Below are 114077 nucleotides of genomic sequence, written 5' to 3'. Positions count from 1 at the left end.
ATCACCAACGCCAAGGAGGCACTCCGCAATGACGGCATCTTCGCCCGCCCCCAGCCGCCGCGAGGCACCCGACCGGAACCTCGCCCTCGAGCTGGTACGTGTCACCGAGGCAGGAGCGATGGCCGCGGGCCGCTGGGTCGGCCGCGGAGACAAGGAAGGCGGCGACGGTGCGGCCGTCGACGCCATGCGTCAGCTGGTCAGCTCGGTGTCCATGAAGGGCATCGTCGTGATCGGTGAGGGCGAGAAGGACGAAGCGCCGATGCTCTACAACGGCGAAGCGGTCGGCGACGGCACCGGCCCCGAGGTGGACTTCGCGGTCGACCCGATCGACGGAACCACCCTGATGTCGAAGGGCTCGCCCGGCGCCATCTCGGTGCTCGCGGTCGCCGAGCGCGGCGCCATGTTCGACCCGTCGGCCGTGTTCTACATGCACAAGATCGCCGTCGGCCCCGATGCCGCCGGTTCGATCGACATCACCGCCCCGATCGGCGAGAACATCCGCCGCGTCGCCAAGGCCAAGCAGTCCTCGGTCTCCGACCTGACCGTGTGCATCCTGGACCGCCCCCGCCACGCCGACATCATCCAGCAGACCCGCGAGGCGGGCGCGCGCATCCGCCTGATCTCCGACGGTGACGTCGCCGGTGCCATCGCCGCCGCGCGTCCCGAGTCCGGCGTCGACATCCTGGTCGGCATCGGCGGCACCCCCGAGGGCATCATCGCCGCCGCCGCGCTGCGCTGTCTCGGCGGCGAGCTGCAGGGCATGCTCGCCCCCAAGGACGACGAGGAACGCCAGAAGGCGATCGACGCGGGCCACGACCTGGACCGTGTGCTTTCGACCACCGACCTGGTCTCCGGCGAGAACGTCTTCTTCTGCGCCACCGGCGTCACCGACGGTGACCTGCTGCGCGGCGTGCGCTACTTCGGTGGCGGCGCGTCGACCCAGTCGATCGTGATGCGCTCGAAGTCCGGCACGGTCCGCATGATCGACGCCTACCACCGCCTCACCAAGCTGCGCGAATACTCCTCGGTCGACTTCGACGGCGACGACAGCGCAAACCCGCCACTGCCGTAATTTTGGAGCGCTGGCGCGCTCGAGTTGGCGGCCACTGAGGTCCCGACGATCAGGCACCGTTGCTTGCTCCTTCGTCGCCTACGCAACGGTGCCTGATCGTCGGGACGGCCGCCAACCGCCGACTTCGTCGGCGATCCCTCCTCGAGGTCGGGATGTGGTGGCTGGGAGTGCGGTGATGGTGGACTGCGGGTCAGTCTCGATATTCCGCTGGACGGTGTGGGATATCGCGCGGGCGTGGCCGCCCCATTCAGCGGGTTCTCGTCCTAGGGTCGAGGTATGGCTGACGACGACGCGCAGTACCGCATCGAGCACGACACCATGGGGGAGGTCCGTGTCCCCGTCGACGCCCTGTGGCGGGCGCAGACGCAGCGGGCGGTGGAGAACTTCCCGATCAGTGGGCGTGGGCTCGAGCGGGCGCAGATTCGGGCGCTCGGGCTGCTGAAAGCCGCGTGCGCCCAGGTGAACAAGGACCTCGGGTTGCTCGATCCGGTCAAGGCCGAGGCGATCGTGGCGGCCGCGAACGAGATCGCCGACGGTCGCCACGATGACCAGTTCCCGATCGACGTGTTCCAGACCGGTTCGGGCACGAGCTCCAACATGAACGCCAACGAGGTGATCGCCTCGATCGCCGCGCGTAACGGCGTCACCGTGCATCCCAACGACGACGTGAACATGTCGCAGTCGTCCAACGACACCTTCCCCACCGCCACCCATCTGGCGGCGACCGAGGCCGTGATCGCGGAACTCGTTCCCGCACTGGAACATCTGCGCCTGGCCCTGCTGGACAAGTCGCAGCAGTGGCACTCGGTGGTGAAGTCGGGACGCACCCATCTGATGGACGCGGTGCCGGTGACCCTCGGCCAGGAATTCGGTGGGTACACCCGCCAGATCCAGGCGGGCATCGAACGCGTCATGGCCACCCTGCCGCGCCTGGGTGAGCTGCCGATCGGCGGCACCGCGGTCGGAACGGGCCTGAACGCGCCCGCCGGTTTCGGCGCGAAGGTCGTCGCGGAACTGGTGCGCGCCACCGAGATCGACGCCCTGCGCGAGGCGCGCGATCATTTCGAGGCTCAGGCCGCCCGCGACGGACTCGTCGAGGCCTCCGGCGCCTTGCGCACCATCGCCGTGAGCCTCACCAAGATCGCCAACGACATCCGCTGGATGGGTTCGGGCCCACTCACGGGCCTCGGTGAACTCCAGCTGCCCGACCTGCAGCCCGGCAGTTCGATCATGCCGGGCAAGGTGAATCCGGTTCTGCCCGAAGCGGTGACGCAGGTGGCGGTGCAGGTGGTCGGCAACGACGCGGCCATCGCCTTCGGTGGCGCCAGCGGGGCGTTCGAGCTCAATGTCTACATTCCGGTGATGGCGCGCAACCTGCTCGAGTCGATTCGCCTGCTCGCCAACGTGTCCCGCCTGTTCGCCGACAAGTGCGTCACCGGACTGGTCGCCAACGAAGAGCATCTGCGCACCCTCGCCGAGTCGTCGCCGTCGATCGTCACCCCGCTGAACTCGGCCATCGGCTACGAGGAGGCGGCCGCGGTCGCCAAACAGGCGCTGCGCGAGAAGAAGACGATCCGCCAGACCGTCATCGACCGCGGCCTCACCCCGGACAAGCTCAGCGTCGAGGAACTCGACCAGAAGCTCGACGTACTCGCCATGACCAACGTCGACCGTCGCGGAAACTAACAAACCCGGCCACGCACCCCCGACCTCGAGGAGGGGCGTTCGCGGCCGGGTCGCCGGTCAGGTGCCGCGGCGTAGGCGACGAAGGAGCAAGCCGCGGTGCCTGACCGGCGGCCCTTCGGGGCCGCGAACACGCGGCGCCAGCCGCTATTGATACAGCGCGAGTTCCGCGCGGGCTTTTTCGCCTTCTTCGCCGAGGTCGGTGCGGGTGAAGATGTTCCAGCGCCGCAGCAGCGGCCCGAACACCAGCTCACCTTCCTTGGCGGGGTCGTAGATGCCCGCTGCGGCCAGCGCCTCGTCGCTGGAACCGCCGCCGGGCAGGTCCACCTGCGGCACGCGGAACGCGGCGACCTGGTCGGCGATCGCGCGCACGGCCTGGTCGGGGACCAGATCGAGGGCGGCGGCGACGAGGACGGCGAAGAACTCGGCCTGCAGTTCGTCGTCCACGGCCAGCTTCTCGGCCATCGCGGTGACGATAGGGTTCTCACCCAGTGCGGCGGTGTTGCGGTGCCGGATCGCGGCGGCGGCCTCTTCGAAGGCGCAGGTGGCGAGGACATCGATGAGGTGCAGCGGCGGCCGGTTGAAACCGGCGGTCATGTGCGCCATCCGCGCCCGCTCCAGCGCGACGGGGTCGACCGCGCGGGTGAGCATCAGGTAGTTGCGGAGCATGATCTCGTGGCGGTTCTCCTCGGCCGTCCACCGGCCGACCCACCGCCACCACGGACCGGTGCGCAGGTGCTTGCCCAGTTCCCGGTGATAGGAGGGCAGGTTGTCGGCGACGAGCACGCTCACCGTGAGCGCCAGTTTGGCGGTCTCGCTGAGATCGGACTGGTCCGGCGCCCAGTCGGTACCGCCGAGGAAGGCGAAGTTGCGTCCGTCCGACCACGGCACGAGGTCGTGCGGTTGCCAGCCCTCGGCCGCCTCGATGTGCCGGGTCAGGTTGGTTTCCACCACATCGGCGAGCGCGTCCAGCAGTTCGCGGTCGGTCAAAGTTTTCTGCACGCAGCCAACCTAGTACTTCGCCGTCGGGCGCGGGAACCTACGCGGTGATCCGGTCCCCACGCCGCGGCGCGATTACTTCGGGGTGACGGTGGTCTGGCCACCGACCCAGGTGATGGTTCCGCCGGTGAAGTCGCTCTGCTTGCCGCCGGGGATGTCCTTCTCGTCGCTGGTCGGGTAGCCGAGGGTGCCGTTGGCGCCGCCGTTCTCCTCCCAGGCCTCGCGGATGTCGCCCCACACGATGTGGGCGCCGCTGTCGGAGCTCCAGTAGATGGTTCCGCCCTCGAAGTCCTGGTACTGGCCACCGTTGGGGCCCGACTCCTGGGCTTCCTCCGGCGCGCCGAGCGGGCTCGAGGCACCACCGGTGGCGACGTACTTCTTGTACACCTCGCCGGAGACCGTGATGTCACCGTTGGGGGTGGAGATGGTGGTCGACTCACCGGCGGCGGTCGCGGTGGCGCTTCCGGTGCCCTCCCCTGCCCCGGTGGTCGCCGTCGCCGACCCGTCGGTGTGGTCGGCGTGGTCGGTGGTCGTCTCCGAGCCCGCCCCGCCGGGCAGGGTGGTGATCACGCTGGAGATGGCCGAGTCGACCTTGTCGTTGCTGTCGTCGTCACCGCAACCCGCGGCGAGCAGAAGTCCGGTCGCGGCGACCAAGGCGGCGCCTCCGGCGGCGGTACGTCGAGCGAAGTGGTTCATATCCATCCTCTCGCGAGTGGCCCCCCGGGGGCGCGCCCCGGATATGGAGCCTGGCCGACATCCGCAACGGCCCGGCAGAACAGTGTTCGCCGAGCCGTTGCTGGAAAGGTGTCGCCGCGGATAATACCCACAGTTCGCCGATATCAAACGGATTCGGGCCGGTGACGCGGCCCGATTGCCCGATTACGCGTTCGGGCCGTACTCCTCGAGCATTTCGGTGACGAGCGCCGCGATCGGCGAGCGCTCACTGCGGGTCAGCGTGATGTGCGCGAAAAGCGGGTGCCCCTTGAGCTTTTCGATCACCGCAGCCACCCCGTCGTGCCTGCCGACACGCAGATTGTCGCGCTGGGCCACGTCGTGGGTGAGCACCACCCGCGATCCGGTGCCGAGCCTGCTCAACACGGTGAGCAGCACATTGCGTTCCAGCGATTGCGCCTCGTCGACGATCACGAACGAATCGTGCAGCGACCGGCCACGGATGTGGGTCAACGGCAGCACCTCGAGCATGTCGCGGCTGAGCACCTCGTCCATCACCTCGCGGCTGGCCAGCCCGTCGAGCGTGTCGAAGACGGCCTGGGCCCAGGGGCCCATCTTCTCGCTCTCCGAGCCCGGCAGGTAGCCGAGTTCCTGCCCACCCACCGCGTACAGCGGACGGAACACCACCACCTTGCGCTGGGTGCGCCGCTCGAGCACCGCCTCGAGCCCGGCGGTCAGCGCGAGCGCCGACTTACCCGTGCCCGCCCGGCCGCCCATCGACACGATGCCGATGCTCTCGTCGAGCAGCAGGTCGAGCGCGATGCGCTGTTCGGCCGAACGCCCGTGCAACCCGAACGCCTCGCGTTCGCGTACCAGCTGCACCCGCTTGTCGGCGGTGACCCTTCCGAGCGCGCTGGAGCTGCTGCCGAGCAGCCGGATGCCGGTGTGGCAGGGCAGTTCCCGCGCCTCGTCGAGGTCGATCACCGACTCGCTGTAGAGCTGGTCGATCTGGGAGCCCGCGACATCGAGTTCGACCATGCCGCTCCACCCGGAGGTCACCACGTCCTGGGCGTGGTATTCGTCGGCCGACAACCCGACCGCGCTGGCCTTCACCCGCAGCGGGATGTCCTTGGACACCAGCACCACGTCCTCACCCTCGGCGGCGAAGTTCAGCGCGCAGGCGAGGATGCGGGAATCGTTGGTGTCGGAACGGAATCCGGCGGGGAGCACCGAGGCATCGGTGTGGTTGAGCTCCACCTGCAGGGTGCCCCCGTCGGTGCCGATGGGCAGCGGCTGGTCGAGCCTGCCGTGCTGCATGCGCAGGTCGTCGAGCATGCGCAGCGCCTCCCTGGCGAACCAACCGAGCTCGTGGTGGTGCCGTTTGGCCTCCAGTTCGCTGATGACGACCAGCGGGAGGACCACGCGGTGTTCACCGAAACGGGTGACCGCCCAGGGGTCCGACAGCAGGACAGAGGTGTCTACGACGAAAGTCTTCAGACCGGAACGCGTGGGGCGAACACCCTTCTTCGAGGCCGAGGCCGTGTGCATCGCGTGAGCGGAAACGGAGCGTGCAGCAGTCACGGTGGGCTCCTTATGTGTTCGCACGGCACCCGCGCGAACGATCTCGCTGGACCGGTCCGTCCTGGTAGGTGGTGACGCTGTCAACCACCACTAGGGCCGGGTGCCGGCCCTCTCGCACTGAGTAGCTCAGTCACGGTCAGGACCTCCCGTACGAATCACACCGACGCGATCCGCATCTTCGACGCTACCGCCGAACCCGCGACGGCGCTGCCGGTCCGGCCCACGTGTCCGTGAATTCGAGGTTAACCAGCATGGTCGCCGCCGTTCGGCGCGTCGAGCGCTACAGTCGTGGCATGGCCGATGACCAGGATCTGGAGAAGCTGTCGTCGAAGGAACTGCACGATCGCGCGGTGAAGACGGCCGTGCGGCGCGGCGATGTGAAGTTCCTGTGGGACCTGTTGAAGGCGATTCCCGCGGCTCAGGCCGAAGCGGGCGATGTGGGCGAGAGCGAGGCCGACATCAAGTACGTGCTGCCGATGCTCGACGACTACATCCACGCCGGTGACGGAAAAATCGCCGAAGTCCTGCGTCCGACCTACCTGGATTATCTCCGCGAGCACCGGTAGGTCAGCGGCGGGCGATCGCCTTCGCGACCCCGACGACCGTGCCGCGCAACACATTGCCCTTGCTGAAGTGGTCGTCCCACAACACGATCCGGCCCGCCCGGATCGCGAAGGTGCCGGTGACCCAGAACCCGATGCGCACCGGACCGAACCGCAGGTAGTCGGTGCGGTCGGTGAGCACGATGTCGCCGTCGGCGGCGATGTGGTGCATCTCGGCCCAGAACCCGAGCGCCGGGCGGTCCAGTCCGCGCAACACCGTGGCGACCCGCTTCTTGCCCCGGATCGTCGGCAGCGAGGTGTTCTTCCAGACGATCTCCGGATCGAGGAGTTCCAGCGCCTCGTCGACCGCGTCGAGCTCGAGCGCGGCGAAGAATTCGCGCACCACGGTGACGGCGGGTTCGGGAAGTTCCTCGGTCATGGTGTGAGCCTAGGACTTCGGCGGCTCGTGGGCCAGAGCGGCGCGACGATCGATCAGGGCGGCGATGCCGTCGATACCGGCCGCATCGTTACGGCTGCACCGTCACCGCACTGCGCGGGACGCCGTCCGGCGTGCACGTCGAGTTCGAGCACGCCGCGGCCCGAGCCTTCGTGCTCGTATTCGGCGCGGACGGAATCTACTGTCGGGTGCGAAGTTCGGCCTTGGGCCCCGAGCGCGAGCACGACCACGCACAGGGCTTGACCTGGAGTGCACTCCAGGTCATAGGCTCGGTCGCATGAGCATTCGTCTCGGTTACCAGATGCCCAATTTCAGCAACACCTCCTCGATCCGCGAGTTGTTCCCGACGGTCGTCGCGCAGGCAAGGGAGGCGGAAGCGGCCGGATTCGACGCCGCCTTCGTGATGGACCACTTCTACCAGCTGCCGTTGATCGGCCCGCCCGACGCGCCGATGCTCGAGGCGTACTCCGCGCTCTCGGCGCTGGCCTTGGCGACGGACCGAATCCAGCTGTCCGCCTTGGTGACCGGCAACACCTACCGCAACCCGGCGCTGCTCGCCAAGACGGTGACCACCCTCGATGTGGTCAGCGGTGGACGCGCCGCACTCGGGATCGGCGCGGGCTGGTTCGAGCTCGAGCATCAGCAGTACGGCTTCGAATTCGGCACCTTCACCGAACGATTCGAACGTCTCGAGGAAGCCCTGCAGATCATCACACCGATGCTGCGCGGACAGCGACCGACCTTCGACGGCACCTGGTATCGCACCGAGAGCGCGATCAACGAGCCGCGCGTGCGCGACGACCTGCCGATCCTGCTCGGCGGTGCCGGAGAGAAGAAGACCTTCGCCCTGGCCGCGCGTTTCGCCGACCACCTCAACATCATCTGCAACGCTTCCGAGCTGCCGCGCAAAGTGGCCGTCCTGCACCAGCGTTGCGAAGAAGCCGACCGCGATCCCGCCACCCTCGAGACCAGCTTCCTCGCCTTCGTCATCGCCGACGAGGACGGCGACCGGGCCCGCAAGATCCAGTCCGACATGATGGCGCAGGTCGGCATCGACGTGGCGGCGCTCAGCGAGGCGGAACGCCGCGAGAGCGTCGTCGACCGTCAGTTCGTCGGCACCCCCGACGACGTCGCCGCCCAGATCAAGGACCGGGTGCTCGATCAGGGCATCGACGGTGTGATCGTGAACATGGTCGCCAACGGCCACGAACCGGGCGTGGTCGAGGCCGTCGGGCGCGCCCTGCTTCCCCTGGTGAAGTGATGCCTCACCAGGCGGCGAATTCGCCTTCGCCGCGCTGACGGATCTGCTGACGACGACGGAAGAAGACTTCCTCGGGGCTCGACGCGGTCAACGCGTCTGTGATCACGCCGAGGCGGGTGTCGTAGCGGTTCGTGCGGATGTGGCGGTCGATGCCCGCCTGCCATTCCGGTGGCAGGCGGGACCACGCGTCGGCCACCCTGGCCTGGGCGGCGGGTTCCGACTCGGCCAGCAGTTGCAGCAGCGCGGGCCAGTAGGTGGCGTCGGTGGCGTGGGCGGGCAGTGCCGCGATCGAGGCGGGGCTGAGTTCGGCGAGGGTGGCGGCGATCCGGCGGCGGGCGGGTTCGCTGAGCCGGGCCGACAGCGCGAACAGGCCGCGCCACGGCTCGGGTTCGGTGCGGCCGTCGAGGGCGCGAACCAGCCGGGTCAGCACGCCGGGGTCGGCCAGTTGCGGGTTGGTCGACAAGGCCCACAGGGCAACGGGATTGAGCCGCCCGATCACCGTGAGCAACGCGATCGAAGCGCGGCGGTCGACCGCGGTGAGCAGGAAGCGGCCGATCTCGTGGGCGGCGCCGCGTCCGAAGAAGATGTCGCCGATCGTGGCCGTCACCTCGGGATCGACCTTGCAGAACAAGGCGAGCATCGCGTGGTGCAGGTCGGGCGGACCGGCCAGCACCGTCTGCAACATGCCGGGAACCCGTCGGCGCGGGCCGTCGAGCAGTTGGCGCACGATCCGGCTCAGTGTGTGCGCGGGGTAGGCGTAGGCGGCGGTGTAGATCAGGCCCGCGTCGTCGAGGACGGTCTGCTCCAGTGCCGCGATCAGTGGTTCGTTCACCACGGAGAGGAACCGTGCGGCCGTCACATAGTCGCGGCGACGCAGCAATTCGTTGATGATGAGGGTGATCGGCTCCGGCCTGCCGTACCGCATCAACTGCTCGAAGACGTTCGGGTCGAGAAACGGGGCGCCGTCGGCCGCGTACACCGCGTCGACCATGCACAGCGCCTGCGCGCACTTCTCGGGATAGTGGATGCCGACCGCCCCGAGGAACCTGGCCGCGAGTACCGGCGGCACCACCCGTTCGAACAGGCCAACCCCGAGCGCGACCGGGAAGATCGGCACCACCGGCGTGACCCGTCGGAAGGTCTCCGCGTGCTCGGCGTGCAACGCGCGCAACATCTGCTGCTGAATCGCCGCGAGATGCGCCGCCCCGAGCCTGGTCAGCGGCGCCAGATGCTGCGGCGAAACCTGCAGGGTGCGGGCCAGCACCACCAACTGGGTCTGCGCCTCGAGCTCGGTTTCGATCATCGCTCACCGAAGATGATCCGGCGCGAGGCTCCCCGCAGCGGCGCGGGCATCGCGGACAACGCGGCATCGATAGCCCGATGCAACGCCCGATGCTCGTTCTCCCGCGCCCCACGGAACAACCGCAGCAACTCCGCCGCCTCCGCATCGGTGAGCAGATCGAAGGCGGGGACCATCCCACCTACCTCGCGTGCCAGCTCGCCTCGATGGTCCATACGAATCGACCATGCCCCATCCGCCCCCGATTGAGTACCGTTCGGAACTTTTTTGGTGCTCATGACAACGAAACCCATCACCGCTTCGTCCGATCACACTGCCCGAGCCCGCCGCGCCCCTACTACAAGTCGTCGGGGAGTATCCGGAATGCCGGGTGGCCGGTCAGCGGTTGGATCGCCCGGAAGTCACGCCGATCGAGGGTCAGGATGTCGGCGGTCTCGTACCGTTCGCCGAGGGCAACGTTGGTCGCGTCGGTCAAGTCCAGGCGCAGGGCGAGGTACCGGCCTTGGACGCGGTAACTTTCCGAAGGCAAACTCTGTGAAATGCGAACAGCCCCGTCAGGACGACGGGGCTGTTGCGGGAGAAGCGGGTCAGCCGAGGAGGCGCCAGTCTTCGAGGCCCTGGTAGAGGGGGACGCTCTGGGCCAGTTTGGCGACGCGGGCGCGCAGGGTCTCGGTGTCCGAGGTGCCCGCGAGGGCGGCGGCGATGATGTCGGCGACCTCGGTGAACTCGGTGTCGCCGAAGCCACGGGTGGCCAGGGCGGCGGTGCCGATACGCAGGCCGGAGGTGACCATCGGGGGGCGCGGGTCGAAGGGGACCGCGTTGCGGTTGACGGTGATGCCGACCTCGTGCAGGAGGTCCTCGGCCTGCTGACCGTCGAGCTCGGAGTTACGCAGGTCCACCAGCACCAGGTGCACGTCGGTGCCGCCGGTGAGGACGGACACGCCCTTGCCCGCCACGTCGGCACCGGTCAGGCGCTCGGCGAGGATGCGCGAACCCGACAGGGTGCGCACCTGACGGTCCTTGAACTCCTCGGTCGCGGCGATCTTGAAGGCGGCGGCCTTGGCGGCGATCACGTGCATGAGCGGGCCGCCCTGCTGACCGGGGAACACCGCCGAGTTCAGCTTCTTGGCGAACTCCTGCTTGGCCAGGATCAGGCCGGAGCGGGGGCCGCCGAGAGTCTTGTGCACGGTGGAGGACACCACGTCGGCGTACGGCACCGGCGAGGGGTGCAGACCGGCGGCGACCAGACCGGCGAAGTGCGCCATGTCGACCCACAGGTAGGCGCCGACCTCGTCGGCGATCTCGCGGAATTTCGCGAAGTCCTGGTGCCGCGGGTAAGCCGACCAACCGGCCACGATCACCTTCGGCTTGGCGGCCTTGGCGATATCGCGGACCTCGTCCATGTCGATGCGGTGGTCTTCCTTGGACACACCGTAGGAGTGGACGTCGTAGAGCTTGCCCGAGAAGTTCAGGCGCATGCCGTGGGTGAGGTGACCGCCGTGGGCCAGGTCGAGGCCGAGCAGGGTCTCGCCCGGGTTCATCAACGCCATCAGCACCGCGGCGTTGGCCTGCGCGCCCGAGTGGGGCTGCACGTTGGCGAACTCGGCGCCGAACAGTTCCTTGGCGCGATCGCGGGCCAGGGTCTCCACCACGTCGACGGCCTCGCAGCCACCGTAGTAGCGGCGGCCTGGGTAGCCCTCGGCGTACTTGTTGGTGAGCACGGAGCCCTGCGCCTGCAGGACCGCGCGCGGCACGAAGTTCTCCGAAGCGATCATCTCGAGGGTGTCGCGTTCGCGGGCGAGCTCGCCCGCCATCGCGGCGGCCAACTCGGGATCGAGCTCACCGAGAGACTGGGTATTCACCGAAGCGGTCGTCTGCGTCACGACCCTCAGTCTATGGCCCGGGCGCGGGCGTCCCGGCACGGGGATAGCGCGACTGCGCCGCGCCCGCCACCCGGGAGACCCGGCTCACACCGCGCTGACCAGGTTCGATAGCCGTCGAACAGGCTTTTCCGCCGTAACGCACCCGGTTCGGGTGACCGATGACACAGGTATGAACTTCGCACCCGTAGGCCCGATCGAGGCGCTGCTGCTCGCGGTTCGTCAGTTGGTCTGCACGCTGACCGGCGGCACGACCTGCGTGATCTACACCTGAGAGGATCAGTTATGCATCCCCTGCCCGTCACCCCGGCCGTCGCCCCGTCGAATCCGATCGAGGCGCTGGTGCTGTACCTGGGTTACCTCATCTGCTCACTGACCAACCCGGGCGGTTGCGCCGTCATCCAGTAGCCGTCGGATCGCCCCCGGCGTGAGCGGTTCGTCCAGCAGGCGCCCGAACCGTTGGACGCGGTCCTGCGCGTCGACGGCACCGTCGAGCCAGCCGCCGAGCAGGCGGTAACCCTCCACATAGGTGCTGATGTAGGCGCGCCACAGCGGCGAGGACAGGAACCGCAAGGACTGCCTGGCCCGTTCCGGTGTCGCCAGACTCCAGCGCTGCAGGAACTGCGCCACCTCGTCGTGACCTCGGTGCTTGTCGTGCAGCAGCAGCGCCGCGTCCTGGCGCACACTCAGCAGTTTCGCCGACGCGGCCGAGAGCCGTTCGGCCCGTTCACCATCGAAGCGCAGCCCGAGGTCGGCGTAGATCTCCTGCGCCCACGCGCCCCAGCCCGGCCCGACGATCGACTGCAACGCCAGATCGGCCAGACCCTCGGCCATCAGGCACTGCGGGGTGTTGACGAGAAACAGTGTCTGCTCGTCCTCACCCGCCGCGACCAGCCCGGCCTCCTTGCGGCAGTGCTCGGTGTGATGACCCGGGTAGGATTCGTGCGCGATGAGCGCGGGCAGATGCGCCATGTGCTGTTTGAGGTCGGAGTTGATCGCCACCGTTGAGCGGTAGTTGCCCAGGTAGTAGTTGAAACCCGACCACGGTTTGTCGCCGACCACCTCATAGCTGACGTGCTCGTGGTCGGGCAGCGGGTAGCGGGCGCGCACCCGCTCGCGCAGGGCGCTGGAGAACGCCTCCACGCATTCGGGCAGCCGCTCGGGCGGGATCTCGTCCCCGCGCCGGTGGGCGGCGACACGCTCGGCCAGCGGTCCGTCACCCCCGAGGACCTCGTCCATCAGCCGGTGCGCTTCGCGATAGTCGTCGGGGTCGCCCGGGGCGATGTCGACGTCGAAGTAGGCGCGGACCTCGTCTACGAAGCCGATCTCCTCACCCGCGAACTTGCGCGCGGAGCATTCCATCGCGATCAGGTGGGCGTCGAGGAACTCGGTTCGCTGGGGTCCGAGCCCGGCGTCGGGCAACGCCGCACGCAGATCGATCGCGCGGCGGACCAGATCGGCAGGTTCGGGCGCGGCGGCATTCTCGACCTCGCGGCGCAGCGCCGGATCGCCGGTGTAGGCGTCGACGAAGCCGGATTCGAGCCGATCGAAAGCCAGCCCGAGCCGCAGGTATTCGGTGACGAACGGATGAGACCCCATGCGCCGACCTTACGTGGTGAATTCGAAAAGCGGGCCCTACCTCGCGGTTGTTACTAGTTACCGACGGGTAGCCAAACCCCCCGTTGCGCACGGACGACCGGCACGGAGCACAATCGCCGCATGCGGTCAGAGTTATCCCGGATCTCACCGAACGGGCAGCCCAGCTGTGCGTGTTTGCCCGAACGGAGCGTCGGGTAAGTGGCACGGATGAGCGAGCCGAGCCCGTATGTGGAGTTCGACCGGAAGCAGTGGCGCACCCTGCGCAAGTCGACTCCCCTGGTCTTGACCGAGGAGGAACTGACCGGACTACGTGGCCTCGGCGAGCAGATCGACCTCGAGGAAGTCGCCGAGGTGTACCTGCCGCTCGCCCGACTGATCCACCTGCAGGTCGCCGCACGTCAGCGCCTGTTCGCCGCCACCGCGACCTTCCTCGGCGAGAAACACCCGGACAAGCAGGTGCCGTTCGTGATCGGCGTCGCGGGCAGCGTGGCGGTCGGTAAGTCGACCACCGCGCGCGTGCTGCAGGCGCTGCTGTCGCGCTGGGATCACCACCCGCGCGTCGACCTGGTGACCACCGACGGATTCCTCTATCCCACAGCCGAACTCACCCGCCGCGGCATCATGCACCGCAAGGGTTTCCCGGAGAGCTACGACCGGCGCAAACTGCTGCGCTTCGTCACCGAGGTGAAGTCGGGCGCCGAAGAGGTGTGCGCACCGGTCTATTCGCACATCTCCTACGACATCGTGCCCGATGAGAAGCACTGCGTGCACCAGCCCGACATCCTCATCGTCGAGGGTCTCAACGTGCTGCAGACCGGTCCGCGCCTGATGGTCTCGGACCTGTTCGACTTCTCCATCTACGTCGACGCGCGCATCGAGGACATCGAGAACTGGTACGTCCAGCGCTTTCTCGCGTTGCGCAAGACCGGCTTCGCCGACCCGAACGCGCACTTCCACCACTACGCGGGTTTCACCGACGAACAGGCCACCGCGGCCGCCCGCGACATCTGGAACTCCACCAACCGCCCGAACCTGGTCGACAACATTCTGCCGACCCGCCCACGCGCGACCCTGGTGTTGCGCAAGGACTCCGACCACACCATCAACCGGCTGCGCCTGCGCAAGCTCTAGATCGGCGACCCCAGCGACACGACATCGGTCGCCAATTCCGAACTGGCACCGCCCTTTTCGACGACGAGCACACCCTGCGGGGTGTCGCGAGCCGCGAGCGGCTCACCGCCGACCACGCGCAGGACGGTGTGTTCGGGGCGCGCGAGCAGGTCGATCACCGGTTGCTCGGCGACCGACGCCCAGCCCTGGGCACCCGAACGCAACCGGTCGACCGTGCCGGTCGCCCCGGCCACATCGGCCCATTTGCGCACCGCCACGCTGATGGTGTTGTCGCTGCCCCAGCGCGGGTTGTACACCGCGGAGCACTCACCGGGGACCGAGGGCAGATCCGAGACGGCATTGCTCCGTACGTCGATGGTCGCGACGAAACCGATGCCGCACGAGGCGCTGCGCGCGGTGGCGCCCGCGAGCACGAAGGTGTGCCCGTCGGGGCCCGCCGCGGCCGAGAGCTGGGAATCGATACCGGGCACCCGGCCCAGCGGCAGAATCGCCTCCGAGCCGATGGCGTAGAGGTGGTTCTTCTCCCACCACAGCCCCCGCGACTCCGACCGGGCCAGCAGCACGTACTCGTCGGTGGCCGCGACCAGGCGGGCACCGTCCCAGCTGCCGCCCGAGAGCGGGCTCGGCGAATCCGGGAGCACGAGGTCGCGTTCGGGTTCGGCGGGTGTGGTGCCCGCGAGGTCCTGGCTCATGATCTGGCCCGGCTCGCGCCACCAGCCGACCACCGCGTCGCGCAGGGCGACCGCGTCGGTGCAGTCGCATTCGGTGCGCGTCACCGAGCCGTTGTCGACGCTCAGCGCGACCAGGGTCTTGGACGCCGTCTCCACCGCGAACGCGAAGGCGCCGTCGCGGGTGAAGTTCACCGACGCGGCCGAATAGCCGAAATTGCCCGGTGCGCGCAGGGTTTCGTCACCACGAACGACCACCAGCTCGCCCGCGGTCCGGTACGCGAACACCCCGGAACGATCGGGCTGGTCGGCCGGGGTGATGACCGGTGCGGGTGTGCCCTCCACCCCACACCCGGCGACCAGACCGACCGCGCCGAGCACCGCGATCCACGCACCTGCCGTCCGCGCAACTCCCACCGCTGTCCCCTACCTGTGTCGACGGGTCAGTTCCGGGCAGCAGCCTAGCCCGCACACCCGCGAAACCGGGGCGACTCGTCACAACTTCCAGGCAGCGTCCAACCTGGTCGCCACATCGATGTTGCGCACGGCGGCGATCTCGGGTTTGCGGATCTCCTCGGACATGTACCTGGCGACGAACCGACGGATCTCGTGATCCACACTGGCCAGCACACGCAACAACTGACCGCGCTTGGTGGAACTGGCCACGTTCACCCGCACATCACCCGGCCTCGGCTCGGCGATATCGATGACCACCCGCAGCGGGTCGGCGGTGCGCGCCGTCAGATGTAGGTGCACGGTGCCGTCCACCCGGAAACGCGACCTGTCGACAGCGAGATCGACCACCAGATCCACATGCAACGGGATCGTCAGTTCGAAGGAGATGAACGCGTCGACGAAACGCAGAATGCGCGGCCGACCCAACTCCACCTGCGCGGTGACCTTCGCCAACCGGCCTGGCCCGACCCCGATCGGGCCGAAATCGAAAGCGGCACCGGTGAGCTCGCCGAACGCCTCGGCGATGCGCTGCTCGGAGACGGCGTACTCGAGAAAACGCCTACCGAACTCCTCATAGCTGATGTAAGACGCCTCATCAGGTTCCACGAACGCGACAGTACGCGAGGACTACGACATCACACCCCGAAGCGACGATGCCGCGCCGCGTAATCACGCAGCGCGCGAAGGAAGTCGACCCGGCGGAACTCCGGCCAGTACGCCTCGGTGAACCAGATCTCCGAATACGCGCTCTGCCACAACAGGAAACCCGAAAGCCGCTGCTCCCCAGAGGTTCTGATCACCAGATCCGGGTCAGGCTGGCCGGAGGTGTACAGATGCTGACCGATGGCGTCGACCGTGATCGACTGCACCAGATCCTCCCCCGACTCCCCCGCCGCGATCTCCTGGCGCACCAGCGACCGCACGGCGTCGGTGATCTCCTGCCTACCCCCGTACCCCACCGCCACATTCACATGGACACCGTCGCGCCCGCTGGTGCGCTCGGCCGCCACCCGCAGCCGCTTGGCGATCAACTCGGGAAAACCGGCGAGCGAACCGACGATCCGCACACTCCAGTTCTGCTCCGGCGCCGACAACTCCTCGACGACATCGGTGATCACCTCGAACAGCGTCTCGAGTTCCTCGGGATCGCGGCGGAGGTTCTCGGTCGACAACAGGTAGACGGTCACCATCTCGATACCCTCGTCGGCACACCAGCCGACCAGCTCGGCGATCTTCAACGCCCCGACCCGATGACCGTGGCTGACGTCGGCGAACCCGTTCTCCCGCGCCCAACGCCGGTTCCCGTCACACATCACCGCCACGTGGCGGGGGTGCTGCTTGTCGGCCAGGTGCTTGGACAGCCTGGCTTCGTAGACGCGGTACGGCAACCCACGCACCCGACCAAGAAACTCCACGCCCGCACCCTACGCTCCCCCGCCTCCCCGCGACTTTTGCCGGTCGTAAGCACGGGGCGAGGGGCGCGGCGGGCTGGCGGTGAGGAAGTACTGCGGTTTCGGGGTGGGTGGGGAGTTACCCATGTTCTTGCGAGATCAGGGGTCGGGAGCACGGGGGGTCGGTGTGGTGGGGTTTCGGGAAACTTCTTGTGTGGCTGTCGGCACCTTCTGGCGTGGTGGGGTGGGGTTTCACGTACCGTTGGGGCGTAACCTACGGTTCCGTAGGTTTTGACTGGGAGGTTGGTCGTGGAGGCGGTTGGGGCCGATTCGGGGGTTCCCGTTGCGCTGGTGAAGCCGCGGTTTCGGGGGTGGATCCATACGTGGGCCTTCGGGGTGGCAGTGGTCGCGGTGACGGTGCTCGCCGTGGCCGGGTTCGCGCGGTCGGCGACGGCGGGGTGGGCGACCGTGGTGTACGGAGTCGCGGTGTGCGGGCTGTTCGGCGTGAGCGCGGTGTATCACCGGGTGACGTGGGCCAGCGTGCGGACGCGGGTCCGGATGAAGCGGATGGATCATTCGATGATCTTTCTGTTCATCGCGGGCAGCTACACCCCGTTCGCGGTGCTCGGGCTGCCGGAAAGCACCGGACGGACCCTGCTGATCGTGGTGTGGGCGGGGGCCCTCGCGGGCGTGGCCCTCAAAGTGCAGTGGCCGACCGCGCCCCGATGGGTGGGGGTACCGCTGTATCTGCTGCTCGGCTGGGCCGTGGTGCCGGTCGCGCCGACCCTGCTGCACAACGTGGGCGTGCTCCCGCTGGTGCTGCTCGCCATCGGTGGCGTGATCTACAGCGTGGGGGCGGTGCTGTACGCGACGAAATGGCCGAATCCGTGGCCCGACTTCGGACACCACGAGTTCTTCCACGCGGCGACCGTCGTCGCGGCACTGTGCCACTACATCGCGATCTGGCTCGTCGTGCTCGGCTGAGCGGCGTGCGTTGCGTGGTGTCCCCACCCGCGCCTTCTATGCTGGACAGTTGTGTCGATCATTCGCGCGGCTCGCACCGCACCGACCCCGTCGCGGGGCGCGGTGGACGGGCGTGCGCGGTGAACCGGCTGGTCCGGTGGCTGCTGCGGTCGCACTGGGGGCTCGCCCTCGTGGTGATCACCGCCAACTTCGTCGGGGTCGGCGCCATCTTCCTCATCTCCTGGGCCGGTGGCGTGTTCAGCCGGGTCGGCGACGACTGGCACGACGCGGCGTGGCTCATCGCCATCTACCCGGCCTTCGGCTTCGCCCTCGGCATCGGCCTCGCGATCTACGACCGCCGAAAACACCTGCGCTGGCTCGACCAGGGCCGCAAACCGACACCCGAGGAAGCGCGACAACTGATCCGGCTGCCCGCCGCGATCACCGTGCGCGCCATCCTCATCTGGCTGCCCGGCATCCTCCTCACCGTGTGGCTGGTCGACCGATTCACCGAGTACCACAACACCGTCGTGATCGGGGCGGGCTTCATCCTCGGTGCGCTCGAATCGGCGGGCGTGATCTACCTGATCCTCGACCGGCTGATCCGCCCGACCGTCCCCATCGTCGCCGCCGTCCTCGGACCGACCGTGCACCCGAGCGCCACCGTGTTGGTCCGGGTGCTCGTCACCTGGGCGGTATCCGGTGCGCTGCCGGGCATCATCGTGATCGTCGTGCTCAGCGACCGCACGACACCCGCGAGCGACCGGGTGCGCGCGGCGTGGATGTTCTCCATCGTCGCCCTCGGCGTCGGCATGCTCGCCACCGCGCTGCTCGCGCGCTCGGTCGCCACCCCGATGCGGGCCATGTACCGGGCGCTGGACCGGATCACCCGTGGTGAACTCGACGTGCGCGTGCCCGTCGGCAGCGCGAGCGAGATCGGGCGGCTCGAGCACTCCGTCAACGAACTGGCCACCACCCTGCGCGAACAGGCGCACATGGAGGACATGTTCGGCAAGCACGTCGGCTCGACGGTCGCCGAGCGCGCCCTGGCGGGCAGCGCCGACCTCACCGGCGACGTGCGCACGGTGTCGGCGCTGTTCATCGATGTCACCGGCTCGGTCCGGTTGTCGGCCGAGATGGAACCGGTGGAGTTCGTCCACAAACTCAACCGGTTGCTCGCCACGGTGGTCGCGGCGACCGAGGACAACGGCGGGCTGGTCAACAAATTCCAGGGCGACGCCGCCCTCTGCATCTTCGGCGCACCCTCGGCGCTGCGCGACAACGCCACCCCCGCCCTGCGCGCCGCCCGCCGTATCCGCGACGAGGTGGTCGCCACCGGGGAACTCGACATCGGCATCGGCGTGGCGCGCGGTCAGGTATTCGCCGGGGACGTCGGCTCCGACACCCGCCTCGAGTTCACCGTCATCGGCGACGCCGTCAACGAGGCGGCGCGGCTCACCACCGTCGCCAAGGAGGTACAGCGCCGGGTGTTGGTCAGCGACGCGGTGGTTCAGGCCGCCGCACCCGCCGAGCGCGCGAAGTGGAAGCGTCACAAGGACATTCGGCTGCGCGGCATCCCCGGCCGCACCCGCACCTGGACCGATGTTCCACCGCCCCGCTGACCGGCGGCGTCACCCGGTGACCTGCTGACGCCGAATATCGATCCTGGGAATCAAGTGCGTAGTGCCAGGGTCAGGTCGGCGGGGTCGGTGACGGGGAGGTCGCAGATCGAGCCCCGGCAGACGTAGGCGGCGGGGTGACCGTCGACGAGGGGGCGGTCGGTGAGCAGTGGGGCGGCGTCCGGGGGTGCGGCGAGCACGATCGAGCCGCCCGGTGCGGCCGTGCGGGCAGCTGCGAGGAGTTCCATTGTGGCCGAGGTCTTTTCGGTTGCGGCGATGGCCACCTGGAACGGACCGCGGACGGCGGCTTCGGCGACGGCGAGCCAATGGCCCGCGGTGCGTGGTGCGCGGTCGAGCAGGAGTGCGCCTCGGGCGAGGGTGTGATCGGCCAGTTCCCGGTAGCGGACGGCGCGGTCGGGGTCGGCCACGGCAGCCGAGGTGAGCAGGGCCTCGGCGAGGGCGGAGGTGCCCGAGGGGGTGGCGCCGTCGATGGGGTCGCGGGGGCGGGTCACCAGGGTTTCGGCGTCGTCGGCGGTGTCGAACCAGCTGCCGGGACGGTCGGGGTCGGCGAAGTGCTCGATCGCCGAGTCGAGGATCACCTGGGCCGCGGCGAGCCAGTCGGGTTCGCCGGTGGCCTGGTAGAGAGCGAGCAGGCCGGTGGTGAGCCAGGCGTAGTCCTCGAGCACGGCGGGCGGGGCGCCCACGACACCGTCGAGGGAGGCACGGCGCAGGCGCCCGTCGACGAGATGCACGTCGAGCAGGAAACGCGCGCACCGCACGGCCGCCGCCACCCAGGACGGTTCCTCCAGCGCCGCACCGGCTTCCGCGAGCGCGGTGATGACCATCCCGTTCCAGGCGGTGACCACTTTGTCGTCGCGCGCCGGTTGCGGGCGCCGCGCGCGGATCTCGAACAGCTGGGTGCGCAAACGATCGAAACGAGCCGACTGTTCGGCGTCGACCGGGTCGCTGCGGCGGGTGAGCACCGAGGTGCCCTGCTCGAAATTGCCCGCCGTGGTGACGCCGAATGCATCGGCGGCCCACATGCCGTCGAGCGGACCGAGTTCACCGACCAGTTCGGCGGGCGTCCACACGTAGGTGGCGCCCTCCACGCCGGGACCGCCTGCTTCGAGCTGGGTGTCGGCGTCGAGCGCGGAGGCGAAACCACCCTCGGCGGTACCGAGGTCGGCGAGCAGGAACTCGACGGTCTCGCGGGAAACCCTGTGCGGCAACGATTCCAGCGGTGTCGCGGGGGTACGCCGGGCCAGGTGCGCGTAGGCGCGCAGCAGCAACGCGTTGTCGTAGAGCATCTTCTCGAAGTGCGGCACCAACCAGTTCGCGTCCACCGCGTACCTGGCGAACCCACCGCGCAACTGGTCGTAGATGCCGCCACGCGCCATCGCCTCGGCCGCGCGCTCCACCACGTCGAACACGGCCTGGTCGCCGGTGCGTTCCCAGTGCCGCAACAAACCCTCGAGCATCGCCGACGGCGGAAACTTCGGCGCCCCACCGAATCCGCCGTGCTCGCGGTCCTCGTCGGCGGCGACGGCGAGCACCGCTTTGTCGAGAAGTGCTGCGGTGAGGGCGATCTCGCCGTCGGGCAGGCCCGTCGCCTGCGCGCGCAGGGCCTCGGTGACCTGGTCGGCGGCCTTGTCCACCTCGTCGCGCCGGTTGCGCCACGTCTCGGTGATGGCCGTGAGCAACTGGGTGAACGACGGCATGCCGCCGCGCGGCTGCTTCGGGTAGTAGGTGCCGCAGTAGAACGGGGCGCCGTCGGGAGTGAGGAAGCACGTCATCGGCCACCCGCCCTGCCCGGTCATGGCGACGGTCGCGGCCATGTACACCGCGTCGAGGTCGGGACGTTCCTCCCGGTCGACCTTCACGCACACGAAATCGGCGTTCATCTGCTCGGCGGTCGCCACGTCCTCGAACGACTCGTGCGCCATCACATGGCACCAGTGACACGACGCGTACCCCACCGAGAGCAGGATCGGCACATCCCGCGCGGCCGCCTCGGCCAGCGCATCGGCATCCCACTCCCGCCAATGCACCGGGTTGTCGGCGTGCTGACGCAGATACGGTGAAGTCGCGCTACCCAACCGGTTCACGCTGCCAGCGTGCCACACCCACCGAGACACCGCCGCCAACCCTCGGCGGCGGGTTTCGCCCCCACCTCGGGAACGTGGTGTCACTGCCTGCTCGTCAACGGGTGATGCTGAGCTGCGAGACTGCCGAGCAATGCGGACAGCTCGGCGACCACGGGCTCGTCCTCGGGAAAACGGTGAATCGATGACCGCAACACCGTCACCGCGAGATCTGGGCGTGCGGCGGCCAGATGTTGCTGAGCCAGGAACAGGGCCGCTATACCCGCCGTGGAGTAATTGCCTGCGGACTGCAGCGTTTCTTGCGCACGCGCCGTATGCTCGAGCGCCGCCGTGGTTTCGCCCCGCGCGAACAGCACGTGCGCGGTTGCGAGATCGAGGCGCGCGGCATGGTCGGAGTCGGTGGACTCGATCCCGCGTGTCTGCTCGAGCGCTGTCTCCGCCGCCTCCACCGCACCAGCGCGCACGTGGGCTATCACCTCCTTCATCAGAAGGGTTCGCAGCACGCGCGGCGTCTGGGGCACCTGCGCGCTCAGGTCAGCCGCCGCGTGGAAATCGGCGGCCGCCGCGGCCGGACGATTGAGCCGCAGGAGCAGGTCGCCCGCCTGGCTGTGCGCGTACAGAGCGGTCTGGCGTCGATCGGCGGCCAGTGCCTCGTCGACGAGGGTGTGATATTCGCTCACCGCGCGATCGAGACGGCCGAGTTCGCGTAGCGAGTCGGCCAGGACGCTGCGCCCGGTGACCATCCTGGCGGCATCGCCGAGCACACCGTTTCGGCGGGCACGATCGGCCCACGCGCAGGCGTATTCGCTGTGCCGGTTGGCTTGTTCCCAGTCGCCGAGTGCGGCGCACACTTCGGCAAGCTTCACCCAGTAAGTCCGTTTCGAAGTGTTGAGAATATCGATCGCACCGTATTCGTGTGCGGCAAAGGACAATTCGACAACGGCATCCTCGTTGCGCCCAGCACTGTGCAATGTTTCACCGCGCAGCCACCGCAATCCCGCGATCACCAGACGTCCTGTGTGCGGTGGCAACGCGCTCTGGCATCGGTCGAGGCTGTCGAGCAAGGCGGCCCAGTCCTCGGTCTTTCTGAAGAAGGTGCCCAGCTGATGCAGCACTTGCCTGGCCCGGAAATCAGCACCGCCGGCGGCCAGCGCGCACACCGAGGCGATGTAGTCTGCGGCGATCGACTTCGCGTCGTCACCCCGCCCCTGTCGCATCCACGCGTATTGATAGCGAGCCTCACCGAGCAGTCGTTGGTCGCCGATCATCTCCGCGCGGCGAACGACTTCCTCGATCAGCGGATAGCCGTTGCCATCGCGCTCGAGGACGTACTGCAGAGCGGCCGCCGTCACCTCGGCGTGGCCGACCGATTCCGGGTCCGCGTCGGCGCGCAACCTTTCCAACGGTGCCGACAGCTCAGCCAGTGCCTCGGCCGAACGCTTTTCGCTCCGCAACCAATTCGCCGCGGCAACCAGGCACAAGTCGCCGCGCACGGGTTCGCCCGCTGCCACGAACGCCGCCGCGGCTTCGCGCAGCCGAGGCAGCGTGGTGTCGTCATCGGCGCGGCGAGCCTTCAGTTCGAGGACTCCCGCAGCGACAACCGGGTCTGTCGGCTCCCCGACCAGGCTGAGGTATTGCCCCGCCGCGATGCCGAGTCCTCGGTCGAGCAGCCAGCGCGCGGCGTGTACAGCAACGTCGGGCGGGCACCCGATCGGTGAGACACGGTGCATGACCGGTCGCGCGCCGGGGCGCAACGGCAGGAATTCGAGCAATGGTCCGGCCGACAATCTGCGCGTGACCTGCTCGGTCTGCCAGGTCGTTCCGTTGCGCGCGTCGAACGTCGCGGCCAGTGCCAGGGCCTCCGCCCGCAATTCGGTGTGCCGTTCGGACAGCGTCTTCGTCGGATGCTTGCCCGAGCAACCACGGCACGGCACAGCCTCGGGCCCGCGTCCCAGCCGAACCAGTCGTCCGAGGGCGACAGCGCAGCTCGTAGCGAATTCCATGCGGCCGTACGGGCGGCTCAGCGTGGTGAAGTGACACATCCGTCGCCGGTACCGCTCGAAGGCTTCCTCTTCGTTGCCCGTCAGCGCCAGGAATTCGATGACCTTGCTCGGATACTCGTACCGCCACGGGCCACCGTCGGCGAACCCGCGCTCCATCCGCTGGAATACCTCTGCCACCCGTTCGAGGGGGAGTCGAGTCGCCCAGAACGGGAGCATGTGGGCTTCGATCGGCGCGGTCGACTCGGCGAAGGTCAACCGGCCGTCGAGCACCGGCTCGGCGAGTGCGAGGGCGCGGTCGACGGAGACACGATCCCCGCGGTGAATCAGACGCTCGATCTCGGTTTCGAAGTCCCACATATAGTTCGGTTGCGGTCCACCAGCCAGGTGCCATTGCTGGTAGGCCACCTCCTCGGCAGCCCAATCCCCGCGCACATACGCCAGCCAACGCTCGGCCGTGTGCAAGCCGACGAGGCTGTGCCCGTGCGCGGCGAACCGGCGGCGTATATCGGCGTGCAGCCCAGCGATCTGTTCGACGCTGATCTCGGGATACTCCGCCATGGTCGTCACCGTGCGCACATACCACGAGCGCAGCGAGTACTCTTCCTGTGGACCGAAATCCGCTGGGCGGCTGTCGAACTCGGCCAGGCACCGCGCGAACAGCGGAAAGCCCTTCTCCCACTGGCCCGAGACACAGTGCCGGTTCGCCAGATCGCGTCGTGCGCGGAAGGCCAGCCGGTGGTAGCCCCCGGCTTCGGCGTGCGCGATGATCTCCGCCAGTTCGTCCAAGGCTGCCTGATGCCAGCCGGAATCCATGGTGCGATAGCGGGTTTGGAGCTCGGTTTCGCTGTAGCTCATCGGGCCGCGTCCTTGCCACGCATCGCCCACTGCAGCAGACCGCTGAACGAGCGGTTCATCAGCGCGCTCTCGGTGGCGCCGAGCGGATGCCTACCCTGCAGCAACGCTTGTGCGAACAACGACTCGATCGCCAGGCCGATCAGGTGCGGGTCGGTCAGGTCGAGCATGGTGACCACGATCGGATTGCGCAGATTGAGCACCAGTTGATGTGTGCCGTCGGGCTGGTCCGCCGTTTCGACGGCCGCCAGCACGTCGGCCCACAGGCCATCGGTGCGCGCCTTGGTCTCGCTGCGCTCCCTGGATCGGTAGACATCGCGGTCGGCGAGAAACAGCGCGGGCAGTTGCGCCGGATCGAAGGATTTGGCGACCGGCACGCAGTCCAGCGGCGCCAGGGTGGTCCGCGCGTGGCCGAGGATGTACGCCACGCGCGGATCGTTTCCGGGCGCCGCGTCGAATCGCGTGGCGAGTTCGGTCGGGTCGAGGCTTCGGACGACGAGCGTGGGGTCGAGGGTTGTCAGGCGGTCCATGATCGCCACGTCGTAGGTGTAGCCGCCGTTGATCAGGCCGATGCCTTGGGCGGCGGCCACGGCGGCCAGTTCGCGGAACTCGTCGGCGGTGGTGGTATAGCGCACGACGGGACTGCGGCGACAGAACTCCGCCAACGTCATCGGTCCCCAGCCGGTCTCCATCGGCCACCAGTCGAACACCAACCGCAGCATCGCGTCATCATGCAGGGCAAGCGCTTTCACGCCCAGGTGGTGCACGGCGAGGAAGGCGTGCAATGTCGACGGGTCGGTCACCGACAAGGTGACCAGCCAGTCGCGGATGCGGCTGCCGAGGGCTCGGCGGGTAGCCACGAGCAGATCGTCGGCGTACAGGGATTCGCGGCTCGCGGTCGGGCGCAGCTCGGTGGTGTCGACCACGCAGCGTGCGAAGAATGCCCACTCCGGCAGCAGGTCGGCCACCTCGTCGCCGAGCAGCATCCGTCGCAGGTACACCCGGTGTCCGCCGCGCACAGCAGGATTGGCGGGAACGGGCAGAATGAACGCGACACCCGTCAGCCCGGCTTCGGCCACGGACAAGTCGAGGCAGTCCAGTGGGCGGAAGCCGAAGGTCTGTTCGGCGTAGGCGTGCATGGCCGAGGTTCGCTCGGCGGCGGTTCGATACGGTACCTGCCACGGCAACGTCCCCACGGTCACCGGCGTGCCCGCGACCGACACCGGAACAGGCAGCAGCCCACCGAATTTCCGCGCGAGCTCGAGTACCGTCGCGTATTCGAACCAGCGGTTGTGGTCGGGGCGTGGTGAAAGCACCACTGTGGTACCGGGTTCCGGGCGTTCGATCGCCGCACGGGTCACGGAGTACTGGCCCGAGGATCGGCCGAGCCATTCCAGGGTCGGTCCCCCACGCGCGGATCTGGTCAGTACGCGGACGTGGTCGGACACCAGGAAACACGACAGCAGTCCGATCCCGAACTGACCGAGGAACTCCTGCCGGGTGAAACCCAGTTCATCGCGCTTGGAACTGTTGCCGATGGTTGCCAGGAAGGTGTGCACCTCGTCTTCGGTCAGGCCGATGCCGTTGTCATGGATACGCAACGTGCCGTCGCCGGTGTGCTCGATCGTCTCGATCTCGATCCGGCCCGCCCAGTGCGGGTGCAGTCCCCGCCGAGCCGCGATCGCATCGACACCGTTCTGCAGCACCTCCCGCAGGAAGACCTGTGGACTCGAATAGAGGTGGTGGCTGAGCAGATCGACGATGCCACGCAGATCTACCTGAAATGTCCGTTCCATGTGCATGCCCCCCGGCAGGTCGGTGAATCTGACCCGATCATTCTGGCCGTTGTGCTGTCGCGCTGCCTACTCGGCCGCCGTCGCAACCTGGGAGCAGCGGTCGCGTCGATCCCGGCACCACCCCCGAAACGGCTGTTGGGTCGCGCATCGGTGGGGCATCATTGGGGGCGAAGGCCCTGATAGCGATCGGACAGGAACCCCCATGGCATCGCAGCTGACGCTCTCGGCGCAGCGGGCTGCGCTGGAGCGGGAGTGGGCGCAGTGGGTGCCTGCGGGGGAATCGGCGCTCGGGCGGAGTTCCGGGGTGCGGGCCGAGGTGGCGCAGTCGTGGTTGCGGTCGTTGCGGACGGTCGATCCGGGGCGCGATTGCGCGCCCGAGAGCGAGACCGATATCGGACCGAAGTGGGCCGAGTCGCCGCTGCGTGGGCCGGTGAGCGAGTTGAAGGACCAGTTGCACAGCGTGGCCGACGACGCGGGGTATGTGGCGGCGGTGACCGATGCGTCGGGGACGATCCTGTGGACCTACGGTGGGCCGGTCATGCGCAGGCGCGCCGAGCAGGTGAACTTCGCGCCGGGTGGGCGGTGGGACGAGGCGCACATGGGGACGAACGCGTTGTCGCTGGCGTTGCGCACCGATCGACCGCACACCGTCTTCTCGGCCGAGCACCTCGTCGCGGCCCTGCACGGCTGGGTCTGCTACTGCGCACCGATCCGCGCCGCCGACGGCACCCTGCTCGGTGTGCTCGACCTGTCGACCACCTGGAAACGCTCGCATCCGCTGGCCATGGCCACGGTGCGCACCATGACCAGTGCCATCGAAGCGAAACTGCACGCGGCCGCACCCGCACCGGCGGGCATGCGGCTGACCTGTCTCGGCACCGGCCGGTTGATGCGCGACGGCACCTCGATCCGGTTGCGCCCACGTCAGCTGGAGATCCTCACCCTGCTCGCGCTCAGCGACGACGGCTACAGCCACGAACGCCTGCACTACGCCGTCTACGGCGACCGCGCGGTCGGCGCGAGCACCCTGAAATCGGAGATGTCGTACCTGCGCCGCGCCACCGGCGGCGACATCACCAGCCGCGTCTACCGCTTCACCACTCCCCTGTCCTGCGACGCGCTCGATGTCCTGCGCGCCCTGGAATCCGGCGACCTCGACACCGCCGTCCGCCTGTATCACGGTCCGCTGCTTCCGGATTCGGACACACCCGGCATCAGCGAATGGCGTGACTACCTCGCCGTCGCCATGCGCAACGCGGTCCTGGCCAGCCCCGACCCGCACCACGCCCTCACCTACGGCGAAGCCACCCCCGACGACATCGCCGTCCACGAACACGCCCTCACCCTGCTACCCCTGCGCGACCCCCGCCGCGCCGTGGCCACCGCCCGCCTGCACAGCGCCCTGCGCGCCTGATCGGCGGCGGCACAGGGAAGTGGCTCATCGAGCGTCCGCGACGCTCACCGGACTGGACAGCTCGTCCTTCCGTGCACCGCGCCGCACGAAGTACATTGCGCCCCCACCGATCAGCAGAAATGCCGCGCCGAACATGATGAGCAGACGGTACGGGTCGAGCCGCCCACCGTCGCCCGCGACGATCCCGCGCGTGCCCGCGAAGGCGAGCACCTGCGAGGCGAAGAGCGTCGACACCGCCGAGGTCATCGACACCAACGGCCCGAGTACCGCGCTGATTCTGCCCATGTATCCCTCGGGGACCGCCGATTGCAGAAGCGAGCCCTGGCACATGATGTAGATCGAGAAGACGGCCCCGCACACCAGCATCAGCACACAGGCGGTCGACAGCCGCCCGGCGCACGCGTATCCGGCATAGCCGACGCCGAGGGCAGTCAACGCAAGGAGATAGGCGCGACCGATGCCGAGCCCCTTGACGAACCTTCCCCCGACTGCCGCACCGATCATGTTCCCGAGTGGGAACATCATCGCCAGCACTCCATAGTGGCTCGGCGCCAAGTCAAGCGACTTCAGCCCGAACAGCGCGAGAACCGAATTGTTGATACCGAGGGATACTCCGTAGAAGCATGCCCCCACGAGCACCACCCGCAACATCGGCGCACGCCAGGCTACCCGCAGGCCATCGGAGAAATCGTGCCGGAAGCGCCCGACCGCCCGGCCCTGCGGGTGATACCGATCGCGCACCAGAACGGTCATGATGCCCGAGATCGCATAGGTGGCGATACACACCGAGACTGCCACCGCGGCACCGAACAATGCGAATACGGCAGGCCCCGCGGCGGAAGCGAGCACCGCGACTCCGGTGAGGGACAGCATCGACATACTCGCCGCGTCGACGCGACGGTCCTCGGGGACGACGAGTTGCATCACCGCGGCTCGAGATGGGTTGAAGAACTGTGCGCTCGTCGCGGACAGACAGATGCAGATCAGCAGGACCACGAACATCTCGGCGCTGGCAGCAGTGCCGGACAGCCCGAGCAGGAGCAGCGCCACGAACAGCCCGGCCCGCAGACAGTCGTTGACGATCATCGTCTTGCGCGCACGCCATCGATCCGCGTAGACCCCGGCGATCGGCCCGACAACGATGCGCGGAACCGACTCCGCCAGGATCACCGCCCCGACGAAAGCGGGCAGGCGTGGACTGTCCGGGAACAGGCGGGTCGCCACCCACACCGTGCTCGTGCCGGCGAAAAGGTACTCGCCGAACGACGAGAACGCCTGTGCCAGCCAGAGTCTGCGAAAGTCGGGCCCGATAGCCCACGCCGCAGCAAGACCACCAGTCGCCATCCGTTGCTCCCCTCGCGCGACAGGTCTTCGGCAATCCTTCAACGTTTCATCAACCCTCGGGGTGGATAGTGATGGGCGTCACGCATCACCGGAACCAGCGAGGAGTTTCCGCACATGATCTACGCCAAGCCGGGCGCCGAGGGCAGCATCGTCAGCTACGCCCCCAGGTATGACAACTTCATCGACGGCAAGTGGGTTCCGCCGGTCGAGGGCCGGTACTTCGAGAACACCTCGCCGGTGGACGGTCAGCCGTTCTGCGAGATCGCCCGGTCCACCGCCGCCGATGTCGAGTTGGCTCTCGATGCCGCGCATCGCGCCGCCGATGCCTGGGGTGCCACCTCCGCCGCCGAACGCGCCAACATCCTCAACAAGATCGCCGACCGGATCGAGTCGAATCTCGAGGCGCTCGCCGTCGCCGAGACCTGGGACAACGGCAAGCCGGTTCGCGAAACCCTCGCCGCCGACCTGCCGTTGGCGGTGGACCACTTCCGCTATTTCGCCGGGGTGTTGCGCGCGCAGGAGGGTGGGATCAGCGAGGTCGACGGTGACACCATCGCCTACCACTTCCACGAGCCGCTCGGCGTCGTCGCCCAGATCATTCCGTGGAACTTCCCGATCCTGATGGCCACCTGGAAGTTGGCGCCCGCGCTGGCCGCCGGAAATGCCGTGGTGCTCAAGCCCGCCGAGCAGACACCGGCCTCGATCATGAAGGTCGTCGAGCTCGTCGCGGATCTGCTGCCGCCGGGAGTTCTCAACGTGGTCAACGGTTTCGGTGTGGAGGCGGGCAAGCCGCTGGCGTCGAGCCCGCGCGTGGCCAAGGTCGCCTTCACCGGGGAGACCACCACCGGCCGCCTGATCATGCAGTACGCCAGCGAGAACATCATCCCGGTGACGCTCGAGCTGGGCGGCAAGAGCCCCAACATCTTCCTGCCCGATGTGCTGGCCGCCGACGACGACTTCCTCGACAAGGCGATCGAGGGCTTCGTGATGTTCGCGCTGAACCAGGGCGAGGTGTGCACCTGTCCGTCGCGCGCGCTGATCGCGTCGTCGATCTACGACGAATTCATGGCCCGCTGTATCGAACGCACCAAGGCGATCGTCAGCGGTAACCCGCTCGACGAGGCGACCATGATCGGCGCGCAGGCCAGCAACGACCAGTTCGAGAAGATCCTGTCCTACATCGATATCGGCAAGAAGGAAGGCGCCGAGGTGCTCACCGGCGGCGCGGTCCGCACCGTCGACGGCCTGGGCGACGGCTTCTACATCGAGCCGACGATCTTCAAGGGCAGCAACGACATGCGTGTGTTCCAGGAGGAGATCTTCGGCCCGGTCGTCGCGGTGACCACCTTCGACTCCACCGACGAGGCGCTGAAGATCGCCAACGACACCCTCTACGGCCTCGGCGCGGGCGTGTGGACACGCGACATGAACACCGCCTACCGCCTCGGTCGCGGCATCAAGGCCGGGCGGGTGTGGACCAACTGCTACCACGCCTACCCGGCACACGCGGCCTTCGGCGGGTACAAGAAGTCCGGCATCGGCCGCGAGAACCACAAGATGATGCTCGAGCACTACCAGCAGACCAAGAACCTGCTGGTCAGCTACTCGCCGCAGAAGCTCGGCTTCTTCTGATGGTGCGGCGCGTCGACCTCACCGACCAGGCGGCGACGCTGCTGCGGGACCTGACCGGGCGACACGGCCCGGTCATGTTCCACCAGTCCGGCGGCTGCTGTGACGGCAGCTCCCCCATGTGCTACCCGCGCGGCGAATTCCGGGTGGGTCGCTCGGACGTGCTGCTGGGACATCTGCCCGACGACATTCCGTTCTGGATGAGTGCCGACCAGTTCGAGTACTGGAAACACACCCATCTCACCGTCGACGTGGTGCCCGGCCGGGGCAGCGGCTTCTCGCTGGAAGCCCCCGAGGGCGTGCGGTTCCTGATCCGTTCCCGCCTGCTCACCGACGAGGAGATGGCGCAGCTGGACTCCGAGCCGCCACCACCGACCGGCGACACCGTTTCGCCGTGATGTGAAACACCATCTATCACACTGTTCCCGCAGGTCGGCGGCGTTCGATACGCGCCGCTGACCTGTGGGATCCACGTCCGTAACAGTCGTCAACCATTCTTCAACCCTCGACGATCACCGTTGCCGTCGCTACGCGCTTGTTTGTTGATGAGGAGCTCTACCTGTGAGTACCGACGCCGTTCCCACCCCCGACTATCTCGCCAAACGGACGCCACCCGCCGACGACTATCTCGCCAAACGCACCCTCCGATCCGGCACCGCGGGGTGGGTGCTGCTGGCCGGTCTCGGCGTGAGTTATGTGATCTCGGGCGACTATTCGGGCTGGAACTTCGGTCTGGGCGAGGGCGGATTCGGCGGCCTGCTGATCGCCACGGTGATCATCGCCTGCATGTATCTGGCCATGGTCCTCGGCATGGCCGAACTGTCCTCGGCGCTGCCCGCCGCGGGCGGTGGCTACACCTTCGCCCGCCGCGCCCTCGGCCCCTGGGGCGGATTCGCCACCGGTACAGCGGTTCTCATCGAATACGCCATCGCACCCGCCGCCATCGCCACCTTCATCGGCGCCTATGTGGAATCGCTCGACCTGTTCGGGATCACCGACGGCTGGTGGGTGTACCTGGCGGTGTACGCGCTGTTCATCGGCATCCATCTCGGTGGCGCCGGTGAAGCGCTCAAGGCGATGTTCGTGATCACCGCGATCGCGCTGGTCGGCCTGGTCGTCTTCGCGATCGCGGCGGTCGGCCGGTTCGATGCGGCCAACCTGACCAACATCGCGCCCGACGCGGCCGCGACCGGCTCCTCGGCGTTCCTCCCGTTCGGCTACCTGGGCATCTGGGCGGCGATTCCCTTCGCCATCTGGTTCTTCCTCGCCGTCGAAGGCGTGCCGCTGGCCGCGGAGGAGGCGCGTGAACCGGAGAAGAACGTGCCAAAGGGCATCATCGTGGCGATGCTGATGCTGATGGTCACCGGCGCGGTGGTGCTGTTGCTGGTGACCGGTGCGCTCGGTGCCCAGGACGCGTCCGCCTCGGGCAACCCGCTGGTCGAGGCGCTCGGCGACAGCCCGGCGGCCAAGGTCGTCAACTACATCGGCCTGGCCGGACTGGTCGCCAGCTTCTTCTCCATCGTCTACGCCTACTCGCGCCAGACCTTCGCGCTCTCCCGCGCCGGATACCTGCCGACCAGCCTGTCGGTGACCAACTCGCGCAAGGCGCCAGTGCTCGCGCTCGTCGTGCCGGGCATCATCGGCTTCGCGCTCTCCCTCACCGGTGAGGGAGCGATGCTGCTCAACATGGCGGTGTTCGGCGCGGCGGTGAGCTACGTGCTGATGATGGTGAGCCACATCGTGCTCCGCGTCCGTGAGCCGCAGATGCCCAGGCCCTACCGCACGCCGGGCGGCATCGTGACCACCTCGTTCGCACTCGTCATCGCCGCCGCGGCGGTGGCGGCGACCTTCCTGGTCGACCCGAAGGCCGCGCTGTTCACTCTCGGCGTGTTCTGCGCCTTCATGGCGTATTTCGGCCTCTACAGTCGCCACCACCTGGTCGCCAAGTCCCCTGACGAGGAATTCGCCGCGCTGGCCCGAGCCGAAGAGGAACTCGAGTGATCCGCTGACCATCGTCCCCGCTCGGCCACCTACCACGCATTCGCGAGAGGAGGACGGCGCCCCGGCGCCGCGCTTCGATGACGAAGTACCGCAGCACCATCGACGTCACCACCTACACCTTCGACGGGCTGGTCGACCTGCTGGCCAAGGCCACGCCGGTGCGCAGCGGCGACCAACTCGCCGGGTGTGCGGCCGACACGGACGCCGAGCGCGCGGCCGCGCAATGGGCGCTGGCGGACGTGCCGCTGCGGACCTTCCTCACCGAGGTGGTCGTGCCCTACGAATCCGACGAGGTCACCCGGCTGATCATCGACAGCCACGACCGCGCGGCCTTCGCGCCGATCGCGCACCTCACCGTCGGTGGGCTGCGCGACTGGCTGCTCGCGGTCGCCGCCACCGACGACGCGGCGGCGACCCTGGCCGCCGTCTCGCCCGGACTCACCCCGGAAATGGTTGCCTCGGTCAGCAAGATCATGCGCAACCAGGACCTGATCGCGGTGGCCAGGGCGGCAACGGTGACCTCGTCCTTCCGCACGACCATCGGGCTGCCCGGCCGGTTGAGCACTCGCCTGCAACCCAATCACCCGACCGACGACCCGCGCGGGATCGCCGCGGCCACCCTCGACGGGCTGCTGCTCGGCTGCGGTGACGCGGTGATCGGCATCAACCCGGCCACCGACTCACCGCAGGCCACCGCCGACCTGCTGCATCTGCTCGACGAGGTGCGCCAACGCTTCGACATCCCCACCCAGTCGTGCGTGCTCTCGCACGTGACCACGACCATCGGCCTGGTCGAAGCGGGTGCGCCGGTGGACCTGGTCTTCCAGTCGATCGCGGGCACCCAGGGCGCCAACGCCGGTTTCGGCGTGGACATCTCAGTGCTGCGCGAGGGCAACGAGGCGGGCCGTTCGCTGCGGCGCGGCACCGTGGGCGACAATGTGATGTACCTCGAGACCGGGCAGGGTTCGGCGCTGAGCGCGAATGCCCATCTGGGCGTGGGGAATCGGCCCGTCGACCAGCAGACGCTGGAAGCCCGCGCCTACGCCGTTGCCCGCGATCTCGAACCGCTGCTGGTGAACACGGTCGTCGGCTTCATCGGGCCCGAATACCTCTACGACGGCAAGCAGATCATCCGCGCCGGGCTCGAGGACCATTTCTGCGGCAAGCTCCTCGGCCTGCCGATGGGCGTCGACGTCTGCTACACCAATCACGCCGAAGCCGACGCCGACGACATGGACACCCTGCTCACGCTGCTCGGCGCGGCGGGCTGCGCGTTCGTCATCGCCGTACCCGGCGCCGACGACGTGATGCTGGGCTACCAGAGCCTGTCGTTCCACGACGCCCTCTACGCCCGCCAGGTCCTGAACCTGCGCCCCGCACCGGAATTCGAGGCATGGTTGTCGGGGCTCGGCCTGCTGGACGCGAAAGGTCATGTGCGACAAGTGGAACCGCTGTCGTCGCCGCTGCGGGCCCTGGCAGGTACGCGATGAACGGGCCGCGCGAGTCAGTGACCGAGCAGTATCCGGCATCCGACACAGCCGGTGAGGACCTCGACCAGACCGAGGCTCCGGGCCAGATGGAGGTCGACATGGACGAAACGGATAGCGGCTGGATGCGGGACGGGGCGGCCGCGCCCGAAGCGCAGGCCACAACCAGCGCGGCGGCTGTCCACGAGACAGGTACCGCACCCGGCGCGACAGCTGTGCGCGACGCGGCAGTGCGCGGCGTCGACCGGGTCGGTGTTCAAGAGTCCGGCCACGGATCCGCGGGCGTGGCGGAATCGGCCGACACCCAGGCCTTCTGGGCGCAACTGCGCAGCACAACCCAGGCCAGGATCGGTCTCGGCCGCACCGGCAACGCACTGCCGAGCAGCGAGGTACTCGCCCTGCGCGCCGCCCACGCCGCCGCAAGGGACGCCGTGCACGAACCCCTGCCGATCGACGAATTCGCCGCCCGGATAGCGGGTCTCGGCCTCGGCACGCCGGTGACGGTGACCAGCAGGGCCGCCGACCGCTCGGAGTACCTGCGCCGCCCCGACCTCGGCAGGCTCCCCGCCGACCTGTCCCAGATCACACCCGGCGACTTCGACATCGGCATCGTCCTCGCCGACGGATTGTCGCCGCGCGCCCTCACCGACCACGGCGCGGGCCTGCTCGCCGCGCTCGCCACCCAGCTCGGCGACTACACCGTCGCCCCACCCGTCATCGCCACCCAGGCGCGGGTGGCACTCGGCGACCACATCGGCGAGGCCATGGGTGTGCGAACCCTGCTCGTCGTCATCGGCGAACGACCGGGCCTGACGGTCGCCGACAGCCTCGGCATCTATCTCACGCACGCCCCGCGCCCCGGCCGCAGCGACGCCGAACGCAACTGCGTCTCCAACATCCACCCACCCGATGGCCTCGCCTACACCGAAGCGGCCCGCGTGGTCGCCGGGTTGGTCGCCGGTGCCCGCGAACTCGGTCGCTCCGGCGTGGAGTTGAAGGACACCTCGCGCACCGACGCGGTGACCGGCGGCGACACCCTCGTCATCGCGCAGGAAGGGAGCAGCTGACCCAGACACACCATGCGACGCCGCTCACGTTCGGGGTGAATCGGCGCCGTTCGATCCATAGAGTGATCCCCATGATCCGCACCGCCGCCCTCGCCCATGTCCGCGACCGCAGGCTGATCCAGACGCGCCCGGAAGGCAAGGATGTCTTCTACATGGCGGGCGGCAAGATCGATCCCGGCGAGACCCCTTTACAGGCGCTACATCGCGAGATCGAAGAGGAACTCGGCGTCGGTCTCGACGACGTGTCCGAACTCGGCATCTTCGAGGCCGAGGCCTTCGGCCACGGTCGCGACACACCCCTGCACATGACCTGTTTCCTGGCCGACCTCACCGGCGAACCCCGCGCCACCGGCGAAATCGCCGAATTCCGGTACTTCACCGTCAGCGAGTACGCCGCCATGACGCAGGTGGCCCCCGGGTCGATGATGGTCTTCCGCCGCCTGCACGAACTCGATCTCATCGACTGGTGATTCGCGTCGGCAACGATTGCGTCTCGGGCGAAACGAACCCACCACCTGCGGCGATGCCTTAGCTGTGACGATGACCCAGCCGACGACCTCCGACATGACACCGTCCGAGCGACGGGCTGCTCTGCGGCAGCTGATCATCGCGTTCGGGTTGATCAACAAGACCATCGAACTCAGTGCGAGCGGTGCGCCCCGGCAGGTCGCCGAACATGCCGAGGCCGCTCGCGATCTGATCGGTGAACTGGTGGCCGATCTGGCCCGTTAAGTCGCCGGTTTCGGCGGGTCGGTGGCGTCGACGTCCGGGATCGCGCCCGGATCGGTGCCGTCGTCGGCCTTCTGGTCCGGTTCCGGGTGCTCGGGTTCGAACGTCTCCGGCAGGCCCTTGAGGTGCTTGTTCATCGAGCGGACCAGCAGGACGGTGCCCGCCAGCAGGATCAACACGATCAGCAGACCGAGCGGGGAGGCCTTACCGAACTCCGGGCCGGTCGGGGTGCCGGGGTCTTGTGCGAGGAGAGCCAGAATCACCGGTCGGCGTCCTCGATACCGGCGAACAGGTCGGTCTCCGGGATGGCGGTGGACACTCTGGTCTTGGCCAATTCGAACTCCTCGGTCGGCCACAGCCGTTGCTGCATCTCCAACGGGATCGCGAAGAACGCGCCGTTGGGATCGATCTGGGTCGCGTGCGCGCGCAGGGCGTCGTCACGCTGGGGGAAGTACTTCGAGCACTCGATCTGGGTGGTCACGCGGGCCATGATGTCGCCGCGCTCGCCGGCGTACTGGCGCATCCGATCCAGCCACTCCTGCAGCGGGAACGGCTTGCCCTCCCGCTCGAACTCCGCGGCGAAGGTCTCGAGCCGCTTCATGCTGAAACCGTGGTCGTAGTACAGCTTCAGCGGGGTCCAGGGCTCGCCCGCGTCGGGGAACGCCTCGGGGTCGCCCGCCGCCTCGTACGCGGCGACCGACACCTCGTGGCAGCGGATGTGGTCGGGATGCGGGTAACCACCGTTTTCGTCATAGGTGGTGATCACGTGCGGTTTGAACTCACGCACCACCTTGACCAGTGCCTCGGTGGCCTCCTCGAGCGGGACCAGCGCGAAGCAACCCTCCGGCAGCGGCGGCAGCGGGTCGCCCTCGGGCAGGCCCGAGTCTACGAAGCCGAGCCACTGCTGGCGCACACCGAGCGCATGGGCGGCCGCGGCCATCTCCTCACGCCGGATCTCCTCGATCCGGTCGAGAACACCCGGGGTGTCCATGGCCGGATTCAGGATGCTGCCGCGTTCGCCACCGGTCAGGGTGACGACAAGGACATCGACGCCCTCGGCCGCGTACCTGGCCGTGGTCGCGGCGCCCTTGCTCGATTCGTCGTCGGGGTGGGCGTGCACCGCCATGAGGCGAAGGCCACTCACGTCTCGTTCACCATCGCTCTCGCTCGCGGGTGTCAGAACTACAGTCCCTATAGTTCCATCCGACCCCGCTTTTGTTCCGACCACCCCCGGGAGCGAGAACCGATGACCGAGCCCGCACCGCACGCCGCCGCGAGCCCGGCCGCCTCAGCCGCGCGACACGCCGATCGGTATGGCACAAAACCACCGGTGCGTCGCCCGTGGGTGCTCGGAGTTCTCGGCGTCGGCGTGGTGGTCGCCGGATTGATCGTCGCCTATCTCGGTTTCCAGAAGTACGGCCCGAAGGCGATCGAGACCGAGCAGCTCGGCTACGTGGTCGTCGACGACGCGACGCTCGAGATGCGGGTGAAGGTCACCCGCGACGAGCCGGGCAACGCCGTCGTGTGCTTCGTCCGGGCGATGGATCGCGACGGCGCCGAGGTGGGCAGACGCGAGGTACTCGTCCCTGGATCGAAGTCGACCAGCGTGCAGGTGAGCACCACGGTGAAGGCGTCGAGCCGCCCCTCGGCCGGTGACATCTACGGCTGCACCGAGGACGTCCCCAGCTACCTACGACTGCGCTGACGCCGCACGATCGGCCCTGACCTGCATCTTTGTGAGACATGCTAAAATAGCTGGATACACGGTTCCGGGGCTCGGAGCCGTGTTTGCTGCATTGGCGGCCAGCGATGCTGTTTCCGGGTTACAGGTTCACCCCCCAGGATCGCTCCAGCCGTCGGGCCGGTGCATGCCCTCTTAGCGGGGGCGTGGCGCCGGTTTCAGGGAATCCCGGTGCGCCGGGAACAACTACTAGGGAGTGATCGAGATGACCGAGAATGTGACCTGGCTTACCCAGGAGTCGCACGACAGGCTCAAGAGTGAGCTGGACTCGCTCATTGCCAATCGTCCGGTCATTGCCGCCGAGATCAACGAGCGTCGCGAAGAAGGCGACCTCAAGGAGAACGGTGGCTACCACGCCGCGCGTGAGGAGCAGGGTCAGCAGGAGGCGCGTATCCGCCAGCTGCAGGAGCTGCTCAACAACGCCAAGGTCGGCGTGGCACCCACCAAGTCCGGTGTGGCACTGCCCGGTTCGGTCGTCACCGTCTACTACGACGGCGACGAGAGCGACAAAGAGACCTTCCTCATCGCCACCCGCGAAGAGGGCCTCGGCGCCACCGATCTCGAGACCTACTCGCCGAACTCCCCGCTCGGCGGCGCGCTGATCGACGCCAAGGTGGGCGAGACCCGCGAATACACGCTGCCCAACGGCAACACCATGAAGGTGACCCTGGTCAGCGCGGAGCCCTACCACGGCTGAACCCGGCCGCCTCGAGCCCCGTGAACTAGAACCCGAACGCAAGCGGCCGCACCCGGATACCGGATGCGGCCGCTTCGTCATTCTCTGGTTCCCCGCTCAGCTCAGCGCTTGTTCGATGTCGGCGAGCAGGTCACTGATGTCCTCGATGCCCACCGAGAGCCGGACCAGGTCGGCGGGCACTTCCAGGGCCGAGCCCTCGGTGCTGGCGTGGGTCATGGCGCCCGGGTGCTCGATGAGCGACTCGATGCCGCCGAGCGATTCGGCGAGGGTGAAGATCGTGGTGCGCGAGCAGAACTTCAGCGCCGCCTCCCGGCCACCGGCCAGGCGCACCGAGATCATGCCGCCGCTGCGGCGCATCTGCTTCTGCGCGACCTCGTAGCCGGGGTGCGTCGGCATGCCCGGGTAGATCACCTTGGAGATGGCCGGGTGGTTCGACAGGAACTCCGCGATCACCTCGGCGTTGTCGCAGTGCTTCTCCATCCGCACGGCCAAGGTCTTGATGCCGCGCAGAGTGAGGAAGGCATCGAAGGGGCCGGGGACCGCGCCCGCGCCGTTCTGCAGGAACGCGAAGGCCTTGTCGAGTTCCGCGTCGTCGGTGATGAGCGCGCCGCCGACGACATCGGAGTGACCGCCGAGGTACTTGGTGGTCGAGTGCACGACGATGTCGGCGCCCAGCAGCAGCGGCTGCTGCAGGTACGGGGTGGCGAAGGTGTTGTCGACGACGAGCTTGGCGCCCGCCGCGTGGGCGATATCGGCGAGGGCGGGGATGTCACCGATGCTCAGCAGTGGGTTGGTCGGCGTCTCGATCCACACCAGTTTGGTGTTGGGGCGGATCGCCGCGCGCACCTCGTCGAGGTTCGCGATGTGGGCGGGCGAGTGCTCGATGCCCCACTGGCTGAACACCTTGTCGATGAGCCGGAAGGTGCCGCCGTAGGCGTCGTCGGGGATGACGATGTGGTCGCCGGGACGCAGCACCGCGCGCAGCGCACAGTCGGTCGCGGCCATGCCCGAGGCGAAGGCCCGACCGTAGCTGCCCGATTCGAGGGCGGCGAGGTTGGCTTCCAGGGCTGTGCGCGTCGGATTGCCGGTGCGTGCGTACTCGTAACCACCGCGCATACCGCCGACGCCGTCCTGGGCGAAGGTGGAGCTCGCGTAGATGGGGACGTTCACCGCACCGGTCTGAGGATCGGGTTCATATCCGGCGTGCACGGCCCTGGTCGAGAATCCCAGCTCACTCATGGGCTCAGACTAGTTGCCCGGATCCGGCTGTTCGCGCACGGGTAGCGCGCCCGTACGAAGTGCCCGATTCGGTGACGGCGCCGCGGTTAAGCTGACGCCATGGTGACCGTGGAAGAGTTGTTCGCGATCGATGCGTTGCTGTCCCCGGAGGAGCGCGAGATCCGGGATACCGTCGCCCGATTCGGCGAGAAACGCCTTCGCCCGCACATCGCGGAATGGTTCGAGGCGGGCACCTTCCCGGCGCGCGAGATCGCCCCCGAACTCGGCAAGCTCGGGCTGCTCGGCATGCACCTCGAGGGGTACGGCTGCGCGGGTGCCTCGGCCACCGCCTACGGCCTGGCCTGTCAGGAGCTGGAGGCCGTGGACTCCGGTGTGCGCAGCATGGTGTCGGTGCAGGGCTCGCTCGCCATGACGGCCATCCGCTTCTTCGGGTCCGAGGAGCAGAAGCAGCAGTACCTGCCCGCCATGGCGGCCGGTGAGCTGATCGGTTGTTTCGGGCTCACCGAACCCGATTACGGCTCCAACCCCGGCGGCATGCGTACCCGCGCGCGCCGCGACGGTGACGACTGGGTGCTCAACGGGTCGAAGATGTGGATCACCAACGGCTCGGTCGCCGATATCGCCGTGGTGTGGGCCTATGCCGAGGAGCCCGGCGACGACAAGCCACGGGTGCGTGGGTTCCTCGTACCGGCGGGCACCCCCGGGTTCACCGCGCGCGAGATCCACCGGAAGTTGTCGCTGCGCGCGTCGCTCACCGCCGCGCTGGATTTCGATGACGTGCGCCTGCCCGCGGACGCGGTGCTTCCCGAGTCACGCGGGTTGAGTTCGCCGCTGGCGTGCTTGAGCGAGGCGCGCTTCGGCATCGTCTTCGGTGCGCTCGGCGCCGCCCGCGACTGCCTCGCCGCCGCCGTGGACTACGCCCGCACCCGCGAGGTGTTCGACAAGCCGCTGGCCGGTTACCAGCTCACCCAGGCCAAGCTGGCTGATATGGCGCTGGAGCTCGGCAAGGGACAGCTGTTGGCCGTGCACCTGGGCCGGTTGAAGGACCGGCACGAGATCACGAGTGAGCAGATCAGCGCGGGCAAGCTCAACAGCACACGGGAGGCGATCCGCATCGCCCGCGAATGCCGCACGATCCTCGGCGCCAACGGGATCACCCTCGACTACCCGGTGCTGCGGCACGCGAACAACCTGGAGTCGGTGCTGACCTACGAGGGCACGGTCGAGGTGCATCAACTGGTGCTGGGCAAGGCGCTCACCGACGCGAACGCCTTCCGGTAGCGACCAGTCGGTGGTCGGATCAGTCCGTCGAGTCGGCGGTCGCGGGGCGGATCATGCCGCCGAGGAAGACAAGAGTGAGCGTGAGGGCGACCACGATGAGGACCGTGAGGGCGACCGGCAGGGTCGCGTCGAGAGGGACGCCGAGGGCGGTGAGCGAGGCGACTCCTCCGCTACCCCAGACGAATGCGGCGACGAACCGGCCGAGCACCCGCGCGTACGGCCGGTGGCGCAGCAGCCCCGTGACGCCGGAGCGGGCGGAGTAGCCCGCGCCCGCGGCGACGAGAGGGTTCGCCCACAGCAGCTGAACCGCCGAATCGGTGACGTGCACCGTAGATCCTTTCGCTCGCCGAGCTGGTTTGCCGAAAGTTCTCCCGAATCGGTTATACCCGCTCACAATCCATCGGTGAGCCACTTCACGCAAGTCTGTGCACAGGATCGTAAAGTTGCGCCGCGTTCGCCCGCCCATCACGGATTCGCTACCATCTGGTGGTGTTTTCGCTCGGCCCCGCACTGCTCGAACTTTCGGCACGGCGACATCTGCGACAGTTGAACATCGAATACGGTCTCCCCGCGGCCGCCGCCGCGGCGCAGCACCCCGGAGTGCTCGCGCAGCTGGATCAGCACGCCGCCGCCGTCCGCGACATCCTCGAGTACGGGGTAGAGGAGGCGGCGAGCCTTCCGCTGGCCATCCTGCTCGCCGGGTACGTGCGCGGACTGCTCGACCAGGTGGCCGAGCGAGCCGGGGTGTTCGCGGGCGTGGCGCCGCAGACCTGGCACGACGCCGACTGGCTGCAGTACCGGCTGGCCGCCGTCTGCCACCACGCGGGCGCCTGACAGCCGGAATCGGCGCCCCGCCACCTATGCGGTGACGGAACGCCTGCGCCGGATGGTTTTCTACCTCGCGGTTTCCCCGCCCCAGCCGGGCTGCTGACCCGTCTGCGGGTAGCCGCCCGCCTGCGGGCTGCCGCCCGCGCCCGGGGTGGCCCATTCCTGCTGGGTCTGCTGCGCGTGCGAACCCGGCACCCGCTGCCCCTCGCGCGTCATGTCCTCACGACCGCGCTGGTAGGCCTGCGCCTCGCCCTTGAGGGCGGGCATCTCCGACTCGATGTTGCCGAGCCAGTTGCCCCAGCGCTGCTCCATGGGCCGAACCAGGCCGCCGCCGACGCCGACGACGAGGATGCCGCCGATCGTGGCGAGCACCGCGATCAGGATCGGGGTGGTCACCGTGGTGGCGACGCCGATCTGGTTCAGTGCCGCGATGATACCGATCGCCCAGATGAACACCGAGGCGATGCGTCCGAGCAGCGAACCGTAGGACAGCCCACCGAGCGCGTTGGTGACCAGTTCGCCGACCGCGTGCGCGACCGCACCGGCGATCACCACGATCACGATCGCCACCGCCGCCTTCGGCAGCCAGGCCACGATACCGGTGAGCAGGTCACTGACCGGGTTGGGGCCGAACACACCGAAACCGATCTGCAGCGCGATCAGCAGAATCGCGTAGTAGGCCAGTTTGGCCAGCAGATCCGAGGCGTCGTACTTGCTCTTGGCCATCATCTTCTTGATCTGACCGCGCTCGACCAGCCGGTCGAAGCCGACCCGTTCGAGCACCGCGTTGACCACCTTCGCCACTACTTTCGCGATGATCCAGCCGATCAGCAGGATGGCGATGAAGGCAACCAATTTCGGCACGAATTGCGCTACCGAACTCCAAGCGTCATTGAAGCCTTGCTGGAAGTCGATCGCGACGACGGAGTTGTCCACAGCACTTCCTTTCGCTCTTCCCGCCCGATTTGCCGAGAGTGTCATCGGGGGCTTACCCGCCTGAATCGGTCCGAACCAGCCGGTTGCGAGAAATTTGCTTCCTTTCTCGCACGTGGGATGGACCACAGAATCGCTTCTTGTGCTCGTAGCTGTGGCGGCTCATTCTGTAAGTAAGTGGTTACTTACAGGAGAGGTACCGGTGGCACCGACGACGCGTGAGCGGATCATGACCGAGGCGCTGCGGTTGTTCGGCGAGCAGGGGTTCGCCAAGACGTCGGTGGCGCAGATCGAGCGGGCGGCGGGGTTGTCGAGCGGGGCCGGTGGCCTCTATCGGCACTTCCGGTCCAAGGACGAGCTGCTGGTCGAGGCGGTGTCGGCCCGGCTGTCCGAGCGCGGAGCGTTGCGGCTGTTCCTGGCGCCGGACTTCTCGATCGCGGCCACGCTCGCCCCCGAGGGATCGCTGGTCGACAAGTTGACGGCGCTGTGCCGGATCGGCCTCGACCGGATCGACCACGACCGCGACGTCAACCGCATCCTGATGCGCGACAACTCGGTTCCCGCCGACATGCTCGAGGTCTTCCGACAGCAGGAATACGCGGTCGTCATGCCGGTGGTCACCCGGGGGCTCGCCGAGCTGGCCGGTGACCACGGCCGCGCCCAGGACTGGGAGGCCACCGCCGCCGTGCTCGTCGGCGCGATCGCCCACTTCTGGCTGATCAGCGACATCTTCGACGGCGACCATCCGGCGAATGTCGAGGCCGAACGCTATCTGCGAGCAACCGCGGAAATGATCGCCGCCCGGCTCGAAGGGGCGGGCAACACACAGGAGGATCGACGATGAACACACCTGTCACGGTGATCGGTGGTGGCCTGGCCGGGCTCACCGCGGCGATCGCGGTCGCGGAATCCGGGGCGGTCGTGCGTCTGCACGAGGCGCACAGCACGCTCGGCGGTCGCGGTCGTGCCACCGAAGCACCGCATGTGGCACACGAGGGCGCGCATGTGTTCTACGCCGACGGGCCGCACTACACCTGGTTGAAGAAGCGCGGTTTCGTCGACGGCCTCGGCTGGCCCTCTCCTGTCGACGCGGCGAAGGTCGCGTTCCGGTGCGGCGGCACGCTGCGCCGTGTGCCGCCGCTGGCGATGCTGCGCGCGCAGGCCCGGATTCGACTCACCGCCCCCGTCGACGTCGACTTCCACACCTGGGCTTCCCAGCAGTGGGGCGAACGGACCGCCACGCGGATGGCCAACGCGATCAGTGTGGTGACCTACGACGCGGAAACCGGTCGACTCTCCGCCGCGTTCGTCTGGGATCTGTTCCAGCGCGTGCTCGGGGCGAAGGTTCCGGCCGTGCGCTGGGTACGCGGCGGGTGGCAGCGCACGATGGATCGCATGGTCACGCGGGCGACCGAACTCGGTGTCGCGATCGAAACCGGGTCGCGCCTCGATGCGGTGCCGACCGACGGGCCGGTCATCGTCGCCACGGACCTGGATTCCGCGCGCCGCCTCCTCGGCGACGAACTACCACGCGGCGCATCGGGTTTCGCCGCTCTCCTCGACATAGCCGTGACCGAGGACCGCCACGACCGCAGCCTGGTCTTCGACCTGGACGAAGGCGGGTTCCACGAGTCCTACACCATGCAGGACGACACCATCGCCCCCTCGGGCGAATCCCTCTACCAACTCCAGATGCCTGTGCGCCCCGGCGAATCCCGCGACGCCGCACACCACCGGCTCGAGGTCTTCGCCGACGCGACCATCCCGAACTGGCGCTCGCGCAGGACCTTCCATCGCAAGTCCACCGCCAAGAACCGCACCGGCGCCCTCGACCTCCCTGGCACCACCTGGCGCGACCGCCCCGCCATCGACCGAGGGAACGGAGTTTTCCTGGCCGGTGACATGGTCGCCGCCCCCGGCATGCGCGGCGAGATCTCCATCAACAGCGCGTTGATCGCCGCCGAGTCCGCGGTGGCTGCCCTGCGCACACGAACGATCAGCGGCGCCTGATCGGCGTTCGGCGCCCGGCCCACGCATCGGGCGCCGACCTGCCGTGTTCCCACGCGGTGTCGCCCGATCTCTGCCCGCAGCGCCACGGCACCGCGACCGCCTGTCGAAATTCGGTTGCGCTCCGAACAGGCCGAGTTCTAGCGTGATTCGCATGTCGTGCTGCATGTTCATCCGCATCCGCCACGCCCGGGCTCTGGCCCGCTAGCGGACGCGGATCTCCTCTCTCGCGTCCACCGGCGCGCCCAGGGCCCATCGAGACTCTTCCGACTCGATGACCCGAAGGGGCAACTGCCGTGGCACAGGATCACTCACACAAAAACTATTCGCATACCCAGCGCAAGGTCACCGCTCGTGGCGCCGGTCGCACGTCGCGTGACCTGAACAGAAGGACGCTGTCACAGAACTTCCTGGTCGACCCACACGCGGTCGACCTGCTGATGGCCGTCGCCGACCCCACAGGTGCCATCCTGGAACCGGGCGCGGGCGAAGGCGTGCTCACTCGGGCGCTGGCCCGGCGCGGGGCGACCGTCGCCGCCTACGAACTCGATCCGCTGCTGGCGGCGAAGCTCTCCGCCCAGACCAGGGGCGAGCACGGAATCCAGGTGGTCCGAGGCGATTTCGTCAAAGCCAAGGCGCCGCGCACCGAGTTCGCGGTGGTCGGCAACATCCCGTTCTCGATCACCTCGCCGATCGTGGGCTGGTGCCTCCAGGCCCCAGCCCTGACCTCGGCGACCCTGCTCACCCAACGCGAGTACGCCCGCAAACACACCGGCGACTACGGAAGGTGGAGCCTGACAACCGCCCTGACCTGGCCATGGTTCGACTGGCAACTACGCGGCCACATCCCTCGCACAAGCTTCCGCCCGATCCCGGCAGTCGACGCCGCCATCCTTCGCCTCGACCGCCGCCCGACACCCCCTGTCCTCCAACGCGATTCCTATACTGAACTGGTGCGCACCGCGTATACCGGAATCGGCGGCTCGGTCCGCACCGCGCTGCGAACCCGCTACCAGGACGTGGACTCCGCCCTGCACAGCGCGGGCATCGCCCACGACACCGTGGTCGCCTACGTCCACCCGGAGCAGTGGACAGCCCTGCACTCCGCACTGGTCTGATGAACCTCCCGCAGGGCCGTCGATCGGCGACCCTGCGGGACTTCAGCGCCAGACACGGTGACCTATGCTTCACTGCGACATCGGCATTCAAGGGGTGGAATGAACACACTGCGGCGACTTCTACCGATGCTGCTGATTCCGATACTCGCCGGATGTTCACAGACAGATCCCGGAGCACCCGAACCCACCACCATCGTCAGTACGACTTCGGCAGCAGCCACGAAATTCGGAGTTCCCGTCACCCCAGCGGATCAGCAAAAGCTGGAGCTCGCCGACCGGATTCGCACCGTCGACCCATGTGGGCTGTTTGATCGCGACCGACTCGCTACTCACGGCAAACTCACGACACTCGGCCCCTACCAGACGGTGACAGGGTGCCGACTCGGCCTGCTGACACCGCAGCAACGCGACGGCTCCGCGGTACACATCGTCGTCACCACCCAGGCACCGACTTCATTGGCGGGGAACACCGTTCAGATCTTCGACGAGACAGCGATAGTCACGGATGATGTGAACCCCGATCGCGCCTGTGCCCTCACGTTGCCGGTGCGTTTTCCCGAGCGGTCGGAGCCCGGTGCGCAAGACCGCACAACTGCAGAAACAGCGCACGTACGCGTCGAAGCCGGCCCGCTGATCGAGGCAATCGTTCTGTCAGGACCCCCGAGGGAACTCGGCAAACACCAAGTGATGGTGACACTGAGTGCTGCGTGTTCGGTCATCGACGACGTAGCGCCGATCGCTCTCGACCTGTTCGGCGCGAATCGCTGAAATACCCTCCCTGGCCCTGTGTTCAGGCACAGTTGGTGGCGTTCCAGGTCGCCTTTCTCAGCGAGTCACGCGACCGATCGGTGGCGATCTGCCACGCGACGAATTCGCACCATCATTGTCGAGGACGGGACGACCTTGCCGCTCATGTAGGTGGACAGTCGTGAGCCGGAAGTTCCGACGCAGGCGGCGAATTCGGCACTGGTCAACCCGGAATCCGCGACCGCCCGACGCACTTCGTCAGCGACTTCTCGGCGCTCTTCGGTCTCCGCGCGTTCGCGTGCCCGCTCGAGCAGCCCTTCCATCAATTCGGCGACCCCGTAGGGACGACTGTGCGAAAGGACTTCTTCCAATCGACGCGCGATCCGCCCCCACGGATCGCGCCGCAACTCCGCACCGATCCGCCGCCAATCACGAAGGTCGCCTCGCTCCAACGCGGTCTGCACCGCCTCGGTCGGCCACTCCGAAACCGGCGCGTCCGGGGAGATGTTCAGATTACGAAACTGGACCATCATCCCCGCCTTCCGCGAGAGCTATCGCCACTTCCCGACACCGATCCCGCACTCGATTCCAATCGTGCCACTTGTGATCGAGATTGCGATACGCCGCCAGCTGCTGAGTTACCGACGAGTCGGCGGGGCGCGGATCAGCGAGCTGACGCGCCACCTGAGAGGAGACGGGCAGTCCATCGATTCGCTGGTCGGCGTAGTAGTCATCGATGTGCGCAAGCACCGTAACCGCCTGGGCGATCCCCATCGCATCCGTCATCGCGGCAACATCGAGATAGTCGCGGGTCTGGTTGCGCCGCACGATCAGGAAGGCCTTGATACGCAGCGTTTCCGCAGCTGTCGGTACACACAACTGGCGCCCCGAGGGGAGTTCGATCGTCGCCGTTTCCAGCGGCCGAGCACGGATCAACTGCCGCACCCCGGCCTCGATATCGCCCAGTCGGCCAAGGATCAACTTCCCCGGCCGCACCCGGTTGGTGACCCACTCCCCCTCGGATTCGATGGCCTCGAGCACCATGTCGAAACGGTCTCGCAAGTCGCGTAGAACATGGTCGTGGTCATAGGAGTCACGGTGCCCCGCGTAGAGCGCCGCCGCTGAGCCTCCGACCAGCACCGCATCCGGCACCAATACCTGCAGCTTCGCCGCCGATTCCAGCACGGCTCGAAGTTCGTCACCAACGTCGTTCGGGTCACCGACCATGACGCCCATATTATCAGTTGTGATAATCAACCAGAACAGCTCGCCCCGCAGGCGGCGGGGTTTCCCATTGCACCGGCAGCATGAACTGGTGGACGTACCCGCAGTGCACACACACCACCCCGGTCGCGCTCTCGTTGAGCCAGTCCCAACCCATGAAGGTCATCCCCGGCGTGTTCATGCTGATCTGGCGTTGCTGGAATCTATCCCCGCGACACACCACGCATTGCAGGACTATTCGGCCTGCCACCATTACTCGAGCACCTGGCGGTGGGTTCATATCAACGCCCGCTGCTGCTGTCCATGCCCATCGAAACGAATGTCGATCCGATCCGTGGAAGGTTCGACCGCTCCCCGGTGGGTGCCAGCAGATCGGATGAGATATCAGGTGAGACGCTTGGATTCAGCTGGGCAGAGTTCCGCTCAACCGAATCAGCTGATGAGCCCCAGGGCGTCCTCGGGGTGAGGGGTTCCTCGTCCCAGAACTCGCAGAACCTCAGCTCACTGCCGCTATCCGGGCGGCCTTCGCGTTGGTCCGACCTCAGATCGAGCCGGTGCTGAGGAAGCCGAGGAGGTCGTGGCGGGTGATGACGCCGACGGGCTTGCCGTCTTCGACGACCATCAGCGCGTCGGTGTCGGACAAGGCCTTGGTGGCGGTGGAGAGGGGTTCGCCGGAGCCGATCAGGGGGAACGACGGGCTCATGTGCTGGGCCACCGAGTCGGTGAGCTGGGCGCGGCCCTCGAAGACGGCCGAGAGCAGGTCGCGTTCGGTGACGCTGCCCGCCACTTCGCCCGCCATCACCGGCGGCTCCGCGCCGACGACCGGCATCTGGGAGACGCCGTATTCGCGCAGGATCTCGATGGCGTCGCGCAGGGTTTCCGAGGGATGGGTGTGCACCAGGTCGGGCAGCTCGCCGGACTTGCCACGCAGCACGTCACCGACCAGCGGTTCCGGACCCGCCTCGAGCGGGGTGGTGAGGAAGCCGTAGGAGCTCATCCACTTGTCGTTGAAGATCTTCGACAGGTAGCCGCGGCCACCGTCGGGCAGCAGCACCACGACGACGGCGTCGGGGTCGCGCCGGGCCACCTCGATCGCGGCGACCACGGCCATGCCGCACGAGCCGCCGACCAGCAGGCCCTCTTCGCGCGCGAGGCGACGGGTCATCTCGAAGGAGTCGGCGTCGGAGACGGCGATGATCTCGTCGGGCACGGCCGGGTCGTAGGCGGTGGGCCAGAAGTCCTCACCGACGCCCTCGACGAGGTAGGGACGGCCGGTGCCGCCGGAGTACACCGAGCCCTCGGGGTCGGCGCCGATGATCTTCACCTTCCCGCCCGAGACCTCCTTGAGGTAGCGGCCGGTGCCGGTGATGGTGCCGCCGGTGCCGACGCCCGCGACGAAGTGGGTGATCTTGCCTTCGGTGTCGGCCCAGATCTCCGGGCCGGTGGTCTCGTAGTGGCTTTCCGGGCCGCCCGGGTTGGAGTACTGGTTGGGCTTCCAGGCGCCGTCGATCTCGCGGACCAGGCGATCGGAGACGTTGTAGTAGCTGTCGGGGTGCTCCGGTGGCACGGCCGTGGGGCACACCACGACCTCGGCGCCGTAGGCGCGCAGCACGTTGCGCTTGTCCTCGCTCACCTTGTCGGGGCAGACGAACACGCACTTGTATCCGCGCTGCTGGGCGACCAGAGCCAGGCCGACACCGGTGTTACCCGAGGTGGGCTCCACGATCGTGCCGCCCGGCTTCAGCAGGCCCTCCTCCTCGGCGGCATCGATCATCTTGACCGCGATGCGGTCCTTGGAGCTGCCGCCCGGGTTGAGGTACTCGACCTTGGCGGCGACCAGGCCCGCGTTCGGGCCGACCACCGAGTTCAACCGAACCAGTGGGGTGTTGCCGATGAGGTCGACGACATGATCCGCGATGCGCATGAGCTCCATAGTTGCAGAACCACGCGTGCGGGTCGCGACCTGGTCCGACACTGTGTGCCAGCACACCGGCCGATCAGCCCGCGGCGCGGCGCCCCGACAGGCCGACGGCGGTGACCCCCGCCGCGACGACCACCAGCGCAACACACCACCACAGCGCGCCGCGATAGGCCGAGGTGACGGCGTCGGGATCGGCGTAGGCGCGTCCGGACAGCCCGACCAGCAGCGGCAACGCGGCGACGGCGAGCAATCCGGCCGTGCGCGAGACCGCGTTGTTGATCCCGCTGGCCACGCCCGACCGACGCGCGGGCGCGGCCGCGAGGACGGTTCCGGTCAGCGGGGCGACCAGCATCGAGAGGCCGAGTCCCATCGCGAGCATGCCGGGCAGAATGCCGGTCACGAACCGCACCTCGCGCGGCGCCACCGCCAGCAACGCCAGCCCACCGGCCAGGACCAACGCACCGCCCACCATCGGCCCGCGCGGCCCGAACCGGGTGGCGAGCGCACCGAAACGGGCGGCGAGCAGGAACATCAGCACGCTGATCGGGACGCTCGCCGCCCCGGCCGCCAACGGCGACCAGCCCGCACCGACCTGCAGGAACAGGGCGATGAACACCATCGACCCGGACAACGCGGCGTAGACGAGCAACGTCACCACATTGATGAGGGTGAAGACGCGGTCGGCGAACATCTCCGGCGGCACCATCGGATACCGCGCCCGCCGTTCGACGACCACGAACGCCGTCGCCGCCGCCACTCCCGTCACCGCGGCGCCGATGGTGGCCGGGGTCGCGCCGCTGTCGGGCCACGCGGTCAGCGCCCAGGTGATCCCGGCCAGCGCCACCGGGGCCAGCACGATGCCGGGCAGGTCGAAGTGATTGCCCTCGGCGCGTTCGTCACGGGACTCGGGCGCACCCCGTAACAGCACCAGGGTGAGTACGGCCAGTGGCAGATTGATCGCGAACGCCCACCGCCACGACAATCCGACCAGCCAACCGCCGAGCACCGGGCCCGCGGCGGTGGCGATGCCGAGCGTGCCGGTCCACGCCCCGATGGCCCGCATCCGGTCGGCGCGCACGAACGACGACTCGACCAGCGCCAGACTGCCGGGAGTCAGCAGGGCCGCGGCGACGCCCTGCGCCAGCCGCGCCGCGATCAGGGCCTCGATCGTCGGCGCCAACGCGCACAGCACGGAGGTGACGGCGAACGCGGCCACACCCCAGGGGAACATCCGTTTGCGCCCGAACCGGTCACCGAGCGCGCCACCGACGAGGATCAGCGCGGCGAGCGCGAGGGTGTAGCCGTTGATCACCCACTGCAGCGCGGCCAGGTCGGCATGCAGTTCCGACCCGATGCGCGGCAGCGCGACATTGACGATGGTGCCGTCGAGAAACCCCATCCCCGAGCCGAGCACCGTGGCCGCGAGCAACCGTCGCCCGGCGGGTCGGTCGAGTCGCAAAAGCTCGGGCGCCTTCCCCACTCCCGCACCATAGTCCAGCGCCGCCCGGTCAGCGCCTCGGCGAGCGGTCCGACGCGCAACAACTGATCTCGTCAGGACATGGGTAACTCACCGGGCACGAGCCGACCCACCCACCTCACAAGAGCTTGCCGCGCCCCGAACTCGCCCCGCACCTGAGTCTGGCCAAAAGACGCGGAGAGGCGGATGAGCCGTAGAATTTTCGGGTGTGAGCGCACCTCGAATCAGCTGGCGCACGGCCGCGGTCACCGGCGCCACGACCGTCCTGGCCGGGTCGGGGGCGGGCACCGTGTCCTGGGCGACCTACCGGCTGCTGATGACCCAGGCCGGTGCCGCACGCGCGGTGATCGGCCGCGACACCTCCAAGCCACCCGAGGCCGACGGCGTGTACGCCCCCGGTGCGAACCTGCCCGAGCCGTGGCGCAAGAACGTTCCGTTCGACCTGCATCTGATGATCTTCGGCGACTCCACCGCCGCCGGTCTCGGCTGCCTCGGCGCCGCCGACGTGCCGGGTGTGCGGCTGGCGCGTGACCTGGCCGAGGCCACCGGGCTGCGGATCCGATTGAGCACCAAGGCCATTTCCGGCGCCACCTCCAAGGGCCTCGCCGGACAGGTCGACGCGATGTTCGTCGCCGGGCCGCCGCCGGATGCCGCGGTGATCCTGGTCGGCGCCAACGACATCACCAAGAAGCATTCGATCCGGGCCTCGGCCCGCAGGCTCGCCCAGGCGGTGTCGCGGTTGCGTGAGGCCGACGCGCTGGTCGTCGTCGGCACCTGCCCCAACCTGGGCACCGTCACCGCCATCCCGCAGCCGTTGCGTACGGTGGTGGCGAACTGGAGTGTGCGGCTCGGCAAGGCACAGACGGTGGCGACCACGCTGGCCGGGGGAATCGCGGTGCCGATGGGTTCGCCGCTGGTCGCCTCGGAGTTCCGGGCGGCGCCGGAGATCTTGTTCGCGACCGACGGTTTCCATCCCTCCGCCGCGGGCTACGAACTCGCGGCCGCTCAGTTGTCGCCGGTGCTGATCTCCGCGGTGCGAGCCCGCCCTGCCCTTCCGGTCGCGCACGGGGAGACGTAGATTCACGGCAGACCGGCAAGTGAAACAGCCGTTCGCGCCAGCCTTCCGAAAAGGAGTCCTCATGCCCGAGGCCGTCATCGTCTCCATCGCCCGCTCCCCGATCGGCCGTGCCGTGAAGGGGTCCCTGGCCGGGATGCGCCCGGACGACCTGACCGCACAGATGGTCAAGGCCGCGCTGGACAAGGTCCCCGCGCTCGACCCAACGCAGGTCGACGACATCATCCTCGGCACCGGCTCGCCCGCCGGTGAGGGTGGCTTCAACCAGGGTCGCATCGTGGCGGTGAAGCTCGGCCTGGACGTGGTGCCCGGCACCACCGTGCACCGGTACTGCGCGTCGTCGCTACAGACCACCCGGATGGCCTTCCACGCGATCAAGGCAGGCGAGGGTGACGTGTTCATCTCCGCCGGTGTGGAGACCGTGTCGCGCTACGCCAAGGGTTCGGCCGACAGCTCGCCCGACACCAAGAACCCCGAGTTCGCCGAGGCCGAGGCCCGCACCGCCAAGACCGCCGAGGGCGGCGCGGGCGCGTGGCACGACCCGCGCCAGGACGGCCTGCTGCCCGACGCCTACATCGCGATGGGTCAGACCGCCGAGAACGTCGCCTCCCTCACCGGCATCAGCCGTGAGGACCAGGACCACTGGGGTGTGCGCTCGCAGAACCGGGCCGAGGAGGCCATCAAGAACGGCTTCTTCGAGCGGGAGATCACCCCGGTGACCCTGCCCGACGGCACCGTCGTCAGCAAGGACGACGGCCCGCGCGCCGGTGTCACCTACGAAGCGGTGAGCCAGCTCAAGCCGGTGTTCCGTCCCGACGGCACCGTCACCGCGGGCAACTGTTGTCCGCTCAACGACGGCGCCGCGGCGCTGGTGATCATGAGCGACACCAAGGCCAAGGAGCTCGGCCTGACCCCGCTGGCCCGCATCGTGTCCACCGGCGTCTCCGGCCTGTCCCCGGAGATCATGGGCCTCGGCCCGATCGAGGCCGTCAAGAAGGCCCTGGCCCTGGCGGGCAAGTCGGTCTCCGACATCGACCTGTTCGAGATCAACGAGGCCTTCGCCGTCCAGGTGCTCGGCTCGGCTCGCGAGCTGAAGATCGATGAGGACAAGCTCAACGTCTCCGGCGGCGCTATCGCCCTCGGCCACCCCTTCGGCATGACCGGCGCCCGCATCACCGCCACCCTGCTGAACAACCTGCAGACCTACGACAAGCAGTTCGGCGTGGAAACCATGTGCGTCGGCGGCGGTCAGGGCATGGCCCTGGTCATCGAACGACTCAGCTGAGACAGGCACGAAAAAGCGGCCCACCGAATTCGGTGGGCCGCTTTCGTGTGTGTATCAGTCCCGCTGGAAGTAGCTCAGCAGGCGCAGGATCTCGACGTAGAGCCAGACCAGGGTGACGGTCAAGCCGAGGGCGACGCCCCAGGCGGCCTTCTCCGGGGCCTGGGCGCGGATCAGCTGGTCGGCCGAGTCGAAGTCCAGCAGGAAGCTGAACGCGGCGATGGCGATGCAGACCAGGCTGAACACGATGGCCAGCGGGCCGCCGTCGCGCAGGCCGAAGCCGCCGTCGGTGAAGAAGCTGGCGATCAGGTTGCCGAGCATCAGGACCAGCACGCCGACCATGGCGCCGAGCAGCATGCGGGTGAAGCGCGGGGTGACCCGGATCGCGCCGGTCTTGTAGACCACGAGCATGCCGAAGAACACGCCGAACGTGCCGAGCACCGCCTGGCCGATCAGGGCGCTACCGCCCACTCCGCCGAACTCGGTGCCGGTGAACATCAGCGACAGCGCGCCGAGGAACAGACCCTCGAACGCCGCGTACGACAGTACGAGCGCCGGGTTGTCCATCTTGTTGCCGAAACTCGCGACCATGACCAGCACGAAGCCGATCAGGCCGCCGCCGATGACGAACAGCGGCGCGAGCGACGGATTCGCCGTCGACAGCGCGAAGGAGATGATCGCCGAGACGGTGAGCACCGCGAGGGTGATACCGGTCTTGGTGACCACGTCGTCGATGGTCATGGCACGGGTCGCGGGCGCCTGCTGGTACTGCTGCCCGTACTGCTGACCGTATTCGCCGTACTGGTTGCCCAGCTGGCCCGCGCCGGTCACGCCCGAACCGAAGTTCGCGTAACCGCCGACTCCCTCTTGGCGAGGTAAGTTCTTGAACACCGGATTCGATGAGGTACGCACCGTGCGCCTTTCCTGGAGTGATGAAACGTCGTACAGCTCCAACTGCCCTGTTCAACGTGCCGTGAACGGACAAAGTTCCCGGCGTCGCGATCGATGATCGCCCCACCGTCCGTTCGGACAAATCGGACTCTACCCCGTTGGAGCGCCTCTATCGTTGTACGTCGCGCAGGCCACGGACAGACCGCGTCACCGTGAACTTCTGGTTCCGGTCGATCACATCGGTCCGCCCGACCATCCGTTCCACCACGCCCCGGTAGTTCAGGTGCGAGTTGTACACCGTCCACAATTCGCCGCCGGGGCGCAGCACCCGGCCGGTCTCGGCGAACATCTTGATGGCGGACCCGGTGTGCACGGCCGCGCCCACATGGAACGGCGGATTGCACAGCACCAGGTCGGCGCTGTTGTCGGCCGCCGAGGACATGGCGTCGTCGCGCACCACGGTGACCCGGTCGTCCACCCCGTTGACGGCGGCGGTCGCGCGCGCCGAGGCGACCGCGGCGCAGGACTGGTCGGTGCCGACCACCCGGATACGCGGCCGCGATTTGGCCAGGGCCACCGCGAGAATGCCGGTGCCGCAACCCAGATCGATGGCCTCGCGCGCGTCGGGTTTCATCCGGTCGAGATGCTCGAGCAGGAACCGGGTGCCGATGTCGAGGCGCGGGCCGGAGAACGCGGCACCGTAGGCGACCACGTCGCCGTCGATCTCGATGATGTTCTCGCGCACCGGGAAACGCGGTTCGCCGACGGGTAGCGGTTCACTGACGACGAGCACCCGTGACTTCTGCCTGCCCCGGCCCGCCCGCACCTGGCGGAACGTTTCGGCGAACACCTCGTTCATGGTCGGGGTGAGGTATTTGTCGCGGCCACCGGCGTAGACGACCACGTCGTCGGCGGCGTAACGGGCGATGGCCTCGGCGATCTCGGCGAGCCCGGCAAGCATTTTCGGCAACCGCATCACGACCACGCGGGTGCCGGTGAGCAGGTCCACGTCGAGACCGTGCACGGTGAAACGATCGGCGAGACCGAGGTTCTTGGCGTTGCCCGCGAGGGCGAGTTCGCCGGTGAGCAGGTCCTGGTGCACCCGGATGCCGGTGTGTCCGTGCCGTACCGCGATCCCGAGGGTCAGCGCGCCGTAGGCGTCGCCGATCACCGCCACCTCGCCGGTGCCCGCGCCCGCGAGCGCGTCGGCGGCGGTATCGAGGATCAACCGATCCGCGGCGTCGACGGCATAGAGATTCGGCGCCTCCACGTCCGGATACCGGCGCAGCCGGGTGAATACGTCCTCGACACTGTCCACCCGACAAGTGTGCTAGATCGTTGCCCCATCGTCACATCCGCCCCTGGCGCACTGCGGAACCGATGGACACATAGGCGCGCGGAGCATGGAAAAGACTGACGGCGAACAGGTTCCACTCACGCGTGCCGACTGCGCTGATCTCGTGATGTACGCACCCAGCAAACTCACAGCCTGGACACGCGCCCGAGTGATTCCCGCGACCCTCCAGTTCACCTGAGTACCATCGGTCACATGCGCAACGCCCCCGTGTTCGTGCTGATCGCCGCCGCGGCTCTGGTCCTGCCGAGCTGCGGTTCCGACGACGCGCCCGCCGCGACGCCGCCGACCACGACGACGAGCACCGCGAGCACCTTCGCCGACGCCACCGGCCCGCGCGACAACGCGGCGAAGTCCGGCGAGGCGAGCGACGGCGCCGCGCTCACCGTCACCGATGTGCGTCTGGGCAACCACCCCGGCTACGACCGGGTCGTCTACACCCTCGGCGGCACCGGCACCCCCGGCTGGCAGGTGGCCTACACCGACAGCGCCGTGCAGGACGCCAGTGGCCGGGCCGTCGACGTGGCCGGTAGTTCGATCCTCGAGGTGCGCATCCTCGGTTCGGCCTACCCGTTCGACTCGCCCGTCCCGCCGTTCGCCGGGCCCGACCCGGTGACCGACCCCAGCACACCGCGTATCACGGGTGTCTACAAATCGGTGGTGTACGAAGGCGTCACACAGTCGTTCGTCGGGCTCGACGCCGATCGGCCCGGCTTCACCGTGAGCACGCTCGCCGACCCACCGCGCCTGGTCGTCGACATCGCGAACGCGTAGTTCTACCCCTACCGTGTGCGGGTATTGCGAAGCCCGTGTGAGCACTGGTTAGACTCGTCGCCGTGACCGTCCAGCCTTCGCACGCGCGCTTCGTCCGGGCTCTCGCCGTGATGCTGCTGCTGGCCGGAATCGTCGCGATGCACTCCGCGGTCTTCGTCACCCCCGCGCATGCCCACACCGGTGAGCACGTCGAAGCCGTCGCACCCCAGGACGACCACGAACCGGATCACGGCTGCGGCAGCGGTGGTTGCGGTGAGCACGCGGCCGTCCACGGCTGCGTCTTCATCCTCGTCGCCCTGACCGTGCTGCTCGGCTGGATGCTGCTGACGCGGCTCACCGAAGACGGCGACGCCATCCGCCGGGCGACCAGAACCTGGCGCGGCCGCCGCGAGCGACCACCTCCCTGGACCGTGCTGTCCCTGTCCCAACTGGCGATTCTGCGGATCTGACAGGTCGGCCCGCGCGGCCCCTGTTCGACACCCACACCCGAATCCCCAGGAGGATCACTCATGTCCATCACCCGTACCGTTCTCGCCCTCGCCGCTGTCGCGGTGGTCGCCGCCGGTTGTAGCGACGACTCGACCACGCACAGCACCCAACACTCCTCGACCACGGCAAGCACGACCACCGCCGCGGCCCGCACCGATTTCAACGACGCCGATGTGAACTTCCTGCAGATGATGTACCCGCATCACGCGCAGGCGGTCGAGATGTCGAAGCTGGTGCCGAACCGCACCCAGAACCAGCAGCTGATCGCGCTGGCCGCGCAGATCGAGCAGGCGCAGGCGCCGGAGATGCGGCAGATCACCGATCTGCTCACCAGCTTCGGCGAACCCGCGCCGAGCGCCGAGGGGCACGGTGGCCACGGCATGCCGGGGATGATGACCGAGGAGCAGATGAGCGCGCTGGAAGCCGCCTCCGGCGCCGAGTTCGACCGGCAGTGGCTGCGGATGATGATCGAACACCATCAGGGCGCGGTCGAGATGGCCAAGCCCGAGCTGGCCCAAGGCGTCAATCCGGAGGCCAAGCGGCTCGCCACGAAGATCATCGCCGATCAGGAGGGTGAGATCGCGACCATGCGCGGCATGCTCGGCCAGAGCTGACCCGAGTGGCGCCGCGCCGGTTCGGCGCGGCGCCACCTGATCGTCGCCAAGCCAGTACCGTCGAGATGTTCGGCACCGCGACGGTGACCGACACTCCGGCGAGGGAGGAGAGGTTGATGCTGGTACGGGAACGAATGGGGCTCGGCACCGCACTGGTCGCCGTGGCGGGCACGCTCGCGCTGGCCGCCTGCACCAATCAGGTGCCGGGCACGGCCGAGGCCAATCTCACCGATCTCGCCGCGTACACATCCGAGGTCGCGGCCTCATCCACCGCCAAGGTGAAGGCGGCCAACGACTCGGCCTGCGACGGGCTGCGCGCGGCCAACAAGAGTTCGGTCGCCTCGTTCAACGCCTACATCGAGGCGAGCAACAACCAGGCGCCCGACACCGACACCAAGGCCAACGAGGCGGTTCCGGTGCTGCGCAACAATGCCAAGGACCTCGACCGCAAGATCACCCCCGAGGTGATCGCGGCGCTGGCCGAGCCGCTGCGCACCTATCGCGACAAGACCAACCTGCTCGCCGACACCCTAGAGCGTCGCGCGGCCACCGACGAACTCAACGGCGTGATCGATCAGTTCAACACCGCCAAGGACGCGGCGATCGAGGTCTGCCGACCCTACGGCCGCTAGTGACGTAACAGGAACATCACCGTTCGCGATTGTCACCCCGAGACAAGTCATCGGAGGGTTGCGTGCGTGGGTTCCTGAAATATGGTGCGGCGGTTGCGGTTACCGCGGTGTCGCTGACCTCGGCGGCAGTGTTGCCCGTCGCCGCGGCCGACCCGCCGACCGTGCGGCACTGCGAGGTCAGCTCCGGCCGGACCCCGCAGTCCGCCGCCCCCGCCGAGGTCGCCCTCGACCCCGATCGGGTCGCCGAGGCCATGCGCCTCGCCGTCGACCCCACGCGCTTCAACATCCAGCTCTACCGCAACAACTGCCTGGTCGCGGCGGGCCCGCGCAACGCCGAATCCGGTGGGGTGCCGTGGAATCTGTGGAGCGGCACCAAGAGCGTGGTGGCGCTGGTCGCGGGTGCGGCGGTGGACGACGGCGCCCTCGACGTCGACGCGCCCATCGGTCGCTACCTGCCCGACGGGCTCGGCGACGAGGGCCACCGGGCGATCACCGTGCGCAACCTGCTCACCGAATCATCGGGAATGGAGGTGGCGATCGCCGCCGAGGGCGCGACGGGGTTGGCCCAACTCGACCCGAATGTCGTCGCCCAGGCCCTGGCGATGCCGATCGAACGCCCGCAGGGCACCCAGTTCCGCTACAGCCAGCGCGCGGTCGACCTGCTCGTGTATGTCATCGCGCAGGCCGTCGGCACGGACTTCCAGGACTTCGCTCAGCGAAAGCTGTTCGACCCGTTGGGCATCCAACGCACCGACTACTACTGGGCCCGCGACCGCGCCGGAAACACCTACGGCCACGCGCATCTGCTGCTCCCGCCGGACGACTTCGCGAAACTCGGTCTGCTCGTGGGCAATCGGGGCCGGTGGAACGAACAGCAGGTGATCTCGGAGGCGTACCTGCACGAGGCCTTGTCACCCTCGCGGGCGATGCCTTGTTACGGCTTCCTGTTCGTCGTCAACGGCGCACCGTGCCGCCTCGAATTCCCCGGGCTGCCCGATGACGCCGTGAAGATGTCGGGGATGCTGCGCAACGACAGTTACATCGTGCCGAGTCTCGGGCTGGTACTGAACTGGACGGGCGTCGCCACACCCGGTGTGTCGACGACCTACACCCACGACGTGCTGCGCACACTGGTGTCGTCGTTCCGCGATGTCGCGGTGCCGGATCCGGGCCCGTACCGGGAGAAGCCGGATGTGAGCGTCACCGATCCGATGATCGCCCGGCCCGATCCGGTGTTCGGCACCTTCGGCCTCGGCCCGTACGCCTACCCGGGCTGCGGGTTCGTCGAATGCCTCGGCGAGACACCGAAAGCCCCGTTCGCCGACACCCCACCCGGCTGCGTGGTGCTCGGCTGCCTCGGCCCCGACCCGCGCACCCCCGGCATCCGCTGACGGCTGGCGTATCCTCGACAGCGACCGGACAGGACCAGTAGGGACCGGTTCGCCGAGAGGAGCCAGCCCCATGCCAGCACCGCTGCGAGACAGCGCAGTGCCCAAGCATGAACAGTTGCGCGCGATCCTGCTGCAGAAGTGCACGCGCGAACTGCAACCCGGCGATCTGCTCACCAGTGAGCGAAACCTGATGCAGGACTACGGCGTCAGTCGGATCACCGTGCGGGAGGCGGTGGGCCAACTGGTGAACGAGGGGTATCTGGTCCGGGTGCGCGGGAAGGGGACGTTCGTGGCGCACCGGCCGGTGCAGTCGCGCTTGCATCTGGCCTCGTTCACCGAGGAGATGCGTGCCCTCGGCCATCAGCCGAGTACGCTCGTCCTCGTCGCCGAAAAGGCGCCCGCGCCCGAGCCGACGGCCCGCGCACTCCGGCTGCCCCAGGGCGCCGACGCCTATCACGTGCGCCGGTTGCGCCTGGCCGACGACGACGCGGTGAGTGTCGACGACGCCTGGTTCAACCCGGAACTCGTCCCCGACCTCATCGCCCACGACCTCACCGGCTCGCTGTACCGCCTCGCCGCCGACCGCTACAACCGGCCGATCGAGCGCGCCGAGCAGACCGTCGACGCCCAGGCCGCCGACGCCGGGATCGCCGCCCTGCTCGGCGTACGCAAGGGCGCGCCCGTGCTGCACTTCGACCGGGTGTCGTTCAGCGCGGACGTGCCGGTCGAGCACACGCACAGCTGGTATCGCTCCGACCGGTACCGAGTGCAGATGGAAGTCGGAAGAAGCTCCTGAAACACTCATATTTCAGATACCGTATGGGCGCTATCACAGCGAAGTGCTCGGAGGTATCACCGTGTCCCTGTCCCCCACCCTCACCCGCGCGGGCGTTCTGACCGCGCTGGCCGCCACCGCCTTGCTCACCGCGAGCGGAACCGCCAACGCCGTCGGCAGCGCCGATTGGGATCTGCTCCCGTCCGGCTCGGTGGTGATCGGCCCACCCACCGGCAGCGCGGGCTCGGTCGACATCGGCCTGCCCACCGGTTCGGTCGACGCCGATTTCGGCTCGAGCGCGCCCACCCCGCCGCCGTCCTCGGGTTCGGCCGTAATGCCCGGCTCCGCAGGCTGATTCCGTGCGGCGCGTCATCTCGGCGAGGTGACGCGCCGCACTCGGAACGGCACCGATCGTGCCGCAGATACGTTCCAGCGCAACCGAAGCTGTTTCTTCCGCACCGAACCGGGCATACGCCCCACGGGACGTGCCACCCGGTGCGTCTGATCGTTACCCGAACAGGTGAGCTTCACATGATTCTTCTCGGTGCAATTCTTCTCATCGCCGGCCTCGTCTTCGGCATCCCGATTCTCAACACCGTCGGTGTGATCGTGCTCGTCATCGGCCTCGCGCTGCTCATCGCGGGCAGCGTCGGACGTCCGGTCGCCGGTCGCAGGCACTACTACTGAGTGCCGCCTGCCACCGGAAAGGACACATCATGACGAATACACCGCGCATCGCTTCGATTGTTGTGCTGGTCTGGTTACTGATCGGTGTCCTTGCCGCAGGTCAGCGCGGCTACTACACCGACCGCGACCAGAACTGCGCGTCGCTGGGCACCATCGTGGTCACCATGATCGCGGGCCCGCTGAACTACATGGGCGTCAACCCCAAGGTCGACGACTGTGCACTCCCGCAGCCCAGCTAGCCGGAATCCGCGCGCGAGCTATCTGGCTCGCGCGCGGATCAGGGCCGCCAACCGCCGCAGGGATTCCTGATTGCGCGCGGCGAAGGCCACGTCCTGGGCGATCCCGGGAATCAAGCTCGCGGGCCCGCGCGCGGCACGTTCGGTCATCCGGATCGTGGTGCGCCCGGGCTCGACTTCGGTCAGGGTGATCCGGATCAACGCCGACCCGACCGACCACAGCCGCGCCTCCAGTTCGAGTCGGTGCGGCGGGTCGATCGCGCGCACCTCGGTGGTGTCGCCGATCAGTACCGGCCACAGCCCGAAGCGGTAGTGGATACGGCTGCCGACGGCGGGCCAGTCGGCGTCGACCTCGCGGATATGGGAGGCCCCGACCACCCAGCTGGCGTACAGCCAGCCGTCCGACAGCGACGCGAACGCGACCTCGCACGCCACCGGCACGGTCACCTCGGCAGTCAGCACCAGACCAGCGTAATTCCCGCCCGCCCGGTCGGCGCGGCAACGCGGGCGCGACCCCGCGGCACGCCGAAACGAGACAGATGCGGGAAAATTGCTGTACATCGTTTCGACGTGGGATCGTTCCCTTATGTCCACGCAACACACGCGCCTCGGCGACCAGCCGGAGCCCGCCGACCCGGCGTCCGAACGCACCCTGTTCGGGCACCCGATCGGACTGACCAATCTGTTCGGCGTCGAGCTGTGGGAGCGTTTCTCCTTCTACGGCATGCTCACGATCCTCGGCTACTACCTCTACTACACGGCCGCGGACGGCGGACTCGGGATCGAGCAGAGCACGGCGCTCGGCATCGTCGGCGCCTACGGCGGATTGGTATACCTGTCCACGGTCCTCGGCGGCTGGATTGCCGACCGGGTGCTGGGCATGGAACGCACCGTGTTCTACGGCGGTGTGGTGGTGATGGCGGGCCACCTCGCGCTGGCGGTGTTGCCCGGATTGGCCGGTGTCGGTGTGGGTTTGGTGCTCGTGGCGCTCGGCAGCGGCGCGCTGAAGGCCAACGCCTCGTCCTTGCTCGGCACCCTCTACGCGCCCTCGGACGCGCGCGTGGACGGCGGCTTCACTCTCTTCTATCTCGGCATCAACATCGGTGCCTTCACCGGTCCACTGCTCACCGGTCTGCTGCAACGCGAATGGGGATTCCACGTCGGCTTCGGCGCGGCGGCGGTCGGCATGGCGCTCGGCCTCACCCAGTACGTGATCTTCCGGCGCAACCTCGGCACCCACGGTCGCGAGGTACCCAATCCCGTGACCCGCGCCGAACTACGGCCGGTGCTGATCGGCGTGGCCGTGGCCGCCGTGGTGGTCGGACTCGCGATCTGGGCGGGGTGGATCACCCTGGACAATCTCTCCGATGTCACCACCGGCGTCATCGTCGTCGCGTCCATCGCCTATTTCACGGTGATGCTCACCAGCGCGAAGGTGAATCCGGTCGAACGCACCCGGGTCGTGGCGTTCATTCCGCTGTTCCTGGCCAACGCGGTGTTCTGGTCGCTGTTCCAGCAGATGTTCACCATGCTCGCGGTGTACTCCGACGAGCGCGTCGACTGGCGCATCTTCGGCTGGGAGGCACCGGCCAGCTGGATCGGCTCGGTGGAACCGGTGTGGATCATCGCGCTCTCGCCGCTGTTCGCGCTGCTGTGGACCAAGCTCGGCAACCGGGCACCGAGCACCCCGATCAAGTTCGCGCTCGGTGTCATCGGCATGGGTGTCGCGTTCTGGTTGTTCGCGCTGCTGTCGGGTTTCGAGGGCAAGACCGTCCCGGTCCTCGCCGTGTTCGCCATCCTCGGCGGCTTCGCGATCTCGGAACTGCTGCTCTCCCCGATCGGCCTGGCGGTGACCACGCATCTCGCGCCCGCCGCGTTCCGCTCCCAAATGATGGCGCTGTACTTCTTCTCGGTCGGCATCGGCACGTCGATGGCGGGCACGCTGGCGCGCTACTACAGCCCCGACAGCGAGGGCACGTACTTCGGTGTCAGCGGTGCGGCCGCCATCGCGGCCGGACTCGTGGTCGTGGCCTGCGCGCCGTGGATCACGCGGCGCATGCAGGGTGTGCACTGACCAGCCGGGGTAACTCTTCTCACAACGTTTCGCACCGCAGAAGGAGAACAACGTGCCGACACCGGCAGAGACACCGCGCCGACGAGGTGGGGTGTTCCGCACCAAATCGGTCGAGCAGTCGATCCTCGACACCGATGAACCCGACTCCAAACTCCGCAAGGACCTGACCGCCTGGGATCTCACGATCTTCGGTGTCGCCGTCGTCGTCGGCGCGGGCATCTTCACCCTCACCGCGCGCACCGCGGGCAATGTGGCCGGACCGTCGGTGTCGCTGGCGTTCGTGTTCGCCGCCATCGCGTGCGGTCTCACCGCCGTCTGCTACGCCGAGTTCGCCTCGACCGTTCCGGTCGCTGGCAGCGCCTACACCTACTCCTACGCCACCTTCGGTGAGCTGGTCGCCTGGATCATCGGCTGGGACCTGATCCTGGAGTTCGCGCTGGCCGCGTCGGTGGTCGCCAAGGGCTGGTCGCAGTACCTCGGCACCGTCTTCGGATTCGAGTCGGCCACCGTGCAACTGGGGTCGATCACCTTCGACTGGGGCGCGGTGTCGCTGCTCGCGGTGCTCGGTGTGCTGCTCGCGGTCGGCACCAAGGTGTCCTCGCGCGTGTCGGCGATCGCGGTCGCCATCAAGCTCGGCGTGATCGCGCTGGTGCTCGTCCTCGGCGTCACCTACTTCAAGGCCTCGAACCTGAGCCCCTACATCCCGCCGTCGCAGCCCGCCGACGACGGCGCGAGCGGCCTGCACCAGTCGCTGTTCTCCTTCGTCACCGGCGCCGGTGACAGCAGCTTCGGCTGGTACGGCCTGCTCGCCGCGGCCAGCCTGGTGTTCTTCGCGTTCATCGGTTTCGACGTGGTCGCCACCGCCGCCGAGGAGACCAAGAACCCGCAGAAGGCGGTGCCGCGCGGCATCCTCGGTTCACTGCTCATCGTCACCGTGCTGTACGTGGCGGTGACCCTGGTGCTCACCGGCATGGTGCCCTACACCGAACTCGCGGGCGAGAACGCCACGCTGGCAACGGCATTCGCCATCCACGGCGTCGACTGGGCCAAGACCGTCATCTCCATCGGCGCCCTCGCGGGCCTCACCACCGTGGTGATGGTGCTGTTCCTCGGCCAGACCCGGGTGCTGTTCGCCATGGCCCGCGACGGCCTGCTGCCCCGCTGGCTGGCCCACACCGGCACCCGAGGCACCCCCGTGCGCCTGACCGTCATCGTCGGCATCGTCTGCTGCGTGCTCGCCGGTTTCGTCGACTTCGGCACGCTGGAGGAGATGGTCAACATCGGCACCCTGTTCGCCTTCGTGCTGGTGTCGGTCGGCGTGCTCATCCTGCGCCGCACCCGCCCCGACCTGCCCCGCGGCTTCCGTGTCCCCCTCGTCCCCCTCATCCCCATCCTGGCCGTCGCGGCCTGCCTGTGGCTGATGGTGAACCTGTCGGTGGAGACCTGGCTGCGCTTCCTGATCTGGATGGCACTCGGCTTCGTGATCTACTTCGCCTACAGCCGCCACCACTCCCTGCTCGGCAAGCAACAGACAGTAGCCAAGGACTGACCAGCACCGATAGACCTCCCGGCCGGATCGGCGTGCTCCAACACGACACGCCGATCCGACCGGGTCTACCGCCAAAATTCCGGTACACCCGTACGAGTCGCTAGGCTGTGGCGGACGCCCCTATAGCCCAATTGGCAGAGGCAGCGGACTTAAAATCCGTCGAGTCTGGGTTCGAGTCCCAGTGGGGGCACTTCGGTGCCAGGTCGCGATCGGTCATCGGTCGGACTTGCCATCCACCGCGCGATGCCGACCGGAGACCACCGCCCGACTCATTTCAGGTGCCGGGTGAAGAACCGGCCCGCCTCCGCTCCGGCGTGCGGCGGGACGCCGGTGTGCCCGCCCATGTTGGCGTTCAGGGTTTTCTCCTGGGAACCGAAGGCGTCGAAGAGGTCGAGGGCCATTCGGCGGTCGTTTCCTTTGTCGTCCCATTGCAGGAGGACGTGGAGGGGGATGGTGACAGTCCTGGCCTCCTCGATGATGGCGCGGGGGACGAAACTTCCGGCGAACAGGACGGCTGCGGTGATGCGGGGATCGACGGCCGCCAGTCGGGTGCCGATGGAGATGACTCCGCCCGAGTAGCCGACCGGGCCGCCGATTTCGGGGAGGGCGAGGAGGGCGTCCAGGGCGGCTTGCCACTCGGGGACGGCGTGGTCGACCAGCGGGAGGACGAGTCGGTCGACGATGTCGTCGTCGACGGGGCCGCCGGTCGCCAGCGCACGGCGCAGGTCGGTGAGGGCCTGGTCGGCGGCGGGCGAGCGGGGACGGTCGCCGCTGCCGGGGAGTTCGATGGTGGCCGCGGCGTAGCCCTCCGCGATGGTTGGCCGGACGCGGTCGAGCAGACGGGGGTACGCGGTGCGTAGTCCGAGCGGCGGAGGACCGACCAGGATCAGCGGCATCGGTGTGGCGACGGATGCGGGCGTCCACAGGAAGCCGGGGATGTCGCCGAGGAGGAACTCGCGTTCGCGCAGGTCGTGGTCGAGGAGTTGATCGGTGGTGAATCGCACGGTCGTGCCTTTCGGGAGTGCTGATGAACGGCGCTCCCGGACGACCTATCGCCCGACCGTGACTCCAGCGGAGAGCACCCACGTCGATACTGCGTTCACGGGTACCACCTCCTCGATCTCTGTCACGGAACTCGTGCAAGGTAGCAGTGGGCGCTGTCGTTCGCCAACGGATTTTCAAGCGCCGATGATGTCCGCGGGCAGGAACATCGCGCCGAGTTGGGTGGCGATGGCGAAGGTGTGGTCGACGAGTCGGGATGGTTCGACGTCGATGGTGCCGGTGCGCCAGGCCGTGAGGAGTTCGATGAAACCGCCGATGCCTGCCAGGGTGCTCATGCGCACGGCTGTTTCGTCGGCGTCGGGGCGCAGGTGGGGCCAGGCGGCGGCGAGCAGGAGGTCGGTGGCGTCGGTGAGCATGGCTTTGCGGCGTTGTTCGAGGACGGCGCTGCCCGCGTGGTCGGCGAGCAGGATGCGGGCCCGGCCGCGCAGGTCGGTCTGCAGTTCGACGGCGCGGGCGATGGCGGCGCGCAGGATTTCCATGGGTGCGCGGTCGGCGTTGTCGGCCAGGATGGTTGCCAGGTCGGCGAAGACCCCCGCGCACACCTCGTCCCAGACCACGGCGAGCAGATCGTCGCGGTCGGTGAAGTTCTCGTAGAAGTAGCGGTCGTTGAGCGCGGCCCGCTGGCAGACACCACGCATCGTCACCGCGGCCCATCCGCTGTCGAGCCAGATGTCGAGTGCCGCCGCGATCAGGTCGGCGCGGCGCTGCGCCCTGCGCTCTTCGGCGGTGCGGCCGCCCCAGGTCCGGGCCGGTACACGCACATCCATGGTTGACAAAGTACTCCGTCACGCGCCTAATTGGTGTCAGGTGCGGCCAATGGTGGCAGACGACACCAGTTCGGACCGGGCCGGTTGACCGAAGGAGTCGCCATGCGCCTGTTCCGACGCCGTCGAACCGAACACGCCGACGCGGTGGTCACCGGCGCGGGCAGCGGGATCGGGCGGGCCTTCGCCGTCGAACTGGGCGGACGCGGCGGACGGGTGGTGTGCTCCGATATCGACGCGGACCGCGCCGCCGAGACCGCGGTTCTCGTCGAGAACGCGGGCGGCAAGGCCATCGGCGCCCGCTGCGATGTCACCGCGATCGACGCGGTCACCGCACTGGCCACCCTCGCGCGGGACTGGTTCGGCGACGCGCCGACGCTCGTCATCAACAACGCCGGGATCGGCGCCGGTGGACCGCCCGTCGGTGAGTTCACCCTCGCCGATTGGGAACGCACGCTCGGGGTGAATCTGTGGGGCGTCATCAATGGCTGCCACGTCTTCACGCCCATCCTGCGCGCGGCCGGGCGGGGAACGGTGGTCAATGTCGCCTCCGCCGCCGCCTTCGGCGCGGCACCACGGATGGCGGCGTACAACGTGAGCAAGGCGGGAGTGCTCGCGCTGTCGGAGACCATGGCGGCCGAGTTGTCCGGAACGGGCGTCGGCGTCACCGTTCTCTGTCCCACGGCCGTGAAAACCGGAATCCTGCAGGCGGATTCGCCGCTGGACGCCACCGCCGAGCGGCTCGGCGAATCGCTGCTGCGTTGGACCGGCCGACCACCCGCGAGCATCGCGAAGACCACCCTCGACGCCGTCGACCGAGGCGACCTCTACGTGGTGCCACAACTGGAAGCCAAAGCGCTGTGGCAGGCCAAACGCTGGATGCCGACCACCTACACCCGGTCGGCGGGCCTGCTGAACCGGGTCGTGCGCTGAACCGAGAGGAGACGGACAATGACGTTCGCCTATCCCGACATGCTCGCCACCGTGCGCGCCAAGCAATGGGCCCTGGCCGATATCGACTGGGACGCACCGGGAGCCGAACTGATCACCGACGAGCAGCGACCACGACTGGCCGCGTTCATGTCCGATCTGGTGTGGATCGAACACGTCGGCGCCCGAGGTTTCGCCGCGCTGGTGCGGCAGGCGCCACCGGGTGCGCTGCGCGAGATCTACCGGCACTTCCACGCCGAGGAGCAGAAGCACGCCAATGCCGAGCTGGCGCTGATGCGCCGCTGGGGCATGCTCGACGGCGACGCGATGCCGGTGCCCAACAAGAACATTCGCCTCGTCATCAGTTGGCTCGACCGCTACGCCGAGCACCTGACCCTGCCGGTGCTCGGCACCGTCATCCCGTCGCTGGAGACGGCACTGGACGGCGCGCTGGTGAAGTTCCTGCTCGACGAGGTCGACGACCCGGTGTGTCACGAGGTCTTCCGACACATCAACAGCGACGAATCCCGGCACCTGGCCGTCGGTTTCCAGGTGCTCGAACAGCTCGGCGCCGGTCCGCTGCGCAGGATCGCCATCGAGACAGCCGGTTTCGCGGCACGACCGTCGTTCGTACTCGGCGCCCTGCTCTACGCGCCGCTGCTCTCCCGGATGGCGGCGAACATCGTGGCGCTCGGGCTGGACGAGGAGAAGCTGTGGAACGCGGTGCGCCGCTACGAGACCGTCGGTGAGCGCAGCCCGCAGATCAGGCGGCTGCCGCTCTATCACGTGGTGCGTCTGCACGCGAAGGCCACCATCGACCGTCGCCAGCCGTTCCAACTGCTCGCCGACGTGTCGAGCGCCTGCATCGACCGGTTTCCGATCCGGGTGCTCGGGCACCGTCCGTCGTGGGTCCGTGAACTCACCTACGATCCGGTCGCGAAATGAACAGGCTCCCTGGAACATTCGACGGCCGAATCGTCCACCACCTCGATTTCCAGCCGCGCCGGGAATTCACCGGCGAGCGGGTGGCGATCATCGGCTCCGGCGCGGCGGCGGCGCGGCTGCTGCCCGGCATCGCGGCCGAGGCGGCGCGGGTGACGGTCTTCCAGACCGAGGCCGTCTGGATCGTGCCACGCGCCCCACTGCCCGCGAGCGTGCTGCGACACGCGCCGGATCACCTGGTGCACCTCGCCGCACGCACGAATCTCCGTATACAGGTGCGTGATTCGTGGTTGCGGTACCGGCTCACCCCCGACGACGAGGCGGGTGTCGCCGTGCACGACAGCTACTACCGCACCCTGCGGAGACCGCACTGCCGCCTGGTCACCTGGCCGGTCGCGCGGCTGGTGCCGCTCGGCGTACGCACCGTCGACGGGATCGAGCACCGGGTGGACACCATCGTCTTCGCCGACGATGCCGACCACGTCGTGCGCACGATCGGTCGCGGTGATCAGTCGGACGACAGAGTCGGGGCATGCCCGCCGACTCGACGTGGGCGATGACCGACGACCACGCCGGGACCGCCGTTGTCGGCGTGAGCCTTCAGAAAGGAATCAGCATGATCGAGCGAATCAGCTACCCCAGTACCCGGCGCGTACCGGGACCGCGTCTGCGCGGGGCGGCGGCATGAGCACCATCGAGCACGAGATCATCATCGTCGGCGCCGGATTCTCCGGGATCGGTGCCGCCATCGCGCTGCGCGAGGCCGGATTCGAGGACTTCCTGCTGGTCGACGACGCCGACGGGGTCGGCGGAACCTGGCATTGGAACACCTATCCCGGTGTCGCCGTCGACATCCCGTCGTTCAGCTACCAGTTCTCGTTCGACCAGCGGACCGAGTGGTCGCGGGTGTACGCGCCGGGTCGCGAACTCAAGGCCTATGCCGAATCCTGTGTGGACAAGTACGGTCTGCGCCCGCATATCCGCTTCGCGACCACCGTGGTGGCCGCCGATTTCGACAGCGACGCCGATCGTTGGGTGTTGCGCACCGCCGAGGGCGCCGAGCTGACGGCCCGGTTCGTGCTGAGCGCGACCGGCGTGCTGACCCGACCGAAACTGCCCGACATTCCCGGGATCGAGACCTTCGCCGGAACCACGGTGCACACCGCACGCTGGGATCACGACCTCGAACTGCGCGGCAAGCGGGTCGCGGTCATCGGGACCGGCGCGTCGGCGGTGCAGGTGATCCCGGAGATCGCGCCTCAGGTCGAGCACCTCACGGTGTTCCAGCGCACCCCGATCTGGTGCCTGCCCCGCCCCGACCTGCCCCTGCCCGCGCCCGCGCGCTTGGCACTGCGCCTGCCCGGCGGCCGCACCCTCACCCGGCTGATCAGCCAGACCTATGTCGAAGTCACCTTCCCGCTGGCCGCCCACTACCACCGTTCGCTGCCAACCGCCGCGATCGGCGAGCGCACCGGGCTGGCCCATCTGCGCCGCCAGGTGAAAGACCCGGCCGTGCGCGCGAAACTCACCCCGAACTATGCCCTCGGCTGCAAACGGCCCAGCTTCTCCAACGACTACCTCGCCACCTACAACCGCGCGAACGTCACGCTGGAAACCGCGCCCATCACCGAGGTAACCGCGACCGGTGTGCGCACCTCCGACACCGAACACCCGGCCGACGTGCTGATCCTCGCCACCGGCTTCAAGGTGATGGAGTCGGGCAACATGCCCACCTACGACCTGCACGGCGTCGACGGCCTCGACCTGGAGAAGTGGTGGGACGAGAACCGGCTGCAGGCCTACGAGGGTGTCAGCGTGCCGGGGTTCCCCAACTATTTCTCCATCATGGGCCCTACGGCTACAACGGCGCCTCGTACTTCACGCTCATCGAGAACCAGACCCGCCACATCCTGCGCTGCCTGCGCCGGGCCCGCGACACCGGCGCCACCCGGGTGGAGGTCCGGCGCGAGGCCAACGACCGGTTCTTCCGCGAAGTGCTCGCCCGGCGCGACGGCCAGGTGTTCTGGCAGGACAGCTGCGCCAACGCGAACAGCTACTACTTCGACAAGCACGGCGATGTGCCGCTGCGCCCGTCGTCCACGCTGGAAGCCGCCTGGCGCAGCGGCCATTTCGACCTGTCCGACTACGTGTTCACCTCCCCCACCGGCCAGTTGGAGAACAGTCCGGCGCCGTAGGCGTCCACGACCTCGGCGCTATCACGCCCGGGAATACGGGTACTCATGAATATTGCACTTATAAGTGCAACTCCGGTATGCTGGCTCTACCGACGAGAACTGAGGGGAGTTCGAGGCCATGAGTACCTCATTCATTCGCGACGACAAGGCTGTGCTGTCGATCAGTGACAACGAGGTCGCCGAAGCCCGAACCTTCATCTCGGATGTCGAGCAAGCCAACGGCTCGCGACCGACTGCCGGCTCGGCGGGCATCACCGTCGCCCTGGAGACCGGCGCCTCGGTGGAGATGCCCGCCGGGCTCACCGCACTGATATCCCAGGTGCTGGATCTGGTCGCACGCGGATGCACCGTCACAGTCGGCAGTGTCCCCAACGAAGTGACGACAACGGTCGCCGCGCGCATGCTGGACATCTCGCGTCCGACCCTGGTCAAGCTCATCCGCGAAGGGCGGATCCCGGCACACAAGGTCGGCTCGCACACGCGACTGAAGACCGCCGACGTGTTGTCGCACCGAGACAGCCAACGCGCCGAGCAGCGAGCAGCCTTCGACGACCTGCGCGCATTCGAAGACGATCTCCACCTCCCGGAGTCATAGGCGGTTCGCCAATTCCGTTGGGCCCGTGGATGTCCTACTCGCCGGGTCACCGGGTACACGATCGACCGCTCGGTCACCTACTCCGATCCCGGTGACGCGCACGTCCATTGCGCCGCCGCACAGAGCAAGGCCGACATTCTGCTGACCGACAACGGCAAGGACTTCACACAACTCGGTGATCTGCCATACGAGATCTACACGGCCGACGAGTTCTTCGAATACGTCGACAGTGCGATGCCGCACGTGGTGCGAGCGGTGATCGGCGAACAACTCGTCTATCACATCAATCGCAGCGGGACAGGGAGTGTGAGCCTGCCCGACAGGCTCAGAGCAGCGGGAGCTTCGGTCTTCGCCGAACGAGTGCGTTCACATCTGCAGACCATCGATGTGAACGCTTTGCTGGACGGGAGCGGCTCGACCTCGGCGTCGGCCTGACGCGGCGTTAACCTGGGGTGATGAGTGATCGGACGGTGCCAGGGGGTGTGGTGCACGAGTTGCCCGCGGATCTTCGGGCGGCGTTGAGTGCGAACGCGGTGGCGTTGGCGGCGTGGCGCGACATCACGCCGTTGGCGCGCAACGAGTTCATCTGCTGGGTGGAGGACGCCAAGCAGGTCGCGACGCGGGAGCGGCGGATTCGGCGGACGCAGGAGGAGCTCGAAGAGGGGCAGCGGCGGCCGTGTTGCTGGCCTGGATGTCAGCATCGGGAACGCACGGGAAAGTAGCGCCCATCCGGGTCGGGTGGCTGGCCGAAATCCTTCCGTCAAACAGCTGTGCGGCTGCGACCGCCTGGACGGAAGTGATGGAAGACGATGCGATCTGTACGTAATTCCCTGATGGCGGCCCTGCTGCTCGGTTCGGTAGTCGGCCTGACGGCCTGTTCGCAGGACGACGAGGCCGACACGGCGACAGCCGCGAGCACCACGGCGGCCACCTCCTCGGCGATGGGCGCCCCGGCAGCCTCGGGCCCGGTCGGGCCGGGATGCGCGGAGTACGCGGCTCAGGTCCCCTCCGGCCCGGGCTCGGTGGCGGGCATGGCGCAGGACCCGGTCGCCGTGGCGGCGTCCAACAATCCGATGTTGACCACCCTCGTGTCGGCGGTGTCGGGCAAGCTCAACCCGGATGTGAATCTGGTCGACACGCTCAACGGCGGACAGTTCACCGTGTTCGCACCGGTCGACTCGGCGTTCGCGAAGATCGATCCCGCCACCATCGAGTCGTTGAAGACCGACTCGGCGACCTTGACGACCATCCTGACCTACCACGTGGTTCCCGGTCGGATCGAGCCCCCGCAGATCGCCGGTACACACGCGACGGTGCAGGGCGCCGACGTGAAGGTCAGCGGTTCCGGCGACAACCTGACGGTCAACGACGCGAAGGTGCTGTGCGGCGGGGTCCAAACCGCCAACGCCACCGTGTACATGATCGACACAGTGCTCATGCCACCAGCGTGAACACGCGGGCACTGGCGCGGACCGTACGCTCGGGAGAAGAATTCTGTCGCACCACCCATCCGGCGGCACGGGTGGTGCGAAATCCCTCCCATGCGCATGGAAACAGGGGATCAACGATGACGAATGTCCCCGAACCCTCGCCGATCCGCCTGCGATCGGTACCCACCGATCCGCCGCCCGCCTGTCCCACCGACCGCGGGGCGGACCGGGCTGTGCAGGCTCGGCTGGTGACACTGCTCTACGACGTCGCCGCGGGCAGTAGACCGGCGTTCACCGAGTTCTATCGGACCACCAGTCCACGGGTCTTCGGCCTCGCCCTGCGGGTCGTGCGTAGCCATGCCCTCGCCGAGGAGATCGCGCAGGAAGTCTTCCTGCAGGTCTGGTCGTTGGCCGCGGACTACGACCCGGACAAGGCGAGCCCGATCGGTTGGCTGATGATGCTCACCCACCGACGTGCTGTCGACCGGGTGCGCGCCGAGCAGTCCGCCACGAGTCGTGACATCGTGTTCGGCCACTGTCATCTCGGACGCGATCACGACGTGGTGTCCGAGGAAGTCACCCAGCGACTCGACGAGCAGTCGGTGCTGGATTGCCTGGAAACGATGACCGCCCTGCAGCGCGAAGCGGTCGCGCTCGCGTATTACAGCGGGCGCACATACGTCGAGGTCTCCGAGACCTTGGCAGTACCGTTGCCGACGGTGAAGAGCCGGATCCGGGACGGTTTGAAGAGGCTCGAGAACTGTTTGACCGGAGGGACTTCCCGATGAGCGATACAGATCGGCGGACCCCTTGGTCGTGGTTCGACCAGGCGTACCCCTACGCCTTGGACGCACTCGATGCCCGGGAACGCCACGATATCGAGGAGCGGCTGGCGGCCGAGGGAACCGTTGTGGCCGCCGAATTCCACGCCAACGTGCGGCGTATCCAGGAGACGCTCGCCGCGCTCACAGCGATGGACGTGGTGACACCGCCCGCCCAGCTGGAGGCGGCGATCTTGCAGGCGTTGGACCAGCGCGGCGCCCAGCCGCTGAGGACGAACTCCGTGGCTGGGCGCGGCCGAGCGCGATGGCTCGCGGCGGCAGCGGCAGCGGTCGTGCTCGCAGGTGCGGCTGTGGGCATCACAGTGACCGTAGACCGGGCGAACGACGGACCGGGCGCGGTCACCGCGCAACAGGTGCTGGAGCAGCCCGACAGCCGGACGGGTTCGGCCGCTGTCACCGGCGGCGGTGAAATGGTCGTGCACCTGTCGAAGGAGCTCGGCGCCGCGGCCGTGGAGTTCCACGATCTACCGGTTCTGCCCGCTGACCGGGCGTATCAGCTGTGGCGCGTGCCGCCCGGCGGGCAACCGGAATCGGTCGCCGTGCTGGCCGGACAGCCCATGATCGTCACCCCGGTCCGATCGGCCGACGTACTGGCCGTGACAGTCGAACCCACGGGCGGTTCGCCTGCCCCGACGCTCCCGGTGCTCACCGGCATGACGGTCGACTGACCCGCCCGAGGGAGACGTGCGGGCAGCCACATCTTCAGGAGGTCAGCATGGTCCACCCTGAGCCCAGGCGGCTGGGACATCTCGCGGCCGCGGCCGCCGCTACGGTGGCGGCGGCGGCCGTACTCACGGTCGGTCATCTCGTGGCCGCGGTCGTCGCGCCGTCCGCGTCGCCGTTCTTCGTACTCGGCGCCACGGTCGTGGACAACACACCGAAGTGGTTGAAGGACAGCGCGATCCGCTGGTTCGGCGCCAACGACAAACTGGCGCTGGCCATCTCGATGGGCGCGGTGATGGTGGTGGCGGCGAGCCTGCTCGGTGAGCTCGCCCGACGCCGCGTCACCCTCGCGGCGGGCGCGCTCACCGCGCTCGGCGTGCTCGTCGCCTTCCTGGCGGTGCGCCGTCCGAATGCCACCTTCTGGTTCGCGGTGCCCGCGCTCGCCGGAACTCTCGCGGGCGTGCTCGCGCTGACCGTGTTGTTCGTGCGATTCCCGGCATCTCCTGCTGCTCGGAGTGCTCGCGTGGCTCGAACGCGATCGCTCTCGGAGTCGCCCGGCGGAACGAGCCGACGTGGTTTCGTCCTGACCCTGACCGGCGTCACCGTAGGTGTCGTCGCGGCGGGCGTGGCCGGACGCTACCTGGCCACCCGATTGCGCGACATCGCGGCCGACCGTGCCGCCTTCGTGCTGCCCCGGGTCGCCGAACCCGCGCCGCCCGTGTCGGCGGGAACAGATCTGCCGGTTCAGGGCATCACCCCGTTCGTCACCGACGCCGACGATTTCTACCGCGTCGACACCGCACTGCAGTTGCCGTCACTGACTCGCGCGGACTGGCAGCTGCGCATCCACGGCATGGTCGAGCGCGAGATCCGGCTCGACTACGACGACCTCGCCGCACGCGAGGCCGTGGATTCGGTCATCACGCTCACCTGCGTCTCCAACGAGGTCGGCGGCGATCTGCTCGGCACGGCCCGCTGGACCGGCTACCGGCTGGCGGATCTGCTCGCCGAGGCATCCCCGTCCGCCGACGCCGACATGGTGTTGTCGCGCAGCATCGACGGTTTCACCGCCAGCACCCCGCTGGCCGCGCTCACCGACAACCGGGACGCGCTGCTCGCGGTCGCCATGAACGGCGCGGCCCTGCCGGTGCGGCACGGCTATCCCGCGCGAATGATCGTGCCCGGGCTGTACGGGTACGTCTCCGCGACCAAGTGGGTCGTCGACCTCGAGGTGACGCGCTTCGACCGCGCCGAGGCGTACTGGACGCGGCGCGGGTGGGCAGCTCGGGCACCGATCAAGACCGCGTCGCGCATCGACGTGCCCTCGGCCTTCGCGACCCTGCCAGCGGGCCAGGTCGTGGTCGCGGGCGTGGCCTGGGCGCAGGGCCGTGGCATCGCCACCGTCGAAGTCCAGGTCGATGACGGACCGTGGCAGCGAGCGACACTGGCCGAGGCGTACTCCCTCGATACGTGGCGCCAGTGGACCTGGCACTGGGACGCCTCCCCCGGCACGCACTCCCTACGAGTCCGGGCGACCGATGCTTCCGGCTACGTCCAGACAGCCGAGCGAGTCCCACCTTTTCCGGACGGCGCCACCGGCCTCCACACCCGCGTCCTGACCATCCGCTGAGCCGTATTTCCAGGGCGACCGGCTCAGCGATTGCCCGATTTTCAGTACCTGATCAAGTACCGGATCAGGTAACATTTTCCCATGCAGGCCATGCACCAGAGCTCCGCTCGGGAGAATTTCACCGCCGTTCTCGATGCCGCGACCGAAGACAACGACGAGGTGATCATCACCAGGTCCGGCGGCAAGGGGTCAGCCGTCGTGATCTCGCTCGCCGAGTACAACGCGTTGAAGGAAACGGCTTATCTGCTCGACAATCCCGCCAACGCCGCATGGCTGGCCAAGGGCATCGAGCAGGACAGGGCGGGGATGGCCGTCGCGCGCGAACTCATCGAGGTCGACGCGACCGAGGACGTCGAGGAATGAGCCGCAAGGTGACGTTCGTCGAAACCGGCTGGGCGGACTACACCTCCTGGCTCGCGGACGACCGCCGACTTCTTGCCAAGATCAACCGCTTGATCGGCGATATCGTCCGCAACGGCCAAGCCGAGGGCATCGGCAAGCCCGAACCGCTGCGTGCGAATCTCGCAGGATATCGGTCACGCCGTATCGACCAGGAACATCGACTGGTCTATCGCGCCACCGATGACGAAGTTGTCGTCATCGCCTGCCGTGGGCATGACGAATGAGCTCAGTTCTGCTCAGGCCCGGTCGAGGATCGACATGGCGATGCCGTCGAGGATGTCGTGTTCGCTGACGACGAGTTCGGTGACGCCGGCGCGGGCGGCGAGTTCGTCGGCCAGCACCTCGGTGATCACCGCGCCGCCGCCGATGACATCGACGCGGCCCGGGTGCATCGGACCGAGGGCGGCGCGCTCGTCGTGGTCCATGGAGACCAGCCGGTCACACACCTGGTGGACCTCGTCGAGGGTGAGTCGGGTCAGATGCACCCGCGCGGAATCGTATTCGGGGAGGTCGAGGGCGACAGCAGTGATCGTCGTCATGGTGCCCGCCACGCCCACCCAGGTGCGGACGCTGTCGACCGGCACCTTGGCGAATGCCTCGTCGAGCTTCTCCTGCGCGAATTCCTTTGCCGCCGCGATCTGTTCGCCGGTGGGCGGATTGCCGGGCAGGCAGCGCTCGGTGATGCGCACGCAGCCGATATCGGCGGAATGGGCCGCTTGGACACCGTTGCCGTCACCGACGACGAGTTCGGTCGACCCGCCGCCGAGGTCGACGACGACGAAAGGTCCTGCGTCGGCGGACAGTTCACCGACCGCACCCGCGAATGACAGGCGGGCCTCCTCGTCACCGGTGATGACCTCGGCGACGGCGCCCTCGACCACGCGGCCCAGTTCGGTGCGGGTCATGGCGAAGAAGTCGTCCCGGTTGGCGGCATCGCGAGTGGCCGAGGTCGCCACCATGCGGACACGCGAAACATCTTGCGCCAGCATCACATCGACATAGTCGGCCAGGGCCGCGCGGGTGCGCTCGATGGCTTCGGGCGCGAGCCGTCCGGTCGCGTCGACACCCTGGCCAAGTCGCACGATGCGCATTTCACGGTGCACATCGGTCAGTCCACCGTCGGCACCGACTTCGGAGATCAGCAGACGGATCGAGTTGGTTCCGCAATCCACTGCGGCGATGCGCTCACTCATGAGTGTTCCTCCAGGTCTCGACCGTTCACTGTCCGCGATTATGCCTGTTCGCCGCCGTCACCGGGCCGGTCGAGGACGATCAGGCCGTTTCGTCGGAGGGGCGCGGGCTCGGCCAGTCGGCGGGGACGGCGGTCCCGCGCAGCCCGGCATCAGCGGCCAGCGCCACCGACTCGTCACCGAACGGATTCACCCCCGGCCCCTTGGCCAGCGAATGCGCGATCAGCACGTGCAGGCACTTGACCCGGTCCGGCATTCCACCACCGGTGAAATCCGTTCCGAGCGACTCGATCTCGTTGCGCTCGGCCAGGTAGCTCTCGTGTGCGGCCCGGTAGGCGGCGGCCAGTTCGGGGTCGTGGGCGAGGCGTTCGGTCATCTCGCGCATCACCCCGGCCGACTCCTGCCTGCTCGCCTCAGCGGTGAGCCGGGGGTCGGTGAGGTAGTACAGGGTGGGGAACGGGGTGCCGTCGGGCAGGCGCGGCGCGGTCTTCACCACGGCGGGCAGACCGTCCGGGGTGCGGTAGGCGATCGCGAGGACTCCGCGCGGCTCGCGGCCCAGTTGCCGAGCGATGATCTCGAGGTCGCGCTCGTTCGGTGCGGTCACCTACGGTCCTTCCGGTGCTGGTTCGGAGATGCTGCGCCACAGGTCGGTGTACCAGGGGTCGGGCTCCGCTGTTCGGGTACTCATCGGCGGCGGTGCAGGCGCCTCGATGCCGGGAACCTGCACGATGTACGGGGTTTCGCCCGGCATCACGAGCCGGAGCCGTTCACGGGCCTCGGTGCGGATGTAGGCCGGATCCTGTTGCTGCGCACGACGATCGCGCAGCGCGGCCAGGTCGGCGTCGAGTTCCGCGCGTTCCTCGGCCAGCGCGGCCGCCTCGGCACGCTGACTGAAGTACGTGCGCGTCGGCACGGCCAGGGTGAGCGCCAGCCCGCACAGCACGGCGGCCAGGATCACCGCCTTGCCGGTGGACAGGCCGAGGATCGTGTGTTCGGTGCGTTCCAGCTTGCCGCTGGGCTTGCGGGTGGCCGTTTCCGGCCGCCGCCGGGTGGTGCGTTTGGCGGCGGTCGGACGACCGGGGGTGTCGAGCGGACTGGGGCGTGAGCGCGCGGCCCGCGACGTGCGCCGGTCGCCTCGTCCACCCGGACTGGTCCCCCGCGCACGTCGCTCGGTCATCGGCGCTCTACCCCATCATCTCCAGGTCCCGCGGTACTTCTCGGTCAGAACTCACCGGTGAAACGCGGGAAGGCCACGTCACCGGCGTAGCGTGCCGAATCACCGAGGGCGTCCTCGATGCGCAGCAGCTGGTTGTACTTGGCGACCCGCTCCGACCGCGCGGGGGCGCCGGTCTTGATCTGGCCGGAACCGACGGCGACCGCGAGGTCGGCGATGGTGGTGTCCTCGGTCTCGCCCGAACGGTGCGACATCATGGTCTTGTAGCCGTTGCGGTGGGCCAGGTCGACCGCGTCGAGGGTCTCGGTGAGGGTGCCGATCTGGTTGACCTTCACCAGGAGCGCGTTGGCCGCGCCCTTGGCGATGCCCTCTTCCAGGCGCTCCGGGTTGGTGACGAACAGGTCGTCGCCGACGAGCTGCACCTTGTCGCCGATGGCGTCGGTGAGCGCGACCCAGCCGTCCCAGTCGTCCTCCGACAGCGGGTCCTCGATGGAGACCAGCGGGTACTGGGTGAGCAGTTCCTCGTAGAACTGACCCATCTCCTCGGCCGAGCGGACCTTGCCCTCGAACTTGTAACCCTCACCGGCGGTGTAGAACTCGGTGGCGGCCACGTCGAGCGCGAGCGCGACATCGGTGCCGAGCTTGTAGCCCGCCTTCTGGATGGCCAGGCTGATCAGATCGAGTGCTTCCTTGGTGCCCGCGACGTCGGGGGCGAAGCCACCCTCGTCGCCCAGGCCGGTGGACAGGCCCTTCTCCTTGAGCACGGCCTTGAGCGAGTGGTACACCTCGGTGCCCCAGCGCAGCGCCTCGCGGAAGGTGGGGGCGCCGATCGGGGCGACCATGAATTCCTGCACGTCCACACCGGTGTCGGCGTGCGCGCCACCGTTGAGGATGTTCATCATCGGCACGGGCAGCACGTGGGCGTTCGGGCCGCCAAGGTAGCGGAACAGCTCGAGACCCGAGGACTCGGCGGCACCGCGCGCCACGGCCAGCGACACGCCGAGCAGGGCGTTCGCGCCGAGGCGGGACTTGTCGGGGGTGCCGTCCAGATCCAGCAGGACCTGGTCGACGGTGCGCTGCTCGACGGCGTCGAGGCCGATGATGGCGGGCGCGATCTCGTCGAGGACACCCTCGACGGCCTTGGTGACACCCTTGCCGTTGTAGCGGTCGCCACCGTCGCGCAGCTCGACGGCCTCGTGCTCACCGGTGGACGCGCCGGACGGCACGTCTGCCCTGGTCAGGGTGCCGTCGTCGAGGGCGATCTCGACCTCGACAGTGGGATTGCCGCGCGAATCCAGAATCTCGCGAGCTCCGACCTGTTCGATGATGGCCACGAAAACGACTCCTTACGACGGAAAGGCACGGTAGGTCTCACGGGATGGTCCGTGCGCAGCCGAGCCTATCGTCTCGCGGTGGCAGGCAGTAACCGGCACTCCGGGCAGGTGGCGACTAGGCGCGGCGCCCGATGCTGTAGGCGGCGGCGCGGTCCCGCACGACCTGCATGTATTTGTTCGACTGGTTGTAGGCGAACAGGGCACGCTGCCAGCCGTCGGCCGAGGTCAGGTTGCCGCCGCGGGTGCAGAGGTAGCGGGCGGCGGTGAGGGCGGCGTCATCGATGTTCTGCGGGTCGAGCACGCCGTCGCCGTTGGCGTCGACCGCCCAGCGCTGCCACGTCTCGGGGATGAACTGCAGCGGGCCGACCGCCCGGTCGTAGGTGGTGTCGCCGTCGAGGCGGCCGCCGTCGGTGTCGCGGATGACCGCATTGCCCTTGGTTCCGTCGAGGGCGACGCCGATGATCGCGGGACGAACGGTTCCGCTGTCGTCCACGTCGGCGCCGCGGTGGGTGCCGTGCCCGCTCTCCACGCTGGCGATGCCCGCGATGGTCGTCCAGGCGATACCGCACTCGGGCGCCGACCTGGCGAGCACGGCCGCTGCATAGCCGTAGGCCTCGAGGGCCACGGGCGCGATGCCGAGCGCGTCGGACTGCTCGTCGGCCCAGCCGCGTAATTGTGTGGCGGCGCGGCCCGGTGCATCGATATCGATGACGGGCAGGGCCACACCTGGTCCCGGCGGCATGTCACCGGGAATCGACGCGAGCGAACCGCACCCCGTGAGCAACGCGGTCACCGCCACGGCGACGATGACACCGGCTTTCTGCACAGACACTCAACCAATCATCCAGATCAGCACGCCACCATGCACATCTCACAGTGACTTCTCAGAGTTCTCACGTGGCGACGAGGCAGATGGTCGAGCCGTGGGACACGCCCGCCTCGCGTGACATTCGCGCCTCGGCGGCCGAACAACCGATGTTCGCTTCGTCGTACACGGACGTGACGCGACCGTCGGCGCTGCTGTCGTCACAGCTCACCAGCTTCGGCAGGCCCGCGGTGCCCGCGTAACCGGTGACGCAGTCGCCGGGGCGGGCGTATCCGAGGTGGTTCTGGTCGATCGGCCCAAGGCAGACGACGACGCGCAGGTCGGTGTTGTCGTTGAGCGAGACCGATGCCGCGTTGGCGTTGGTGACCTCCGCGCATTTCGGGTCGGCCGGTTCGGTGTACTGGGTCCGGACCGAGAGCACCCGGTGCGTGGCGGACCGGTGCGCGCACGCGATCGTCTTCATCGACACATTCGAAGCGCATTCGCCCACAAAGGCTCCCGCCATCGAGTCGGAGTCCTCGGCGGGTTTCGTGCAGATCACCACGGCACGGCCACCCAGGGACGACTGGGCGTAGGCTTCGCGGGTTTCCGGGTGGGATTCGCAGGCCCGATCGGTGACCGGGACCTTGACGTGCAGCTCGGTGGCGATCACAACGTGCGGTCCGCCGGTGAAGCCGCAAGTGCTGCGTTCGATTTCGCTACCGGACTCGCGCACATCGATGCAGTCGCCGGGGCGGAGGCCGCCCGCGTCGGTCGCGTTCTTCTCGGTCGGTTCCAGGCACAGCACGGTTTCGCCGTCGGTGGGGCTCGGGTCGGCCACCGCGCGGGTCGCCTTCTCGAATTTCATGCAGGCCAGCGCGAACGGGTGCTGCATCGGTTCCCTGGCGAGCACCCGGTATACGGCGGGGTCGTCGGCGCAGGCATATTCGACGGGCAGTTCGTCCCGGCTCACGCAATCGCCGACGGCCATGCGTGGTTCGCCGGGCCGGGTGAGGAAGTAGCCCGTGACTGCTCCGGCGGCGGTGAGCAATACGACGACGGCGACGATCGCGAGCATCACCAGGGATCTGCGACGCGCCGGGGTCGGTTCCGGCGCGGGACTCGGAGACGATTCCGCCCACGGCCGCACCACCGGAATGTCGGTCGACGGTGGCAGGCTCGGCGGCACAGCGCCCTCATGCGGAGGGGCGGGGTGGATCATCGGGGTTCGTCTCCTTGAAAACGCTTGGGGGACAACCCGATGTGATCGACTCCTGCCGCCGCGCCGTTACACCAACAGTTCGGCCGTGGCGCGATGCGTCGGCGCGGCGAGAACGGTCGCGGGATCACCTCTTTCGACGACCTCGCCGTGGTCGAGGACCAGCAGGTCGGTGCAGTGCCTGGCGACCAGGGCCATGTCGTGGCTGATGAGCAGGACAGCGGTGCCGCGCTCGGTGCGCAGTCGGTCGAGCAGGGCCATGACGGCCGCGGCCGTGTGCTGGTCGAGGGCGGTGGTGATCTCGTCGCAGATCAGGACCGCCGGGTCGGCGGCCAGGGCCCGCGCCAGGGCGACGCGCTGGCGCTGCCCGCCCGACAGTTCGTGCGGTCGTCTACCCGCCAGTTCGGGGGGCAGATCCACATCGGCGAGCAGGGCGTCGACCCGCTCCCGCAGTCGCGATTTCGGTACCCGCGCGATCCTTCGCAGCGGCCGGACCAGGGTCTGCTCGACGGATCGGCGCGGATTCAACGCCGCCAAGGGGTTCTGGGTCACCAACTGAGTCCCCCCGGCGCCCGCCCTGATCCGGCGCCGCTTCCCGACCGACGCGCGCACACCACCCGCGTCCACGACTCCCGCCGTCCCGACCTGCAACCCCGCGATCACCCGCGCCAGCGTGGTCTTCCCCGCTCCCGACGGACCGACAACCGCCAGCGCGGCACCGGCTCGCACCTCGAGGTCGATGTCGGTCAGGATCCGATGGTTCTCGACGGTGACGCTGATTCCGCCGGCGGACAGCGCGGTTCCCGATTCACCGGCGCTGCCGTTCGGCCTGGTGACAGCGGAGCGAACGTCTCCAAGCCGCTGGTCGGCGGGCAGGCTGGTGTCCTTGCCGATGGACACGGCGACTTCGTCGCCCTCCGCCATCGAGGCGAAGGCTTTTCGCCTGTCGTCCTGCGGGGCGGTGGTGTCCTCGATCGCCGCGACCCCTCGGGCCCGCTGATCGCGCTGGGCATCAGTGGGCGACGGGCCGACCGATATCGGACTCCGGCGCGACGGGTACCCGCTGGGCGGATGGACTTCGATCACCGTGTCGGCGATGGCGTGGACGGTGGTGGTGTCGTGACCGGAGAGGAGGACGGCGCTGGCGTCGGTGACGGCGAGATCGGCGATGAGACGGGCGATCTCGGTGCGCAGCGCACCGTGCAGACCGGCGAGGGGTTCGTCGAGGACGAGGACGGTGGGTCGGCGCAGGAGGGCGCGGGCCAGGGCGACCCGGCGTTGCTGACCGCCGGACAGGCGGCCGACACGGCGACGCAGGAAGCCGGAGTCGAGCCCGACCCGGTCGAGCATCGCCTGCCGTTCGGCCGCGGAACTGGTCGGCGCGGCCTCGGCGAGGAGCGCGCGGACCCGCAGCAGCGGGTTCAGTTCGGAACCGGGGTCCTGGCCGACGTAGGCGATGCGTTCCCGCCGGAACACCCGCAACGCGGCGGGATCGAGCGCGAAGACATCGTGCCCGGCGACCAGCACCGTTCCCGTGCAGCGCATTCCGGCGGGCGCGTGTCCGAGCAGCGCTCGCATCGCGGTCGACTTGCCAGCGCCGGACGCGCCCGTCAGTGCCGTCACGGTGCCTGCCCGCAACCGGAAGGACAAGGGCGCCAACAACACCGCTCCGGTGTCACTCAGCACGGTCAGCCCGTCGACCACCGCCACATCGCCCACATCGGAGTCGGCCGCACGAGGCGAGTCGACCGTGCCGCCACCGGCCGCATCCCCGGCGTCTACCACCGGACCAGAGTTCCGAGCCGAGGTCTCGGGCGACGTCACACGGCCCGCCGCGCGCACATCCGCCGCTTCGGCATCGAGCGGTGCCGGGCCGCCGCCGACCACGGTGCGATCGGCGGCGGGAGTCCGCCGACGTCGGGCGCCGTTACGCGCGGATCCGGCGGTCACCACCAGGTTCACCCCCACGGCGACGATCGCGATGGCAACGCTGGGAGCCAGCACCGACCAGGGGTTGAGGAGGATGCCGGCGGCGTTGTCGCGGACCATGATCGCCCAGTTGTCGGAACCGAGCGCGGGCACACCGAGGAAGGAGACGGTGCTCACCAGGTAGATGGCCACAACGAAACGCAGGCCGAGCTGGGTGGTGAAGACCGAACGCAAATTGGGCAGGATCTCGCGGAAGATCAAGTAGGGCAACGACTCCCCGCTCGCGACCGCCGCCTCGACGTAGCCGGTGGCGGCGATGCTCGCGGCGGAGGCGGCGAAGATCCGGGCGCAGTACGGCACACCGAACACCAGCGACACCACGATCAACGCCGCTACCCCACCCTGCGGCCAGGCGGTGAGCACCAGCAGGATGCCGAGCACGGCGGGCAGGAGAATGACGAGATCACCCGCGAGTTCGATCACCGAACCCGCGCGCGGCCGCACCGCCGCGACCGCGCCGAGCATCGCCGACAACACGGTCACCGCCACCGCGATCACCGCCGAGACCACGAGCAGCTGTGTCCCCCCGGTCAGCAGGTGACTGAACACATCGCGCCCGAGCCGATCGGTGCCGAGCACCGCGCCCCCACCCGGCTCCGTGAACGGAATCCCCACCGCCTCTTGGGCCCCGTGCGGCGCGAACAACGGCCCGACCAGCGCACACAACACCACCAGCCCCACCCCGAAACCCGCACCCCACCGCCACGAACGCACCACTCCCCCGAAGCCCCACGCCGGGCGCAAGGCGCTCCGGCCGAGCCCCCTCATCGGGCGCCCCGGGTGGACCAGGTGCGGACGAAGTCGGCGCAGGCGAGGAGGACCATGATGACGATGGCGGTGAGGGCGACCACGGCGGCGACGGTCGCGGTGTCGCGGTCGGCCACCGAGCCCGCGAGGACGGCGCCGACGCCGGGGTAGTTGAAGAGGGTTTCGACGACCAGGGCGCCGCCGAAGAGCATGCCGACCGAGGTCGCGTACCCGGCGACGATCGTGGGAGCCGCGAAGGGCACCATGTGGCGGAGCAGGATGGTTCGGCGCGGAAGCCCTTCCAGTACAGCACTTTCCACGTGTGGTGCGGCGGCGACATCGACGAGCGCCGACCGCACCACCCGGGTGTTCCAGCCGATCTGGGGAATCGCGAGCGCCAATACCGGCAGGACCAGCATCTCCGGGCCCGCCGGAAAGCCGGAGCGGTCGGTGATCGTGACGGCAGGCAACCAGCCGGTCGCCAGCGAGAACACCAGAATCAGCACAGTGCCGCAGACGAATTCGGGCACGGCGACAGCGATGGTGGTGGTGGGCTGCAGGATTCGCGAGCCCAGGGCCTTCGGCCGCATCGCCCACCAGCAGCCGAGGCCGAGCGAGCACACCACCGTGAGCAACAGGGCGATGCCGCCGAGCAGCAGGGTCTGCGGGAACTTGTCGGCGAGCATGTCACCGATCGAATTCCCCCGGGCGGTGCGCCCGAAATCTCCCGTCAGCACGCCGGAGAGCCACTGCCAGAACTGCACCGGCAGCGCGCGATCCAGGCCGAGCTCGTGCTCTTTGGCCGCGAGCTCGGCCTGACCCGCCTCCCGGCCGAGCACCGACCGGGCCGCGCTGCCCGGCAACAGGTCCACCGCGACGAACACGATGGCCAACAGAGTCACCAGCAGCACGACCCGGCGCAGCGCGGGCAGGGCGAAGGCTTTCACGGCGTTCACGCCAACCAGGCACGTTCCAGTTGGACGCGGGCGAAACCGCCTAGGGTCGGCAGCCCACGCACCGACGCGGCGGCGATGTCGACACCGTCGGCCATGCCCCACACCAGGTAGCCACCGCGCTCGAACTCGATGCGCTGCAACTCGCGCACCGCACGGCCGTACTCGTCGCCCGTCGCGGCGAGCGCCTTGGCGTTGGCGGCGTCGAATTCCGGGTCGCGAAAGGCGGTTTCGTTGCGGTTGGAGCCGGAAGTCATCAGCTTGTCGGCCAGGAAGAGCACCGAGTCGTTGGTGCCCCAGGACACGGTGTAGAGCGGGGCGTTCAACCAGGTCTGGTCGTAGAACGCGGCCGACTCGACCGTCTGCACGTCGAGGCGGACACCGATCTCGGCGAGCTGGGTGGCGATCACCTTCGCCGACTCGACCTCACCGGGCACCTCGGCCTTGGTGACGAACGGGTAGCTGCGGCCGGTATCGAAATTCGCCTCGCGCAGCAGGGTTTTCGCTCGCTCGATATCGCGACTGCGGCGCAGCGAGGTGTCGTAGAGCGGGTCGGCGGTGCCGAGCACATCGGCGGCGACCGTGCCGAACCCCGAGTGCACCTGGTTGATCAGCGCCTCCCGGTCCACGCCGAGCCGCAACGCGGTGCGCACCCGCGCGTCGGCGAACGGCCCGTCGGCGGCGCGCATCGCGACACCGAGCATGGTGTCGTCGGGGCGGCGGATCACCTGCAGGTCGCCGCGACCGGCGGCGGTGCGGCCCGCGATGGCACCGACATTGGAGGCGAGGTCGATCTGACCGCCGAGCACCGCGTTGCCGAGCGCGGTGACACTGTCGAACATGGTCACCTCGATGGCATCCAGCGACGGCGGGGTGCCGTGCCAGTTCTCGTTGCGTACCAGGCGAGCGTTGCCGTTCTGGTAGGACTCGAGCCGGAACGGACCGGAGCCGACGGCGGCGGCGAAGTCGGTGGTGCCCTGCGGGACGGTGAAGGTCATCAGCCGAAGCAGCAGCGGCAGTTGGGTATTGGGCGCGGGCACGGTGAAAACGACGCGGTCGGGCCCGTCGGCGGCGATGTCGTTCTCGGCGACCGGCATCTTCGACGCCCCGCCCACCGAGCGCAGCCGCCGCATCGACCACACCACGTCCTCGGCGGTGACCGGCGCGCCGTTGTGGAACTTGGCGCCGGGGGCGATGGTGAAGGTCCAGCGGCGGTTCTCGGCGTCGGCCTCCCAGCGCGAGGCCAGACGCGGCACGACATTCGGGTCGTCGCCGGGGACGGTCAGCGCGTCGTAGACGAGGGAGGCGATCAGGAAGTCGCTCTCGTTGCTGAGATTGGCGTGCGGATCGCGTTCGCTGCGTGCGGCGGTGCCGAGCGCGCCGACGCGCAGCGTGCCACCCGGCTTGACGGTTCCGTTCGACTCTTCCCCGCTGGTGCACGCCGCGGCGAGTAGCACTGCGGTGAGACCGATGCCGGATTGCAACAGCTGCCTGCGTGTGAGACTCATGGTGTTCCTCCTCGAGCGGCGGGCGCCGAACCCCTTCACCGGGCGCCGCAAACTAGGCGAGGCTAGCCTAAAACAGCGGCGCGGTGGTGGTCTTCCTTTCGACCGTGACCGTTCCGCCACGCCGTCCACAGCCCCCGATTCGGCGGCTGCCAGCGACTTCGGGTAGAACTCACGCTCATACCCATAAGCTATTTGCCATGAGAGCATGTTAGGTAAGTCTTGCCTAAACCCTTGCCAGGCACTACCTTCGCTCATCGAGTCTTCAAACCCGCGTTCGACCGATGCGAAGAAGGGAAGGCCGGTGAAAAGCGTTCTCTCCGAACGTCAATCGATTCACCTGCACGACATCGAGTACCGCGAGTTCGAGCCGGACGCCGCCATGGCCGTCCGCCGCCTCGCCGCCGACATTCGACATCAATCGAGTGATCTACAGCACACCGATACATTGCACGACCCGGCCCTGCTGGCCGAGATCGATCGCCGCGCAGGCGAACTTCCGGCATCCGTGCGACACGCCGTACGGCCGCCCGCAACCGCAGCGGGCGCGACCGTGGTGCGCGGGTTGCCCGTCAGCGATGCCGAATTCGGACCGACACCGCCGGATTGGCAGCGCGCGGCCGCCGAGGCGGGCGAGATCGGCCACCACGGTTCGCTGGAACTCGACATCGCGCTGCTGCTGCTCGCGCGGTGTGCCGGTGACCTTTTCGGCTGGCTGGGCCAGCAGAACGGGCGCCTGGTCAACAACATCGTGCCCGCCGCCGGACACGAACACGAACAGTCCGGTGCGAGCAGCACGACGCTGCTGAGTCCACACTCCGAGGACGCCTTCCACGCCGAACGCGCCAACCTGCTGATGCTGGCGTGTGTGCGCAATCCGGATCGCGTGGCAACCACCGTCTCCTCGATCCGGGAGGTCGACCTCGACGAGCAGGACCGCCGCATCCTGGCCACCCCGACGGTGCCGATCCTGCCCGATGTCTCCTACGGCACCGACTTCGGTCCGTACGCACCGCCGCTGCCGACCGTCTGGATCGACGAAAACGGTTGCGACACCATCAGATACGACCCCGCTTATACCCCGCTCGACGATGCCGACCCGGTGTTCCGCGCGGCCTACGCCCGGCTCACCGCCGAACTGGCGCGCGTGTGTCACGCACCCGCGCTCGCCCCCGGCGAGCTCCTGCTCGTCGACAACGACGTGGCCGTCCACGGCCGGGTGCCGTTCCGCGCCCGCTACGACGGCACCGATCGGTGGCTCAAGCGCGTCAACATCCGCCTGCCCGAACGTCGTCGACGAAGCGAGGAAGCGTCCGAGAATGGGTACGGGCAAGAGGTGATCGCGCCGTATCGCGCGCGCACTGTTCGGACGGCAGGGCAGGACGAGGCAGATGAACGAGGATCCGTTGAACAACCGTGACCGCACCGTCGGGCTGCGTGTACTCTCCCGCAGCGACCTGGCCGATGTGCCGATCACGCCCGCCGAGGTGGTGCGGGCCGTCGAGGAGGCCTACCTCGCCTTCGCCGCGGGCGAATCCGACAATCCGCGCAAGCTGAGCGTCGCCGATCCGGGCGGGTCGTCGGTGTCGTACGCGATGCTCGGCCGTGACGGCCGCAGGCGCGTGGTGGCGATGAAGACGTCCTACAAGTTCGATCCTGGACACGACCGCAGCACCAAGCGGTACTACACCACCATCACGCTCTACGACGACACCACCGGTGCACCCATCGCGATGATGGACTGCGCCCGGGTCGGGGCGTTGCGCACACCGGCGGTGTCGGCGCTGCTGGTGCGTGAGACGGTGCGCCGTGGCGCCGAGAGCGCACTGCTCATCGGCACCGGCACCCAGGGACGCAACGCACTTCCACACCTGCTCGCGGCGAACCCGCAGCTGCGCAAGTTGATGGTGTACGGCACCCATGCCGAAGGGCTGGCGGCAGTGCACGCACAGTTGGCCGCAGAGGTGCCGCACGCGGTGCTCGAACAGGTCGACGATCCGTACGCGGCGGCCCCCACGGCAGACGTGGTGCTGGCGACGGCCGGTCCCGGCACCGAGGTGGCGCTCGAATCCTCGCATCTGGCAACGGGTTCCGTCGCGGTGCTCGTCGGCTACGGGCTCGCCCCGTCGACGCTGGTCGATGCCGACCGGGTGGTGGCGACCAGTGCGGCGCAGATGGCGTTGACCGGCACCGACATGGCCGGACCCGACGGCACACTGCGCTCGGTGGACGCCGAACTCCCCCAGATCCTCACCCGCGCGGCGACGGCCCGCCGCTCCGACGACGAGAAGATCTTCGTCTACAACAGCGGGCTGGTGCTCACCGATATCGCCGTCGCCCATGCGCTGGCGGCGCGGGCGATCGCGGAGGGGCGCGGGACGGAGGTGCCCCTGTGGGACTAGCCGCGACGAACCCGGGCGCCGATCCGACCTCGCGACCGTCGAGCGACCGCGTCGAGGACACCGACGTCAGGGCTCCCGACGGCGTCGGCGCGGTCGACCTGCCCACCCATTGCTCGCCACCGCTGCGAGCCCACACCGACGAGGTGGAGCAACGCCTGCTCGCCGATCCACAACTGCTCGATGACATCGCCGAAGCCGTAGCCGGGCCGTTCCATGTGTTGTTTCCGGAACGGGTCTCGCGGAATGTCAGAGCATTCCAGGCCGCGCTCACCGACACGGGTGTCGACGGGTTCGTCTACTTCGGGAAGAAGGCGAACAAGGCGGCGTGTGTGGTGCGCGCCTGCGCCGAGGCGGGCGCCGGGGTGGATGTGGCGAGCACCGGTGAGTTGGTCGCGGCGCTGGCGCAGGGGGTGCGCGGTGCGGATCTGATGATCACCGGGCCCGCCAAGTCCGACGAGCTGTTGTGGCTGGCGGCACGCCACCGGGCGCTGATCGCGGTCGACGCCGTCGATGAACTCGACCGGGTGGCCGCGCTCGGTGTGCCCGCGCGCGTTCTGCTGCGGGTGCTGCCGGAGGGGTCGACGAGCCGGTTCGGTCTGACTCGCCCGGAGCTGGAGCAGGCCGTGCGGACCATCGCGCCGAACGGACCGATCACCCTGTGCGGCTTCAGTTTCCATCTGTCCGGGTACGACGCGACCGCCCGCGCCGAACAGGCCGTCGAACTGGTCGGCCACTGTCTGCGGGCGCGGTCCGATGGCCACCCGGCCGACACCATCTCGATCGGCGGTGGCTTCGGTGTGGACTATCTCGACGCCGTGTCCTGGGCCCGGTTCCGGGAAGCGCTCAGCGCCAAGTGGTTCCACGGATCAGCGCCGTCCGGCGACTACTACCCCTACCACTTCCCGACGCCCGGTGCGGCCATGCTCACCACCGTCCTCACACACAACGATCTCGCAGCTGTGTTGCGCGAGAACAGTATTCGCGTGGCAGTCGAACCGGGTCGAGCCCTGCTCGATCGCGCGGGCAGCTCCGTCTTCCGCGTCCAAGGCGTGAAAACCCGGGCCGCCGAGGGCAACCCGTACGACATCCTCACCGTCGACGGCACCAGCCTCAGCCTCTCCGAACAGTGGTTCGACAGCGAATACCTGCCCGACCCGGTGCTGTGGCCGCACCGACCCGGCGACACCACACCCACCTGTGTCGGGGCAACCACCTGTTTGGAATCCGACCTGCTCAGCAGGCGGCGTATCCCGCTGCCCCGCCGCGCCCGCGTCGGCGACCTGCTGATCTACCCGAACACCGCCGGGTATCAGATGGACTCCAACGAATCACCGTTCCACGAACTCCCCCTGCCGCCCAAGGTCGTGCTGCGCGAGCGCGCCGACCGGCTGCGCTGGACGCTCGACGCCACTTCCCGCTGATCCACTTCCGATGGAGGAACACCCCATGGCTCTCGTCACGCGCGTGACGGATCTGATCGGCCGCACACCCCTGTTCGAGCTGGCCGTCACCGACACCGGCACCCGCCTGCTGCTCAAGCTCGAACAGTTCAACCCCACCGGCGCCGCCAAGATCAGAATGGCCCGGTCGATGGTCGACGACGCCGAGCGGCGTGGTTTGCTGCGCGATGGCGGGCATATCATCGAATCTACGTCCGGCAATACCGGGCTCGGCTTGGCGGTGGTCGCGGCCGAACGTGGCTATCGGTTCACCGCCGTGGTCGACAACCACGCCTGTAAGGACAAACTGCGCGCGATGAAGGCCATGGGCACCGACCTGGTGTTCGTCGCCGACGACGGTGACGACGAACTGGCCACCTCGGCACGGGAGGACCTCGCCGAGGCGATGGCCGCCGCCCGCGACGACGCCTTCTTCACCGAACAGCACAACAACGACGCCAACGCCGTCGGCTACTACGCGGTCGCTGAGGAATTGCTGGCCGACGTGGAGCGGGTCGACATCCTGCTGTCGGCGGTCGGCACCGGCGGGTCGCTGTTCGGCACCGCCACCCGCCTGCGCGAACTCGGCTGCGTGCCGAAGGTGATCGGGGTGGAGCCGGTCGGGTCCATCGCCTTCGGCGGCGAGGGCGGCCCGTACTGGCAATCGGGCACCGGCACCCCGCCGGGCGCGACCATCGGCACGGCGGTCGACTACAGCCTGCTCGACGAGGGGGTGAAGGTGAGCGATGTGGACGCCTTCGCCACCGCCCGCGCCGTCGCCAGGACACACGGGCTGTTGATCGGTGGTTCCGCGGGCGGTTCGGTGCACAATGCTCTGGCCCGGCTCGAGGAATTCCCGGCCGGTTCCACCGTCGTCACCATCGTGTGCGACGGTGGCGAGAAGTACTTGGACACCGTGTTCGACGACGACTGGATGAGCGCGCGCGAGTTGCTCGACCCGGCGGCCGAATGCGAGGTCACCACCCTGCTGCGCCGGTACTCGCCGCTGCGGCGCCACGACGAACTGATGGAGGTCAGGTGAGCGCGATCGCGCCACGCCGACAGTCCGACCACCGCACGCCGCCGCTGAGCAGGCGGGGTGACCAGCCGCGGAGCGGCGCACGCGCGCACCGCGGCGGGGTGCGTCGGTGAGCGAGACGCGAGCCGACAACCGCGCGCTGGCCAAGCTGGCGACGCCGATCGCGTTGACCCAACTGGCCCAGATCGCGGTGTCGACCACCAATCTCGTGCTGATGGGCACGCTCGGTGTCGCCCAGGTCGCGGCGGGTGGCTTGGCGTTGGTGCTGTTCAACCAGATCCGCACCATGTGTGTCGGCCTGATCACCGGCACCGGCAACCAGATCGCGGGCGCCCTCGGTGCGGCGGGCAAGCGTGGTGAGTCGGCCGACGACGAGGTGCGCGCGGTGGTGCGCGCGGCGTTCGTCATCGCCACCATCGCCGGTCTGCTCGGCGGAGCCGTGCTGATCGGTCTGGGCTGGGCGCTGTCGTGGCTCGGGCAGGACACGGCCGTGCTCGACCTGGCCCGACCGATGATGATCGCGCTGGCGCCCGGTCTGCTGCCGTGCCTGTGGTTCCAGGTGTTGCGTCAGTACACCGTCGGGATGCAGCGGCCGCAGGCGCTGCTGATGGTGACGCTGGGTTCGGTCGCGCTGAACCTGGTGCTCGCGCTCGCCTTCATCCACGGGTTGGCGGGTCTGCCCGCGTTCGGCCTGACCGGTGTCGGTATCGCCACCTCGCTGGTCTTCCTCATCACCTTCGGCGTGTTCTGGGCAATGGTGCGCCACGACGAACAGCTCGGCGCCACCTTGCCGCGCACCCCGTGGCCGGTGCGCTGGGCGACCGTGCGCGAGGAACTGCGCCTCGGCACCCCCATCGCCTTGACCTACGGTTCCGAAGCGGGCATGTTCTCCGTGCTCGCGCTGGTGATGGGCAGTTTCGGACCGGCCGCGCTGGCCGCCCACAATGTCGTCTACCAGATCATCTACATCGTGTTCCAGGTCGCGATCGGCCTTTCGCACGGTGCGTCGATCCTGGTCAGTCATGCCGTCGGACGCGACGAGTACAGCCACGCCAGGTCGCTCGCCTGGCTCGCGGTGCGTCATGCGGGCGTGCTCGCCCTCGTCACCGGCGCGGTCTACGTCCTCGCCCCCGACCTGGTGCTCGCGCCCTTCCTCGACACCTCCGACACCGCGACCGTCGACATCGCCCACACCCTGCTGCTCATCGGCATCGTGCTGCAGTTCTTCGACGCCGCCCAGAACATCGGTACGGGCTTGCTGCGCGGCCTGAAGGAGACCTCGGCGGGCTTCCGGCTCTCGCTCGTCGGCTACTGGGGCATCGGCATCCCCGCTGCCCTGCTGTTCGCGTTCCCCCTGCACCTCGGCGCGGCGGGTGTCTGGTGGGGCCTCACGGCGGGCCTGGCCACCACGGCCGCCCTGATGTTGCGCAAGTACTTCAGCCTGCTCGACCAGGCCGACGCGACTCCGCTCCCCCGCGTCCACGCGACCCAGGCAGGATGACCGGGCGGCGGTCCGACGACCGCCGCCCGCTCGTCGCACAGACCGTCAGATGTTGACGCCGTAATCGCGGGCGATCCCCGCGAGACCCGACGCGTATCCCTGCCCGATGGCCCGGAACTTCCACTCGTTATTGTGCCGGTACAGCTCACCGAAGACCATCGCGGTCTCGGTGGACGCGTCCTCGGACAGGTCGTAGCGGGCCAGCTCCACCCCGGTGTTGGCGTCGGTGACCCGGATGTAGGCATTGCGGATCTGACCGAAGGACTGCCCACGCGCCTGCGCGTCGTGGATCGACACGGGGAAGAAGATGTTCGTGATCGACGGCGGCGTGGCGGCCAAGTCGACGTTGATCACCTCGTCGTCACCGTCGCCCTCACCGGTCAGGTTGTCGCCGGTGTGCTCGATGGTGCCCTCGGGCGAACGCAGGTTGTTGTAGAAGACGAAATGCTGGTCCGAGAGCACCTTCAGGTTGGCCCCGGTCGCCAACGCACTGGCATCGAGATCGTGGTCGGCGCCGGTGGTGGTGCGCACATCCCAGCCGAGGCCGACCGCGACCTTGGTGAGGTTGTCGGTCTGCTTCGACAGCGAGACATTGCCGCCCTTGGCGAGTGAGACGCTCATGAAAACCCTTCTGTCCTGATCGTGTTCAGTGCTGCTGCTCGGCCCAGGCGCGCAAGGTCTCGACACGGCCCTCCAGGGCGCGCAGTTCGGTGTCGTCGAGCACCGTCCGCTGGATACCCCGGTCCACCGCGAAGGCCGACTGACGGTGGTCGTCGATCACATCGACGTCGATCCGCACCGCGGCGTAGTCCTCGGCGTCGGGCATCTGCTCGACGATCACACTCGCCCGGCCCCTGGCCGACAGCGCCACATTGCCGCCACCGAGAATCAACAACGCCACCTCGGGCCGCTCCCGCAACCGGGCCAGCGACCCGCGATTGGTGCGCAGGCTGATGAAGATCCGGCGGTCACCCGCACGGACCGGCCAGGACACGGGAATGGCGTGCGGACCGCTGTCGGTGGTGACGAAGACCGCGATGGTTTCCTGCGGCCACACCGGCAACACGTCGAGTTCGGGATGGTCCGTCAACGCGTCGTTTTCCACCGGATCGACTTCTGTAGCCATCTACCTCACCTCGACGATCGTCGGACAGCCCCGCCCGCTGCGGGCCACGAGCTCGCCACCGAGTCTAAAGCGCTGTGCCACTTGCCGCTAACGTCTCGGCAGCGATCATCGGGCATTCACCCGACCAAGATCGTTAGCCATCAGGTAACTGACACCCTCTTCGCTGGTGCGCCGGAACCGGTCTCGCGGCGTCACCTGTGGTCAGCGCGGCCAGTGGCCACGCCAGTCGTCGGCGGTGAGCGGTAACCGCTCCGTACGCGCCGTTTCTGCCGCGTCCTCGGCCGCACGGATGGCCGCGGCGAAGTCGAGAGTGGCCTTGCGCAGGCGCTCCTCGGCGGAATCCGGACCACCGAGGTCGACTGTGCGCAGGGTGGCGGGGACGAGGTCGTCCGGTAGGCCCGCGCGGGCGGCGCGGGATCGGATCTTCTCGGCCAGGGCGAGCGCTGGCTGGGCCATGGCGATGCCGTCGAGGCAGGAGCGCCTCGACTTCTCCTCGGATTTGCGTTCCTCCCAAGCCTTTTCCTGCGCCGCGATCTTCTCGGCCACGGAGATTCCGGGCGGTAGGTCGGCTTCGATCAGGTGGGGGCTGCGGTGGACGAGTTTGTCGACCAGCGCGGCGGCCACCTCGTCGACCGTGAATTCGCCTGCGGCCTCGGCGATCCGGGAGTGGAACAGCACCTGCAGCAGCAGGTCGCCCAGTTCCTCCTTGATGGTCTCGTAGTCGCCGGAGCCGATGGCGTCGAGCAGTTCGTAGGTCTCCTCGAGCAGGTAGGGGCGCAGTGAGTCGTGGGTCTGGGTGGTTTCCCAGCCGCCGAAGTGCCACAGCCGGTCCATCACCCGCACGGCCTCGGCCAGGCCCGCGGCGACCACGGCGGTGTCGGCCGCTTCCTGTGCCTCGCTCATACGCTCGCCTCGGTGGCCACCGAGAGATCGACCATGCCCTGCGGTTTGCCGTCGAGGACCAGCAGCAGGTCGGCGACGTATTGCAGCACCGCGACATCGCGCACCCGGTCGGCGCCGACGCTGTCGGTGACGCGCGGCAACGGCAGCTGCACGAGCCCGCTGGCCGCGCGGTACGTGGCACTGGGGTAGATCCGCTTGAGCCGCAACTGTTTCGAGTCGGGCAGGTTCAGCGGGGCGATCTTCAGGGTCGAACCGGTGACCACGATCTCGGATACGTCGTACTCGCGCGCCAGCAGCCGCAGCTTGGCCACCGACACCAACCTGCCGACCTCCACCGGCACCGGCCCGTACCGGTCGACGAGTTCCTCGACGACGGCGGCCAGCGCCGAATCGTCCTGTGCGGAGGCGAGTTTGCGGTACGCCTCGAGTCGCAGCCGGTCGCTGGCGATGTAGTCGGGCGGGATGTGCGCGTCCACCGGCAGGTCGATGCGCACCTCCTTGGTCTCCTCGGTGACGATCGGTTTGCCGTCGGCCGCCGCCCGGTAGGCCTCGACGGCCTCACCGACCAGGCGCACGTACAGGTCGAAACCGACACCGGCCACGTGACCGGACTGTTCGGCACCGAGCACATTGCCCGCGCCACGGATCTCGAGGTCTTTCATCGCCACCGCCATACCGGCGCCGAGATCGGAGTTCTGGGCGATGGTCGCCAACCGGTCGTAGGCGGTCTCGGTGAGCGGCTTCTCCGGCGGGTACAGGAAGTAGGCGTACCCGCGCTCGCGCGAACGGCCGACCCGGCCGCGCAACTGGTGCAGCTGCGACAGGCCGAGGGAGTCGGCGCGTTCCACGATCAGGGTGTTGGCGTTGGAGATGTCGAGACCGGTCTCGATGATCGTCGTACACACCAGCACGTCGTATTCGCGCTGCCAGAAGCCCTGCACGGTGCGTTCGAGCTGGTCCTCGTTCATCTGCCCGTGCGCGACGACCACCCGCGCCTCGGGCACCAGATCGCGAATCTTCTTGGCGGCCTTGTCGATCGAGGACACCCGATTGTGGACGTAGAACACCTGGCCGTCGCGCATCAGCTCGCGGCGGATGGCGGCGGTGACCTGCTTGTCGTTGTAGGCGCCCACGTAGGTGAGCACCGGGTGACGTTCCTCGGGCGGGGTGAGGATGGTCGACATCTCGCGGATGCCGGCCAGACTCATCTCCAGGGTGCGCGGGATCGGGGTGGCCGACATGGTGAGCACGTCGACGTGGGTGCGCAGCGCCTTGATGTGCTCCTTGTGTTCCACACCGAAGCGCTGTTCCTCGTCGACGATCACCAGGCCGAGGTCTTTCCAGCGCACGCCGGTCTGCAGCAGGCGGTGGGTGCCGACCACGATGTCGACCGACCCGTCGGCCATTCCGGCCATGATCTCCTTGGACTCGGCCGCGTCGGTGAAGCGCGACAGGCCCTTCACCGTCACCGGGAACCCCGCGACCCGCTCGGTGAAGGTCTGCAGGTGCTGCTGGGCCAGCAGGGTGGTCGGGACGAGGACCACCACCTGCTTGCCGTCCTGCACCGCCTTGAATGCCGCACGAACGGCGATCTCGGTCTTGCCGTAGCCGACGTCGCCGCAGACCACCCGGTCCATCGGGACCGGCTTCTCCATGTCGGCTTTCACGTCGGTGATGGCGGTCATCTGGTCGACGGTCTCGGTGAACGCGAAGGCGTCCTCCATTTCCTGCTGCCACGGGGTGTCCGGGCCGAAGGCGTGTCCCGGCGCGGCCTGACGGGCGGCGTAGAGCTGCACCAGCTCGCCCGCGATCTCGCGAACGGCCTTGCGCGCCTTACGTTTCGTGTTGGCCCAGTCCGAACCGCCGAGCTTGGACAGGCTCGGCAGCTCGCCACCGACATAGCGGGAGAGCTGGTCGAGCGACTCCATCGGCACGAACAACCGGTCGCCGGGCTGACCGCGCTTGCTCGGCGCGTACTCGATCACCAGGTATTCGCGGCGGGCACCGCCGACGGTGCGCTCGATCATCTCGACGAACCGGCCGATGCCGTGCTGGTCGTGCACGACCATGTCACCGGCCGACAGCGCGAGCGGGTCGACCTGGTTGCGACGCTTGGCGGGCAGCCGTTTGCCCTCGGTCGGGGCGGTGACCCGGTTGCCGGTGAGGTCGGACTCGGCGACGACGACCAGGCCCGCGTCGTCGAAGATCACGCCGTCGTGCAGCGAACCGCACAGCACACCGACCACACCCGGCTCCGGCACCGCACCGGGCGGCAGCAGCGCGGCGGGCACCTCGGCCTCACCGAGGCGCTCCAGCACGCGCTGGGCGGTGCCGTGCCCGGTGACAACGACGACGGCGCGCCCACCGGTCGCCACGTGCGCGCGCAGCGAGGCGAAGATGGTCGCGACCAGTTCCTCCGACCCGCGTGCGGTCGGCCCCGCGAGCACCGGCAGGTTCACCTCGACCGGGTCGCCGGAGCTGAGTGGGCTCAGCGTCCACCAGGGCAGGCCGAGTTCGTCCGCGCTGCCGCGCAGTTCGGGCAGCGAACGGTAGCCGGAGGCGGCCAGGTCGAGGCCGTGCGCGCCCAGCGGGGCATCGCTGCCGAAGGAAGCCGCCGTCCAGGATGCCTCGAGGAATTCCTCGCCGGTGCGCACCAGGTCGGCCGCGCGGGTGCGGATCTTCTCCGGGTCGCACAGCACCAGGTGGGTGCCCTCGGGCAGGGACTCGGTGAGCAGGCTGAGCTGGCCGGGGGCCAGGACGGGAAGCAGCGCCTCCATGCCGTCGACGGGGATGCCCTCGGCGATCTTGTCGAGCATCTCGACCAGCGCGGCGTCGGCGGCATTGTCGACCGCCACCGCGGCGGCACGTTCCCGTACCGGCTCGGTGAGCAGCAGCTCCCGGCACGGCTGGGCCACCACCACCTCGACGCCGAGATCGTCGATGGAGCGCTGATCGGCCACCGAGAACGGGCGGAGTTCGGTGACCTCGTCACCCCAGAACTCCACGCGCACAGGATGATCCGCCGTCGGCGGGAACAGGTCGAGGATGCCGCCGCGCACCGCGAACTCGCCACGCTTGCCGACCATGTCGACGCGGGTGTAGGCGAACTCGACCAGCCGCGCGAGCAGGGCCTCGAAATCGTGGTCCTCACCGACCCGCAACACGATGGGGTCGATATCGCCGAGGCCCGCCGTCATCGGCTGCATCAGCGACCGGACCGTGGTGACCACCACGCGCAGCGGTTCCGGGTAGACGGGATCATCGGGGTTGGCCAGCCTGCGCAGCACCTCCATCCTGCGTCCGACCGTGTCGGCGCCCGGCGAGAGGCGTTCGTGCGGCAGCGTCTCCCAGGACGGGAACATCGCCACCGAGGCGCCGAGCATCTCGGCCAGCTCGACGGTCAGGTCGTCGGCCTCACGGCCGGTCGCCGTGACGACGACCAGCGGCCGCTGGGCGGCCACGGTGCTCGCGACGAACGCCCGTACCGCCGAGGGGGCCACCAGCTCCACCCCGGACTTGCCCACCAGATCGGCCACCGTCCGCAGCGCGGCATCACCCCCAGCCGCCTCGACCAGACCGGCGAGCGGGGGACGAAGGGAGGACATGAACGCTCCTGAATGCGCAGACGGGATGGTCGAGGAGGACGTAACGAAGTCTAGTCACCGGCTCCGACATCTCCCGAGCTGGGCGAGACACCGCCGCCTCGGCGTAGGGTCGCAGGCGTGAGTCTGGCTCAACGTGAACGGCACGCCCTTGTCCAGTCGGCGCTCGCGGCGGGCGCCGACGCACCGACGCTGTGCGGCACCTGGACGGTCTACGACCTCGCCGCCCACCTGGTGGTGCGCGAACGCAGGCCCGACGCCGCGCTCGGCATCCTGCTGAAGCCCCTGTCCGGCTATCTCGACAAGCAGCAGGCCAAGATCCGGCAGCGCCCGTTCCCGGTGCTCGCCGAGCAGATCCGCACCGGACCACCGCTGTGGTCGCCGCTGCGCCCGGTCGACGCGATCGCGAACCTGACCGAGATGTTCATCCATCACGAGGACATCCGCCGTGGCGAACCCGGTTGGGAACCAAGGCAATTGGCCGAGGCCGACGAGGCGCGGCTGTGGCGGGCACTGCGCGCGGTCGCCCGGGCGAACTATCGCAAGTCACCGGCGCCGCTGGTTCTGGCCACCCCGGCGGGCGAGCGGATCACCGCGCACGCGGGCACCGGCGACGCGGTGGTGCTCACCGGGCAGCCGTCGGAACTGCTGCTGCACGCCTTCGGCCGCGACGAGGTGCGGATCGCGGCGAGTGGCGCCGACGCGGACGTGCGGGCCGTGCTCGCCACCGACCGCAGCGTCTAGACCACGTAGCGGCGCAACCTGCGCGCCGCGAACTCCCGGAAATACGACAGCTTCTCGGGCGGAACGATCGAGGGCAACAGGAAGTACCAGGCCCGTTCCATCCGGGTGGCCATCTGGTCCATCGCCTCGGTGCCGACCGCGACGATGTGCACACCGGCGGTGAGCTCCTGCAACAGCAGCCCGACCACCTCGGCGTCGAGATCGGCGAGCAGGTCGCCCTGGGAGATCGCGCGCTCCGACAGCACCCGGTACGTCTCGCCCCAGGTCTTGGCGATGTTGTCGCCCTGGGCGCCGCGATAGTCACCGATCTGATGGGTGAGCTTGAGCATCGCACCGACCATCGGATCGTTCATCGACAGGTCGGCAACCACGTAGGTGATGCCGATACACGCCTCGAGCGCGGGCACCCGGGAATCGAAGAAGCCCTGACACGACCCGATGAGCCGTTCGTTGCCCTGATCGACCACCGCCCGCGCCAGCTCCTCCTTGGAGCCGAAGTGAAAGTACAAGGCACCCTTGGTCACATTGGACTGCGCGATGATTTCGCTGAGGCTCGCGTTGGCGTAGCCCAAACGGAGAAAGACATCGGCAGCGCCAGCAAGGACGGAGTCGCGGGTGATCTCCGCGCGCGCTTGCCTAGCCATCAGATCCGCCTGTCATCCAATAATCCAGCCATCCTGAAGTAGACCGACATCCCGAAGTTGATCGACATACCGCCCGGCAGCACCCAAAAGGATGGGTGAACCGTACCACCAGACCCTTCGGGGGCACCCGAATCCTGGATTCGCTTCCGGCACGGGCGCTATCGACCGGTTACCCCGGCTTGGGTCCCGCGATGTTCGTATTCCATTCGGAGCTGAGACCCGGTTCGGCTTCCAAGTGGCTCAAACCGTTCCAGCACAGATTCACCAGATGCGCGGCGACCACTTCCTTCGGTGGGTCACGCTCGTCGAGCCACCAGGTGGCCGCTGTCGAGACCATGCCGACGAGCGCCTGGGCGTAGAGCGGGGCGAGACTGGTGTCCAGATCGCGGCGACCGAAGTCGCCCGCGAGGATGTGCGCCACCTGGTTGACGGCCTCGTTGAGCAGGCTCGAGTACCGGCCGTCGGCATTCGGGGCGGGTTGGTCACGCACCAGGATGCGGAAGCCGTCGGTGCGTTCCTCGATGTAGGTGAGCAGCGCGAGCGCCACCTGCTCGAGCCGCAACCGCGAACGGTTCTGGGTGAGCGAGGAGGTGACCATGTCGAGCAACATCGACATCTCGCGGTCGACCACCACCGCGTAGAGCCCTTCCTTACCCCCGAAATGCTCGTAGACCACCGGCTTGGACACCTGCGCCCGCTGCGCGATCTCCTCGATCGACGTGGCGTCGTACCCCCGTTCGGCGAACAACGCGCGACCGATCTCGATCAACTGCTGACGCCGCTGCGTCCCCGTCATCCTCGGTCTGGCAACACGCCCCGGTTCACTAGAAGACAACTTCCCTGCCTCTCCACCACCTACCGGACCCACCACCCCCAACTGTCTCAGACCACACGACGCCACCACATCCCCACCCTGCCGACGACTGATCTCGCGAGCACATGGGCAACTCGTCGGGTACCGGCTGACCAGGCCACTTCCGCACGCTTGCCGCGTTCCCAACTCTCCACGCACCTGAGTCCGGCCAAATTCGCGGAGTGGCGGACAAGCCAAAATTCGCGGAGAGGCGGGCCGCTATGCGAGGATCATGGCCGTGCCGTAGCACAGTGGTGGGCTCTGGCAGCCCACTGGTGTGGCGATCCGCCGTAGTGTAATGGCAGCACCTCTGATTTTGGTTCAGATAGTTCAGGTTCGAGTCCTGGCGGCGGAGCACACACGGGCACAGTGACGTATCGTCGGCCCGCACCCCATCACCGACCGACCGAACCCGCCACAGCACACTCGCTGATCGGCAGCCGAGGGAGATCCATGCCACCGCAGACCGCCGTCGTCGTTCTCGCAGCAGGGGCTGGGACGCGAATGCGGTCGAAGACCCCGAAGGTGCTGCATCCGCTCGCGGGACGCTCGATGCTCTCGCACGCGCTGCACGCCGCGGCGGAGATCGACCCCACGCATCTGATCACCGTCGTCGGGCACGATCGCGACAAGGTGGGGGCCGCCGTCGCCGAGGTCGGCAAGGAACTCGGACGCGAAATCGTCTGCGCGGTACAGGAACAGCAGCTCGGCACCGGCCACGCCGTGCAGTGCGCGCTCGAGGCCGTGCCCGCCGATTTCACCGGTGATCTGCTGGTGACCTCCGCCGATGTGCCGCTGCTCGACGGGCACACCCTCGGCGCCCTGCTCGACGAGCACCGCAGCTACGCCGAACGACCGGCGGTCACCGTGCTCACCTTCGTCCCCGACGACCCGAACGGTTACGGCCGGATCGTGCGCGACGACGACGGTCAGGTCGCCGAGATCGTGGAGCACGCCGACGCGACCCCGGCCCAGGCCAAGATCAAAGAGGTCAATTCCGGCGTCTACGCCTTCGACGCCGCCGTGCTTCGCACCATGATCGGGCGGCTGTCCACGGCCAATGCCCAGCACGAGCTCTACCTCACCGACGTGCTGCGGCTGGCCCGCGAGGCCGGGCACCCGGTGCACGGCGCCCGGCTGGTCGACTCGAACAAGGTCACCGGGGTGAACGACCGGGTGCAGCTGTCGCAGGCCGGTGCCACGCTCAACCGGTACATCCTGGAACGGCACATGCGCGCGGGCGTCACCGTCATCGATCCGGCCACCACCTGGGTCGACGCGAGCGTGCGGATCGGGCGCGACGCGGTGCTCCGCCCCGGCACCCAGCTGTTCGGCGAGACCCACATCGGGGAGGACGCCGAGATCGGCCCCGACACCACGCTCACCGATGTGATCGTCGGCGCGGGTGCCAAGGTGGTGCGCACCCACGGCGAGCAGGCCGAAATCGGCGACGGCGCGAACGTCGGCCCGTTCAGTTACCTGCGTCCCGGCACGGTGCTCGGCGAGGAAGGCAAGCTCGGCGCGTTCGTCGAGACCAAGAACGCGACGGTCGGCGCGCACTCCAAGGTGCCGCACCTGACCTACGTCGGTGACGCGACGATCGGCGAGTACAGCAACATCGGCGCGTCCAGCGTTTTCGTGAACTACGACGGGGTGAACAAGCACCACACCGTGGTCGGTTCCCATGTGCGCACCGGCAGCGACACCATGTTCATCGCTCCGGTCACCGTGGGTGACGGCGCCTATACGGGTGCGGGTACTGTACTGCGCAGGAGCGTTCCACCGGGGGCACTTGCCGTGTCGGGTGGACCACAGCGCACCATTGAGAACTGGGTGCAGCGTTACCGTCCAGGAACCGCTGCGGCACGCGCGGCGGCGGAAGCCATCGCAGCAGACGAGACGTCGAACAAGGCAATCGAGCAAAAGGATGGCAACCAGCAGTGACCGCGTTCTCGATCGACAATCAGAAGAACTTGATGCTCTTCGCAGGCCGGTCCCATCCTGAGCTTGCCGAGCAGGTCGCCAAGGAACTCGATGTCGACATCACCCCGCAGACCGCGCGCGAGTTCGCCAACGGCGAGATCTTCGTCCGGTTCGAGGAGTCGGTGCGCGGCTCCGACGCCTTCGTGCTGCAGAGCTTCCCGGCGCCGCTGAACCAGTGGCTGATGGAACAGCTCATCATGATCGACGCGCTCAAGCGCGGTTCGGCCAAGCGCATCACCGCCGTGCTGCCGTTCTACCCGTACGCGCGCCAGGACAAGAAGCACCGCGGCCGCGAGCCCATCTCCGCCCGCCTCGTCGCCGACCTGCTCAAGACGGCAGGCGCCGACCGCATCATCACCGTCGACCTGCACACCGATCAGATCCAGGGCTTCTTCGACGGCCCGGTCGATCACATGCACGCGTTGGTGCAGCTCTCGGAGTACATCCGCACCAACTACCCGTCGGACAACCTGGCCGTGGTCTCCCCCGACGCCGGTCGCGTGAAGGTCGCCGAGAAGTGGGCCGACGCCCTCGGCGGCACGCCGCTGTCGTTCATCCACAAGACTCGCGACCCGCTGGTCCCCAACCAGGTGAAGTCCAACCGCGTCGTCGGTGACGTCGAAGGCCGCACCTGCGTGCTGATCGACGACATGATCGACACCGGTGGCACCATCGCGGGCGCGGTGAAGGTGCTCAAGGAAGCGGGCGCGGGCGATGTCATCATCGCGGCCACCCACGGTGTGCTCAGCGACCCGGCCGCCGAGCGGCTGGCCTCCTGCGGTGCCAAGGAAGTGGTCATCACGAACACGCTCCCGATCAGCGAGGAGAAGAAGTTCCCGACGCTGACGGTGCTGTCGATCGCGCCGCTGCTGGCTCGCACGATCCGCGAGGTCTTCGAAAACGGCTCCGTCACCGGCTTGTTCAACGGCAACGCTTGAGCTGTTCCGCCTCCCCGCGTCTTTTGGCCAGATTCAGGCGCGGGGTTGAGTCGGGGACGCGGCAAGCTTCGTGAGGTGGGTGGGTCAGCTCGTACCCGGTGAGTTACCCATGTGCTCACGAAATCAGTTGTCGATGTCCGAGGTCGGGTTCTTGTTGGGTGATACTGGAGACGGTAGCCCCGCGATAGCCCGATCTGGGAGGTCTCGATGAGTGCATCGCAGGAATCCGAATCCGGGGGCGGCGAGTATCGGCCTCGGCATGCCAAGCCGGAGCGGCCCGAGGTGTCGTATTCGCTGTCCGATGAGCCGGTCGAGCCGTCCCACGGGGCGCACGAGGCCAGGTATCCGGGTCGGCCCGAGGTCTCCTACGGCGGGTTGCCGGTCGGGGACACCGACGCCGAGGCCGAGGCGCCCGAGGGTAAAACCTGGTCGACGGTGGCGTTCGTGTTCGCCGTGATCGCCCTGCTGTTCTTCCCGATCATCTTCGGCGTGCTCGGGATAGCGGCTGGGCTGTACGGGAACAAGAAAGGTGAGCCGCTCGGTAACTGGTCGGCCGTGGCGGCGCTGTTCGCGTTGCTCGCGGGGCTGGCGATCCGGGTGTTCTTCTTCGACGCCGACATCATCCCGTCACAGAACTGAGAACCGCACGCACGATGAACGCTTTCACCGGTTTCCCCCTGGCCGGTCTCGATTTCTACGAGGATCTCGAGGCCGACAACTCCAAGGCCTTCTGGACGGCGCACAAGCAGACCTACGACGACGCGGTGCGGGCGCCGATGGTCGCGCTGACCGCCGAACTGACGGCGGAGTTCGGCGAGGCCAGGGTTTTCCGGCCCTACCGTGACGTGCGATTCTCCGCCGACAAGACCCCGTACAAGACTCATCAGGGCGCAGTCGTGCATCTCGCGCCGGGAGTCGGCTGGTACGTGCAGATCAGCGCGGCCGGACTGTCCGTCGGCGGCGGCTGCTTCCGGCCCGAACCGAGCGCCCTGGCCGCCCTGCGCGCCACCATCGACAACGACGTGCGCGGCCGCGAGCTCGAACACATCCTGGCCACGATCACGGCCGCGGGTTACGTCCTCGGCGGCGAACAGCTCAAGACCAGACCCAAGGGCTATCCCGCCGACCATCCGCGTCTCGCGCTGCTGCGCCACAAGTCGCTGATCGTCCGCCGCGAGCACGGCGCACCCGACTGGCTGGAGACCCCCGCCGCTGTGACCGAGGTCCGGCGCGCCTGGAACGAACTGCGCCCACTCGTCGAATGGCTGGCCGCGGTCCTCGAAGGCGTCGACTGATCCGCACTGGCGTGGCGTCCTGGCACCGGTCGGCGCACCGGCCGATACTGGCCTCATGAGCCGTGAACCGCTGGACATGGACATGGGCGATGACGATCAGGCCGACGACATCATCGAATACGAACGCAATGTCGAGGACCCGCCCGCCGACTACGTCATCCGCAATCGCGAAGCCGACGACGACGGCTTCCTCGGCATCGACGAGGAACTGTCCGAGGAGTGGACCGAGGGCGGCGCCCGCCGCGAGGAAGGGGAAGAGGACGAGCGCCCCGCCGAGGAGGCCGCCGTCCGCGCCTTCGACGAGGACTCCCTCGACAACGCCGACCTCGACGGAGACGAGAACCTGATCAGCGGCGAGGGTCTCGCCGACGAACTCGACCTCTAGGCGACGTCCCGACCCGGCAAACGACTCGGTCGACACCTGCGGCCGACTCGAATCGCCCGTGTAACCCGGGCGCTCGGAGCTCCCGCCCGCCTGCGGCAGGGGCGACAGCTCGTCGCTCGGGTCAGCGGCGTTCGGCCAGCACGAGGGTGAAGCGGTCGTCGGCGTCGGTCCAGGTGTGGGTGGGGGTGAAACCGGCCGTGTCGAGTTCGGCAGCCAAGCCTTCAGGGCGGAACTTGGCCGAGATCTCGGTGCGCATCTCCTCGCCCTCGGCGAAGTCGACGGTGAGACCGAGATCGGTGACCGTGGCGGTCGTGGCCTCGGTGGCGCGCAGGCGCATCTCGATCCACTCGTTCGCCGGATCCCAGAGCGCGACATGCTCGAACTTGTCCGGCTCGAAATCGGCGGACAGGCGCTGGTTGAGGACGTGCAGGACATTGCGGTTGAACTCGGCGGTGACCCCCGCGGCGTCGTCGTAGGCGGGGACGACGATCTCGGGGTCGACCACCAGGCCCGCGCCGAGCAACAGCAGCTCACCGGGTTCGAGAACCTCATGGATGCCCGTCAGGAACTCGGCACGCTCGGCAGGCACCAGGTTACCGATGGTTCCGCCGAGGAAGGCGATCATGCGCCGCCCGCCCCTCGGCAGGTTGTGCAGGGTGTCGGTGAAATCGCTGACCACGCCGTGCACCGAAAGACCCGGGTACTCGGCGGCGAGTTCGGTCGCCGCACCACGCAGCGCTGATGCGGACACATCCTGCGGCACATACGTTTTCAGGGTCCCGACGGCGGTGAGCGCATCCAGGAGCAGTCGGGTCTTGGCCGCCGACCCCGCACCCAGCTCCACCAGCACGTCGGCGCGGGCCGCGGCCGCGATCTCACCGACCACCTCGCGCAGCAGCGCCCGCTCGGTGCGGGTCGGGTAGTACTCGGGCAGCGCGGTGATCGCCTCGAACAATTCGCTGCCGCGCGCGTCGTAGAACCACTTGGGCGGCAGCGACTTCGGGTCGGCGGTGAGCCCGGCGCGAGCGTCGGAACGCAGGGCCTCGGTGAGATCGGCGTCGGTGAGGTGGATGTCCAGCAGCGGCGCGGTCATGAACGGACCCTTTCGGAGGCGGGGAATTCCAGAGCGGTGATGGTGCAGTGGCCGGGCGAGGCGGTCACCAGCTGACGATCGGCGATCGGTCGCCACCGTGGATCGGCGTCGTACGGTTCGGAGGAGAGCACGGCGTAGTCGTCGGTGACCAGCACCGACAGGGCATGCCAGCAGGTGGTCGCCCAGAGCTCGGAACCGTTGCCCAGCAACAGGTTCAAGCGCGCGGTTGGCTGATGACGCAGCACCGAGTTCACCAGCAGTCGCAGCGCTTCACCTGCGGAAGTGACCGGGCCGTCAGGGTCGATCACGGCCAGCAGTTCGCGTAGTACGACCCACAACGCGGCCGCGTCGGTGAGAGCTTCGGCCCGCAGGAACACCGAGGCCGACGCGAACCGGTCGGCCTCGGCCGGACCGGGTGCCGGTGGTCGATGCGCTGCGTCGATCGCCGGGTCCGGCACGGCGGACTCGGCCGCCCGGTCGGTCGCACCGTTCCCATACGCCGCCGCGTCGACCGCAGCGTTCGGCGAGGCGAACTCGGGCGCCCGGTCGGTCACACCGTTCCCGTATGCCGCCGGGCGACGCGCGGACGCGTTCAGGATTGGCGCGAGGTCGGCGAGGACGGCGGGGAGGGTGGTTCGCCAGTCCGGCACGACACCGTTGTGACTGAATGCCCAGTGGTCGTCGGTGAAGGGAGCGCACGCGGAGCGTTCGATCGGCATGCCGACGGTCGCCGAGCGGACGGCGGCGAGCACGGCGCGCGACTCCAGCTGGCCGAGCACCTCGGCGACGGCCGGGTCCGTCCAGATGGGGGCGGGGTTGCGGTAGCGGGTCACCGCGTCACGGACGTCGGCCACACCCACCTCCGCGCGACGCCACCAGGCGACGCCGAAACCGTCGGCGTTGATGGTGCCGCCAGCGCGCATGTCCAGCGGTGCCCACGACTGGGCGTAGAGCGAATGCGTTCCGCGCAAGACCAATTCGCCGACCGCGACCGGCGGGCCGACGTAGCCGAGGTGTCTGCACATCAGCGTTCGTCCTCGCGCAGGTCACGGGCCAGCCGGAATCCGGCGAAGATCTGCCTGCGGATCGGGTGGTCCCAGTTGCGGAAGGTGCCGCGACAGGCCACCTCGTCGGTGCCGAACGAGCCGCCGCGCAGGATCCGGTAGTCACCACCGAAGAAGACCTCCGAGTACTCCCGGTAGGGGAACGCGCGGAACCCCGGATAGGCCTCGAAACCGGAGGAACACCACTCCCAGACGTCACCGATCAACTGATGCACCCCCGTTGCCGACGCACCGGCCGGATACGCGCCGACCTCCGCCGGTTCCAGGTGCCGCTGACCGAGATTGGCGGTGCGCTCGCTCGGCTCGTCCGCACCCCAGGGGTAGCGCCGCGACGAACCGGTGGCCGGATCGAACCGTGCCGCCTTCTCCCATTCCGCCTCGGTCGGCAGGCGTTTTCCCGCCCACCGCGCGAACGCCTCGGCTTCGAACCAGCACACGTGCACGACCGGCTGACGTGGCCGCAGCGCGCCGCGCACCCCGAAAACCCGTCGACTCCACTGGTTCCCCTCGCGCTCCCAGAACTGCGGCGCGACGAGCCCCGCCTCCTGCCGGTGCGCCCAACCACGCTCCGACCACAGCTCGCGCCGCTCGTACCCGCCGTCATCGATGAAGGCCAGGTACTGCTCGTTGGTCACCGGGGCGACGTCGATGGCGAAGCCCTCGACATACACCGGATGCGCCGGACGTTCGTTGTCCAGCGCCCACGGGTCGGCGGAGGTACCCATCGTGAATTCGCCCGCGGGAACGATCACCTCACCGCCGACCGGCACCGGCGCGGACGGCGCGGGTGGCGCCGACAGCACCGGCCCGCCGAGGCGCAACTGGTGGGTGGCGAGCATGGTCTCATCGTGCTGCTGTTCGTGCTGGGCGATCATGCCGAACGCGAAACCATTGTCCACCAGGGGGTTTCCGAGTAAAGGGCTCGATTCGAGAACATCGAACACCTTCTCTCGGACGGTGCCGACGTAGCCACGCGCCTGCGCCGGGTTCAGCAGCGGCAGGGCGGGGCGGTTCGCCCTCGCGTGTTTGAACGCGTCGTACAGTTCGTCGATATCGCCGCGCACCGGTTCGCGACCGCCGACATCACGGACCAGCCAGAGCTCCTCCTGGTTGCCGATATGCGCGAGATCCCAGACCAGCGGCGACATCAGCGGGGAATGCTGTGCGACGAGGTCGGCTTCGTCGACACTGTCGGTGAGCAGTGCGGTACGACGGCGAGCCCGGGCGAGCACCTCGGCGATCTTCGCCCGGGTGCGTTCACGGTCGGCATGGTCGGCGGGTGCGGAAAGAGTCACGAGTGGATCTCCGAAGAATGCTGGGTGGCAGGGGTGTTCGAACAACGGCCGGGGTGCGCGCGGCGGCGATTCATCGCGGGCCGTCCGTGCCGTTCAGCTTGTCCACCGGGCTGCGGGCCTGGCGACATCGCTGTGCCGCATCGGCCAATTCCTGTGCCGCGGCGGGTGTTCGGGCATGGTCGGCCGCGAGCTCGAGCACCTCCACCGCGACCCGGCGCACCTGCGGGTCGAGCAATCCGCAGCGCGCCGCTGTCGCCCACTCCCCCGCGACCGGCGCGGCGAGGGCCGTCGCCTCGGCGACCACCTCGGGTGTGGAGAGCAGTGCGTCGAAGAGGTGGATCGGGGTCGTCCAGGACTCGCCGGGCTGAGTGTCGAGGTAGCGCACCTCGAGGTGGCCCGACGCGCGGACCGGCGGAAACAGGGTGGTGAGGTGATAGTCGAGGTCGGCGCGGGTCGGTCGGCGGCCGACCTCGTCGTCGAGCGCGCCCGAGAGCCAGTCGGCGAAGGTCGCACCGGGCGGCGGCGACCAGTCGGCCTCCGGCTCGGTGCAGCGCACGCACAGCAGCGGCACGTCGAGGGCCCAGCGGGCGTAGGAGGTGATCGGCTCGGCCCAGTCCGACACCGGCGGCCTGGTGCGGGCCGGATCGAGCCGCAACCAGGTGCGCATCCGCTGGGAAGCCCAATCGCCGCAGGGAATTCCGTGCAAGGTGGGTGAGCAGGCGAAAGCCGCGATGAGCGCGGGACCGAGGACGTAGAGCGCCGTCCAGCGGGCACGCACCTGCGCGGCGTCGGCGCCCGCGTCGACGCTGACCTGGGTGGCGGCGGTATTGCACATCATCAGCGCACCGAACGGGCCGATTCCGGCGAACGCCCGCTCCATCGCCGCGTAACGGGGCAGCCGGAGCAGCCGCTCGGCCGGGCGGTGCGCGTCGGCGGCCGCGGCGGTGACGGTGATGTCGCTGGTGGCGAGCAGCTCCCGCAAACGGGCCGCATCTGCGCGCAACTGTCGCGTGAGCTCCATGGGATCGGCGAAGGGCGCGCTGGAGAGTTCGATCTGACCACCGGGTTCGATGGTCACGGCGCTGCCACCGGGCAGGGGAAAGGCGGGTGAGGCAGGCGCGAGGGAGGTGGGAGCGTGGGGCCCGAGGGCCGAGGTCAGCTGGTGGAGGGTGGGGCGGGCGCCGGTCGGGCCCGCGGTGAGCCATTCGAGTTCGGCACCGATCAGAGTGGGTGGACCGAGCTTGAAACAGACCCCGCCCACGTAGGCCTCGGCCGCTGCCCGGGAGGACAGTCCGCCCTGGTCGCAGGCGGAATCGGGCCAAGAGGAACGTTCCAGGGTGACCGCCATGCCAACCTCCACGTGGTGAGCGCCGCCGGGGCTCGGCGCATGTCGTTGTCTCCAGGGTAGCGAGGGTCACCGACAGAAAAAGTGACCAGAAGCCGAACATCGATCGGCGCTAGGGTCGTCGCCATGCTTGATCTCGCCGCAATCACCGCCGCCACGCCGGGCCTCGCCGACGGCAAAATCTTCCTCGACAGCGCGGGCTCGTCCCTGCCGCCACGCGTCGTCACCGACACCGTGATCGCCCATCTGCGCCGCGAAGCCGACATCGGTGGCTACCGTGCGGCAAATGAACGGCTCGACGACCTCGCCGCCGTGAAGACCTCCATCGCCACCCTGATCGGCGCCACCCCGGACACCATCGCGCTCAACGACAGTGCCACCAGGTCATGGGCGGATTTCGCCTACTCGGTGCCGCTGCGCCCCGGTGACCGAGTGCTCATCTCCGGCGCCGATTACGCGAGCAACGCCATCGGCGCGCTGCAACGTGCCGCCGCGACCGGAGCGGTCGTCGAGCGCATTCCCAGCGACGACACCGGCCGCCTCGACACCACCGCACTGGCGAACATGCTCGACAAGCGCGTCCGGCTGGTCTCGCTGCAGCACGCGCCGACCAACGGTGGGCTGGTGAATCCGGTCGCCGAAGCCGCTCGCATCGCCAAACAGGCCGGGGCGCTCGTTCTGCTCGACGCCTGCCAATCGATCGGCCAGTTGTCGATCGATGTCGTCGAACTGGGCGTCGACGCCCTGTCGGCCACCGGGCGCAAATGGTTGCGCGGTCCACGCGGCACCGGATTCCTGTACGTGCGTGACGAACTGGCGCACACGATGGAACCCGCCCGACTCGACCTGCACAGCGCCACCTGGACCGGCCCCACCGACTACCGCCTCGCCGACGGAGCCCAGCGCTTCGAATTCTGGGAATGCGATGTGGCCGCCCGCCTCGGCCTCGGCGCCGCCGTGGACTACCTGCTCGAGCTCGGGCCCGCCGAGGCCTACGCGGCGGTGGCCGAGGGCGCGCAGTACCTGCGCACCGCGATGGCCGAGCTGCCGGGGGTCACCGTGCGTGATCTCGGCACCGAACACAGCGGCATCGTCTCGTTCACCGTCGACGGCCACGATCCGGACCAGCTGCGCGACCGGCTCGCCGAACACGCGATCACCGTGACCGTCAGCCGTGCCACCTCGTCGCTGCTCGACATGAGCGAGCGTGGCATCCCCGCCATCCTGCGCGCCTCACCGCACTACTTCGTCAGCCGCTCCGATCTCGACCGCTTCGTCGCCACCCTGGCGACCCTGACATCGCGCTGACCGGGCGCCGACGCCGTCGGCTCGCGGCCTCGGGCAAACAATTACCCCGGTGTGGACAGAGCTGTCGGAGACAACGGCTATCGTGTTCACACAGGGGTACCCGGGGGCAATTGGGATCGACACCGAAATCACGGGGCGGGATCTGTTGGGAGCACGGCCGTAACCGATCGTTGGCGTAAAGGGAGTCCGACGTTGAGCAGGTTCACCGACGAAATGTTTGCCACAGCGCTGTCCAGCCCGCGTGGGCTGGTCACCGGAGAACCCGAGGAACCGCTTCGGCAGACCTGGGGGGAGATCCATCGCCAGGCGCGGCGGATGGCGGGCGGTCTCGCGGCCGCCGGAATCGGGCACGGCGATGCCGTCGGCGTGCTCGCCGGGCTGCCGGTCGACATCGCCCCTGTGTGCCAAGGGATCTGGATGCGTGGCGCCTCGATCACCATGCTGCACCAGCCGACCCCACGCACCGACCTCGCGGTCTGGGTACGCGACACCGAGACGGTGCTGAACATGATCGAGGCGAAAGCCGTTGTGCTCGGCGAGCCGTTCGCCGCCGCCGAACCGGTGCTGCGGGAACGCGGGATCGCGGTGGTGAAGGTGGCCGAACTGGTCGAGGGCGCCGACACCGACCCGGTGCCGACCACCGAGACCGATATCGCCCTGCAGCAGTTGACCTCCGGGTCGACGGGCTCACCCAAGGCCGTGCGCATCACCCACGGCAACTTCTACGTCAACGCCTACGCGATGTTCAATCGCGTCAAGTTCCAGACCGACGACGACGTGATGATCAGCTGGCTGCCGCTGTTCCACGACATGGGCATGGTCGGCTTCCTCAGCGTGCCCATGCAGTTCGGCGCCGAAGTGGTGTGCGTGACCCCGCTCGACTTCCTCGCCCGACCACTGCTGTGGGCCGAACTCATCGACAAGTACCGCGGAACCGTGACCGCCGCACCGAATTTCGCGTACTCACTGCTGGCCCGCAGGCTGCGCCAAGCCGAACCGGGCAGCATGGACTTGTCCAGCGTGCGGTACATGTGGAACGGTGCCGAACCAGTCGACCCCGACACGATGACCACGCTGGCCGAGGCCGGAAAACAGTTCGGGCTCAACCCGTCCGCCCTCACCCCCGTCTACGGCATGGCCGAAACCACCCTCGCCGTGTCGATTCCCGACCCCGGCCACGGCATGGTGCTCGACATCGTCGACGCCGATCTGCTCGAGGCCGTCGGCAAGGCGGTGCCGGTCGCCGAGGACGGCCATCACGGCACGCCACGCCGCCTGCCCACCCTCGGCCACCTGGTCGACGATCTCGAGGGCCGCGTGGTCGACGACGAACGTCAGACGCTGCCGGTGCGCACGGTTGGCGTCATCGAATTGCGTGGGCCCGCTGTCACTTCGGGGTACGTGACCGTCGACGGGTTCCGGCCCGCGCAGGATGCCGACGGGTGGCTCGACACCGGCGACATCGGCTACTTCACCGACGACGGTCTCATCGTGGTGTGCGGGCGGATGAAGGACGTCATCATCATGGGTGGGCGCAACATCTACCCGACCGATATCGAGCGGGCCGCGTTGCGGGTGGCGGGAGTTCGGCCGGGGAACGCGGTGGCGGTGCGGTTGGACGCGGGCGATAAGCGGGAGAGTTTCGCTGTGGTGGTCGAATCCAATGATCACCAGGTGCCGGATGAGGTGAAGCGGATCGAACGGGAGATTGTGCACGAGGTGTTCGCTGAGGTGGGGGTGCGGCCTCGGACTGTTGCCATTCTCGGGCCTGGGGCGTTGCCCAAGACTTCTTCGGGGAAGCTTCGGCGGACGGCTACGGCGGTTCATTTGCGTTGAGGGGTGGGGGTTGACGGGGCTCGAGGGGGGATCTGACGGGTTGTTTGGTGTGCGGAACACGCTCGGGTTTTGCACCAGCACGGTGCACGGAACACGCTCGAGGTTTTGTGCACCACCACAGTGCACGGAAGACGCTTGAGGTTTTGTGCACCACAAAGGTATTGGACTGTGTTTGTT

The 114077-nt window shown here is 68.4% G+C and carries 111 protein-coding genes, 2 tRNA genes and 1 pseudogene; 64 read left to right on the top strand and 50 right to left on the bottom strand.

The features are described from left to right. Nucleotides 1–28: 28 nt before the first annotated feature. Nucleotides 29–1072 carry a class II fructose-bisphosphatase gene (glpX, locus tag NC7_RS06850; RefSeq protein ID WP_067980421.1) on the top strand — a complete coding sequence of 348 codons (1044 nt, stop codon included), beginning with the start codon at nt 29–31 and terminating at the stop codon, nt 1070–1072. 276 nt (nt 1073–1348) lie between these two features. Then, nucleotides 1349–2758 (top strand): class II fumarate hydratase, encoded by a 1410-nt coding sequence (locus NC7_RS06845; RefSeq protein ID WP_067980419.1) that lies wholly within the window; start codon nt 1349–1351, stop codon nt 2756–2758. A 144-nt stretch (nt 2759–2902) separates the two neighbouring features. Here the strand turns inward: NC7_RS06845 and NC7_RS06840 are convergent, their stop codons facing one another. From NC7_RS06840 to phoH2, 3 genes are all read right to left on the bottom strand, one after another. Next, a complete protein-coding gene (locus tag NC7_RS06840) occupies nt 2903–3757 on the bottom strand; it encodes an acyl-ACP desaturase (RefSeq protein WP_067980416.1) in 855 nt (284 codons plus the stop codon). A 72-nt stretch (nt 3758–3829) separates the two neighbouring features. Continuing rightward, entirely contained in the window at nt 3830–4450 is a 621-nt protein-coding gene (locus NC7_RS06835; protein ID WP_067980474.1) for an LGFP repeat-containing protein, read from the bottom strand. A 183-nt stretch (nt 4451–4633) separates the two neighbouring features. Further along, on the bottom strand, nt 4634–6007 hold the full coding sequence (gene phoH2, locus NC7_RS06830; protein WP_067980470.1) for an RNA 5'-3' helicase PhoH2: 1374 nt from the start codon (nt 6005–6007) through the stop codon (nt 4634–4636). A 293-nt stretch (nt 6008–6300) separates the two neighbouring features. Here phoH2 and NC7_RS06825 point away from each other — a divergent pair, with 293 nt between their 5' ends. After that, nucleotides 6301–6573 (top strand): hypothetical protein, encoded by a 273-nt coding sequence (locus tag NC7_RS06825; RefSeq protein WP_067980467.1) that lies wholly within the window; start codon nt 6301–6303, stop codon nt 6571–6573. A 1-nt stretch (nt 6574) separates the two neighbouring features. Here NC7_RS06825 and NC7_RS06820 read toward each other — a convergent pair whose 3' ends face one another. Then, nucleotides 6575–6988 carry a limonene-1,2-epoxide hydrolase family protein gene (locus NC7_RS06820; RefSeq protein WP_067980413.1) on the bottom strand — a complete coding sequence of 138 codons (414 nt, stop codon included), beginning with the start codon at nt 6986–6988 and terminating at the stop codon, nt 6575–6577. 295 nt (nt 6989–7283) lie between these two features. Here NC7_RS06820 and NC7_RS06815 point away from each other — a divergent pair, with 295 nt between their 5' ends. After that, nucleotides 7284–8267 (top strand): LLM class F420-dependent oxidoreductase, encoded by a 984-nt coding sequence (locus NC7_RS06815; RefSeq protein WP_067980411.1) that lies wholly within the window; start codon nt 7284–7286, stop codon nt 8265–8267. Nucleotides 8268–8271: 4 nt separating this feature from the next. On the opposite strand, the gene NC7_RS06810 is transcribed toward NC7_RS06815, so the two are convergent. The 4 genes from NC7_RS06810 to glyA form a co-directional block, all read right to left on the bottom strand. Then, a complete protein-coding gene (locus NC7_RS06810; RefSeq protein ID WP_067980408.1) occupies nt 8272–9570 on the bottom strand; it encodes a hypothetical protein in 1299 nt (432 codons plus the stop codon). Beyond that, entirely contained in the window at nt 9567–9782 is a 216-nt protein-coding gene (locus NC7_RS28955; protein WP_157101866.1) for a hypothetical protein, read from the bottom strand. The genes NC7_RS06810 and NC7_RS28955 overlap by 4 nt, the downstream gene beginning before the upstream one ends. Nucleotides 9783–9904: 122 nt before the next feature. Continuing rightward, nucleotides 9905–10096 (bottom strand): PIN domain-containing protein, encoded by a 192-nt coding sequence (locus NC7_RS06805; protein ID WP_236573092.1) that lies wholly within the window; start codon nt 10094–10096, stop codon nt 9905–9907. Nucleotides 10097–10154: 58 nt separating this feature from the next. Continuing rightward, a complete protein-coding gene (gene glyA, locus NC7_RS06800; RefSeq protein ID WP_067980405.1) occupies nt 10155–11450 on the bottom strand; it encodes a serine hydroxymethyltransferase in 1296 nt (431 codons plus the stop codon). A 282-nt stretch (nt 11451–11732) separates the two neighbouring features. Between glyA and NC7_RS30035 the strand changes: the two genes are divergently transcribed. Continuing rightward, entirely contained in the window at nt 11733–11855 is a 123-nt protein-coding gene (locus tag NC7_RS30035; protein WP_255285043.1) for a hypothetical protein, read from the top strand. Here the strand turns inward: NC7_RS30035 and NC7_RS06795 are convergent. After that, the gene (locus NC7_RS06795) at nt 11817–13046 is read right to left on the bottom strand and encodes a hypothetical protein (protein ID WP_067980402.1); all 1230 of its coding nucleotides are present in this window, start codon (nt 13044–13046) and stop codon (nt 11817–11819) included. The genes NC7_RS30035 and NC7_RS06795 overlap by 39 nt on opposite strands. 198 nt (nt 13047–13244) lie before the next feature. On the opposite strand from NC7_RS06795, the gene coaA reads away from it, so the two are divergent. Beyond that, entirely contained in the window at nt 13245–14177 is a 933-nt protein-coding gene (gene coaA / locus NC7_RS06790) for a type I pantothenate kinase (protein ID WP_067980400.1), read from the top strand. On the opposite strand, the gene NC7_RS06785 is transcribed toward coaA, so the two are convergent. The 3 genes from NC7_RS06785 to NC7_RS06775 form a co-directional block, all read right to left on the bottom strand. Beyond that, nucleotides 14174–15262, bottom strand: coding sequence for a hypothetical protein (locus NC7_RS06785; RefSeq protein ID WP_067980397.1), 1089 nt, complete (start codon nt 15260–15262; stop codon nt 14174–14176). The genes coaA and NC7_RS06785 overlap by 4 nt on opposite strands. Before the next feature lie 78 nt (nt 15263–15340). Next, on the bottom strand, nt 15341–15907 hold the full coding sequence (locus NC7_RS06780) for a hypothetical protein (RefSeq protein WP_067980393.1): 567 nt from the start codon (nt 15905–15907) through the stop codon (nt 15341–15343). A gap of 29 nt (nt 15908–15936) precedes the next feature. Continuing rightward, nucleotides 15937–16716 carry an isoprenyl transferase gene (locus NC7_RS06775; protein ID WP_067980390.1) on the bottom strand — a complete coding sequence of 260 codons (780 nt, stop codon included), beginning with the start codon at nt 16714–16716 and terminating at the stop codon, nt 15937–15939. A 285-nt stretch (nt 16717–17001) separates the two neighbouring features. Between NC7_RS06775 and trhA the strand changes: the two genes are divergently transcribed. After that, the gene (gene trhA / locus NC7_RS06770; protein WP_067980386.1) at nt 17002–17676 is read left to right on the top strand and encodes a PAQR family membrane homeostasis protein TrhA; all 675 of its coding nucleotides are present in this window, start codon (nt 17002–17004) and stop codon (nt 17674–17676) included. Between the two features lie 38 nt (nt 17677–17714). Continuing rightward, nucleotides 17715–19277 carry an adenylate/guanylate cyclase domain-containing protein gene (locus NC7_RS06765; protein WP_167352406.1) on the top strand — a complete coding sequence of 521 codons (1563 nt, stop codon included), beginning with the start codon at nt 17715–17717 and terminating at the stop codon, nt 19275–19277. Nucleotides 19278–19327: 50 nt separating this feature from the next. Here NC7_RS06765 and NC7_RS06760 read toward each other — a convergent pair whose 3' ends face one another. The 3 genes from NC7_RS06760 to NC7_RS06750 form a co-directional block, all read right to left on the bottom strand. Further along, nucleotides 19328–21379 carry a thioredoxin domain-containing protein gene (locus NC7_RS06760; protein WP_236573093.1) on the bottom strand — a complete coding sequence of 684 codons (2052 nt, stop codon included), beginning with the start codon at nt 21377–21379 and terminating at the stop codon, nt 19328–19330. 80 nt (nt 21380–21459) lie between these two features. Next, nucleotides 21460–24234 carry a hypothetical protein gene (locus NC7_RS06755; protein WP_157101865.1) on the bottom strand — a complete coding sequence of 925 codons (2775 nt, stop codon included), beginning with the start codon at nt 24232–24234 and terminating at the stop codon, nt 21460–21462. Then, the gene (locus NC7_RS06750; RefSeq protein ID WP_067980378.1) at nt 24231–26027 is read right to left on the bottom strand and encodes an HSP90 family protein; all 1797 of its coding nucleotides are present in this window, start codon (nt 26025–26027) and stop codon (nt 24231–24233) included. Before NC7_RS06750 ends, NC7_RS06755 begins: the two co-directional genes overlap by 4 nt. 202 nt (nt 26028–26229) lie before the next feature. On the opposite strand from NC7_RS06750, the gene NC7_RS06745 reads away from it, so the two are divergent. After that, on the top strand, nt 26230–27441 hold the full coding sequence (locus NC7_RS06745; RefSeq protein ID WP_084458068.1) for a helix-turn-helix domain-containing protein: 1212 nt from the start codon (nt 26230–26232) through the stop codon (nt 27439–27441). A 24-nt stretch (nt 27442–27465) separates the two neighbouring features. Here the strand turns inward: NC7_RS06745 and NC7_RS06740 are convergent, their stop codons facing one another. Further along, entirely contained in the window at nt 27466–28785 is a 1320-nt protein-coding gene (locus tag NC7_RS06740) for an MFS transporter (RefSeq protein WP_067980371.1), read from the bottom strand. Nucleotides 28786–28899: 114 nt separating this feature from the next. Here NC7_RS06740 and adh point away from each other — a divergent pair, with 114 nt between their 5' ends. From adh to NC7_RS06705, 7 genes are all read left to right on the top strand, one after another. Beyond that, complete coding sequence (gene adh, locus NC7_RS06735) at nt 28900–30417, top strand: aldehyde dehydrogenase (protein ID WP_067980368.1); 1518 nt, start codon at nt 28900–28902, stop codon at nt 30415–30417. Then, on the top strand, nt 30417–30812 hold the full coding sequence (locus NC7_RS06730) for a DUF779 domain-containing protein (protein WP_067980365.1): 396 nt from the start codon (nt 30417–30419) through the stop codon (nt 30810–30812). The genes adh and NC7_RS06730 overlap by 1 nt, the downstream gene beginning before the upstream one ends. 163 nt (nt 30813–30975) lie before the next feature. Next, entirely contained in the window at nt 30976–32415 is a 1440-nt protein-coding gene (gene eat / locus NC7_RS06725) for an ethanolamine permease (protein WP_067980362.1), read from the top strand. A gap of 77 nt (nt 32416–32492) precedes the next feature. After that, nucleotides 32493–33905 (top strand): ethanolamine ammonia-lyase subunit EutB, encoded by a 1413-nt coding sequence (locus NC7_RS06720; protein ID WP_067980359.1) that lies wholly within the window; start codon nt 32493–32495, stop codon nt 33903–33905. A gap of 281 nt (nt 33906–34186) precedes the next feature. Beyond that, nucleotides 34187–34969, top strand: a complete 783-nt coding sequence (gene eutC / locus NC7_RS06715) for an ethanolamine ammonia-lyase subunit EutC (protein WP_067980461.1) — start codon at nt 34187–34189, stop codon at nt 34967–34969. A 71-nt stretch (nt 34970–35040) separates the two neighbouring features. Beyond that, entirely contained in the window at nt 35041–35439 is a 399-nt protein-coding gene (locus NC7_RS06710; RefSeq protein WP_067980355.1) for an NUDIX hydrolase, read from the top strand. Between the two features lie 70 nt (nt 35440–35509). After that, nucleotides 35510–35701 carry a hypothetical protein gene (locus NC7_RS06705; RefSeq protein ID WP_067980352.1) on the top strand — a complete coding sequence of 64 codons (192 nt, stop codon included), beginning with the start codon at nt 35510–35512 and terminating at the stop codon, nt 35699–35701. On the opposite strand, the gene NC7_RS06700 is transcribed toward NC7_RS06705, so the two are convergent. Next, nucleotides 35698–35961 carry a hypothetical protein gene (locus tag NC7_RS06700; RefSeq protein WP_067980349.1) on the bottom strand — a complete coding sequence of 88 codons (264 nt, stop codon included), beginning with the start codon at nt 35959–35961 and terminating at the stop codon, nt 35698–35700. The genes NC7_RS06705 and NC7_RS06700 overlap by 4 nt on opposite strands. Next, entirely contained in the window at nt 35958–36824 is an 867-nt protein-coding gene (gene mca, locus NC7_RS06695) for a mycothiol conjugate amidase Mca (protein ID WP_157101870.1), read from the bottom strand. The genes NC7_RS06700 and mca overlap by 4 nt, the downstream gene beginning before the upstream one ends. A gap of 120 nt (nt 36825–36944) precedes the next feature. On the opposite strand from mca, the gene NC7_RS06690 reads away from it, so the two are divergent. Together NC7_RS06690 and greA are read left to right on the top strand one after the other, a co-directional pair. Further along, nucleotides 36945–37403 carry a DUF4307 domain-containing protein gene (locus tag NC7_RS06690; protein ID WP_067980346.1) on the top strand — a complete coding sequence of 153 codons (459 nt, stop codon included), beginning with the start codon at nt 36945–36947 and terminating at the stop codon, nt 37401–37403. A gap of 241 nt (nt 37404–37644) precedes the next feature. Next, nucleotides 37645–38136, top strand: coding sequence for a transcription elongation factor GreA (gene greA, locus NC7_RS06685; RefSeq protein WP_067980342.1), 492 nt, complete (start codon nt 37645–37647; stop codon nt 38134–38136). Between the two features lie 96 nt (nt 38137–38232). Here the strand turns inward: greA and NC7_RS06680 are convergent, their stop codons facing one another. Beyond that, nucleotides 38233–39375: a cystathionine gamma-synthase gene (locus NC7_RS06680; RefSeq protein WP_067980339.1), complete on the bottom strand. Its 1143-nt coding sequence runs from the start codon at nt 39373–39375 to the stop codon at nt 38233–38235. A 99-nt stretch (nt 39376–39474) separates the two neighbouring features. Here NC7_RS06680 and NC7_RS06675 point away from each other — a divergent pair, with 99 nt between their 5' ends. Continuing rightward, on the top strand, nt 39475–40656 hold the full coding sequence (locus tag NC7_RS06675) for an acyl-CoA dehydrogenase family protein (protein ID WP_067980337.1): 1182 nt from the start codon (nt 39475–39477) through the stop codon (nt 40654–40656). Between the two features lie 19 nt (nt 40657–40675). On the opposite strand, the gene NC7_RS06670 is transcribed toward NC7_RS06675, so the two are convergent. After that, entirely contained in the window at nt 40676–40984 is a 309-nt protein-coding gene (locus tag NC7_RS06670; RefSeq protein ID WP_067980333.1) for a hypothetical protein, read from the bottom strand. Nucleotides 40985–41145: 161 nt separating this feature from the next. Here NC7_RS06670 and NC7_RS06665 point away from each other — a divergent pair, with 161 nt between their 5' ends. Further along, nucleotides 41146–41490 (top strand): DUF6401 family natural product biosynthesis protein, encoded by a 345-nt coding sequence (locus NC7_RS06665; RefSeq protein WP_067980453.1) that lies wholly within the window; start codon nt 41146–41148, stop codon nt 41488–41490. 60 nt (nt 41491–41550) lie between these two features. Here the strand turns inward: NC7_RS06665 and NC7_RS06660 are convergent, their stop codons facing one another. After that, complete coding sequence (locus NC7_RS06660; protein WP_067980330.1) at nt 41551–42420, bottom strand: mechanosensitive ion channel family protein; 870 nt, start codon at nt 42418–42420, stop codon at nt 41551–41553. A gap of 199 nt (nt 42421–42619) precedes the next feature. Here NC7_RS06660 and NC7_RS06655 point away from each other — a divergent pair, with 199 nt between their 5' ends. From NC7_RS06655 to NC7_RS06640, 4 genes are all read left to right on the top strand, one after another. Then, nucleotides 42620–43261 (top strand): TetR/AcrR family transcriptional regulator, encoded by a 642-nt coding sequence (locus NC7_RS06655; RefSeq protein WP_067980324.1) that lies wholly within the window; start codon nt 42620–42622, stop codon nt 43259–43261. After that, nucleotides 43258–44427: an NAD(P)-binding protein gene (locus NC7_RS06650; protein ID WP_067980322.1), complete on the top strand. Its 1170-nt coding sequence runs from the start codon at nt 43258–43260 to the stop codon at nt 44425–44427. The genes NC7_RS06655 and NC7_RS06650 overlap by 4 nt, the downstream gene beginning before the upstream one ends. Before the next feature lie 293 nt (nt 44428–44720). After that, a complete protein-coding gene (erm, locus tag NC7_RS06645) occupies nt 44721–45542 on the top strand; it encodes a 23S ribosomal RNA methyltransferase Erm (RefSeq protein ID WP_067980317.1) in 822 nt (273 codons plus the stop codon). A 99-nt stretch (nt 45543–45641) separates the two neighbouring features. Then, nucleotides 45642–46310, top strand: a complete 669-nt coding sequence (locus NC7_RS06640) for a hypothetical protein (RefSeq protein WP_067980315.1) — start codon at nt 45642–45644, stop codon at nt 46308–46310. 65 nt (nt 46311–46375) lie between these two features. Here NC7_RS06640 and NC7_RS06635 read toward each other — a convergent pair whose 3' ends face one another. From NC7_RS06635 to NC7_RS06615, 5 genes are all read right to left on the bottom strand, one after another. Further along, the gene (locus NC7_RS06635) at nt 46376–46822 is read right to left on the bottom strand and encodes a helix-turn-helix domain-containing protein (protein ID WP_067980312.1); all 447 of its coding nucleotides are present in this window, start codon (nt 46820–46822) and stop codon (nt 46376–46378) included. Next, a complete protein-coding gene (locus NC7_RS06630; RefSeq protein WP_157101864.1) occupies nt 46803–47516 on the bottom strand; it encodes a hypothetical protein in 714 nt (237 codons plus the stop codon). Before NC7_RS06630 ends, NC7_RS06635 begins: the two co-directional genes overlap by 20 nt. Nucleotides 47517–47529: 13 nt before the next feature. Next, the gene (locus NC7_RS06625; RefSeq protein WP_157101863.1) at nt 47530–47694 is read right to left on the bottom strand and encodes a hypothetical protein; all 165 of its coding nucleotides are present in this window, start codon (nt 47692–47694) and stop codon (nt 47530–47532) included. Between the two features lie 360 nt (nt 47695–48054). Beyond that, a complete protein-coding gene (locus NC7_RS06620; RefSeq protein ID WP_067980450.1) occupies nt 48055–49437 on the bottom strand; it encodes a cystathionine beta-synthase in 1383 nt (460 codons plus the stop codon). A 73-nt stretch (nt 49438–49510) separates the two neighbouring features. Then, complete coding sequence (locus NC7_RS06615; protein WP_157101862.1) at nt 49511–50914, bottom strand: MFS transporter; 1404 nt, start codon at nt 50912–50914, stop codon at nt 49511–49513. Between the two features lie 205 nt (nt 50915–51119). Here NC7_RS06615 and NC7_RS06610 point away from each other — a divergent pair, with 205 nt between their 5' ends. Together NC7_RS06610 and NC7_RS06605 are read left to right on the top strand one after the other, a co-directional pair. Next, nucleotides 51120–51989, top strand: a complete 870-nt coding sequence (locus NC7_RS06610) for an SGNH/GDSL hydrolase family protein (protein ID WP_067980303.1) — start codon at nt 51120–51122, stop codon at nt 51987–51989. Between the two features lie 61 nt (nt 51990–52050). Continuing rightward, nucleotides 52051–53271: an acetyl-CoA C-acetyltransferase gene (locus tag NC7_RS06605; protein ID WP_067980300.1), complete on the top strand. Its 1221-nt coding sequence runs from the start codon at nt 52051–52053 to the stop codon at nt 53269–53271. A gap of 54 nt (nt 53272–53325) precedes the next feature. Here NC7_RS06605 and NC7_RS06600 read toward each other — a convergent pair whose 3' ends face one another. Both NC7_RS06600 and NC7_RS06595 read right to left on the bottom strand, forming a co-directional pair. Next, nucleotides 53326–54180 (bottom strand): Bax inhibitor-1/YccA family protein, encoded by an 855-nt coding sequence (locus NC7_RS06600; protein ID WP_067980296.1) that lies wholly within the window; start codon nt 54178–54180, stop codon nt 53326–53328. 148 nt (nt 54181–54328) lie between these two features. Further along, entirely contained in the window at nt 54329–55477 is a 1149-nt protein-coding gene (locus NC7_RS06595) for a class I SAM-dependent methyltransferase (RefSeq protein WP_067980293.1), read from the bottom strand. A gap of 231 nt (nt 55478–55708) precedes the next feature. Here NC7_RS06595 and NC7_RS06590 point away from each other — a divergent pair, with 231 nt between their 5' ends. The 9 genes from NC7_RS06590 to NC7_RS06555 all read left to right on the top strand — a co-directional run bounded on the left by NC7_RS06590 (nt 55709) and on the right by NC7_RS06555 (nt 61114). Beyond that, on the top strand, nt 55709–56287 hold the full coding sequence (locus tag NC7_RS06590; protein WP_067980290.1) for an AMIN-like domain-containing (lipo)protein: 579 nt from the start codon (nt 55709–55711) through the stop codon (nt 56285–56287). A gap of 62 nt (nt 56288–56349) precedes the next feature. After that, complete coding sequence (locus tag NC7_RS06585; protein WP_067980287.1) at nt 56350–56736, top strand: DUF6153 family protein; 387 nt, start codon at nt 56350–56352, stop codon at nt 56734–56736. A gap of 60 nt (nt 56737–56796) precedes the next feature. Next, the gene (locus tag NC7_RS06580) at nt 56797–57390 is read left to right on the top strand and encodes a DUF305 domain-containing protein (protein ID WP_067980284.1); all 594 of its coding nucleotides are present in this window, start codon (nt 56797–56799) and stop codon (nt 57388–57390) included. 116 nt (nt 57391–57506) lie between these two features. Beyond that, nucleotides 57507–58022, top strand: a complete 516-nt coding sequence (locus NC7_RS06575) for an Rv2240c family protein (RefSeq protein ID WP_067980447.1) — start codon at nt 57507–57509, stop codon at nt 58020–58022. A gap of 107 nt (nt 58023–58129) precedes the next feature. Then, nucleotides 58130–59413, top strand: a complete 1284-nt coding sequence (locus NC7_RS06570; protein ID WP_236573094.1) for a serine hydrolase domain-containing protein — start codon at nt 58130–58132, stop codon at nt 59411–59413. A gap of 70 nt (nt 59414–59483) precedes the next feature. Then, entirely contained in the window at nt 59484–60209 is a 726-nt protein-coding gene (locus tag NC7_RS06565) for a GntR family transcriptional regulator (RefSeq protein ID WP_067980282.1), read from the top strand. Nucleotides 60210–60270: 61 nt separating this feature from the next. Then, nucleotides 60271–60543 carry a hypothetical protein gene (locus NC7_RS06560; RefSeq protein WP_157101861.1) on the top strand — a complete coding sequence of 91 codons (273 nt, stop codon included), beginning with the start codon at nt 60271–60273 and terminating at the stop codon, nt 60541–60543. A gap of 176 nt (nt 60544–60719) precedes the next feature. Beyond that, nucleotides 60720–60875, top strand: coding sequence for a DUF6131 family protein (locus NC7_RS29485; RefSeq protein ID WP_167352405.1), 156 nt, complete (start codon nt 60720–60722; stop codon nt 60873–60875). Nucleotides 60876–60904: 29 nt separating this feature from the next. Then, nucleotides 60905–61114 carry a hypothetical protein gene (locus tag NC7_RS06555; RefSeq protein WP_067980277.1) on the top strand — a complete coding sequence of 70 codons (210 nt, stop codon included), beginning with the start codon at nt 60905–60907 and terminating at the stop codon, nt 61112–61114. 18 nt (nt 61115–61132) lie between these two features. Here NC7_RS06555 and NC7_RS06550 read toward each other — a convergent pair whose 3' ends face one another. After that, a complete protein-coding gene (locus tag NC7_RS06550; RefSeq protein WP_067980274.1) occupies nt 61133–61573 on the bottom strand; it encodes an SRPBCC family protein in 441 nt (146 codons plus the stop codon). A gap of 124 nt (nt 61574–61697) precedes the next feature. Between NC7_RS06550 and NC7_RS06545 the strand changes: the two genes are divergently transcribed. The 3 genes from NC7_RS06545 (at nt 61698) to NC7_RS06535 (ending at nt 64924) form a co-directional block, all read left to right on the top strand. Further along, entirely contained in the window at nt 61698–63185 is a 1488-nt protein-coding gene (locus NC7_RS06545) for a peptide MFS transporter (protein WP_067980272.1), read from the top strand. 52 nt (nt 63186–63237) lie between these two features. After that, on the top strand, nt 63238–64734 hold the full coding sequence (locus tag NC7_RS06540) for an amino acid permease (RefSeq protein ID WP_067980270.1): 1497 nt from the start codon (nt 63238–63240) through the stop codon (nt 64732–64734). A gap of 116 nt (nt 64735–64850) precedes the next feature. Continuing rightward, nucleotides 64851–64924 (top strand) — tRNA-Leu (locus NC7_RS06535). 79 nt (nt 64925–65003) lie between these two features. Here the strand turns inward: NC7_RS06535 and NC7_RS06530 are convergent. After that, nucleotides 65004–65738 (bottom strand): dienelactone hydrolase family protein, encoded by a 735-nt coding sequence (locus NC7_RS06530; RefSeq protein WP_067980269.1) that lies wholly within the window; start codon nt 65736–65738, stop codon nt 65004–65006. A 174-nt stretch (nt 65739–65912) separates the two neighbouring features. Then, on the bottom strand, nt 65913–66563 hold the full coding sequence (locus NC7_RS06525; RefSeq protein WP_067980267.1) for a TetR/AcrR family transcriptional regulator: 651 nt from the start codon (nt 66561–66563) through the stop codon (nt 65913–65915). A gap of 102 nt (nt 66564–66665) precedes the next feature. Between NC7_RS06525 and NC7_RS06520 the strand changes: the two genes are divergently transcribed. From NC7_RS06520 to NC7_RS06460, 12 genes and pseudogenes are all read left to right on the top strand, one after another. Beyond that, nucleotides 66666–67493, top strand: a complete 828-nt coding sequence (locus tag NC7_RS06520) for an SDR family NAD(P)-dependent oxidoreductase (protein ID WP_067980264.1) — start codon at nt 66666–66668, stop codon at nt 67491–67493. Between the two features lie 18 nt (nt 67494–67511). Further along, nucleotides 67512–68435 (top strand): reductase, encoded by a 924-nt coding sequence (locus NC7_RS06515; protein ID WP_067980261.1) that lies wholly within the window; start codon nt 67512–67514, stop codon nt 68433–68435. After that, entirely contained in the window at nt 68432–68992 is a 561-nt protein-coding gene (locus tag NC7_RS06510) for an NAD(P)/FAD-dependent oxidoreductase (protein ID WP_067980258.1), read from the top strand. Before NC7_RS06515 ends, NC7_RS06510 begins: the two co-directional genes overlap by 4 nt. A gap of 124 nt (nt 68993–69116) precedes the next feature. Continuing rightward, nucleotides 69117–70627, top strand: a pseudogene (locus NC7_RS06505) (flavin-containing monooxygenase). A 118-nt stretch (nt 70628–70745) separates the two neighbouring features. After that, nucleotides 70746–71222 carry a helix-turn-helix domain-containing protein gene (locus NC7_RS30030; RefSeq protein ID WP_067980255.1) on the top strand — a complete coding sequence of 159 codons (477 nt, stop codon included), beginning with the start codon at nt 70746–70748 and terminating at the stop codon, nt 71220–71222. Nucleotides 71223–71677: 455 nt separating this feature from the next. Then, entirely contained in the window at nt 71678–71944 is a 267-nt protein-coding gene (locus tag NC7_RS06490) for a YdeI/OmpD-associated family protein (protein WP_067980441.1), read from the top strand. An 87-nt stretch (nt 71945–72031) separates the two neighbouring features. Beyond that, nucleotides 72032–72673, top strand: a complete 642-nt coding sequence (locus NC7_RS06485; RefSeq protein WP_067980249.1) for a fasciclin domain-containing protein — start codon at nt 72032–72034, stop codon at nt 72671–72673. A 116-nt stretch (nt 72674–72789) separates the two neighbouring features. Further along, the gene (gene sigK / locus NC7_RS06480) at nt 72790–73440 is read left to right on the top strand and encodes an ECF RNA polymerase sigma factor SigK (protein ID WP_067980246.1); all 651 of its coding nucleotides are present in this window, start codon (nt 72790–72792) and stop codon (nt 73438–73440) included. Next, on the top strand, nt 73437–74162 hold the full coding sequence (locus NC7_RS06475; RefSeq protein WP_157101860.1) for an anti-sigma factor: 726 nt from the start codon (nt 73437–73439) through the stop codon (nt 74160–74162). The genes sigK and NC7_RS06475 overlap by 4 nt, the downstream gene beginning before the upstream one ends. A gap of 47 nt (nt 74163–74209) precedes the next feature. After that, nucleotides 74210–75787 carry a molybdopterin-dependent oxidoreductase gene (locus tag NC7_RS06470; protein WP_067980240.1) on the top strand — a complete coding sequence of 526 codons (1578 nt, stop codon included), beginning with the start codon at nt 74210–74212 and terminating at the stop codon, nt 75785–75787. 81 nt (nt 75788–75868) lie between these two features. Further along, complete coding sequence (locus tag NC7_RS06465) at nt 75869–76150, top strand: type II toxin-antitoxin system Phd/YefM family antitoxin (RefSeq protein ID WP_067980237.1); 282 nt, start codon at nt 75869–75871, stop codon at nt 76148–76150. Then, entirely contained in the window at nt 76147–76413 is a 267-nt protein-coding gene (locus NC7_RS06460; RefSeq protein WP_067980233.1) for a Txe/YoeB family addiction module toxin, read from the top strand. The genes NC7_RS06465 and NC7_RS06460 overlap by 4 nt, the downstream gene beginning before the upstream one ends. A gap of 12 nt (nt 76414–76425) precedes the next feature. Here NC7_RS06460 and NC7_RS06455 read toward each other — a convergent pair whose 3' ends face one another. The 9 genes from NC7_RS06455 to NC7_RS06410 form a co-directional block, all read right to left on the bottom strand. Next, nucleotides 76426–77382, bottom strand: a complete 957-nt coding sequence (locus NC7_RS06455; protein ID WP_067980230.1) for a Ppx/GppA phosphatase family protein — start codon at nt 77380–77382, stop codon at nt 76426–76428. A gap of 79 nt (nt 77383–77461) precedes the next feature. Then, nucleotides 77462–77983, bottom strand: coding sequence for a DUF501 domain-containing protein (locus NC7_RS06450; RefSeq protein ID WP_067980229.1), 522 nt, complete (start codon nt 77981–77983; stop codon nt 77462–77464). Beyond that, on the bottom strand, nt 77984–78556 hold the full coding sequence (locus tag NC7_RS06445) for an FtsB family cell division protein (RefSeq protein WP_067485556.1): 573 nt from the start codon (nt 78554–78556) through the stop codon (nt 77984–77986). It abuts the gene before it with no gap. Between the two features lie 44 nt (nt 78557–78600). After that, entirely contained in the window at nt 78601–79887 is a 1287-nt protein-coding gene (gene eno, locus NC7_RS06440; RefSeq protein WP_067980225.1) for a phosphopyruvate hydratase, read from the bottom strand. 115 nt (nt 79888–80002) lie between these two features. Then, nucleotides 80003–80713, bottom strand: a complete 711-nt coding sequence (locus NC7_RS06435; protein WP_067980221.1) for a lytic transglycosylase domain-containing protein — start codon at nt 80711–80713, stop codon at nt 80003–80005. Nucleotides 80714–80780: 67 nt separating this feature from the next. Next, nucleotides 80781–81914: a hypothetical protein gene (locus NC7_RS06430; RefSeq protein WP_157101859.1), complete on the bottom strand. Its 1134-nt coding sequence runs from the start codon at nt 81912–81914 to the stop codon at nt 80781–80783. Between the two features lie 66 nt (nt 81915–81980). Beyond that, nucleotides 81981–84614: an ABC transporter ATP-binding protein/permease gene (locus NC7_RS29795; protein ID WP_236573095.1), complete on the bottom strand. Its 2634-nt coding sequence runs from the start codon at nt 84612–84614 to the stop codon at nt 81981–81983. Nucleotides 84615–84664: 50 nt separating this feature from the next. Then, nucleotides 84665–85603 (bottom strand): ABC transporter permease, encoded by a 939-nt coding sequence (locus NC7_RS06415; RefSeq protein ID WP_084458064.1) that lies wholly within the window; start codon nt 85601–85603, stop codon nt 84665–84667. After that, nucleotides 85600–87108: an ABC transporter substrate-binding protein gene (locus NC7_RS06410; RefSeq protein WP_067980215.1), complete on the bottom strand. Its 1509-nt coding sequence runs from the start codon at nt 87106–87108 to the stop codon at nt 85600–85602. Before NC7_RS06410 ends, NC7_RS06415 begins: the two co-directional genes overlap by 4 nt. Nucleotides 87109–87409: 301 nt before the next feature. Between NC7_RS06410 and NC7_RS06405 the strand changes: the two genes are divergently transcribed. The 5 genes from NC7_RS06405 to NC7_RS06385 all read left to right on the top strand — a co-directional run bounded on the left by NC7_RS06405 (nt 87410) and on the right by NC7_RS06385 (nt 93486). Further along, nucleotides 87410–88525 carry a TauD/TfdA family dioxygenase gene (locus tag NC7_RS06405; protein ID WP_067980213.1) on the top strand — a complete coding sequence of 372 codons (1116 nt, stop codon included), beginning with the start codon at nt 87410–87412 and terminating at the stop codon, nt 88523–88525. Continuing rightward, entirely contained in the window at nt 88497–89507 is a 1011-nt protein-coding gene (locus tag NC7_RS06400; RefSeq protein WP_067980210.1) for an ornithine cyclodeaminase, read from the top strand. The genes NC7_RS06405 and NC7_RS06400 overlap by 29 nt, the downstream gene beginning before the upstream one ends. Then, complete coding sequence (locus tag NC7_RS06395) at nt 89498–90928, top strand: alanine racemase (RefSeq protein ID WP_201449836.1); 1431 nt, start codon at nt 89498–89500, stop codon at nt 90926–90928. The genes NC7_RS06400 and NC7_RS06395 overlap by 10 nt, the downstream gene beginning before the upstream one ends. Nucleotides 90929–90953: 25 nt before the next feature. Beyond that, nucleotides 90954–91988 carry a PLP-dependent cysteine synthase family protein gene (locus tag NC7_RS06390; RefSeq protein WP_067980430.1) on the top strand — a complete coding sequence of 345 codons (1035 nt, stop codon included), beginning with the start codon at nt 90954–90956 and terminating at the stop codon, nt 91986–91988. 106 nt (nt 91989–92094) lie between these two features. Continuing rightward, the gene (locus NC7_RS06385) at nt 92095–93486 is read left to right on the top strand and encodes an MATE family efflux transporter (protein WP_067980208.1); all 1392 of its coding nucleotides are present in this window, start codon (nt 92095–92097) and stop codon (nt 93484–93486) included. 45 nt (nt 93487–93531) lie between these two features. On the opposite strand, the gene NC7_RS06380 is transcribed toward NC7_RS06385, so the two are convergent. The 4 genes from NC7_RS06380 to mfd form a co-directional block, all read right to left on the bottom strand. Next, a complete protein-coding gene (locus NC7_RS06380; protein ID WP_067485544.1) occupies nt 93532–94107 on the bottom strand; it encodes a TerD family protein in 576 nt (191 codons plus the stop codon). A gap of 25 nt (nt 94108–94132) precedes the next feature. Continuing rightward, nucleotides 94133–94612 carry a pyridoxamine 5'-phosphate oxidase family protein gene (locus tag NC7_RS06375; protein WP_067980205.1) on the bottom strand — a complete coding sequence of 160 codons (480 nt, stop codon included), beginning with the start codon at nt 94610–94612 and terminating at the stop codon, nt 94133–94135. A 201-nt stretch (nt 94613–94813) separates the two neighbouring features. After that, the gene (locus NC7_RS06370) at nt 94814–95515 is read right to left on the bottom strand and encodes a nucleoside triphosphate pyrophosphohydrolase (protein ID WP_067980202.1); all 702 of its coding nucleotides are present in this window, start codon (nt 95513–95515) and stop codon (nt 94814–94816) included. Further along, nucleotides 95512–99120, bottom strand: coding sequence for a transcription-repair coupling factor (gene mfd, locus NC7_RS06365; protein ID WP_067980199.1), 3609 nt, complete (start codon nt 99118–99120; stop codon nt 95512–95514). Before mfd ends, NC7_RS06370 begins: the two co-directional genes overlap by 4 nt. A gap of 117 nt (nt 99121–99237) precedes the next feature. Here mfd and NC7_RS06360 point away from each other — a divergent pair, with 117 nt between their 5' ends. Further along, nucleotides 99238–99861, top strand: coding sequence for a TIGR03085 family metal-binding protein (locus NC7_RS06360; protein ID WP_067980197.1), 624 nt, complete (start codon nt 99238–99240; stop codon nt 99859–99861). Here NC7_RS06360 and NC7_RS06355 read toward each other — a convergent pair. Continuing rightward, entirely contained in the window at nt 99858–100505 is a 648-nt protein-coding gene (locus NC7_RS06355) for a TetR family transcriptional regulator (RefSeq protein ID WP_067980194.1), read from the bottom strand. The genes NC7_RS06360 and NC7_RS06355 overlap by 4 nt on opposite strands. Before the next feature lie 169 nt (nt 100506–100674). Further along, nucleotides 100675–101301, bottom strand: coding sequence for a TetR/AcrR family transcriptional regulator (locus NC7_RS06350; RefSeq protein WP_067980192.1), 627 nt, complete (start codon nt 101299–101301; stop codon nt 100675–100677). A 341-nt stretch (nt 101302–101642) separates the two neighbouring features. Between NC7_RS06350 and NC7_RS06345 the strand changes: the two genes are divergently transcribed. From NC7_RS06345 to NC7_RS06320, 6 genes are all read left to right on the top strand, one after another. Further along, a tRNA-Gln gene (locus NC7_RS06345) sits at nt 101643–101713 on the top strand. A gap of 98 nt (nt 101714–101811) precedes the next feature. After that, complete coding sequence (gene glmU, locus NC7_RS06340) at nt 101812–103302, top strand: bifunctional UDP-N-acetylglucosamine diphosphorylase/glucosamine-1-phosphate N-acetyltransferase GlmU (RefSeq protein ID WP_067980188.1); 1491 nt, start codon at nt 101812–101814, stop codon at nt 103300–103302. Continuing rightward, nucleotides 103299–104279, top strand: coding sequence for a ribose-phosphate diphosphokinase (locus NC7_RS06335; protein WP_067980186.1), 981 nt, complete (start codon nt 103299–103301; stop codon nt 104277–104279). The genes glmU and NC7_RS06335 overlap by 4 nt, the downstream gene beginning before the upstream one ends. Before the next feature lie 207 nt (nt 104280–104486). Next, a complete protein-coding gene (locus NC7_RS29790) occupies nt 104487–104918 on the top strand; it encodes a hypothetical protein (protein ID WP_201449837.1) in 432 nt (143 codons plus the stop codon). 14 nt (nt 104919–104932) lie between these two features. Next, nucleotides 104933–105574 (top strand): DUF2461 domain-containing protein, encoded by a 642-nt coding sequence (locus tag NC7_RS06325; protein ID WP_067980183.1) that lies wholly within the window; start codon nt 104933–104935, stop codon nt 105572–105574. Between the two features lie 55 nt (nt 105575–105629). Beyond that, entirely contained in the window at nt 105630–105959 is a 330-nt protein-coding gene (locus tag NC7_RS06320; RefSeq protein ID WP_174550199.1) for a hypothetical protein, read from the top strand. A gap of 121 nt (nt 105960–106080) precedes the next feature. Here NC7_RS06320 and egtD read toward each other — a convergent pair whose 3' ends face one another. The 4 genes from egtD to egtA form a co-directional block, all read right to left on the bottom strand. Continuing rightward, nucleotides 106081–107052, bottom strand: a complete 972-nt coding sequence (gene egtD, locus NC7_RS06315; RefSeq protein WP_067980180.1) for an L-histidine N(alpha)-methyltransferase — start codon at nt 107050–107052, stop codon at nt 106081–106083. Next, nucleotides 107049–108077, bottom strand: a complete 1029-nt coding sequence (locus tag NC7_RS30025; RefSeq protein WP_067980177.1) for a class II glutamine amidotransferase — start codon at nt 108075–108077, stop codon at nt 107049–107051. The genes egtD and NC7_RS30025 overlap by 4 nt, the downstream gene beginning before the upstream one ends. Beyond that, nucleotides 108077–109411, bottom strand: a complete 1335-nt coding sequence (gene egtB / locus NC7_RS06305) for an ergothioneine biosynthesis protein EgtB (RefSeq protein WP_067980174.1) — start codon at nt 109409–109411, stop codon at nt 108077–108079. Before egtB ends, NC7_RS30025 begins: the two co-directional genes overlap by 1 nt. A gap of 70 nt (nt 109412–109481) precedes the next feature. Beyond that, nucleotides 109482–110759, bottom strand: a complete 1278-nt coding sequence (gene egtA, locus NC7_RS06300) for an ergothioneine biosynthesis glutamate--cysteine ligase EgtA (RefSeq protein ID WP_067980171.1) — start codon at nt 110757–110759, stop codon at nt 109482–109484. Between the two features lie 123 nt (nt 110760–110882). Between egtA and NC7_RS06295 the strand changes: the two genes are divergently transcribed. Continuing rightward, complete coding sequence (locus NC7_RS06295) at nt 110883–112064, top strand: aminotransferase class V-fold PLP-dependent enzyme (RefSeq protein ID WP_067980168.1); 1182 nt, start codon at nt 110883–110885, stop codon at nt 112062–112064. Nucleotides 112065–112256: 192 nt separating this feature from the next. Beyond that, nucleotides 112257–113900, top strand: coding sequence for a fatty acyl-AMP ligase (locus NC7_RS06290; protein WP_067980165.1), 1644 nt, complete (start codon nt 112257–112259; stop codon nt 113898–113900). Nucleotides 113901–114077 lie beyond the last annotated feature (177 nt).

The organism is Nocardia caishijiensis NBRC 108228 (genome assembly GCF_001612825.1).
Classification (GTDB): Bacteria; Actinomycetota; Actinomycetes; order Mycobacteriales; family Mycobacteriaceae; genus Nocardia; species Nocardia caishijiensis.
The sequence above is the reverse complement of the archived record's forward strand: the minus strand, read 5'-3'. Positions and strand labels throughout refer to the sequence as shown.

What these genes read in the sequence shown, in the direction of transcription:
- NC7_RS06475 (WP_157101860.1), top strand. Translation starts at nt 73,437, where the DNA reads ATGAGCGATACAGATCGGCGGACCCCTTGGTCGTGGTTCGACCAGGCG.
- NC7_RS06350 (WP_067980192.1), bottom strand. Translation starts at nt 101,301, where the DNA reads ATGACGGGGACGCAGCGGCGTCAGCAGTTGATCGAGATCGGTCGCGCG.
- NC7_RS06620 (WP_067980450.1), bottom strand. Translation starts at nt 49,437, where the DNA reads ATGCGCATCGCGGATCATGTCGTCGACCTCATCGGCAACACCCCACTG.
- NC7_RS06545 (WP_067980272.1), top strand. Translation starts at nt 61,698, where the DNA reads ATGTCCACGCAACACACGCGCCTCGGCGACCAGCCGGAGCCCGCCGAC.
- NC7_RS29790 (WP_201449837.1), top strand. Translation starts at nt 104,487, where the DNA reads ATGAGTGCATCGCAGGAATCCGAATCCGGGGGCGGCGAGTATCGGCCT.
- NC7_RS06525 (WP_067980267.1), bottom strand. Translation starts at nt 66,563, where the DNA reads ATGGATGTGCGTGTACCGGCCCGGACCTGGGGCGGCCGCACCGCCGAA.
- adh (WP_067980368.1), top strand. Translation starts at nt 28,900, where the DNA reads ATGATCTACGCCAAGCCGGGCGCCGAGGGCAGCATCGTCAGCTACGCC.
- mfd (WP_067980199.1), bottom strand. Translation starts at nt 99,120, where the DNA reads ATGTCCTCCCTTCGTCCCCCGCTCGCCGGTCTGGTCGAGGCGGCTGGG.
- NC7_RS06445 (WP_067485556.1), bottom strand. Translation starts at nt 78,556, where the DNA reads ATGACCGAGCGACGTGCGCGGGGGACCAGTCCGGGTGGACGAGGCGAC.
- egtD (WP_067980180.1), bottom strand. Translation starts at nt 107,052, where the DNA reads ATGACCGCGCCGCTGCTGGACATCCACCTCACCGACGCCGATCTCACC.
- NC7_RS06640 (WP_067980315.1), top strand. Translation starts at nt 45,642, where the DNA reads ATGAACACACTGCGGCGACTTCTACCGATGCTGCTGATTCCGATACTC.
- NC7_RS06465 (WP_067980237.1), top strand. Translation starts at nt 75,869, where the DNA reads ATGCAGGCCATGCACCAGAGCTCCGCTCGGGAGAATTTCACCGCCGTT.
- glmU (WP_067980188.1), top strand. Translation starts at nt 101,812, where the DNA reads ATGCCACCGCAGACCGCCGTCGTCGTTCTCGCAGCAGGGGCTGGGACG.
- NC7_RS06705 (WP_067980352.1), top strand. Translation starts at nt 35,510, where the DNA reads ATGACCCAGCCGACGACCTCCGACATGACACCGTCCGAGCGACGGGCT.
- NC7_RS06740 (WP_067980371.1), bottom strand. Translation starts at nt 28,785, where the DNA reads ATGGCGACTGGTGGTCTTGCTGCGGCGTGGGCTATCGGGCCCGACTTT.
- NC7_RS06815 (WP_067980411.1), top strand. Translation starts at nt 7,284, where the DNA reads ATGAGCATTCGTCTCGGTTACCAGATGCCCAATTTCAGCAACACCTCC.
- NC7_RS06750 (WP_067980378.1), bottom strand. Translation starts at nt 26,027, where the DNA reads ATGGAACGGACATTTCAGGTAGATCTGCGTGGCATCGTCGATCTGCTC.
- NC7_RS06825 (WP_067980467.1), top strand. Translation starts at nt 6,301, where the DNA reads ATGGCCGATGACCAGGATCTGGAGAAGCTGTCGTCGAAGGAACTGCAC.
- NC7_RS06720 (WP_067980359.1), top strand. Translation starts at nt 32,493, where the DNA reads ATGACGAAGTACCGCAGCACCATCGACGTCACCACCTACACCTTCGAC.
- NC7_RS06675 (WP_067980337.1), top strand. Translation starts at nt 39,475, where the DNA reads ATGGTGACCGTGGAAGAGTTGTTCGCGATCGATGCGTTGCTGTCCCCG.
- NC7_RS06460 (WP_067980233.1), top strand. Translation starts at nt 76,147, where the DNA reads ATGAGCCGCAAGGTGACGTTCGTCGAAACCGGCTGGGCGGACTACACC.
- mca (WP_157101870.1), bottom strand. Translation starts at nt 36,824, where the DNA reads ATGGCGGTGCACGCCCACCCCGACGACGAATCGAGCAAGGGCGCCGCG.
- NC7_RS28955 (WP_157101866.1), bottom strand. Translation starts at nt 9,782, where the DNA reads ATGGACCATCGAGGCGAGCTGGCACGCGAGGTAGGTGGGATGGTCCCC.
- greA (WP_067980342.1), top strand. Translation starts at nt 37,645, where the DNA reads ATGACCGAGAATGTGACCTGGCTTACCCAGGAGTCGCACGACAGGCTC.
- NC7_RS06575 (WP_067980447.1), top strand. Translation starts at nt 57,507, where the DNA reads ATGCTGGTACGGGAACGAATGGGGCTCGGCACCGCACTGGTCGCCGTG.
- NC7_RS06680 (WP_067980339.1), bottom strand. Translation starts at nt 39,375, where the DNA reads ATGAGTGAGCTGGGATTCTCGACCAGGGCCGTGCACGCCGGATATGAA.
- NC7_RS06510 (WP_067980258.1), top strand. Translation starts at nt 68,432, where the DNA reads ATGAACAGGCTCCCTGGAACATTCGACGGCCGAATCGTCCACCACCTC.
- NC7_RS06555 (WP_067980277.1), top strand. Translation starts at nt 60,905, where the DNA reads ATGACGAATACACCGCGCATCGCTTCGATTGTTGTGCTGGTCTGGTTA.
- NC7_RS06605 (WP_067980300.1), top strand. Translation starts at nt 52,051, where the DNA reads ATGCCCGAGGCCGTCATCGTCTCCATCGCCCGCTCCCCGATCGGCCGT.
- NC7_RS06410 (WP_067980215.1), bottom strand. Translation starts at nt 87,108, where the DNA reads ATGAGTCTCACACGCAGGCAGCTGTTGCAATCCGGCATCGGTCTCACC.
- NC7_RS06810 (WP_067980408.1), bottom strand. Translation starts at nt 9,570, where the DNA reads ATGATCGAAACCGAGCTCGAGGCGCAGACCCAGTTGGTGGTGCTGGCC.
- NC7_RS29485 (WP_167352405.1), top strand. Translation starts at nt 60,720, where the DNA reads ATGATTCTTCTCGGTGCAATTCTTCTCATCGCCGGCCTCGTCTTCGGC.
- NC7_RS06745 (WP_084458068.1), top strand. Translation starts at nt 26,230, where the DNA reads ATGGCATCGCAGCTGACGCTCTCGGCGCAGCGGGCTGCGCTGGAGCGG.
- NC7_RS06690 (WP_067980346.1), top strand. Translation starts at nt 36,945, where the DNA reads ATGACCGAGCCCGCACCGCACGCCGCCGCGAGCCCGGCCGCCTCAGCC.
- NC7_RS06835 (WP_067980474.1), bottom strand. Translation starts at nt 4,450, where the DNA reads ATGAACCACTTCGCTCGACGTACCGCCGCCGGAGGCGCCGCCTTGGTC.
- NC7_RS06390 (WP_067980430.1), top strand. Translation starts at nt 90,954, where the DNA reads ATGGCTCTCGTCACGCGCGTGACGGATCTGATCGGCCGCACACCCCTG.
- NC7_RS06765 (WP_167352406.1), top strand. Translation starts at nt 17,715, where the DNA reads ATGCTGGACAGTTGTGTCGATCATTCGCGCGGCTCGCACCGCACCGAC.
- NC7_RS06320 (WP_174550199.1), top strand. Translation starts at nt 105,630, where the DNA reads ATGAGCCGTGAACCGCTGGACATGGACATGGGCGATGACGATCAGGCC.
- NC7_RS06625 (WP_157101863.1), bottom strand. Translation starts at nt 47,694, where the DNA reads ATGAACACGCCGGGGATGACCTTCATGGGTTGGGACTGGCTCAACGAG.
- NC7_RS06485 (WP_067980249.1), top strand. Translation starts at nt 72,032, where the DNA reads ATGCGATCTGTACGTAATTCCCTGATGGCGGCCCTGCTGCTCGGTTCG.
- NC7_RS06630 (WP_157101864.1), bottom strand. Translation starts at nt 47,516, where the DNA reads ATGGTCGGTGACCCGAACGACGTTGGTGACGAACTTCGAGCCGTGCTG.
- egtA (WP_067980171.1), bottom strand. Translation starts at nt 110,759, where the DNA reads ATGGCGGTCACCCTGGAACGTTCCTCTTGGCCCGATTCCGCCTGCGAC.
- NC7_RS06755 (WP_157101865.1), bottom strand. Translation starts at nt 24,234, where the DNA reads ATGAGCTACAGCGAAACCGAGCTCCAAACCCGCTATCGCACCATGGAT.
- NC7_RS06590 (WP_067980290.1), top strand. Translation starts at nt 55,709, where the DNA reads ATGCGCAACGCCCCCGTGTTCGTGCTGATCGCCGCCGCGGCTCTGGTC.
- NC7_RS06400 (WP_067980210.1), top strand. Translation starts at nt 88,497, where the DNA reads ATGAACGAGGATCCGTTGAACAACCGTGACCGCACCGTCGGGCTGCGT.
- NC7_RS06355 (WP_067980194.1), bottom strand. Translation starts at nt 100,505, where the DNA reads ATGGCTAGGCAAGCGCGCGCGGAGATCACCCGCGACTCCGTCCTTGCT.
- NC7_RS30035 (WP_255285043.1), top strand. Translation starts at nt 11,733, where the DNA reads ATGCATCCCCTGCCCGTCACCCCGGCCGTCGCCCCGTCGAATCCGATC.
- NC7_RS06820 (WP_067980413.1), bottom strand. Translation starts at nt 6,988, where the DNA reads ATGACCGAGGAACTTCCCGAACCCGCCGTCACCGTGGTGCGCGAATTC.
- glpX (WP_067980421.1), top strand. Translation starts at nt 29, where the DNA reads ATGACGGCATCTTCGCCCGCCCCCAGCCGCCGCGAGGCACCCGACCGG.
- NC7_RS06730 (WP_067980365.1), top strand. Translation starts at nt 30,417, where the DNA reads ATGGTGCGGCGCGTCGACCTCACCGACCAGGCGGCGACGCTGCTGCGG.
- NC7_RS06380 (WP_067485544.1), bottom strand. Translation starts at nt 94,107, where the DNA reads ATGAGCGTCTCACTCGCCAAGGGCGGCAATGTCTCGCTGTCGAAGCAG.
- NC7_RS06325 (WP_067980183.1), top strand. Translation starts at nt 104,933, where the DNA reads ATGAACGCTTTCACCGGTTTCCCCCTGGCCGGTCTCGATTTCTACGAG.
- sigK (WP_067980246.1), top strand. Translation starts at nt 72,790, where the DNA reads ATGACGAATGTCCCCGAACCCTCGCCGATCCGCCTGCGATCGGTACCC.
- NC7_RS06375 (WP_067980205.1), bottom strand. Translation starts at nt 94,612, where the DNA reads ATGGCTACAGAAGTCGATCCGGTGGAAAACGACGCGTTGACGGACCAT.
- NC7_RS06635 (WP_067980312.1), bottom strand. Translation starts at nt 46,822, where the DNA reads ATGATGGTCCAGTTTCGTAATCTGAACATCTCCCCGGACGCGCCGGTT.
- NC7_RS06455 (WP_067980230.1), bottom strand. Translation starts at nt 77,382, where the DNA reads ATGAGTGAGCGCATCGCCGCAGTGGATTGCGGAACCAACTCGATCCGT.
- NC7_RS06580 (WP_067980284.1), top strand. Translation starts at nt 56,797, where the DNA reads ATGTCCATCACCCGTACCGTTCTCGCCCTCGCCGCTGTCGCGGTGGTC.
- NC7_RS30025 (WP_067980177.1), bottom strand. Translation starts at nt 108,077, where the DNA reads ATGTGCAGACACCTCGGCTACGTCGGCCCGCCGGTCGCGGTCGGCGAA.
- NC7_RS06795 (WP_067980402.1), bottom strand. Translation starts at nt 13,046, where the DNA reads ATGGGGTCTCATCCGTTCGTCACCGAATACCTGCGGCTCGGGCTGGCT.
- NC7_RS06430 (WP_157101859.1), bottom strand. Translation starts at nt 81,914, where the DNA reads ATGATCCACCCCGCCCCTCCGCATGAGGGCGCTGTGCCGCCGAGCCTG.
- NC7_RS06515 (WP_067980261.1), top strand. Translation starts at nt 67,512, where the DNA reads ATGACGTTCGCCTATCCCGACATGCTCGCCACCGTGCGCGCCAAGCAA.
- NC7_RS06520 (WP_067980264.1), top strand. Translation starts at nt 66,666, where the DNA reads ATGCGCCTGTTCCGACGCCGTCGAACCGAACACGCCGACGCGGTGGTC.
- NC7_RS06565 (WP_067980282.1), top strand. Translation starts at nt 59,484, where the DNA reads ATGCCAGCACCGCTGCGAGACAGCGCAGTGCCCAAGCATGAACAGTTG.
- NC7_RS06470 (WP_067980240.1), top strand. Translation starts at nt 74,210, where the DNA reads ATGGTCCACCCTGAGCCCAGGCGGCTGGGACATCTCGCGGCCGCGGCC.
- NC7_RS06710 (WP_067980355.1), top strand. Translation starts at nt 35,041, where the DNA reads ATGATCCGCACCGCCGCCCTCGCCCATGTCCGCGACCGCAGGCTGATC.
- NC7_RS06370 (WP_067980202.1), bottom strand. Translation starts at nt 95,515, where the DNA reads ATGAGCGAGGCACAGGAAGCGGCCGACACCGCCGTGGTCGCCGCGGGC.
- NC7_RS30030 (WP_067980255.1), top strand. Translation starts at nt 70,746, where the DNA reads ATGAGTACCTCATTCATTCGCGACGACAAGGCTGTGCTGTCGATCAGT.
- NC7_RS06845 (WP_067980419.1), top strand. Translation starts at nt 1,349, where the DNA reads ATGGCTGACGACGACGCGCAGTACCGCATCGAGCACGACACCATGGGG.
- NC7_RS06490 (WP_067980441.1), top strand. Translation starts at nt 71,678, where the DNA reads ATGAGTGATCGGACGGTGCCAGGGGGTGTGGTGCACGAGTTGCCCGCG.
- NC7_RS06295 (WP_067980168.1), top strand. Translation starts at nt 110,883, where the DNA reads ATGCTTGATCTCGCCGCAATCACCGCCGCCACGCCGGGCCTCGCCGAC.
- NC7_RS06650 (WP_067980322.1), top strand. Translation starts at nt 43,258, where the DNA reads ATGAACACACCTGTCACGGTGATCGGTGGTGGCCTGGCCGGGCTCACC.